This is a genomic window from Rhizobium sp. WW22 (genome assembly GCF_047041135.1).
Taxonomy (GTDB): Bacteria; Pseudomonadota; Alphaproteobacteria; order Rhizobiales; family Rhizobiaceae; genus Rhizobium.
This window is the reverse complement of sequence record NZ_CP178198.1, coordinates 2853001-2968343: the sequence shown is the minus strand read 5'-3', so window position 1 is coordinate 2968343 and position 115343 is coordinate 2853001. Positions and strand designations below refer to the sequence as shown.

General features: G+C 60.8%; 104 protein-coding genes and 4 pseudogenes (1 of these 108 running past the window's edge). 73 read left to right on the top strand and 35 right to left on the bottom strand.

Features of this window, described 5'->3' with window-relative positions:
* Positions 1-144: the 5' end (the start) of a heme exporter protein CcmB gene (ccmB, locus tag ACK83U_RS14585; RefSeq protein ID WP_112607879.1), read on the bottom strand. 516 nt of this gene lie to the left of the window's left edge; only the first 144 of its 660 coding nucleotides appear in the window; its start codon is at positions 142-144; its stop codon lies off the left edge, out of view.
* A gap of 247 nt (positions 145-391) precedes the next feature.
* The gene (gene ccmA, locus ACK83U_RS14580; protein ID WP_112607877.1) at positions 392-1039 is read right to left on the bottom strand and encodes a heme ABC exporter ATP-binding protein CcmA; all 648 of its coding nucleotides are present in this window, start codon (positions 1037-1039) and stop codon (positions 392-394) included.
* A 263-nt stretch (positions 1040-1302) separates the two neighbouring features.
* Between ccmA and acnA the strand changes: the two genes are divergently transcribed.
* From acnA to ACK83U_RS14565, 3 genes are all read left to right on the top strand, one after another.
* On the top strand, positions 1303-3993 hold the full coding sequence (gene acnA, locus ACK83U_RS14575; protein WP_112607875.1) for an aconitate hydratase AcnA: 2691 nt from the start codon (positions 1303-1305) through the stop codon (positions 3991-3993).
* A gap of 258 nt (positions 3994-4251) precedes the next feature.
* Positions 4252-4995 (top strand): DUF1223 domain-containing protein, encoded by a 744-nt coding sequence (locus ACK83U_RS14570; RefSeq protein WP_112336325.1) that lies wholly within the window; start codon positions 4252-4254, stop codon positions 4993-4995.
* Between the two features lie 375 nt (positions 4996-5370).
* Complete coding sequence (locus ACK83U_RS14565) at positions 5371-5772, top strand: DUF2794 domain-containing protein (protein WP_112336326.1); 402 nt, start codon at positions 5371-5373, stop codon at positions 5770-5772.
* A gap of 55 nt (positions 5773-5827) precedes the next feature.
* Here the strand turns inward: ACK83U_RS14565 and ACK83U_RS14560 are convergent, their stop codons facing one another.
* The 4 genes from ACK83U_RS14560 to ACK83U_RS14545 form a co-directional block, all read right to left on the bottom strand.
* Entirely contained in the window at positions 5828-6385 is a 558-nt protein-coding gene (locus ACK83U_RS14560) for a GNAT family N-acetyltransferase (RefSeq protein ID WP_112607873.1), read from the bottom strand.
* 119 nt (positions 6386-6504) lie between these two features.
* A complete protein-coding gene (locus ACK83U_RS14555) occupies positions 6505-7245 on the bottom strand; it encodes a Bax inhibitor-1/YccA family protein (protein WP_075853634.1) in 741 nt (246 codons plus the stop codon).
* A gap of 195 nt (positions 7246-7440) precedes the next feature.
* Positions 7441-9990 (bottom strand): ABC transporter permease, encoded by a 2550-nt coding sequence (locus ACK83U_RS14550; RefSeq protein WP_112607871.1) that lies wholly within the window; start codon positions 9988-9990, stop codon positions 7441-7443.
* Complete coding sequence (locus ACK83U_RS14545) at positions 9987-10697, bottom strand: ABC transporter ATP-binding protein (protein WP_112607869.1); 711 nt, start codon at positions 10695-10697, stop codon at positions 9987-9989. Before ACK83U_RS14545 ends, ACK83U_RS14550 begins: the two co-directional genes overlap by 4 nt.
* 82 nt (positions 10698-10779) lie before the next feature.
* Between ACK83U_RS14545 and ACK83U_RS14540 the strand changes: the two genes are divergently transcribed.
* Entirely contained in the window at positions 10780-11430 is a 651-nt protein-coding gene (locus ACK83U_RS14540; protein WP_112607867.1) for an arylesterase, read from the top strand.
* 68 nt (positions 11431-11498) lie between these two features.
* Positions 11499-12095 carry an RNA 2',3'-cyclic phosphodiesterase gene (thpR, locus tag ACK83U_RS14535; protein ID WP_015341452.1) on the top strand — a complete coding sequence of 199 codons (597 nt, stop codon included), beginning with the start codon at positions 11499-11501 and terminating at the stop codon, positions 12093-12095.
* Here thpR and ACK83U_RS14530 read toward each other — a convergent pair.
* Complete coding sequence (locus tag ACK83U_RS14530; RefSeq protein WP_112607865.1) at positions 12026-12508, bottom strand: low molecular weight protein-tyrosine-phosphatase; 483 nt, start codon at positions 12506-12508, stop codon at positions 12026-12028. The two genes, thpR and ACK83U_RS14530, sit on opposite strands and share 70 nt — an antisense overlap.
* A gap of 90 nt (positions 12509-12598) precedes the next feature.
* On the opposite strand from ACK83U_RS14530, the gene ACK83U_RS14525 reads away from it, so the two are divergent.
* From ACK83U_RS14525 to ACK83U_RS14505, 5 genes are all read left to right on the top strand, one after another.
* Positions 12599-12904 carry a 4a-hydroxytetrahydrobiopterin dehydratase gene (locus tag ACK83U_RS14525; protein ID WP_112607863.1) on the top strand — a complete coding sequence of 102 codons (306 nt, stop codon included), beginning with the start codon at positions 12599-12601 and terminating at the stop codon, positions 12902-12904.
* A gap of 66 nt (positions 12905-12970) precedes the next feature.
* Positions 12971-13360 (top strand): YkvA family protein, encoded by a 390-nt coding sequence (locus tag ACK83U_RS14520; RefSeq protein WP_112336333.1) that lies wholly within the window; start codon positions 12971-12973, stop codon positions 13358-13360.
* Between the two features lie 333 nt (positions 13361-13693).
* On the top strand, positions 13694-14257 hold the full coding sequence (locus ACK83U_RS14515; protein WP_112336334.1) for an invasion associated locus B family protein: 564 nt from the start codon (positions 13694-13696) through the stop codon (positions 14255-14257).
* Between the two features lie 287 nt (positions 14258-14544).
* Positions 14545-15780: a 23S rRNA (adenine(2503)-C(2))-methyltransferase RlmN gene (gene rlmN, locus ACK83U_RS14510; protein WP_112607861.1), complete on the top strand. Its 1236-nt coding sequence runs from the start codon at positions 14545-14547 to the stop codon at positions 15778-15780.
* Between the two features lie 5 nt (positions 15781-15785).
* A complete protein-coding gene (locus ACK83U_RS14505; protein WP_112607859.1) occupies positions 15786-16214 on the top strand; it encodes a hypothetical protein in 429 nt (142 codons plus the stop codon).
* On the opposite strand, the gene ACK83U_RS14500 is transcribed toward ACK83U_RS14505, so the two are convergent.
* Both ACK83U_RS14500 and ACK83U_RS14495 read right to left on the bottom strand, forming a co-directional pair.
* Positions 16198-16839 carry a LysE family translocator gene (locus ACK83U_RS14500; RefSeq protein ID WP_112607857.1) on the bottom strand — a complete coding sequence of 214 codons (642 nt, stop codon included), beginning with the start codon at positions 16837-16839 and terminating at the stop codon, positions 16198-16200. The genes ACK83U_RS14505 and ACK83U_RS14500 overlap by 17 nt on opposite strands.
* Before the next feature lie 62 nt (positions 16840-16901).
* Positions 16902-17756 carry an SDR family NAD(P)-dependent oxidoreductase gene (locus ACK83U_RS14495; protein ID WP_112607855.1) on the bottom strand — a complete coding sequence of 285 codons (855 nt, stop codon included), beginning with the start codon at positions 17754-17756 and terminating at the stop codon, positions 16902-16904.
* Between the two features lie 182 nt (positions 17757-17938).
* Here ACK83U_RS14495 and ACK83U_RS14490 point away from each other — a divergent pair, with 182 nt between their 5' ends.
* Positions 17939-19162, top strand: a complete 1224-nt coding sequence (locus ACK83U_RS14490) for an argininosuccinate synthase (protein ID WP_112336500.1) — start codon at positions 17939-17941, stop codon at positions 19160-19162.
* 78 nt (positions 19163-19240) lie between these two features.
* On the opposite strand, the gene ACK83U_RS14485 is transcribed toward ACK83U_RS14490, so the two are convergent.
* Positions 19241-19723, bottom strand: a complete 483-nt coding sequence (locus ACK83U_RS14485; protein WP_015341442.1) for a MarR family winged helix-turn-helix transcriptional regulator — start codon at positions 19721-19723, stop codon at positions 19241-19243.
* Positions 19724-19881: 158 nt separating this feature from the next.
* Here ACK83U_RS14485 and ACK83U_RS14480 point away from each other — a divergent pair.
* Positions 19882-20522, top strand: a pseudogene (locus ACK83U_RS14480) (LysE family translocator).
* A 99-nt stretch (positions 20523-20621) separates the two neighbouring features.
* Positions 20622-22685: a M3 family metallopeptidase gene (locus ACK83U_RS14475; RefSeq protein ID WP_112607965.1), complete on the top strand. Its 2064-nt coding sequence runs from the start codon at positions 20622-20624 to the stop codon at positions 22683-22685.
* Between the two features lie 75 nt (positions 22686-22760).
* Here the strand turns inward: ACK83U_RS14475 and ACK83U_RS14470 are convergent, their stop codons facing one another.
* The gene (locus tag ACK83U_RS14470; RefSeq protein ID WP_112607963.1) at positions 22761-23225 is read right to left on the bottom strand and encodes a MarR family winged helix-turn-helix transcriptional regulator; all 465 of its coding nucleotides are present in this window, start codon (positions 23223-23225) and stop codon (positions 22761-22763) included.
* Between the two features lie 91 nt (positions 23226-23316).
* Between ACK83U_RS14470 and ACK83U_RS14465 the strand changes: the two genes are divergently transcribed.
* From ACK83U_RS14465 to ppa, 4 genes are all read left to right on the top strand, one after another.
* The gene (locus ACK83U_RS14465) at positions 23317-24000 is read left to right on the top strand and encodes a glutathione S-transferase family protein (protein ID WP_112607851.1); all 684 of its coding nucleotides are present in this window, start codon (positions 23317-23319) and stop codon (positions 23998-24000) included.
* A gap of 233 nt (positions 24001-24233) precedes the next feature.
* The gene (gene typA, locus ACK83U_RS14460) at positions 24234-26051 is read left to right on the top strand and encodes a translational GTPase TypA (RefSeq protein WP_112336343.1); all 1818 of its coding nucleotides are present in this window, start codon (positions 24234-24236) and stop codon (positions 26049-26051) included.
* 200 nt (positions 26052-26251) lie between these two features.
* On the top strand, positions 26252-26758 hold the full coding sequence (locus tag ACK83U_RS14455; RefSeq protein ID WP_112607849.1) for a GNAT family N-acetyltransferase: 507 nt from the start codon (positions 26252-26254) through the stop codon (positions 26756-26758).
* 163 nt (positions 26759-26921) lie between these two features.
* The gene (gene ppa / locus ACK83U_RS14450) at positions 26922-27458 is read left to right on the top strand and encodes an inorganic diphosphatase (protein WP_015341435.1); all 537 of its coding nucleotides are present in this window, start codon (positions 26922-26924) and stop codon (positions 27456-27458) included.
* On the opposite strand, the gene ACK83U_RS14445 is transcribed toward ppa, so the two are convergent.
* Both ACK83U_RS14445 and ACK83U_RS14440 read right to left on the bottom strand, forming a co-directional pair.
* The gene (locus tag ACK83U_RS14445) at positions 27459-27773 is read right to left on the bottom strand and encodes a DUF167 domain-containing protein (RefSeq protein WP_015341434.1); all 315 of its coding nucleotides are present in this window, start codon (positions 27771-27773) and stop codon (positions 27459-27461) included.
* Positions 27770-28093, bottom strand: coding sequence for a YggT family protein (locus ACK83U_RS14440; protein WP_085999183.1), 324 nt, complete (start codon positions 28091-28093; stop codon positions 27770-27772). Before ACK83U_RS14440 ends, ACK83U_RS14445 begins: the two co-directional genes overlap by 4 nt.
* Before the next feature lie 106 nt (positions 28094-28199).
* Here ACK83U_RS14440 and ACK83U_RS14435 point away from each other — a divergent pair, with 106 nt between their 5' ends.
* On the top strand, positions 28200-29456 hold the full coding sequence (locus tag ACK83U_RS14435; protein ID WP_112607847.1) for an MFS transporter: 1257 nt from the start codon (positions 28200-28202) through the stop codon (positions 29454-29456).
* A 10-nt stretch (positions 29457-29466) separates the two neighbouring features.
* Positions 29467-30096: a poly-gamma-glutamate hydrolase family protein gene (locus ACK83U_RS14430; RefSeq protein ID WP_112607845.1), complete on the top strand. Its 630-nt coding sequence runs from the start codon at positions 29467-29469 to the stop codon at positions 30094-30096.
* Here ACK83U_RS14430 and ACK83U_RS14425 read toward each other — a convergent pair.
* From ACK83U_RS14425 to hemC, 6 genes are all read right to left on the bottom strand, one after another.
* Positions 30093-30818: a glutamine amidotransferase gene (locus ACK83U_RS14425; protein WP_112607961.1), complete on the bottom strand. Its 726-nt coding sequence runs from the start codon at positions 30816-30818 to the stop codon at positions 30093-30095. The genes ACK83U_RS14430 and ACK83U_RS14425 overlap by 4 nt on opposite strands.
* The gene (locus ACK83U_RS14420) at positions 30811-31296 is read right to left on the bottom strand and encodes a TerB family tellurite resistance protein (RefSeq protein ID WP_015341429.1); all 486 of its coding nucleotides are present in this window, start codon (positions 31294-31296) and stop codon (positions 30811-30813) included. Before ACK83U_RS14420 ends, ACK83U_RS14425 begins: the two co-directional genes overlap by 8 nt.
* 112 nt (positions 31297-31408) lie before the next feature.
* Positions 31409-33016 (bottom strand): heme biosynthesis protein HemY, encoded by a 1608-nt coding sequence (locus tag ACK83U_RS14415; RefSeq protein WP_112607843.1) that lies wholly within the window; start codon positions 33014-33016, stop codon positions 31409-31411.
* A gap of 15 nt (positions 33017-33031) precedes the next feature.
* The gene (locus ACK83U_RS14410; RefSeq protein WP_412474651.1) at positions 33032-34306 is read right to left on the bottom strand and encodes a COG4223 family protein; all 1275 of its coding nucleotides are present in this window, start codon (positions 34304-34306) and stop codon (positions 33032-33034) included.
* Positions 34307-34385: 79 nt separating this feature from the next.
* Entirely contained in the window at positions 34386-35114 is a 729-nt protein-coding gene (locus ACK83U_RS14405; RefSeq protein ID WP_112607839.1) for a uroporphyrinogen-III synthase, read from the bottom strand.
* A 6-nt stretch (positions 35115-35120) separates the two neighbouring features.
* On the bottom strand, positions 35121-36050 hold the full coding sequence (gene hemC / locus ACK83U_RS14400) for a hydroxymethylbilane synthase (protein ID WP_112607837.1): 930 nt from the start codon (positions 36048-36050) through the stop codon (positions 35121-35123).
* Positions 36051-36134: 84 nt separating this feature from the next.
* Between hemC and tsaD the strand changes: the two genes are divergently transcribed.
* The 5 genes and pseudogenes from tsaD to ACK83U_RS14375 all read left to right on the top strand — a co-directional run bounded on the left by tsaD (position 36135) and on the right by ACK83U_RS14375 (position 39664).
* Positions 36135-37232: a tRNA (adenosine(37)-N6)-threonylcarbamoyltransferase complex transferase subunit TsaD gene (tsaD, locus tag ACK83U_RS14395; protein WP_112607835.1), complete on the top strand. Its 1098-nt coding sequence runs from the start codon at positions 36135-36137 to the stop codon at positions 37230-37232.
* On the top strand, positions 37229-38218 hold the full coding sequence (locus tag ACK83U_RS14390; RefSeq protein WP_112607833.1) for an NAD(P)H-dependent glycerol-3-phosphate dehydrogenase: 990 nt from the start codon (positions 37229-37231) through the stop codon (positions 38216-38218). Before tsaD ends, ACK83U_RS14390 begins: the two co-directional genes overlap by 4 nt.
* Before the next feature lie 41 nt (positions 38219-38259).
* Positions 38260-38553 carry a YciI-like protein gene (locus ACK83U_RS14385; RefSeq protein ID WP_112607831.1) on the top strand — a complete coding sequence of 98 codons (294 nt, stop codon included), beginning with the start codon at positions 38260-38262 and terminating at the stop codon, positions 38551-38553.
* 3 nt (positions 38554-38556) lie between these two features.
* Complete coding sequence (locus ACK83U_RS14380; protein ID WP_075853666.1) at positions 38557-38988, top strand: EVE domain-containing protein; 432 nt, start codon at positions 38557-38559, stop codon at positions 38986-38988.
* A gap of 30 nt (positions 38989-39018) precedes the next feature.
* Positions 39019-39664: pseudogene (locus ACK83U_RS14375) on the top strand (class I SAM-dependent methyltransferase).
* 6 nt (positions 39665-39670) lie between these two features.
* Here the strand turns inward: ACK83U_RS14375 and ACK83U_RS14370 are convergent.
* A complete protein-coding gene (locus tag ACK83U_RS14370; RefSeq protein ID WP_112607829.1) occupies positions 39671-40066 on the bottom strand; it encodes a hypothetical protein in 396 nt (131 codons plus the stop codon).
* A gap of 302 nt (positions 40067-40368) precedes the next feature.
* Here ACK83U_RS14370 and sdhC point away from each other — a divergent pair, with 302 nt between their 5' ends.
* From sdhC to ACK83U_RS14260, 22 genes and pseudogenes are all read left to right on the top strand, one after another.
* On the top strand, positions 40369-40767 hold the full coding sequence (gene sdhC / locus ACK83U_RS14365) for a succinate dehydrogenase, cytochrome b556 subunit (RefSeq protein ID WP_112607827.1): 399 nt from the start codon (positions 40369-40371) through the stop codon (positions 40765-40767).
* Between the two features lie 65 nt (positions 40768-40832).
* Positions 40833-41213 carry a succinate dehydrogenase, hydrophobic membrane anchor protein gene (sdhD, locus tag ACK83U_RS14360; RefSeq protein WP_112336360.1) on the top strand — a complete coding sequence of 127 codons (381 nt, stop codon included), beginning with the start codon at positions 40833-40835 and terminating at the stop codon, positions 41211-41213.
* A 7-nt stretch (positions 41214-41220) separates the two neighbouring features.
* A complete protein-coding gene (gene sdhA / locus ACK83U_RS14355; RefSeq protein WP_112607825.1) occupies positions 41221-43077 on the top strand; it encodes a succinate dehydrogenase flavoprotein subunit in 1857 nt (618 codons plus the stop codon).
* A gap of 17 nt (positions 43078-43094) precedes the next feature.
* Positions 43095-43874 (top strand): succinate dehydrogenase iron-sulfur subunit, encoded by a 780-nt coding sequence (locus ACK83U_RS14350; protein ID WP_112607823.1) that lies wholly within the window; start codon positions 43095-43097, stop codon positions 43872-43874.
* 48 nt (positions 43875-43922) lie between these two features.
* Complete coding sequence (locus tag ACK83U_RS14345; RefSeq protein ID WP_112607821.1) at positions 43923-44729, top strand: DNA polymerase beta superfamily protein; 807 nt, start codon at positions 43923-43925, stop codon at positions 44727-44729.
* A 145-nt stretch (positions 44730-44874) separates the two neighbouring features.
* A complete protein-coding gene (locus tag ACK83U_RS14340) occupies positions 44875-45402 on the top strand; it encodes a protease inhibitor Inh/omp19 family protein (protein ID WP_015341413.1) in 528 nt (175 codons plus the stop codon).
* A 62-nt stretch (positions 45403-45464) separates the two neighbouring features.
* Positions 45465-46628 carry a cell division protein ZapE gene (gene zapE / locus ACK83U_RS14335; RefSeq protein WP_112607819.1) on the top strand — a complete coding sequence of 388 codons (1164 nt, stop codon included), beginning with the start codon at positions 45465-45467 and terminating at the stop codon, positions 46626-46628.
* A 179-nt stretch (positions 46629-46807) separates the two neighbouring features.
* Complete coding sequence (mdh, locus tag ACK83U_RS14330; RefSeq protein ID WP_015341411.1) at positions 46808-47770, top strand: malate dehydrogenase; 963 nt, start codon at positions 46808-46810, stop codon at positions 47768-47770.
* Between the two features lie 27 nt (positions 47771-47797).
* A complete protein-coding gene (sucC, locus tag ACK83U_RS14325) occupies positions 47798-48991 on the top strand; it encodes an ADP-forming succinate--CoA ligase subunit beta (protein WP_112400497.1) in 1194 nt (397 codons plus the stop codon).
* 5 nt (positions 48992-48996) lie between these two features.
* Entirely contained in the window at positions 48997-49488 is a 492-nt protein-coding gene (locus ACK83U_RS14320) for a DUF1579 family protein (protein WP_112607817.1), read from the top strand.
* Positions 49489-49500: 12 nt separating this feature from the next.
* A complete protein-coding gene (sucD, locus tag ACK83U_RS14315) occupies positions 49501-50403 on the top strand; it encodes a succinate--CoA ligase subunit alpha (protein WP_068388874.1) in 903 nt (300 codons plus the stop codon).
* Positions 50404-50487: 84 nt separating this feature from the next.
* A pseudogene (locus tag ACK83U_RS14310) lies at positions 50488-53012 on the top strand (2-oxoglutarate dehydrogenase E1 component); the annotation flags it as partial.
* Between the two features lie 36 nt (positions 53013-53048).
* Positions 53049-53561 (top strand): hypothetical protein, encoded by a 513-nt coding sequence (locus ACK83U_RS14305; protein WP_412474855.1) that lies wholly within the window; start codon positions 53049-53051, stop codon positions 53559-53561.
* 11 nt (positions 53562-53572) lie between these two features.
* Positions 53573-53899 carry a YciI family protein gene (locus ACK83U_RS14300; protein WP_112607813.1) on the top strand — a complete coding sequence of 109 codons (327 nt, stop codon included), beginning with the start codon at positions 53573-53575 and terminating at the stop codon, positions 53897-53899.
* Between the two features lie 24 nt (positions 53900-53923).
* Positions 53924-55165 carry a 2-oxoglutarate dehydrogenase complex dihydrolipoyllysine-residue succinyltransferase gene (gene odhB / locus ACK83U_RS14295; protein ID WP_112400500.1) on the top strand — a complete coding sequence of 414 codons (1242 nt, stop codon included), beginning with the start codon at positions 53924-53926 and terminating at the stop codon, positions 55163-55165.
* Between the two features lie 15 nt (positions 55166-55180).
* Entirely contained in the window at positions 55181-55930 is a 750-nt protein-coding gene (locus ACK83U_RS14290) for a DUF4241 domain-containing protein (protein ID WP_112607811.1), read from the top strand.
* Positions 55931-55950: 20 nt separating this feature from the next.
* Positions 55951-56454: a hypothetical protein gene (locus ACK83U_RS14285; RefSeq protein ID WP_412474854.1), complete on the top strand. Its 504-nt coding sequence runs from the start codon at positions 55951-55953 to the stop codon at positions 56452-56454.
* Positions 56451-57206, top strand: coding sequence for an SDR family oxidoreductase (locus tag ACK83U_RS14280; protein WP_112607809.1), 756 nt, complete (start codon positions 56451-56453; stop codon positions 57204-57206). The genes ACK83U_RS14285 and ACK83U_RS14280 overlap by 4 nt, the downstream gene beginning before the upstream one ends.
* A gap of 17 nt (positions 57207-57223) precedes the next feature.
* Positions 57224-57862 (top strand): LysE family transporter, encoded by a 639-nt coding sequence (locus ACK83U_RS14275; protein ID WP_112607807.1) that lies wholly within the window; start codon positions 57224-57226, stop codon positions 57860-57862.
* A 28-nt stretch (positions 57863-57890) separates the two neighbouring features.
* On the top strand, positions 57891-59297 hold the full coding sequence (gene lpdA, locus ACK83U_RS14270) for a dihydrolipoyl dehydrogenase (RefSeq protein WP_112412633.1): 1407 nt from the start codon (positions 57891-57893) through the stop codon (positions 59295-59297).
* A 112-nt stretch (positions 59298-59409) separates the two neighbouring features.
* Positions 59410-62271, top strand: coding sequence for an insulinase family protein (locus ACK83U_RS14265; RefSeq protein ID WP_112607957.1), 2862 nt, complete (start codon positions 59410-59412; stop codon positions 62269-62271).
* 101 nt (positions 62272-62372) lie between these two features.
* On the top strand, positions 62373-62885 hold the full coding sequence (locus ACK83U_RS14260; RefSeq protein WP_412474650.1) for a DUF2867 domain-containing protein: 513 nt from the start codon (positions 62373-62375) through the stop codon (positions 62883-62885).
* Here the strand turns inward: ACK83U_RS14260 and ACK83U_RS14255 are convergent.
* Entirely contained in the window at positions 62863-63954 is a 1092-nt protein-coding gene (locus tag ACK83U_RS14255) for a TraB/GumN family protein (RefSeq protein ID WP_112607803.1), read from the bottom strand. The genes ACK83U_RS14260 and ACK83U_RS14255 overlap by 23 nt on opposite strands.
* A 130-nt stretch (positions 63955-64084) precedes the next feature.
* Positions 64085-65020, bottom strand: coding sequence for a tyrosine recombinase XerC (locus tag ACK83U_RS14250; RefSeq protein ID WP_112412637.1), 936 nt, complete (start codon positions 65018-65020; stop codon positions 64085-64087).
* Between the two features lie 246 nt (positions 65021-65266).
* Between ACK83U_RS14250 and ACK83U_RS14245 the strand changes: the two genes are divergently transcribed.
* Positions 65267-66211 (top strand): 1-acyl-sn-glycerol-3-phosphate acyltransferase, encoded by a 945-nt coding sequence (locus ACK83U_RS14245; RefSeq protein WP_112607801.1) that lies wholly within the window; start codon positions 65267-65269, stop codon positions 66209-66211.
* Positions 66212-66237: 26 nt separating this feature from the next.
* Complete coding sequence (locus ACK83U_RS14240; RefSeq protein WP_112607799.1) at positions 66238-67374, top strand: AAA family ATPase; 1137 nt, start codon at positions 66238-66240, stop codon at positions 67372-67374.
* 223 nt (positions 67375-67597) lie between these two features.
* On the opposite strand, the gene ACK83U_RS14235 is transcribed toward ACK83U_RS14240, so the two are convergent.
* Positions 67598-68536, bottom strand: a complete 939-nt coding sequence (locus ACK83U_RS14235; RefSeq protein WP_112607797.1) for an aromatic alcohol reductase — start codon at positions 68534-68536, stop codon at positions 67598-67600.
* 102 nt (positions 68537-68638) lie between these two features.
* On the opposite strand from ACK83U_RS14235, the gene ACK83U_RS14230 reads away from it, so the two are divergent.
* From ACK83U_RS14230 to ACK83U_RS14195, 8 genes are all read left to right on the top strand, one after another.
* A complete protein-coding gene (locus ACK83U_RS14230; protein WP_112413870.1) occupies positions 68639-69064 on the top strand; it encodes a winged helix-turn-helix transcriptional regulator in 426 nt (141 codons plus the stop codon).
* Between the two features lie 212 nt (positions 69065-69276).
* Positions 69277-71508 (top strand): primosomal protein N', encoded by a 2232-nt coding sequence (locus ACK83U_RS14225; protein ID WP_112607795.1) that lies wholly within the window; start codon positions 69277-69279, stop codon positions 71506-71508.
* Between the two features lie 110 nt (positions 71509-71618).
* Positions 71619-72002 (top strand): DUF4345 domain-containing protein, encoded by a 384-nt coding sequence (locus ACK83U_RS14220; protein WP_112607793.1) that lies wholly within the window; start codon positions 71619-71621, stop codon positions 72000-72002.
* A gap of 262 nt (positions 72003-72264) precedes the next feature.
* Positions 72265-72831, top strand: a complete 567-nt coding sequence (locus ACK83U_RS14215) for a F0F1 ATP synthase subunit delta (RefSeq protein ID WP_112607791.1) — start codon at positions 72265-72267, stop codon at positions 72829-72831.
* Entirely contained in the window at positions 72831-74360 is a 1530-nt protein-coding gene (gene atpA / locus ACK83U_RS14210) for a F0F1 ATP synthase subunit alpha (RefSeq protein WP_112607789.1), read from the top strand. The genes ACK83U_RS14215 and atpA overlap by 1 nt, the downstream gene beginning before the upstream one ends.
* Positions 74361-74389: 29 nt before the next feature.
* Positions 74390-75274, top strand: coding sequence for a F0F1 ATP synthase subunit gamma (locus tag ACK83U_RS14205; protein WP_112336385.1), 885 nt, complete (start codon positions 74390-74392; stop codon positions 75272-75274).
* Between the two features lie 23 nt (positions 75275-75297).
* Positions 75298-76728 (top strand): F0F1 ATP synthase subunit beta, encoded by a 1431-nt coding sequence (gene atpD, locus ACK83U_RS14200; RefSeq protein ID WP_112336386.1) that lies wholly within the window; start codon positions 75298-75300, stop codon positions 76726-76728.
* 77 nt (positions 76729-76805) lie between these two features.
* Positions 76806-77213 carry a F0F1 ATP synthase subunit epsilon gene (locus ACK83U_RS14195; protein ID WP_095436050.1) on the top strand — a complete coding sequence of 136 codons (408 nt, stop codon included), beginning with the start codon at positions 76806-76808 and terminating at the stop codon, positions 77211-77213.
* 228 nt (positions 77214-77441) lie between these two features.
* Here the strand turns inward: ACK83U_RS14195 and ACK83U_RS14190 are convergent, their stop codons facing one another.
* The gene (locus ACK83U_RS14190; protein WP_112607787.1) at positions 77442-78341 is read right to left on the bottom strand and encodes a LysR substrate-binding domain-containing protein; all 900 of its coding nucleotides are present in this window, start codon (positions 78339-78341) and stop codon (positions 77442-77444) included.
* A 118-nt stretch (positions 78342-78459) separates the two neighbouring features.
* Here ACK83U_RS14190 and ACK83U_RS14185 point away from each other — a divergent pair, with 118 nt between their 5' ends.
* The 3 genes from ACK83U_RS14185 (at position 78460) to ACK83U_RS14175 (ending at position 82290) form a co-directional block, all read left to right on the top strand.
* Positions 78460-79605, top strand: coding sequence for an iron-containing alcohol dehydrogenase (locus ACK83U_RS14185; RefSeq protein ID WP_112607785.1), 1146 nt, complete (start codon positions 78460-78462; stop codon positions 79603-79605).
* A gap of 1 nt (position 79606) precedes the next feature.
* Complete coding sequence (locus tag ACK83U_RS14180) at positions 79607-81106, top strand: aldehyde dehydrogenase (RefSeq protein WP_112607783.1); 1500 nt, start codon at positions 79607-79609, stop codon at positions 81104-81106.
* A 62-nt stretch (positions 81107-81168) separates the two neighbouring features.
* Positions 81169-82290 carry a mandelate racemase/muconate lactonizing enzyme family protein gene (locus tag ACK83U_RS14175; RefSeq protein WP_112607781.1) on the top strand — a complete coding sequence of 374 codons (1122 nt, stop codon included), beginning with the start codon at positions 81169-81171 and terminating at the stop codon, positions 82288-82290.
* Between the two features lie 39 nt (positions 82291-82329).
* Here the strand turns inward: ACK83U_RS14175 and ACK83U_RS14170 are convergent, their stop codons facing one another.
* Together ACK83U_RS14170 and ACK83U_RS14165 are read right to left on the bottom strand one after the other, a co-directional pair.
* On the bottom strand, positions 82330-83541 hold the full coding sequence (locus ACK83U_RS14170) for an acyltransferase family protein (RefSeq protein ID WP_112607779.1): 1212 nt from the start codon (positions 83539-83541) through the stop codon (positions 82330-82332).
* A 171-nt stretch (positions 83542-83712) separates the two neighbouring features.
* Positions 83713-84288, bottom strand: a complete 576-nt coding sequence (locus ACK83U_RS14165; protein WP_112607777.1) for an NADPH-dependent FMN reductase — start codon at positions 84286-84288, stop codon at positions 83713-83715.
* Positions 84289-84361: 73 nt separating this feature from the next.
* Between ACK83U_RS14165 and soxR the strand changes: the two genes are divergently transcribed.
* On the top strand, positions 84362-84826 hold the full coding sequence (soxR, locus tag ACK83U_RS14160; RefSeq protein ID WP_112607775.1) for a redox-sensitive transcriptional activator SoxR: 465 nt from the start codon (positions 84362-84364) through the stop codon (positions 84824-84826).
* Positions 84827-84936: 110 nt separating this feature from the next.
* Here soxR and glpD read toward each other — a convergent pair.
* Together glpD and ACK83U_RS14150 are read right to left on the bottom strand one after the other, a co-directional pair.
* A pseudogene (gene glpD / locus ACK83U_RS14155) lies at positions 84937-86447 on the bottom strand (glycerol-3-phosphate dehydrogenase).
* 114 nt (positions 86448-86561) lie between these two features.
* Entirely contained in the window at positions 86562-87335 is a 774-nt protein-coding gene (locus tag ACK83U_RS14150; RefSeq protein WP_112336396.1) for a DeoR/GlpR family DNA-binding transcription regulator, read from the bottom strand.
* Positions 87336-87432: 97 nt separating this feature from the next.
* Between ACK83U_RS14150 and ACK83U_RS14145 the strand changes: the two genes are divergently transcribed.
* From ACK83U_RS14145 to ACK83U_RS14105, 9 genes are all read left to right on the top strand, one after another.
* Positions 87433-88203, top strand: a complete 771-nt coding sequence (locus tag ACK83U_RS14145; RefSeq protein WP_112607771.1) for an SDR family oxidoreductase — start codon at positions 87433-87435, stop codon at positions 88201-88203.
* A gap of 102 nt (positions 88204-88305) precedes the next feature.
* Positions 88306-88644, top strand: a complete 339-nt coding sequence (locus tag ACK83U_RS14140; RefSeq protein WP_112607769.1) for a metalloregulator ArsR/SmtB family transcription factor — start codon at positions 88306-88308, stop codon at positions 88642-88644.
* 70 nt (positions 88645-88714) lie between these two features.
* Entirely contained in the window at positions 88715-89608 is an 894-nt protein-coding gene (locus ACK83U_RS14135; RefSeq protein WP_112607767.1) for a LysR family transcriptional regulator, read from the top strand.
* Between the two features lie 163 nt (positions 89609-89771).
* Entirely contained in the window at positions 89772-90251 is a 480-nt protein-coding gene (locus ACK83U_RS14130) for a formate dehydrogenase subunit gamma (protein ID WP_112607765.1), read from the top strand.
* Positions 90248-91804: a formate dehydrogenase beta subunit gene (locus ACK83U_RS14125; protein ID WP_112607763.1), complete on the top strand. Its 1557-nt coding sequence runs from the start codon at positions 90248-90250 to the stop codon at positions 91802-91804. The genes ACK83U_RS14130 and ACK83U_RS14125 overlap by 4 nt, the downstream gene beginning before the upstream one ends.
* A gap of 5 nt (positions 91805-91809) precedes the next feature.
* Entirely contained in the window at positions 91810-94689 is a 2880-nt protein-coding gene (gene fdhF, locus ACK83U_RS14120; RefSeq protein ID WP_112607761.1) for a formate dehydrogenase subunit alpha, read from the top strand.
* 187 nt (positions 94690-94876) lie between these two features.
* A complete protein-coding gene (gene fdhD, locus ACK83U_RS14115; RefSeq protein WP_112607759.1) occupies positions 94877-95704 on the top strand; it encodes a formate dehydrogenase accessory sulfurtransferase FdhD in 828 nt (275 codons plus the stop codon).
* On the top strand, positions 95694-95960 hold the full coding sequence (locus ACK83U_RS14110; protein ID WP_112607757.1) for a formate dehydrogenase subunit delta: 267 nt from the start codon (positions 95694-95696) through the stop codon (positions 95958-95960). Before fdhD ends, ACK83U_RS14110 begins: the two co-directional genes overlap by 11 nt.
* Positions 95961-96066: 106 nt before the next feature.
* Positions 96067-97728, top strand: coding sequence for an OFA family MFS transporter (locus tag ACK83U_RS14105; RefSeq protein WP_112607755.1), 1662 nt, complete (start codon positions 96067-96069; stop codon positions 97726-97728).
* 73 nt (positions 97729-97801) lie between these two features.
* On the opposite strand, the gene ACK83U_RS14100 is transcribed toward ACK83U_RS14105, so the two are convergent.
* The 6 genes from ACK83U_RS14100 to ACK83U_RS14075 form a co-directional block, all read right to left on the bottom strand.
* Positions 97802-99475 (bottom strand): methyl-accepting chemotaxis protein, encoded by a 1674-nt coding sequence (locus ACK83U_RS14100; protein WP_112607753.1) that lies wholly within the window; start codon positions 99473-99475, stop codon positions 97802-97804.
* Between the two features lie 297 nt (positions 99476-99772).
* Complete coding sequence (locus ACK83U_RS14095; RefSeq protein WP_106999223.1) at positions 99773-100249, bottom strand: chemotaxis protein CheW; 477 nt, start codon at positions 100247-100249, stop codon at positions 99773-99775.
* A 162-nt stretch (positions 100250-100411) separates the two neighbouring features.
* Positions 100412-101347, bottom strand: coding sequence for an arginase (rocF, locus tag ACK83U_RS14090; RefSeq protein WP_112607751.1), 936 nt, complete (start codon positions 101345-101347; stop codon positions 100412-100414).
* 338 nt (positions 101348-101685) lie between these two features.
* Complete coding sequence (locus ACK83U_RS14085; RefSeq protein ID WP_112607749.1) at positions 101686-105870, bottom strand: translocation/assembly module TamB domain-containing protein; 4185 nt, start codon at positions 105868-105870, stop codon at positions 101686-101688.
* A 65-nt stretch (positions 105871-105935) separates the two neighbouring features.
* Positions 105936-107861: an autotransporter assembly complex protein TamA gene (locus ACK83U_RS14080; RefSeq protein ID WP_112607747.1), complete on the bottom strand. Its 1926-nt coding sequence runs from the start codon at positions 107859-107861 to the stop codon at positions 105936-105938.
* Between the two features lie 315 nt (positions 107862-108176).
* Entirely contained in the window at positions 108177-108476 is a 300-nt protein-coding gene (locus ACK83U_RS14075) for a glycine zipper domain-containing protein (protein ID WP_069612891.1), read from the bottom strand.
* A 298-nt stretch (positions 108477-108774) separates the two neighbouring features.
* Between ACK83U_RS14075 and ACK83U_RS14070 the strand changes: the two genes are divergently transcribed.
* From ACK83U_RS14070 to hemA, 4 genes are all read left to right on the top strand, one after another.
* Entirely contained in the window at positions 108775-109263 is a 489-nt protein-coding gene (locus tag ACK83U_RS14070) for a (2Fe-2S)-binding protein (RefSeq protein WP_112336411.1), read from the top strand.
* 81 nt (positions 109264-109344) lie between these two features.
* The gene (locus ACK83U_RS14065) at positions 109345-111690 is read left to right on the top strand and encodes a xanthine dehydrogenase family protein molybdopterin-binding subunit (RefSeq protein WP_112607745.1); all 2346 of its coding nucleotides are present in this window, start codon (positions 109345-109347) and stop codon (positions 111688-111690) included.
* A gap of 20 nt (positions 111691-111710) precedes the next feature.
* A complete protein-coding gene (locus tag ACK83U_RS14060; RefSeq protein ID WP_112400530.1) occupies positions 111711-112505 on the top strand; it encodes an FAD binding domain-containing protein in 795 nt (264 codons plus the stop codon).
* Positions 112506-112723: 218 nt separating this feature from the next.
* Positions 112724-113935, top strand: coding sequence for a 5-aminolevulinate synthase (gene hemA, locus ACK83U_RS14055; RefSeq protein ID WP_112607743.1), 1212 nt, complete (start codon positions 112724-112726; stop codon positions 113933-113935).
* A gap of 68 nt (positions 113936-114003) precedes the next feature.
* Here hemA and dxr read toward each other — a convergent pair whose 3' ends face one another.
* Positions 114004-115197 carry a 1-deoxy-D-xylulose-5-phosphate reductoisomerase gene (gene dxr, locus ACK83U_RS14050; RefSeq protein WP_112607741.1) on the bottom strand — a complete coding sequence of 398 codons (1194 nt, stop codon included), beginning with the start codon at positions 115195-115197 and terminating at the stop codon, positions 114004-114006.
* Positions 115198-115343 lie beyond the last annotated feature (146 nt).

Below are 115343 nucleotides of genomic sequence, written 5' to 3'. Positions count from 1 at the left end.
GCCGATGCGCGAGAGAAGTTTGAGATCGGGGCCGACGGCGAAAGGGATGATGGCGACGACGGTCAGGAAGAACAGGATACCGATCAACGCCCCGCCGCCGGCGCGCACCGAAAGTCTGAGGTCGCGGAAGAAGAGGGCTGTCATGGGGAGATCCTGCCGTAACGAGAGATACCCCCCTCTGTCACTATCGTGACATCTCCCCCACAGGGGGGAAGATTGGTAACTGGCGGCGCGCGTAAGCCCCCATCAAACATCGAATCCGTAGAGACAGAGCTCAACGGCCTTGCAAGCAGGTGAGGCGAACTCCCAACAATCTCCCCCCTTGTGGGGGAGATGTCACGAAGTGACAGAGGGGGGTGTCGCAATCTCAGCAGGGGAAGGAGTATCTGCATCACCCCCACACCCCCTCACTTGCCCCGGCAAACCCCGTCATCCGCATCTCCTGTACGTTCTCCAAGCCCAGCGGCTGGTGCGTTGCCGCAAGAACGATGCCGCCGCTTTTTTGATGCGTGGTGATCAGATCAGCAAAAAGCCGGTCGGCGGAGCTGTCGAGCGCTGCCGTCGGTTCGTCGAGGATCCAGATAGGGCGGTAGGCGACCAGAAGTTTGGCGAAAGCGATTCGCCGCTGCTGGCCGGCGGAGAGATAGCCGAAGGGCAGATGCGTGATGCCGGCAAGCCCGACGGCATCGGCCGCTTGATCGACATTCAGACCGGAGCCGCCCGGCATATCGGCGAGGAAGGTTTTCCAGAAGATCAGATTTTCGGCCACGGTCAGCTCAGATTTCATTGCATTGCGGTGGCCGAGATAGTGGCTGGCTTCACCGGCCGGACGGCCCGATTTGCCGTCATTTCCGGAGAATGTGACAGTGCCTTTTTCCGGTCTGAGAAGGCCCGCCACAACGCGCAGCAGCGTCGATTTTCCCGACCCGTTGCGGCCGGTCAAAACGAGTGCGTCTCCACTCGCCAAGTTGAAGGAAACATTCAAGAAAATCAGGTCTTCACCCCGCCTCGCAGCCAGTTTTTCAGCGCTTAGATGCATTCGCTCGGGCTTTCCCTATTTTCTTTATCGCAACGCGCAAAAAATTGTCGAAATTTGCGCTTTGTCACTCTGGCAAGTCTTTACGAAATTATCTATAAGACCTGCAACCACGCCAGCGGTCGGCGTGAATTTCATCCTTGCGCCGAACATAAGGTTTTCTGCCTTACGTGCGGACAGCGGAAATGGCCGTACCCGCATCCTGATGTGCATAAAGTGCATAGGCGTTCGCACGACTGTGTTGGCTATCAGAAACGGGGTATCTCGTGTCTAAATCTCTTGACAGTTTCAATTGTCGTTCCACGCTGACCGTGGGCGGGAAAGACTATGTCTATTTCAGCCTGCCCAAGGCTGAGGCCAATGGTCTGCCCGGCGTTTCCAAGCTGCCTTACTCCATGAAGGTGCTTCTGGAAAACCTGCTGCGTTTTGAAGACGGGCAGTCAGTCACGAAGGAACATATCCTTGCCGTCGCCGAATGGCTGACCAACAAGGGCACCGTCGAGAACGAAATCGCCTATCGCCCGGCGCGCGTGCTGATGCAGGACTTCACCGGCGTTCCGGCCGTCGTCGACCTTGCCGCCATGCGCGACGCCATGGTCTCCCTCGGCGGCGATCCGGAAAAGATCAATCCGCTCGTGCCCGTCGACCTCGTCATCGACCACTCCGTCATCGTCGACGAATTCGGCACGCCGCAGGCTTTTGCCAAGAACGTCGAGCTGGAATACCAGCGCAACGGCGAGCGCTACCGCTTCCTGAAGTGGGGCCAGCAGGCATTCAAGAATTTCCGCGTCGTTCCCCCCGGCACCGGCATCTGTCACCAGGTGAACCTCGAATATCTCGGCCAGACCGTCTGGACGAAGGAAGAGGACGGCGAAACGATCGCCTATCCCGACACCTGCGTCGGCACCGATTCGCACACGACCATGATCAACGGCCTCGGCGTTCTTGGCTGGGGTGTCGGCGGTATCGAAGCTGAAGCTGCCATGCTCGGCCAGCCGGTCTCCATGCTGCTTCCTGAGGTCATCGGCTTCAGGCTGACCGGCAAGCTCAAGGAAGGCGTCACCGCGACCGACCTCGTTCTGACCGTCGTGCAGATGCTGCGCAAGAAGGGCGTCGTTTCCAAGTTCGTCGAATTCTTCGGCCCCGGCCTCGACAACATGCCGCTCGCTGACCGTGCCACCATCGGCAACATGGGTCCGGAATACGGCGCGACCTGCGGCTTCTTCCCGGTCGACAAGGAAACGCTGAACTATCTCAACATGTCCGGCCGCGCCAAGGACCGTATCGCGCTCGTCGAAGCCTATTCCAAGGCTCAAGGCATGTGGCGTGACAATGACGGTTCCGACCTCGTCTTCACCGACACGCTGGAACTCGACCTTAACGACGTCGTTCCGTCGATGGCCGGCCCGAAGCGTCCGGAAGGCCGTATCGCGCTGGAAAACATCGCTTCCGGCTTCGCGACCTCGCTCGAAACCGAATACAAGAAGCCCGGCCAGCTCTCCAACCGCTATGCGGTCGAAGGCACGGATTTCGACATCGGCCATGGCGACGTTGCAATTGCCGCCATCACCTCCTGCACCAACACCTCCAACCCGTCGGTGCTGATCGCCGCCGGCCTTCTCGCCCGCAACGCCGTCGCCAAGGGCCTGAAGACCAAGCCGTGGGTCAAGACCTCGCTCGCACCGGGATCTCAGGTTGTCGGCGAATATCTTGCCAAGTCCGGCCTGCAGGCCGATCTCGACAAGCTCGGCTTCAACCTGGTCGGCTTCGGCTGCACCACCTGCATCGGCAATTCCGGCCCGCTGCCGGCGCCGATCTCGAAGACGATCAACGATAAGGGCCTGATCGTATCGGGCGTCCTCTCCGGCAACCGCAACTTCGAAGGCCGCATCTCGCCCGACGTCCAGGCGAACTATCTCGCTTCGCCGCCGCTCGTCGTCGCCTACGCGCTCGCCGGCTCGGTGCAGCTCGACCTGACGAAGGAGCCGATCGGCGAAGACCAGAACGGCAAGCCGGTGTTCCTCAAGGACATCTGGCCGACCTCGCAGGAAGTACAGGAATTCATCCTGAAATACGTCACCCGCGAGCTCTACGAGACCAAGTATGCGGACGTCTTCAAGGGCGATGCCAACTGGCAGGCCGTGCAGGTTCCTCCGGGCCAGACCTATGCCTGGGACGACAACTCGACCTATGTGCAGAACCCACCCTACTTCGTAGGCATGGGCAAGAAGGGCGCCGGCATTTCCGACATCAAGGGCGCTCGCGTTCTCGGCCTTTTCGGCGACAAGATCACCACCGACCACATTTCGCCGGCCGGTTCGATCAAGGCTGCCTCGCCGGCCGGCTCCTACCTCATCGGCCATGGCGTCGGCGTCGCCGACTTCAACCAGTACGGCACGCGCCGCGGCAATCATGAAGTCATGATGCGCGGCACTTTCGCCAACATCCGCATCCGCAACCACATGCTCGGCCCGAACGGCAAGGAAGGTGGCTACACCATCCATTATCCGTCCAAGGAAGAGACGTCGATCTACGATGCGGCCATGCAGTACAAGGCCGAGGGTGTTCCGCTCGTCATCTTCGCAGGTGTCGAATATGGCAACGGCTCGTCGCGCGACTGGGCTGCCAAGGGCACGAACCTGCTCGGCGTGCGCGCCGTGATCGCACAGTCCTTCGAGCGCATCCACCGCTCGAACCTCGTCGGCATGGGCGTCATCCCCTTCGTCTTCGAGGAAGGCACCACCTGGGCAAGCCTCGGCCTGAAGGGCGATGAACTGGTCACGATCGAAGGCCTGGAAAACATCAAGCCGCGCGAGCGCAAGATCGCCAAGATCACCTATGGCGACGGCTCCGTGAAGGATGTTCCGATCATCTGCCGCATCGATACGCTGGATGAGGTCATCTACGTCAACAATGGCGGCATCCTGCAGACGGTTCTGCGCGATCTCGCCGCCTGATAGGCATTCAACACTGTTATGGGAGGCCGCCGGAAAACTCTTCCGGCGGCCTCTTGTTTTTCACGGTGATGTGTACGGTGAGACTTCCGCTCACTCCGGCCTCACCCCATCGTGACTTTGCGTCAGCGCGTTAAACTATTATCTCTTGTTTCAGATTTTTCGGGCTTGATGTGGCCTGGTCGCCCCAAGAAGCGCGAGTTTTGCAGAGCCCGTGTAGGCAGACGGCGCTCGAGATTGGATGCAGAGGTAGAGATAGAAATGCGCCTTCGATTTTTGGTTCCACTTCTGGCAGGCATCGCGCTGGCAAGTTCGCTGCATGCGCAGGAGGCTCCGAAGATCAAGGGCGTCGTCGAACTCTTCACTTCGCAGGGCTGCGCGTCCTGTCCCCCCGCCGACGCGGCCTTTCGCAAGCTGATCCGCCAGGGCAATGTCGTGGCGCTTGCTTACCATGTCGACTATTGGAACTACCTCGGCTGGAACGACACCATGGCGTCCAAGGACAATACGGCGCGCCAGTATGCCTATGCCCGGACGATGGGCCGCAGCGGGGTTTATACGCCACAGGCGATCGTCAATGGCAGGGACCATATGAACGGTGCCGATCTCAGTGGCATCAACGTCAAGCTCGACGAGTTTGAGCGCCTTGGCGAGGGCCTGATGGTTCCGGTCAGTGCCGCCATGAAGGGCGACGAGCTGGAGATCAAGATCGGAGCCGGGCAGGGCAAGGCCAATGTGGTTGCCGTCTATTTCGACAAGGAGCAGATGGTGGCGCCGAAGGGCGGCGAAAATACCGGCCAGCAGATTGCCTATATGCATGCCGTCTCCGATGTCGAAACGGTGGGCATGTGGGACGGCAAGGCTATGAGCCTAGTGCTGCCCTCTACCGTGCTCGATAAAGCCGGCCGGCGAGGCCTCGCGATTCTGCTGCAGGCATCGACGCCTGCGGGCGATCCGGCCGCCATCCTAGGGGCGACTGTCTTGACTGTGGGCTCGGACGGCTGAGCGGTTTTTTCTGGAGCCCTTCATTCGGCTTGGGCCGAAAAGGCTCCATATTTGGGCTGACGGCCGAAAGATCCCTATTTTGCGTGACGCCAAAAAGGGCCCTATTTTGGCTGGCGCCGAAAAGGGGAGGTGCCCGGCGAGGACGCATTCGGGGCTGGGGTTTAATCGATGCGCCCCGGCCGGGCCGTTTGACGCGGCGGCGCCAAACGGTTCCCTATACTTCCTGTAAATTGGGCGTCGTTTTGGCTGAAATGCGGCGCTGACGAGGTGCTTTCACAGCTGGGAAAGAAATTGTGAGCCGCCAGCCGTCTTGCAATTTGATGCGGCTGAGGCAAACTGTCATTCTCCTGTCATGAGATAGCCCCTGGGGGATTGATGACTGATCAGCCGGATTTGAGACACGGTGAAAGCCGTTCCGTCGATACCAATTCATCCGTCGTCGTTGATCTCAGAGAATACAAACAGAGCAAGGACCCGCTGCCGGTGACGTTTCATCGCCGGGAGCTGGATGCGATTCTCTGGATCTATGGCCGCATGGTCGGCGAGGGCGAGTGGCGCGACTACGCCATCGACCATTTAAAGGACAAAGCGGTTTTCTCCGTCTTCAAGCGCTCCGGCGAGATGCCGCTCTTCCGCATCGAAAAGAATCCGAAGCTCTCGGCCAAGCAGGGCGCCTTTTCCGTCGTCAATACCAGCGGCATGATCCTGAAACGTGGTCATGACCTGAATCAAGTGCTGAAGGTTTTCGACAAGCAGCTGAAGCTGGTGGAGAAGTAGTTTCTGCGCATTTCGGCAGAGTGTTGGGCTGTACTGCAGACTGGCAGGTCAGATACTATCCCCCAAACAACGTCCCCGGATAAACCGACGGATCCGGATCGGTTTCCGCGCCGTGTCCGAGCGCCTTCTGCATCAGCATCGTATCCAGCCACCGGCCATGCTTGTAGCCGGTGCCTTTCAACAGGCCGGTTTCGGTGAAGCCTGCGGCGCGGTGTACGGCGACGGAGGCGGGATGGGCGCCGCCGATGACGGCGATCATCTGGCGGAAGCCAAGCGTTTGGCAGCTTTCGACGAGCGCATCGAGCAGCAACCGGCCGATGCCGCGCCCTCGGGCCTCCGGCGCCAGATAGATCGAATCTTCCACCAGCCAGCGATAGGCCGGCCGCGTGCGGAAGGATGAGGCATAAGCATAGCCGAGGAACGCGCCGGCATCGTCTTCAGCAACGAGATAGGGATAACCCTTGTCACGGATCGCCTCGAACCTGGCCGTCATTTCCTCCTGGCCCGGCGGTGTGATTTCGTAGCTTGCCGTGCCGTTCAGGACGGAATCTCTGTAGATGGCGGTGATATGGGGAAGGTCGTCTGAGGTTGCACTGCGGAGGCTGACGGACATTGCTTCTATTGCCTGATCTGCGGATTTGTGACGGCAGTTATCAAATCGCAGGGCGCGTGCCCAAGCAAACAAAAAAGGCGGCCGAAGCCGCCTTTTCGTATCTCATTCATGCCTTGCGATTAACGGCGGTTGCCCATGAATTGCAGCAGGAACATGAACAGGTTGATGAAGTCGAGGTAGAGCGACAGGGCACCCATGATCGCCTTGCGGCCAGCCACCGTCGCATCATCGGCGGTGTAGTACATTTCCTTGATCCGCTGCGTATCGTAAGCGGTGAGGCCTGCGAAGATCAGGACGCCGATCACGGAGATGGCGAACTGCAGGGCTGACGAAGCCAGGAAGATGTTGACGAGCGTCGCGATGATCAGGCCAAAGAGGCCCATCATCAGGAACGAGCCCATCGCCGACAGGTCACGCTTAGTCGTGTAGCCGTAGAGCGACAGCGCGCCGAAGGAGGCGGCGGTCACGAAGAAGGTCTGCACGACGCTCTGGCCGGTGTAGATGATGAAGATCGACGACAGCGACAGGCCCACCAGCGCGGCGTAGACCCAGAAGGTCGTCGTCGCGGCGGCCACACTCATGCGGTTGATCCTGAAGCTCAGGAAGAAGACCATTGCCAGCGGGGCGAGAATGACCACCCACTTCAGCGGGCTCAGATAGATCGCCTGGCCGAAAGCCGTGATCTGTCCGTTTGCGAAAGCGAGCGAGAAGGAGAGATAGGCGGCAACACCCGTGATCGCCAGACCCAGCGCCATCAGGTTATAGACCTTGAGCATGTAGGCTCGAAGGCCCTCGTCTATCATCGCACCGGATTGCGCACCGCTCTGCGCCCGGTTTTGGTAATTGCGAAAGTCAGCCATGTTTTCCTCTTTCAAGCTCCGATTTGATTACGGTGTCGGGTCTTTCAAGGCCCAGGCGCCGCTGCGGAGCTCAGCATGCCTGCATAGAATATGAGGCTTTCGGGCCTTGTAGACAAGGGTCTAGCGGTCGGCCCCATGTTAAATCGGCGTAATATCGTACCGATTCATCGCGTTCGGTTAATGCGCAAAGACGAATCAGAGTTCGCGCAGAACGGGCGCTGCTTTCTGCCCGAGAATCCGCCAAGTACCGATCAGGCCGATACCGACCGTCAAAATCAGGGCGATAATCAGCGTGGAGAGGGCAACGTCGGGCAGGAAGGCCGAGGGCAGGTGCATGATGCGGCTGACGATATACCAGGCGGAGGCAGCCCCCGCGATCAAGGCGAAGACGGCGGTTGCCGCGCCCAGGATCAGGTATTCGTAGCTGAAGGCACGGATCAATGTTGCGCGCGTTGCGCCGAGCGTCTTGAGGATGACGGCATCGTGCGTGCGGGCGCGGTTGCCGGCAGCGAGCGCACCGGCCAGCACCAGCACGGACGCGATGAGCGCGACAGATGCGGCGGAACGAATGGCCGTCGCGAGTTGTCCCACAAGCGTGTTGACGACATCGAGAGCATCCTTGACGCGGACGCTTGTGATAGTCGGGTAGGTATTCGTGACTTTCCTCAGGATAGCTGCTTCCTGTTCGGAGGTGGCTGATGTGTCTGTCAGGGTGGCGAGCCAGGCGTGCGGGGCGCCTCTGAAGGTGTTGGGCGAGAAGATCATCACGAAATTGATCGACAGCGACTGCCATTGAATCTTGCGGAAACTGGCGATCTTGGCGGTGATGTTGCGGCCGAGCACGTTGACGGTGACCTTGTCGCCGAGCTTCAGGCCGAGCGCCTTGCCTTCCTCTTCGGAGAAGGAAACCAACGGCTCGCCGCCATAGTCCTTGTCCCACCATTTGCCTTCGGTGACCGAGGCATTTTCCGGCACCGTATCGGCATAGGTGATGCCGCGGTCGCCGCGCAGGACCCATTGGCCTGCTGCCGGCACCTTCATCTTGGTGACATCCTCGCCGTTGAAGGCGACGATCCGGCCGCGCAGCATCGGCGCCTCGACGAGCTTGCCCTTGGGGTCGATGTCGAGCACGATCTTGCGAAAGCCTTCCAGCTCCGGCCCCTGAATGTCGACGAAGAAGAAATTCGGCGCCTGCTCGCTCATGCGGCCCATGAGCTCACGGCGCATATTGCCGTCGATCAGCGTCAGGGTCACCAACAGCGCCAGCCCAAGGCCGAGCGATAGCACGACGGAGGAGGTGAGCGCGCCTGGTCGGTGGATATTACCGATCGCCAGGCGCAGTGCGGGCGAGCGCACGCGCGGGCTGCGGCGGGCAAGCCAGGAAAGCACGGCGGCAACGGCGCGCAGCACTACGAAGGCGGCGGCAATCGAAACGACGAAGACGATCGCGATGAAGCGATCATAGGCGGTGACGATCGCCAAGGCAGCAAGTGCTGCCATCAGCACACCGGCGGCGAGCAGATAGGGCCAGCCGGGCAGGCGGCGCGCTTCGAATCCCTGCTCGCGAAACAGCGCCGTTGCCGGTACCTCGCGGGCATGGCCGAGCGGCGGAATGGCGAAAGCAAGCGTCGTCAGCAGGCCGAAGACGGCAGCGAGCGTCAGCGCGCCGGGATAAAGCCGCGGGGCGGTGGAAATCGGCAGGAATTCCGCCATGAATTGCGACGCAATCATCGGCGCGATGGCGCCGAGGACGAGGCCAATTGCTATGCCGGCAAGCGCAATGACGGCGATCTGAATGAGATAGATCAGCACAACGACGAAGGCCGGCGCGCCCAGGCATTTGAACGTGGCGATGGTCGTGCGCTTCGAATCGAGGAAAGCGCGTACGGCATTGGCTACGCCGACGCCGCCGACGATGAGCGCCGCCAAGCCGACCAGCGTCAGGAATTGCGAGAAACGCGTGACATTGTCGGCGAGCTGGGGAGCAGCGCGATCACTGCTGCGGATCGACCAGCCGGCTTGCGGGAAGGCTGCATTGGCGCGGTCAGTGAGATTGCGGATGCCGGCTGCGGGGTTGTCCATGCGGATCTTGTAGGATTGCTCGACCAGACTGCCCGTGGTGATCAGGCCGGAAGCAATCAGGGCGTCGCGGCTGGTGAGCAGACGTGGCGCGAAGCCGAAGCCTTCGGAGACGGCGTCCGGTTCATTGGCGATGGTGCCGGTGATGCGCAGCCTGGTGTTGCCGAGCAGCAGATCGCCGCCGACCTTGAGGTTCAGCCGTTCAAGCAGCAGCGGCGCCACGACGGCGCCATAGGCACCGTCCTTGGCGGCAAGCAGCGTCGACAACGGCTGATCGGGATCGGCCTGGAAGGTGCCGTAGAGCGGATAGGCGTCGTCGACGGCCTTCACCTCGACCAGCGCCTGGTCGGAGCCATCGGGCAGCCTTGCCATGGAGCGCAGGCCGGTGGAGCGCGAAACTTTGCCTAAGCTTTGAAGATAGGTGAATTCTTCCGGCGTCGCCTCGCGATTGCGCAGTTCAAAACGAGCGTCGCCTGATAGCAGCGATTGTCCCTGCGTCGAAATCGCGTCGGTGATCGAACGGGAAACGGAATTGACCGCAGCGATCGCGCCGGTGCCGAGGGCGATGCAGGCGAGGAAGATGTAGAAGCCGCCAAGGCCGCCGCGCAATTCGCGCATGGCAAGGCGGAAGGCGAGGGGCAGGCGCAGTCCCGCCGTCGCGCTCATGCAATGGCTGCCTGGTTGGTGCGCGTGCGCATGCTGTCGTTCTCGATTTCGCCGGAACGGACGCGGATCTGCCGCGAGCAGCGAGCGGCAAGGGCTGGATCATGGGTGACGAGCAGCATGGTCGTGCCGCGCTCGGCCTGCTGGGCGAAGAGCAGGTCGGCGATCTGCCGGCCGGTATCGGTATCGAGATTGCCCGTCGGTTCGTCGGCGATCAGGACGGCGGGCGAAGGCGCCAGCGCGCGGGCGATGGCGACACGCTGCTGTTCACCGCCGGAGAGCTGGCCGGGATAGTGCGTGAGTCTCTCGCCCAAACCTACCGCCTCCAGCTCGCGTCGGGCGATATCGAATGCATCGCGGACGTTAGCAAGTTCCAGCGGCACGGCGACATTTTCCAGCGCTGTCATATTGGCGATCAGGTGGAAGGATTGGAAAACGATGCCGATGTTGCGACCGCGGAAATCTGCGATCCGATCTTCGCTCAGGCTATGCAGTGGCGTGTCGCGGATCAGAAGTTCGCCGCTGTCGAGCTTTTCGAGGCCGGCCAGCACCATCAGCAGAGTGGACTTGCCGGAACCGGACGGGCCGACGATGCCCACCGATTCACCCTCCATGATGGTGAGGTCAATGCCCTTCAGCACATGGACTGATGCGGCGGCATTGCCGAGCGTCAAATCCGCCTTCTTCAGCTCGATGATGGTTTTTGCCAATGCGAACGCCCTATATATCAGAGAACATCAGAGACAATGGCGGGCGCGATTTGGCCCGAGCAGCGAATTTAGGGAATGAATCATGGGTTTTAAAGTTGCCGCGCTTCACTTCGCTGTCATCACTTTCGGTCTTTTGTTTGGCGCGGTTCATTCTGCCAATGCACGGACGATCCAGTTGGTCGGCTTCGGTGACAGCCTGATGGCGGGCTATCAGCTGCCGCCGGGCGACGGCTTTCCCGCGAAGCTTGAGGCGGCGCTGAAGGCCAAAGGGCTCGATATCGCCGTCGCCGATGCCGGCGTTTCGGGCGATACGACCTCAGGCGGCCTCTCGCGCATCGACTGGTCGGTGCCCGATGGCACTGATGGTGTGATCCTGGAGCTTGGCGCCAACGACGCACTGCGCGGCATTCCGCCGGAACAGACGGAAAAGAACCTCGAGACGATGATCGAGCGATTGAAGGGCAGGAATATCCCGATCTTCTTGGTCGGTATGCTGGCGCCGCCGAACATGGGTGGCGACTACGCTGATAAATTCAACCCGATCTACAAGCGGCTGGCCGACAAATACCAGCTTTCGCTCTATCCGTTCTTCCTCGATGGCGTTGCCACCCATGCGGATTTGCAGCTGTCGGACGGGATGCATCCGAACCCCAAGGGGGTCGATGTGATGGTCGAGCATATGTTGCCTGATGTTATGAGTTTTGTAGGGATGATTGACGCAGGTGCGAAATAGATGCTTGCACCGACTGCAAATGCGTGATTCCCTACCTGTACCTGCAAGAGATTCGGGGAGTGCTCGTCATGCCGAGACTTTTTACCGCCCTCGAAATTCCGCGCAATGCGGCCATGAGCCTGTCATTGTTGCGCGGTGGTCTCCCGGGAGCCAGGTGGATCGACGTTGAAAATTATCATATCACCTTGCGCTTCATCGGCGATGTCGATGGCCGCACGGCGGATGAGATCGTCGACCGGCTGGACCGGATAGATCGACCTGAATTCCAGCTTCGGCTGGAGGGCATCGGTTCCTTCGGCTCCAAAAAACCGCATTCGGTTTGGGCCGGGGTCTCGCAGACACCGGATATGTTCGCGCTGCAAGGCGAGATCGAGCGCATCTGCCAGCGGATCGGCCTGCAGCCGGATCCACGCAAGTTCACGCCGCATGTGACGCTCGCCAGGCTGAAATCCTCGCGGGTCGACGATGTCGTGCACTATCTCTCCGGCCGCGGCAATTTCTATACCCAGCCCTTCACGGTCGGGCGCTTCGTGCTTCTGTCCTCGCGCGAATCTGTCGGCGGCGGTCCTTATCTCACCGAAGAGATATTCCCACTTCACGAGCCCCGCAGCGCGTTCCCAACTTTGGGCAACAGCGCGCTACAGCCTGCCAAGAGCATGGTGTAGACGACTTCGAAATCTTCGCGGTCGCCGTAGTAGGGATCAGGGATGTCCTTGTTGCTGCCAAGCGTAAGGACATTGAAGAGATGCAGTTTGCCGAGGGAATCGGCGGGCGCTGTCTTGCGCAAGTTCTTCAAATTGTCTTGATCCATTGCCAGGATAAGATCGAACCGGCTGAAATCGGTCGGCTCAATGCGGCGGGCGCGCTGGGCTGAAATATCGATTCCGTGGCCGGCGGCGACCGCAACCGAGCGGCGATCCGGGCGTTCTCCCTGATGCCAGCCGCCGGTACCGGCTGAATCAATCTCGAACTCGCCACCACGCCCGGCCTCATCAGCCAGATGCCTGAATATGCCTTCAGCGAGGGGCGAGCGGCAGATATTGCCCGCGCAGACGAAAAGAACCCTGTGACGATCCATGCTATCGTTCAACCGCTAGAGCTTTTACGCAATTCCAGGAAAACCGCTACGCACAATTCCTGGAATTGCTTTAGAGAGGAGTGACTTGCCATGAAATACGACAAGCTGGACCGGGCGGCAATCGATGAAAATCTTGCGGAGCTCTCCGGCTGGGCGCTTGCGGCCGACGGGCTTTCGATTTCGAAGACCTTCAAGTTTCGCAATTTCGTCGAAGCCTTCGGCTTCATGACGGAAGCAGCCCTTGCTGCGGAAAAATTCAACCATCATCCGGAATGGTTCAACGTCTATTCCCGGGTCGAGGTGAGACTGACGACGCATGACGTCGGCGGCCTGACCGATCATGACGTCAAGCTGGCGAAGGCGATGGAGAAGGTAGCCGCGCGCCGGATCGATTGAATCGCGCCAGGCGATCACCATATGTTTACACGGTCCGGCCGACGGGCCTCGATTGAGGTGAATGGAATGGATGACATCAAGTACGGGGAAATCCTGATGCCTGGTGACGAAGAGACCCAAAAAGAGCAGGAGAAATCGGTGCGCAGAAAATTCTGGCCGACCTTGCGGAAGGCGGCTCGCCATATCCCGTTTTCACGCGATGTCGTGGCCGCATTCTATTGCGCGCTCGACCCGCAGACGCCGACCCGTGTTCGTGGCATATTGCTGGGGGCGCTCGGCTATTTCGTCATGCCCGTCGATATCATTCCCGATTTCTTTGCCGTCATCGGCTATTCCGACGACGTTGCGGTGCTGACGCTCGCGTTCAGCATGATCAGGGGGCATATCCGCCAGGAGCATTATGATGCCGCCGACCGGGCTCTGCAGAACGAGCCTGAGGCCATGAAGACGGCATAATGGCGGCTTTTCCTGACCGGTTCGAATCTTCTCAGTTTTCCAGAGCTTTATGAGGGGGACCTGATTTTAGCGAGGTCAAATTCTTGCCTGAATCTTTCTGTCTTAAATCGAATCTGTTGGGTGGTACTCCACCATCCGGGTTTTCCAATTCCTTCTTGTGCCTTTCAAGCTTCGTGCGATACCTGGGTTGAAATGACACGGAGCCAGTGGCGGGCGGCTCTTCGTTGACGGTTTGGTAACCTGAATAAAGTCAAAATAAGGCAGCTCACGAGCATAGGCGTGCGTCAAACGATTCGCCATGAGCTCTGGACCGCAAGAAATCGGCAGGAAACCATGTTTGTAAAAAGCTTCGCAATCGCCCTCTCGCTCGTTCTGGCCGGAACCGGCATCGCGTCCGCGCAGACCAAGAAGCAGAAGCAGACGCAGCAGGCACCAGCGGCAGCGGCGGCATCGCCGGCAGCTCCGACGCGCATTCAGCAGTTCGACGCCTGGGGCGCTTACTCTTACCAGTCCGCCGGCGGCAAGGTTTGCTACGTTCTTTCCGTGCCGACGGCCAAGGCGCCGGCAACCGGCATCGATCATGGCGACAATTTCTTCATCGTGTCGCAGCGCCCGGGCCAGAACATCTCGTATGAGCCGCAAGCGATGATGGGGTACCCCCTCAAGGACAACTCCAAGGTCAATGTGACCATCGACAACAAGACCTTCGTCATGTTCACCAAGGAGAAGGCCGCGTGGGTTGAAAACGCCGCGCAGGAGCCGGCATTGGTTGCCGCACTGAAGTCCGGACATTCGCTGAAGGTTTCCGCGACCTCGAAGAAGGGTACCGCGACTTCCTACACCTATTCGCTGAAGGGTGTCAGCGCTGCGCTGAAGCAGATCGAAAACTGCAAATAGTTCGAAGGCCGAGAGATCACGCGAATGTGATCTTCCCGTCGCCGTGACCGTAAGGATGAGGCCGGCCATTACTGACCGGCCTTTTGCTTTTGAAGGCTGGTCTCATGCTTTCGAGGTAAAGGGATGACGCGGGCGGAAATTAATGCTAAAGGCCGCGCCAACGATAGGTGTGCGGCAGATAGATTGCCCCGCCACCGCATGAATCTTCAGATTTCCGTGCCTTGCCCGCATCCGCAGCTTGCGTCAGCTTTTGCGGCATCGCCGATGTGAACCGTTGGAATGATCCTATGTCCGCAACCGATGTCATAACCCCCTCCAGGCTCAAGCCGATGCCCGTGTCGCAGCCCGTCGAGCTTGCGCCGAAGCCGTCGCTCATCGGCATGACGCGCGAAGAAATGGCTGCGGCGCTCAAGGAAAAGGGTGTCGCCGACAAGCAGATCAAGATGCGCGTCAGCCAGCTCTGGAACTGGATCTACGTGCGCGGCGTCTCCGATTTCGATGCCATGGCCAATGTGTCGAAGGACATGCGGGAGATGCTGAAGACGCATTTCACCATCGCGCGGCCGGAAATCGTCGAGGAGCAGGTCTCCAATGACGGCACCCGCAAATGGCTGCTGCGCTTTCCGCCGCGCGGGGCAGGGCGTCCCGTCGAGATCGAGGCTGTCTATATTCCGGAGGAAGGTCGCGGCACGCTCTGCATTTCCAGCCAGGTCGGCTGTTCGCTCACCTGTTCCTTCTGTCATACCGGAACGCAGCGCCTGGTGCGCAACCTGACGGCGGAAGAGATCCTGTCGCAGCTGCTTCTGGCGCGCGATCGTCTCGGCGATTTCCCGGACCGCGAAGCGCCGCAAGGCACGATCATGCCGGCCGAGGGCCGTAAGGTCAGCAATATCGTCATGATGGGCATGGGCGAGCCGCTCTATAATTTTGACAGTGTGAAAACGGCGCTGCTGATTGCCTCCGACGGCGATGGCCTGTCGCTCTCCAAACGCCGCATCACGCTTTCGACCTCGGGTGTCGTGCCGGAAATCTATCGCACCGGCGACGAGATCGGCGTCATGCTGGCAATCTCGCTGCATGCCGTACGCGATGACCTGCGCGACATGCTGGTGCCGATCAACAAGAAATATCCGCTGAAAGAGCTGATGGACGCCTGCCGTGCCTATCCCGGTCTGTCGAATGCGCGGCGCATCACCTTCGAATATGTGATGCTGAAGGGCGTCAACGACAGCCTCGAGGATGCCAAGGGGTTGATCCAGCTCCTGAAGGGCATTCCGGCCAAGATCAATTTGATCCCGTTCAACCCCTGGCCGGGCACGAATTATCAGTGTTCCGATTGGGAGCAGATCGAAAAGTTCGCCGACTTCATCAATTCGGCCGGCTATGCCTCGCCGATCCGCACGCCGCGGGGCCGGGACATTCTCGCCGCCTGCGGTCAGCTGAAGTCGGAATCCGAGCGCATGCGCAAGACCGAGCGGCTCGCCTTCGAGGCCATGATGATCGCCAATCACGGCGAGGATTGAGATCGATGCTCCTTGGACTGCGCAAGCCGATACGCCTCCTTTGGGGCTATGTCGCCGCTTGCGCTCTGATGGGCTTCGTGCTGGCCTGCGTTGCTGCATGGACCGTGCCGGAGACTGCCGCGCCGGAGCTTTTCGTCATGACCATTGCTCTGACCAAGGTCGCGATGATCGTCAGTATCCTGCCGTCCTTGGTGGTCATTCCCATTCTCGAATGGCGCGGCATGCGTCGGTGGTATGGCTATGCAATTTTCGGCGCGACCTTGTCGGCGGTCGCGTCCGTCCTGATTTCGGGCGGTATGGAGCGGCCGCAGACGCTCAATCTGATCACTATCGCCGTCTGCTTTGCCTTCCTCGGCGCTGCAAGCGCCACCGTCTATTGGTGGATCGCCGGCCGGTTTGCCGGCCAATGGTCCACTTTCAACGAGCCTGAGTGAAGAAGATCTTCACCGCGAAGATCGAGAAAACGCCGGCAAAGGCGTAGTCGAGGCCGCGCATTACGCCACGGTTCCTTTGCAGCCAGGACGATAGGCCATCGGCGGCGAGAACGACGAGCGCGTTCACCGGCATGCCGATGACGATGAAGAAGAGGCCCAGGAAGAGCAGCTTGTGTGTGACGGCAGGATCGCCGGCGGTGACGAATTGCGGAAGAAAGGTCATGAAAAAGATGATGACCTTGGGGTTCAGGAGATTGACCCAGAAGCCGTTCGAAATGTTGGCGAATGGCGTTCCGCTCACGGAGTCGACCTTCTTCACCGACAGGCTGGAGCCGAAACGGATCGCCTGGATGGCGAGCCAGAGCAGATAGGCGGCACCGCCGGTCTTCAGGACGGTAAAGGCGACAGGCGAGGCGGTGATCAGCGCGGAGATGCCGAAGGCTACGAGGCAGGTATGGACGACAACACCGAGCGTGGTGCCGAGCACGACGAAGAGCGCCGCCTTCTTGCCCTGCGCCAGCGCACGGCTGATTGACAGCGTCATGTCAGGGCCGGGCGTCATCGCCAGCAGAAGGCTCGCGGCGGAAAAGGCAAGAAGAGTCGGCAGGCTGGGTATGAAGTCCATGGGATGCTCCAAAAGCCGGATGGGGTGCGTTTTCTCTTATCCGGCTTTCGGCGACTTGCAAATCAATCCTTCTTTTCGAGGAAGGCCTTGAATTGATCGGCATAGTCGGGGTGCCAGCGCGACAGCGGCGGGCGGTTCTCGACGATATCGCCGGCGGCCCAGAGCATGCGGCGTTCATCGACAGGTCTGGCCACGTCGTTGTCGGGGCAGAGAATATAGAAATCGCCGCGTTTCAGGCTTTCCACCATGAAATCGATAGTCTGCTCCGGCGTCCAGGCGCCGGCGGGTTTTTCCCTGCGCTCGCCCTTGGTAAGGCCGGTGAAGACGAAGCCCGGAATGAGGAGGTGAGCCGATATCTTCGCGCCTTCCGTATTGCGCAACTCGTGCTGTAGCGCCTCGGTGAAGACTTTCACGCCGGCCTTCGAGACATTGTAGGCGGGGTTGCCGGGAGGCGTGGTGATGCCCTGCTTCGAGCCGGTGTTGATGATGAGGCCGGGTTCACCATGGGCCAGCATGCCGGGTCCGAAGGTGCGCGTGCCGTTGATGACGCCGAGCAGGTTGACGCCAAGGATGGCATCCCAGCCGGCCTGGGCGCTGAAGATCGAGGTCTCCGGACCGATGCCGGCATTGTTCATCAGCACGTGTACGCGGCCGAAGCGTTGCAGGACGGCGCGTTCCAGCGCTTCCAGCGAGTCTTTGCTCGCGACATCGGTCTCGATGGCCATGACATGCTCTTCGCCTGTGATCGTCTTGAGTTCAGCACTCGCCTCGGCCAGGCGATCGCCGCCGAGATCTGCGATGACGACGCTCATGCCAAGCGAGGCGAAATATTTCGCTGCGGCGAAGCCGATGCCGGAAGCGCCTCCGGTGATAACGGCAACATTGGGTTTCTTGAAAATGTCTTGAATATCGGTCACGAGCGGCGCCCTCCTCAGGCATTGTTCGGTCGCCGCCGAATATGGTACTTTCGGGAGGCAAGTCAAACCGCTTAAGCCGCCGTTGCAGCGCTTCCCCTTGCGCCTCACGATAATCTCGCTAAAAGTTCGGCGATACAGGTTTGCGGGCCTTTCCCCTGGTCCGCCTTGAAACGGAACTCATCATGGCATCACATAAAGACGTGAAGAAAGTCGTTCTCGCCTATTCCGGCGGTCTCGACACCTCGATTATCCTGAAGTGGCTGCAGACGGAGCTTGGCGCCGAAGTCGTCACCTTCACCGCCGATCTCGGCCAGGGCGAAGAGCTGGAGCCGGCGCGCAAGAAGGCCGAAATGCTCGGCATCAAGGAAATCTATATCGAGGACGTGCGCGAGGAATTCGTGCGCGATTTCGTCTTCCCGATGTTCCGCGCCAATGCCGTCTATGAAGGCGTCTACCTGCTCGGCACCTCGATCGCCCGTCCGCTGATCTCCAAGCATCTGATCGAGATCGCAAGGAAGACCGGCGCCGATGCCATCGCGCATGGCGCGACCGGCAAGGGCAATGACCAGGTTCGTTTCGAGCTTTCGGCCTATGCGCTGAACCCGGACATCAAGATCATCGCTCCCTGGCGCGACTGGTCGTTCAAGAGCCGCACCGACCTGCTCGAATTCGCCGAGAAGCACCAGATCCCGGTCGCCAAGGACAAGAAGGGCGAGGCGCCTTTCTCCGTCGATGCCAACCTGCTGCACTCCTCTTCCGAAGGCAAGGTTCTGGAAGATCCGGCCCAGGAAGCGCCTGAATATGTGCATATGCGCACGATCTCGCCGGAAGCCGCTCCCGACAAGGCGACGATCATCAAGGTCGGCTTCGAAAAGGGCGATGCCGTTTCGATCAATGGCGAACGCCTGAGCCCGGCGAGCTTGCTTGCGAAGCTGAATGAGTACGGCCGCGACAACGGCATCGGCCGTCTCGATCTGGTCGAGAACCGTTTCGTTGGCATGAAGTCGCGCGGCGTCTACGAGACCCCCGGCGGCACGATCCTGCTCGCAGCCCACCGCGCCATCGAATCCATCACGCTCGACCGCGGTGCTGCGCACCTCAAGGACGAGCTGATGCCCCGCTATGCCGAGCTGATCTATTACGGCTTCTGGTTCTCGCCGGAGCGCGAAATGCTGCAGGCTCTCATCGACAAGAGCCAGGAGCACGTCGAAGGCGAAGTGACACTGAAGCTCTACAAGGGCAATGTCATGGTCATCGGCCGCGAAAGCCCGAAGTCGCTCTATTCCGACAAGCTCGTCACTTTCGAGGACGACCAGGGCGCCTATGACCAGAAGGATGCGGCTGGCTTCATCAAGTTGAACGCGCTGCGCCTGCGCACGCTCGCCAAGCGCAACCTGTCGAAATAATCGACATTTCCAGATGCTGAAAGGCCCGCTTCCGGTTGCCGGAGGCGGGCTTTCTTATGTGGAAAGTGGCGGCTGAAATTAATCGACCGGCCTCAATTCACGTTCGACTTCGGCAGGTGCTTCGGCCTTCTGCAGATTGCCGCGAAAGGCGCAGAGTGCGTCATGCAGCTGAACTTGAAGGTCATTGTCGAAGCCTTGCGTCGCGTTACGCTCGACTTCGCAGATTTCCCTGTCGATCTGCTTCAGCTTGGCGTCGGCGGATTCCGAAAGCACGATCCGCTTGGCGCGACGATCGAGCGGGTCAGGTTGGCGTTCGATCAAGCCGCGCGCCTGCAGCTTGTCCAGAAAGGCGCTGACCGTCATCGGCTCCAGCCCCATCCGGGAGGCGATGTCAAGCTGGCGACTACCATTGATGGCAGCCACCTGCATCAGCGTCCGCGCTTCGCCCGCCGTCAGTCCGAGCCCGGCGACAAGAATACGTCGCTCGAAGGCCGCCCTGATCAGTCGGGCGCAGTCGGTCACAAGAAAGGCAAGTGAATCCGTATTAATCCTGCTGCTCATAAGCGCTTCCCTACCTACGCTCTTAGTTTTTAGGCCCCACAACGTTCTTATTGACTTCGTCCTATGAACACAACGACTTCTGTCCGAAAACGCGCTGCTGCTTGACCGGGTTGAGCAGATTGCTACTCTCGCGCGATTAACAGCGGGAACCATCCATCATGACGCAATCGCTTGTTGTCGGCGCTTTTCTGGCCGCGCTTTTCTATGTGCTCATTCCCGGTCCTGCATTCCTGGCGCTGCTCGGCATCGGTGCAGGACAGGGGCGCAGGGCCGGTGCATTCTTCGTCAGCGGCCATCTGTTTGGTGATCTGTCTGGTCCACGCTTGCATTGGTCGCCATCGTCGGCGCAAAGACCATCGGCACCTTCGTCTTCGATCTGCTGGGATTGCTATGCGGTTTCTACCTCGCCTGGATCGGCTGGAGCGCGGTGACCGCCAAGCCGAAGGACGACGGCAAATCGCTCGTCAACGTCGAGCGGCCCTTCCGTCGTGGGCTGATTTTCGGCGTCACCAATCCGAAGGGATATCCCGTTGCACTGGCGACCTTCACGGCGCTTGTCGCGGGCTCTGCCGGCGCGCTGACCTTCAGCGCCCTGCCGCTGCTGCTGGCGGTTTCCTTTGCAGGTTTCATAACGGCCGACATTATTCTTATCAGCATCATCGGAGCAGGCGCTGTTCGGCGCTTTTATCGCGCGCATGAACGGTTGATCGTGCGCTGCTCCGGCGTCCTCTTCATGGGCTTTGCGGCGCAGGCGCTCTGGCATGCCACGCCCGGTCTGCTCGGCTGGCGCAAAGCCTGACCGTCCTCGTTCAATTTGTTCGCTCCCCCGCCATACCAATTCGGCGGGAGCAGCCTTATATCGTGCTTCGATCAGATGTCTGTCGAAAGGATGCCTCGCATGTCTTCCCAAACCGCCGTCAATCCTGCGCTCACCGAATGGACCGGACATCAGGGGCTGCCGCGTTTCGATGCGGTGAAGGATACGGATTTTGCACCTGCCTTCGATGCGGCGCTTGCATCGCATGAAGCCGAGATCGATGCGATTGCTGGCAACAGCGAAGCGCCGACCTTCGCCAACACGGTAACGGCGCTCGAAATCGCCGGCGATGAACTCTCGCGCATTTCGGCGCTGTTCTGGAACAAGGCCGGCGCTCATACCAACGAGACCATCCAGGCGCTGGAGCGCGAGATCGCACCAAAGATGGCGCGGCATTATTCGAAGATCGGCACCAATGCGGCACTCTTTGCCCGCCTCGATGCGCTTTGGGAGGGCCGCGAGGCCCTTGGGTTGACGCTCGAGGAAACCCGCGTGCTGGAACGGCACTGGAAGGGTTTCGTCAAGGCCGGTGCCAAGCTGCCGAAGGCCGAGCAGGAGCGGCTGTCTGCCATCAACGAGAAGCTTGCCGGCCTCGGGGCGCAATTCGGACAGAACGTATTGGCGGATGAAAAGAGCTGGGCGCTGCTCTTGTCGGAGGAGGCCGATCTCGCCGGCCTTCCCGACTATCTGCGCGAGGCGATGGCGGCGGCTGCGCGCGAACGCGGCGAGGAGGGCAAATATGCCGTCACCCTGTCGCGCTCGATCATCGAACCGTTCCTCACCTCGTCCGAGCGCCGTGATCTGCGCGAGCAGGCCTTCAACGCCTGGGTGGCGCGTGGCGCCAATGGCGGCAAGACCGACAATCGTGAGATCATTCGCGAGACTCTGGCACTGAGAGCAGAGAAGGCGAAGCTGCTTGGCTATGCCAATTTCGCCGAACTCAAGCTCGACAACACCATGGCGAAGACGCCTGATGCGGTGAACGATCTCCTGATGACCGTGTGGGGCAAGGCGGCAGCACGCGCGGTAGAGGAAGAAAGGGATATTGCGGCACTGATCGCCGAGGAGGGCCGCAACCACGAGGTCATGCCCTGGGACTGGCGGCACTATGCCGAGAAGATCCGGACGCGGAAGTTCGATTTCTCCGAAACCGAATTGAAGCCCTATCTGCAGCTCGAAAAGATCATCGCTGCCTGCTTCGATGTCGCCGGCCGCCTGTTTGGCATCAAAGCCATCGAGCAGAAGGGCATTCCCGCCTATCATCCCGATGTGCGCGTCTTCGAGATCCGGGATCGCTCCGACAAGCTCGTCGCGCTGTTTCTCGGGGATTACTTCGCCCGCGGTTCCAAGCGCTCCGGCGCCTGGATGAGCTCGTTCCAGTCGCAGCACAAGCTGCCGCTGAAGAACGGCAAGGTCGGCGAGTTGCCGATCATCTACAACGTCTGCAACTTCGCCAAGCCAGCGGAAGGCCGGCCGGCGCTGCTGTCGCTCGACGATGCCCGCACGCTGTTCCACGAATTTGGCCATGCGCTGCACGGCATGCTTTCGAACGTCACCTATCCCTCGGTTTCGGGCACCGGTGTTTCCCGCGATTTCGTCGAACTGCCGTCGCAGCTTTACGAGCATTGGCTCACCGTGCCTGCCATCCTAAAGGAATATGCCGTGCATTATGAGACCGGCGCCCCGATTCCGCAGGCACTGCTCGACAAGGTTCTGGCGGCGCGCACCTTCAATGCCGGCTTCAATACGGTCGAATTCACCTCCTCGGCTCTGGTCGACATGGCCTTCCATACCCGCGGTGCGGTTGAGGATCCGATGGGCCTGCAGGCGGAGGTTCTGGCCGAGATCGGCATGCCGAAATCGATCGTCATGCGCCATGCGACGCCGCACTTCCAGCATGTGTTTGCCGGTGACGGCTATTCGGCCGGCTACTATTCCTACATGTGGTCCGAAGTGCTCGACGCCGATGCCTTCGCCGCTTTTGAGGAAACGGGCGATGCCTTCAACGCCGATATGGCGGCAAAACTCAAAGGCAACATCTATTCCGTCGGCGGCTCGATCGACCCGGAAGAGACCTACAAGGCTTTCCGTGGCAAATTGCCGAGCCCGGATGCGATGTTGAAGAAGAAGGGGCTGGCAGCCTGATCTTTGCGTCGGTACGTAACAAAAGTCAGTCGCCAAAAGTAAGCTTTGGCGACTGAGCCGATCTTTATCGGGCAATCAGGATTTGCGCGAAAGCAAAGCCAACAGCTCAGCCAGTTGGCCGGCCTGTGCATCGTCCAGCTTATCACCCACATGGCGTTGAAGTGCCGGGGCATAGGCTGCCCACATGCGGCTGCGCATCGCACTTCCTGCCTCGGTGATAACGACCCAGCGGCCTCGGCCGTCCTCGGAAAATATCTCACGATGAACAAGACCGGCCTTTTCCATTCGGTCGAGTAGGCGCGATAGGTTATGCTGGGCGAGAAGCGTGCGCTCCTCGATCTCATAGGGCCGCAACTTCCCTTCTGTGGCCTGCGTCAGCTCCCATAGTACGTCGTACCAGCTGAGTGGCGGCAGGCCGGCCGCCTTCAAGTCCTGCTCGATTGCCGCGAGGGTGATTTGCTGCGCGCGCATGAGGCGCACCCATGCTCGCGTGATGGCGGAAGAGGGCTTTGAAGCGGGGGCATCTGAACAATCGGACATGGATGCAATTACATCTATGTTGACCGAGCTTGCAAGTCTGGATATAGATGCAATTACATCTATCTTGAACGAAGACCCGGGAGATTTGATCATGTCCGACGCAAAACCGGTGCTTGTCAGCCATTACCTTTGCCCCTACGTCCAGCGAGCCGCCATCACGCTTGCTGAAAAGGCCGTGCCATTTGAAGTCCGCTATGTCGATCTATCAGCAAAGCCCGACTGGTTTCTTGCCATTTCTCCGCTTGGCAAAGTGCCTCTCCTGATCGTGCGACAGGACGATGGAGTGGAAACGGTTTTGTTCGAGAGCGCTGTGATCTGCGAATATCTCGAGGAAACCCAATCCGGTGCTCGGCTCCACCCGGCCGATCCGCTGGCGCGTGCGCGGCATCGCGGCTGGATGGAGTTCGGTTCTTCCATCCTTTCAGACTTATGGGGATTCGAGACCGCCAAGGACAAAGAAACCTATGAGGCCAAGCGCAAAGCGCTGATCGAGAAATTTACTCGGGTCGAGGCGGAATTGAGAAACGGTCCCTTTTTTGCCGGAGAGGCGTTCAGCCTGGTCGATGCAGTTTTTGCGCCGATCTTCCGTTACTTCGATGTGTTCGACACCATCACATCGACGGGCGTTTTTGACGGGCTCCCGCGTGTCAAGGCATGGCGCACGGAGCTGGCGTCGCGGCAAAGCGTGCGAGACGCGGTGACGCATGACTATGCCGAGCGCCTCAAAGCTTTCCTGGTCAATCACGACGCGTTCTTACTGAAGCATGCTGCTTGACGGAGCTGTGCAAATTCCGATCGAGGCGATCGTGTGCATCTGAATTGGCGACGCGCCAGAAGAGAGCTCGGCTGTCCAGGCGTGGAAGACTGAGGCGTGAGGCACGAAAAGCCGGCATTCAGCTCCTTTCTTGCCTCCCCCCTTTCGCATTCGCGAAAAAAAGGGTATGAGCGCGCCAAATGCAATTGGCGTGTTTACAAAACACTGCGCCCCAGCCTCAGAGATTAAAACATATGGCACTTCGCAACATCGCGATCATCGCGCACGTTGACCATGGGAAAACCACCCTCGTCGACGAGCTTTTGAAGCAGTCCGGCTCGTTCCGTGAGAACCAGCGCGTTGCAGAACGCGTCATGGACTCCAACGACCTGGAAAAGGAGCGCGGGATCACCATTCTTGCCAAGGCGACCTCTGTCGTCTGGAAGGATACGCGCATCAACATCGTCGACACCCCCGGCCACGCCGACTTTGGCGGTGAAGTCGAGCGTATTCTCTCGATGGTGGATGGCGCGATCGTTCTCGTCGACGCTGCCGAAGGCCCGATGCCGCAGACGAAGTTCGTCGTGGGCAAGGCGCTGAAGGTCGGCCTGCGTCCGATCGTTGCGATCAACAAGATCGACCGCCCGGACGCCCGTGCAGACGAAGTCATCAACGAAGTCTTCGACCTCTTCGCCAATCTCGACGCCACCGACGAGCAGCTCGACTTCCCGATCCTCTACGGTTCCGGCCGTAACGGCTGGATGAACTATTCGCCTGAGGGTCCGAAGGAAGAAGGCCTCGGCCCGCTTCTCGATCTGGTCGTCAAGCATGTTCCCGAGCCGACCGTCGGCGAAGGTCCGTTCCGCATGATCGGCACGATCCTGGAAGCCAATCCTTTCCTCGGCCGCATCATCACTGGCCGCATCCATTCCGGCTCGATCAAGCCGAACCAGGCCGTCAAGGTTCTGGGCGCCGACGGCAACCTCATCGAAACCGGCCGTATCTCCAAGATCCTCGCCTTCCGTGGCATCGAGCGCCAGCCGATCGAAGAAGCGCAGGCAGGTGACATCGTCGCCATCGCCGGCCTTTCCAAGGGCACGGTCGCCGATACCTTCTGCGATCCGCAGGTCAGCGAGCCGCTGGTCGCGCAGCCGATCGACCCGCCGACCGTCACCATGTCCTTCATCGTCAACGATAGCCCCTATGCAGGCACCGAAGGCGACAAGGTCACCTCGCGCGTCATCCGCGACCGCCTCTTCAAGGAAGCCGAAGGCAACGTTGCGCTGAAGATCGAAGAAGCTGAAGGCAAGGATTCGTTCTACGTGTCCGGCCGCGGCGAATTGCAGCTCGCAGTCCTCATCGAAACCATGCGCCGCGAAGGCTTCGAGCTTGCCGTGTCGCGTCCGCGCGTCGTCATGCACAAGGATGAGAGCGGCCAGCTGCTCGAGCCGATCGAAGAAGTCGTCATCGACGTCGATGAAGAGCATTCCGGTATCGTCGTGCAGAAGATGTCCGAGCGTAAGGCTGAAATGTCCGAGCTGCGTCCTTCGGGCGGCAACCGCGTTCGGCTCGTCTTCCTGGCGCCGACGCGCGGCCTCATCGGCTATCAGTCGGAACTTCTGACCGACACGCGCGGCACGGCCGTCATGAACCGTCTGTTCCATGACTACCAGCCGTACAAGGGCGAGATCGGCGGCCGTGTTAACGGCGTTCTGCTTGCCAACGAAGCCGGCGAAGCCGTGGCTTACGCCCTGTTCAACCTCGAAGACCGCGGCCCGATGATCATCGACGCCGGCGAGAAGGTCTATGCCGGCATGATCATCGGCATTCACTCGCGCGACAACGATCTCGAAGTCAACGTTCTGAAGGGCAAGAAGCTCACCAACATCCGCGCTGCAGGCAAGGATGAAGCCGTGAAGCTGACGCCGCCGATCCGCATGACGCTCGACCGTGCGCTTTCCTGGATTCAGGACGACGAGCTGGTGGAAGTGACGCCGAAGTCGATCCGCCTCCGCAAGATGTATCTCGATCCGAACGAGCGCAAGCGTTACGAGAAGGCCCGTCTGGCCTGATCATCCTAACCGAGCGATGCATTCGACCCCGGCCTTTGTGCCGGGGTTTTTAATTGCATGTTCGGTTTTTGAGCCCTTGTCCAAAAGGTTAAAAAGTCGTTAATTTTTGTTAATGATCCACGGATAAAGCCTGTGGGCAAGTCCGCCATCTTTATGAATGAGGATGGTTAATTTGCGTTGGTAAGATCAGAGTAGACGTTATGAAGACGTTGTCGATTGATGTTCGGCGGGCAGAACCCGATGATGCCCGGGCCATTTCGGAGGTGCACCGCCAATCCTGGCAGTACACCTATGCCGGCGTCATTCCCCATCGTGCCCTCGGCCAGATGATCGAGCGTCGCGGCGAAGCCTGGTGGCGCAAGGCGACCAGTGGTCCGGCAACGCTGCTGGTTCTGGATGTTGCAGGCGAGATCGCGGGCTATGCCACGCTCGGCCTCAATCGCGCCCGCGCGCTGCCGCAGGAAGGCGAGATCTACGAACTCTACCTGCGTCCGCAATATCAGGGCCTCGGCCTCGGGCGCATGCTCTTCGGCGAGGCTCGTCGGCTGTTGAAGTCGCTCGGCTGCAAGGGACTGGTCGTCTGGTGCCTTGAGGAGAACGAGAATGCCTACCGCTTCTATCGCGGGCAGGGCGGCGCGGATTTTTGCGAGGGCATCGAAACCTTCGATCACAGGCAGCTGCGCAAGATCGGCTTCGTCTGGCCCTGAGCGGTGCTGTCGCGTTCTAAATCTGCTGTATGATTCCATCCCTAAATCGATTCCGATTTCGGGAATCATGCAGTAAATCCGCCTGTTTCCCGATGCGTTGTTGCGTTGCGGGATGAATCCTATTATTTGGCTGGCGGCAACCATCCTTATCTAGGGGACAAGCATGCGTATCGACGCGATTTCCATTGGCAAGAACCCGCCCGAAGACGTCAACGTCATCGTTGAAGTGCCGGTCGGCGGTCATCCGATCAAGTACGAAATGGACAAGGAGGCCGGCACGCTGGTCGTCGACCGTTTCCTCTACACGCCGATGACCTATCCGGGCAATTACGGCTTTGTCCCGCACACGCTCTCCGAAGACGGCGACCCGATCGACGTTCTGATCGCCAGCACCCGTCCGCTGGTCCCGGGCTGCGTCATCAATGTTCGCCCGATCGGCGTGCTGAAGATGGAAGACAATTCCGGCAAGGACGAGAAGATCATTGCCGTTCCCTCGCCGAAGCTGACGCTGCGCTACGAAAAGGTCAAGGAATATACCGACCTGCCGGAGATCACGCTGAAGCAGATCGAGCACTTCTTCGAGCACTACAAGGATCTCGAGCCCGGCAAGTGGGTGAAGATCTTTGGCTGGGGCGGCTCCAAGGAAGCCGGCGAACTGATCATCGAAGCCATCGCCCGCGCCAAGAAGGAAAAGGCCTGATCAGCCTTTCGTAATAAGGTTTAATTTCTCCATCAAATCCTCCGGCTCGCCCTCGATCCGGAGGATTTTTTTGCGCGCCGTGTCGCCGCTGATGATGCTAAGCGTGGATTTGGGAAGGCCGAGGCTTTTTGAAAGCAGGGCGATCAGGGCCTTATTGGCCTTGCCCTTTTCTGGCGCCACTGAAACACGCGCCTTCAGATAGCATTCGCCGTCGCTTACGGTTTCGAGCCCGTCGATCGCGTCACGCCCGCCATTGGGCGTGAGCCGTACGGAAAGCCTGACGTGATCCGGAAAGGCCTGCCAGGCCTTGTTCACCGCAGGAACATGGGGACGATCGAATTCCACATCAGCGAGCGGATGAAGAAGATGATCAAGAGCAGGATGACCGGCGAAATGTCGATGCCGCCGAGATCCGGCAGGATGCGGCGGATCGGCCGCAGGGCAGGTTCCGTGACCGCATAAAGGAAGTTGCCGACGGAGCTGACGAATTGATTGCTCGAATTGATGACGTTGAAAGCATAGAGCCAGGAAAAGATGGCGCTGGCGATCAATATCCAGGTATAAAGATTCAAAGCCAGATCAATGGTTTGAAATAAGGCGAGCATGTCCGTCTCCAATTCGCGGTTGACAGACATGTAGACATTGGCGACTAAACGGGCAAGTCCCATGCTCCGAAGCATGTTGAATCATGTCTAAAAGGCCAGCCTTGGCGCCAGCGGCCCCATCGGAAAGTCTCGTCCCATGTCGTTCTCTGCCAGCGGAGACCGGTTTGCCGCCTTCAGGCACATTGCCTATGCCTATTTCTTCTTCGCGCGGTTTTTGACGGCCTTTGCCACGCAGGTCGTCAGCGTCTCCGTCGGCTGGCAGATGTATGAGCACACCGGCCAGCCGATCTATCTCGGTCTGATCGGTCTGGTGCAGTTCCTGCCGTCGCTGCTGCTGATCCTGGTGACGGGCACGGCTGCGGACCGTTACAACAGGCGCCTGATTTCCGCGATCTGCATTTTCGTCGGCACTCTCTGCACCGCTGCGCTGCTGTTTCTGACCATATCGGGCACCTTCGCGCCGCTGCCGGTATTTCTGATCCTCACGGTCTTCGGCATCGAGCGCGCCTTCATGACACCGGCCATGCAATCGCTGGCGCCCAACCTGATCCCGCCCGAGGATCTGACGAATGCCATCACCTGGAACTCGATGTCGTGGGATGCCGCCGCCATCCTTGGCCCCGTGGCCGGTGGCCTGCTTTACGGCATCGGTGCCAATGTCGCCTATTCCGTGGCCGTGTTTTTCTTTGCGGCCGGTTCGGTGCTGACCTTCCTGATCCCCAAGCCACAGCAGCGCACCGCGCATGAGCGGCGTAGCCTTAACGAGATGCTTGCCGGTTTCCGTTTCATCTGGTCGGAAAAAGTGGTGCTGGGTGCCGTCTCGCTCGATCTTTTCGCCGTGCTGCTCGGCGGCGCGGTCGCGCTGATGCCGATCTATGCGCGCGATATCCTGACACTTGGGCCCTGGGGCCTCGGCATGCTGCGCGCTGCGCCAAGCTTCGGCGCAATCGCCATGGGCCTGTTTCTGGCGACTTATCCTATCCGGAACCGCGCCGGCATCTGCATGTTTGCCGGGGTTGCCATGTTTGGCATGGGCACGCTGGTCTTCGGCATCTCGCAGACGCCGTGGCTGTCGATAGCGGCTCTCGCCGTCATGGGCGCTTCCGACCTGATTTCCGTCTATGTGCGCGAAACCCTCATCACGCTTTGGACGCCGGATCATGTCCGTGGCCGCGTCAATGCCGTCAACATGGTCTTCGTCGGCGCGTCGAACGAGCTTGGCGAATTCCGCGCCGGCACCATGGCACATTATTTCGGCGCGATCCCCGCCGTCGTCATCGGAGGTTTGGGCACGCTTACAGTTGCCATCCTCTGGGCGACGGGTTTCCCGCAGCTTCGCAGGATCGACAGTCTTAACGCACCGGATCGCAACGGCGAGCCGCAGGCGGTTTGAGGAGTGCGTAATGGCGAGGTTGCCGGATCGATACAATTCGTTTTCGGCGCTTCGCGAACGTGAGACCGAAGGCGTCGATTATCGCGTCCGCGTGGAGAGCCGATCATCACCCGTCGCGGTTATCGCTCCGCATGCCGGCTTCATCGAACCTGCCACATCCGAGATAGCGCTGGCGATCGCGAATGGGAGGTTTTCGCTTTACCGCTTCGAAGGGCTCGATCCGGCGCGGCTCCATCATGAGTTGCACGTCACTTCCGAAAATTTCGATGAGCCGATTGCAAACGATATGGTTGCCAATTCAGCGATCGTCATCGCCATTCATGGTCGGGCGGACCGGGAGGATCCGGAGTCAAGCTGGATCGGCGGGCTGGACACATCGCTCCGCAACCTGATCGTAGAGGCGCTTCGCCGCGACGGATTTGCTGCCGTTGCGAGAAAGAAGGGGGAGGCGCTCGCGGGAGCTTCGGCCGGCAATATCTGCAATCGCGGCCAGAGGCAGGTTGGGGTGCAGCTTGAGATTCCGAGAGGCGTCAGGGATGCCCTTATGGCCGATGCGGAGAAGCTCCAGCAATATGCGTCTGCCATCCGTGGGGCGATCGATGAATTCGGCCGCGTGCTTTCGTCAGGCGAAGACCTTTAGGCCGCCATCGCCTGCTTGCCCTCGAAAACGAGATTGAGGAATTCTGACAGCCAGGCCTTCAGCGCCGCGTCGAAGATCATGCGGCCTTCGAGATGCTCGCGGCCCTGCTGGGCGTTCGGCATGCAGAAGCGATGTTCGCCATGCACGACCCAGCGCTGCATCATGGCGCGGGTGAGCTCGGCATGGAATTGCAAGCCCCAGGCATTGGCGCCGTAGCGATAAGCCTGATTGGGGTAGGTCTCCGCCGTTGCCAGGAGGTCGGCGCCGTGCGGCAGCTCGAAGCCCTCGCGATGGAAATGGTAGACCATCTGCGGCCAGCGCATCAGCAGGCGCCCCTTTTCCGTCGGCTGCAACGGATACCAGCCGATCTCGGTCTTGCCGTCATCGCGCGCCTTCACCTTGGCGCCGAGATGGCGGGCGAGCAGCTGCGCGCCGAGGCAGATGCCGAGATAGGGGCGGTTTTCCTTAAGCGGTACCTTCAGCCAGTCGGTCTCGGCCTTGATGAAGTCGTCGGGGTCGTTGGCGCTCATCGGGCCGCCGAAGACCACGGCGCCGGCATGAGCCTCCAGTGTCGAGGGCAGGGGGTCGCCGAGGACCGGGCGGCGTATATCGAGATCGAAGCCCTTCTCCAGCAGCATCTGGCCGACGCGGCCCGGGCTGGAGCGCTCCTGATGCAGGACGATCAATATCGGGCGCCCGGCGCTCTTCGGCGCTTCAATCATCATTGCCCGTCTCCACCCTGAAACCGGGCGCGCGTGCAGCGGCTTCCTGGCGTTTCATGATGCGCTCGCGATCGGAGATGCCCATGAGGTCGGCGATCCGCCAGATGGCATGATCTTCCATCTCGCTGCGCTCGCCGTCGGCATAGACGATATCCCAGAGGATGCCGAGCAGTTCGAGCCGCTGCGAGCTGTCAAGATGGCGCTTCAGGTCCGAGGTGAAGCGATAATAGTCGACCGCTTCGCTTTCCGCTTCCTCGCCGGCCGCGATCAGCTGATCGAGCTTGCGGCCATCAAGCCCATATTGTTCCTTCAACAGCTTGCGCAGCCGCTTCTTCTCGCTGTTCTCGATCTTGCCGTCCGCCTCCATCACCTGGATGCAGAGAGCCGCCACGGCGACACGCGGGTCGTCGGGGGCGAAGCCGGATCTGGGATGGTCTTGGGTCAGGTTATGAAGGAATTCCTGAAAGCGTTCGAACATGCGTCTCCATTCTCAAAACGGGCCGAGCAGGGTTCTTGGGGCACCATGCTCCATCTTTTTGTCTTCCCGAATTCCAGACGCAAATCCGCTGCGCGCTTTTGCCGGAATTGCTTTAAAACAATTTGAGCCGTGTCTTGGGTTCCGGTTCAAGTTTATGATCTTTCACGCCCGGGTCATCAGGCGCGCCACCGAAGAAGGGCCGGGGCTCCGCATCCTGCTGCACCGGTTTTGGTGCTGCGTCGGGTGCGTTCGGCGCCGACTTTTCAACGGCGGGTTCCAACTCCATGACATAGGCATCGCTGGCTGGCGATGCAACTTTTGGTGAATTCGGCGTCTCCGCTGCGGTTGCGCGAGCCGTCTCGCGCACCGGCGGCAACGACTTCAGCGCCGCATCGACGGAGACCGTCGAACCCTCTTCGACCGGACCTTCGATCTGGCCGAACGGCGCCTTCCATTCGAAGGCGTCGAGGCGGCCGGTGACCGGCGACAGCGGCAGCCATTTTTCCGAGACGAAACCATCGGCGACCCAGGCCGGATCGCGCGGGGCGCGCAGCGCCTGCGCCATCCAATGGCGAATACGGCCCTGATCGCCGGTTTCGGCCTCTTCGATATCGGCGAGAAGCAGGAAGGCACCTTCGCGCGCATTGATCCGTGCGGCGGCTCCGGCCTTGGCGCGAGCCTTGCCAAAATCGCCCGCGTCCATCGCCGCCTTTGCGGTCAACAGCAGGGCTTCGACATTGTTCGGGCGGATCGCCTCCAGCCGTTCGGCGCGTTTCAGGCGATCAAGAACGGAATCGCCGCTGCGGGCTCGTACATAGGCTCTGCCGATTTCGGGATGCGGCTGCGCTTTCCAGACCTGCTCGAGGATGGAGGCAGCCTTGCGCACCTTGTCTTCACGGAACAGGGCCTTGGCGGCGATCAGCGCTGCGGGCACGAAATCGTCCACGAGCTTCAGTGCCGCCAGCGCATCGTCACGCGCGCCGACGGGATCGCTTTCCAATTTCTCGTCGGCTCGCGCCGTCAGCAGGACGGCGCGTTGACGGTTGGCCGTGGCCTTGTCGACGACATGGGCAACCTTCTGCTGGTCGAGCAGCTTGATGGCATCGTCCCAGCGGCCGGCTTGGCTGCGATATTCCAGCGTCGCCTGTGCCGCCCAGGGCAGGTAGGGCGCCTGGTCGGCCGCCTTCTCGGCATATTGCCGCGCCGCTTCATGCGCCCCGAGGCGCTTGGCTTCGAGATAGAGGCCGCGCAGGCCGAGTTCGCGCGTTTCCGGATCATTGGCCATCTGCTCGAATTTTTGACGGGCCTCGTCATGTTTGCCTTCGATCAAGGCGGCCTGAGCCTCAAGCAGGTTTATGAGCGGCTCCTGATCGGCGCGGATGAGGCCACGGGTGCGGGCCGCCATCTTGCGGGCGAGCAAGGCATTGCCCGCGCCGGCGGCGATGAGGCCTGTTGAGAGCGCCTGATAGCCGCGGTCACGCTTGCGGGCGCGGAAATAGCGGGTGACGGAGTGCGGCGACGTCCAGATCAGCCGCACGAACCACCAGACGATCATCACGGCGGCCACGATCGCAATCAGGATCGCGGCGGCGACGATCAGCTTCGTCTGGTAAAGCTGACCTTCCCAGACCAGCGAGAGATCGCCGGGACGATCCGCGAGCCAGGAGAAACCATAGCCGAGAGCCAGGACGAGAATGGCGAAGATAAGCAGTCTGATCATTGCTATACTCCGTCCTTAATTCTGTTTCCCGGTATTGGCGATCGCCTTCGACAAGGCATCGCTTACCAGATCCTCGACGCGGATGCGGGCCTCGAGCGATTGCTTGAAGGCGGCCGATGCGGATTTCGCGGCATCGGGCAGGCTGTTCCACTCGGTCACGGCGCCTGGAAGGTCGCCATTCCTGACCTTGTCCTCGAAGCGGGCGGCGATGGCATCGATGCTGTCGCCAGGGACATTGCCGACGGGGCGGACCTGCACCAGCGACTTGGCGCCGGATACCAGGCGGCTGCTCCAGCTCTGGTTCGGATCATCGGTCTGCGCCGTTGCGACGATTGCCGTTGCGACATTCGAAACCTGGCGGATCAGGTCGGCGCGGGAGGGAACGCCTGTTTGGGCGAAGTTCTTGAGATCGGCGACGGCCGGATCGTCCGGCGCGACATTGGCGAAGGTGTCGAGCTCAGGCTGGAAGGGGCCGCCGCGGTCGATAGCCGCCTTCAACGCCGCCGCCGCGATGGCGCGGGCGACAGCGCTCTCCTGGCTCGGTCCGCTCAGCTTCTTTTCGGCATCGTCAAGGCGCTTGCTGACTTCGGCATCGGAGGTAGCCTGCGTCTGGGTCGCCTTGCTGAGATCCGTTTTCAGCTGCTCAACCTCGCTGGTGAGCGAAGCGATCTTCTGATCGGAAGCGGCATTTGTCGCGCTCGATCCTCCGGCCGAGGCGCCATTGGCTGCATTCGTCTCGAGTGCGGCGACGCGGGCCGCAAGCGTCTCGTCCGGCTTGGCTGCGGGCACTGCGGCTAGCTTGGCGACGCTCTGCTTGAGGCCGTCGATCTCGGCATTCAAGGCGGTAATAGCAGCGGAATTGTCCTTGCCGGCACGGCCGCCGGGCAGCACGCCCGCATATTGCAAGGCGCCGGCGCCGACGAGCGCAATCAAGCCGCCGCCGATGCCCGCCGCGATAAGGCCGGAGGTCGATCCCTCGCGTGGCTGCGGGCGTTCGACATAAGGCGGGGTTTCGGCGCGAGAGGGCGCCGGCTCGGCCTGGTGTTCCGCTGCCTGCGGCTCTTCGACCGCAGCCGTTGCGGCCGGCTCGTGGGGGTCCTCGCGAAGCAGCTCCTTCTCCGCCTCGAGCGGCATTTCCACTTCATTGGCGGAGGAGCCGCCAAGCTCGCCATGGCTGCGCTCGGTCAAATCTTCGGGAGCTGCGTCCTGCGCAGTCTTTTCGGCTTCCAGATCGATCGTGACCGGTTCGTCGTTGGGCTTCGAATGGTTAGGCGTTTTTCGCGATACCATGAGGTCCTCTTTTCATGCGCTGCAACGAAGTTAGACAGACAAGGCGATTATGAAAAGGCCTTACATCAAAATTGCGGCCTTACGCCGGGATCAGAAGCGCCAGAAGTCGGTCTTCATTCGGCATATCGGCGATATCGACATGGGATTGCAGCGTCTCCGGAACCGCACCCGCCACGGCTTTGCTCAAACAAAGAAACCGCGTTTCGGCAAAAAGCTCCATGTTGTGGCCGACGAATGAAAGGCTGAAAAAGCGCCTGGCGGTTTCGTGGGAATAAAGCAGCACGGCATCCGCGCGAGCGTCGGAAAAAAACCGGCGAAGAGTGACGTCGTCGGGGATGATATCCTGCATTCGGTAGCATTCAACGATCAGGAAAGGCACGTGCCGTTCTGCCAACCCGGCTTCGAAACCGGCCGCGCGCGGAAAGCCTGCGAGATAGAGTAGCGCGCCGTCGTTTAGGCCTGAAGGATGGCTGGCGATCATGGCGGCAAGCTCTGTGCCGCCGCCTTCGGATATGGCGATATCGCTGAATCCGAGATCCGCCGCTTCTTTGGCCGTCGCCTTTCCGACGGCAAAGAGGCGACGACCAAGATGAGGGGTAAGATCGGAACCTAGTAGCGAAAGCGCCCGGATCGCCTCGGCGCTGGTGACGGCGACGGCGCCCTGCGCGGTCAGGAGCGCTCGTCTTGCGTCCTCGACATGATGGACGGGTTCGGCCAGCGGCAGCAGCAGGGGTTCGTGCCCCATTTGCGTCAGCCGTCGCATGGTGCGTTCACCCGAATGCCGAGGGCGGGTGACGACGACGCGCATCCTTTGTCAGGTCCAGTCTTCGAAGAAGGTGCTGCCGGCCTCGGCGCGGATCGCCTGACCGGCATTGATCCCCAGCGCCTCGGCATCGCGCCGGTGGCCTTCGATGGTCGTCGTGTGCACTTGGCGGCCATCCGGGGTGAGGATCATGCCGAAGAAACGCAGATGATCGCCTTCGCAAATTGCGTAGCCGGCTATCGGCGTGCGGCAGGACCCATCGAGTGCTGCCAGGAAAGCGCGTTCGCAGGATACCGCGTCGAAAGTCGGCGCATCATTGACGGCAGCGAGCAGATCGTTCATCCGCGCGTCATCGATGCGGCTTTCGATCGCTATGGCGCCTTGCGCGGGCGCCGGAGGGAATTCATCCGGATCGAGAATGTCGGTGATGACCTCGACCATGCCAAGCCGCTTCAGGCCTGCAAGCGCCAGCAAGGTGGCGTCGGCTTGCCCCTCTTCCAGCTTGCGCAGGCGGGTCTGAACCGAACCGCGGAAGGTAATGACGTTGATATCAGGGCGCAGGCGACGGATCAGCGCCTGGCGGCGGAGCGACGCCGAGCCGACGGTGGCGCCATGCGGCAGCTCGATCAGTTTCGGCGCGGTGCGGCCGATGACCGAATCGCGAATGTCCTCGCGCGGCAGATAAGTTGTGAGCGCCAGGCCCTGGGGCAGCTTCGTCGCCATATCCTTGGCCGAATGCACGGCGAAGTCGAGTTCGCCTGAGGTCAGCTTCTCTTCCAGTTCTTCCGTGAACAGGCCCTTGCCGCCGATTGCCGCGAGCGAGCGGTCGGTGATGCGGTCGCCCTTGGTGGTGAGAACGACGATTTCGAACATCTCCTCCGGAAGGCCATGGGCCGCCATCAGGCGGTCGCGTGCTTCTCGCGCCTGGGCGAGCGCCAGCGGGCTGCCGCGCGTGCCGATCCGGAAAGGTTTTGTTTGCATCCGCTTTGATCCGTTGTTACCGACAGTTCCCGTAACCATATTTCCGCTTTATCGCAATCGACCTGTAGGCAACGAACTTTCTCCATGACATCCGTTCTTCGTATTCTCGGCATCGAAACAAGCTGCGACGAAACCGCTGCAGCCATTGTCGAGCGCCGGGATGACGGCACGCCCACTGTCTGTTCCGATGTCGTCCTCAGCCAGCTGGACGAGCACAGCGCCTATGGCGGCGTCGTGCCGGAAATTGCTGCGCGGGCACACGTCGAAGCGCTCGATACGCTGATCGACGAGGCATTGAAACGCGCCAATGTGTCGCTCTCGGACGTCGATGCCATTGCCGCTACATCCGGACCGGGCCTTATCGGCGGGTTGCTCGTCGGCCTGATGACAGGCAAGGCAATTTCGCGTGCCACCGGCAAGCCACTATACGCCATCAACCATCTGGAAGGCCATGCCCTGACGGCGCGACTGACGGACGGTCTTGCCTTTCCTTACCTCATGCTGCTCGTTTCCGGCGGCCACACCCAGCTGATCCTGGTGCGCGGCGTCGGCCAATATGAGCGCTGGGGCACCACTATCGACGATGCGCTCGGCGAAGCCTTCGACAAGACGGCCAAGCTTCTGGGACTGCCCTATCCCGGCGGCCCTGCTGTGGAGGCAGCCGCCAAAAACGGCGATCCGGACCGCTTCGATCTGCCGCGACCGCTGGTCGGCGAAACGCGCCTCGATTTTTCCTTTTCCGGCCTGAAAACGGCGGTACGACAGGCGGCGATGGCGATTGCGCCTGTTACGCAGCAGGATATCGCCGATATCTGCGCCTCCTTCCAGAAGGCGATCTCGCGCACGCTGAAGGATCGTATCGGCCGCGGCCTGCAGCGCTTCAAGACGGAGTTTCCGAAGACTGAGGAAAAGCCGTCGCTTGTGGTGGCCGGAGGCGTTGCCGCCAATCTCGAGCTGCGCCGCACGCTGCAGGAGCTTTGCGACGCCAATGGTTTCCGCTTCATCGCGCCGCCATTGAGATTGTGTACGGATAATGCCGTCATGATCGCCTGGGCTGGACTGGAACGCATGGCGACGGGGGCCGCACCTGACGATCTCGATGTGCAGCCGCGCTCGCGCTGGCCGTTGGATCAGAAGGCGGAAACTCTGCTCGGACATGGCAAACGAGGAGCGAAAGCATGAGCGGCAATGAGCGGATCGCAGTCATCGGCGCCGGGGCTTTCGGCACGGCGCTTGCCGCCGTCATCGCGCTGACCGGTCGCGCCGATGTGGTGCTCGTCGGACGCAACGCAGGGCTGATGACTGACCTTGCCGCCGACCGCATGCATGATGCCGTCCTGCCCGGCATCGACCTTCCGGATTCGCTGCAGTTTTCGGCCGTGCCGGATGCAATTTCCAATGCCGGCATCGTTCTTTTTGCCATGCCCTCACAGGCGCAGGCCGATGCTGCCCGTCATTATGGCCCTTATCTCGCCAAGGATGCGGTCGTCGTTACGTGCGCGAAAGGTATCGACAAGGTCTCCGGCGATCTGCTGACCGATATGCTGGAGCGGGAGTTGCCGCAGCATGCGATCGCTGTGCTCTCAGGCCCGGGCTTTGCCGCCGACATTGCCAAGGGACTGCCGACGGCCATGGCGATCGCCGCCGCCGACATGACTGTCGCCGAAAGGCTAGCCCAGGCGATTTCCGGCCCGACGTTTCGCCTCTACGCCTCGGATGACCGCATCGGCGTGCAGCTCGGCGGCGCCTTGAAGAATGTTCTCGCGATTGCCTGCGGCATCGTCGAGGGCCGGGGTATAGGCGATTCCGCACGTGCGGCGCTGATCAGCCGTGGTCTTGCCGAGATGTCGCGCTTCGTTGCAGCCAAGGGGGGCAAGGCCGAAACCGTGCGCGGCCTATCGGGTCTTGGCGACCTCGTGCTGACGGCGACCAGCCATCAATCCCGTAATCTCAGGTTCGGTATCGCGCTTGGGCAGGGAGAGACCGTTGATCCAACGCATGGCACGCTGGTCGAGGGCGCCTATGCCGCCTCCATCGCCGCGCGGCTCGCCCACAAACTCGGCGTCGACATGCCGATCACCGACGCGGTGTCCGCCATCATCGACGGCAAGCTCGACATAGCAACGGCCATCGGACAACTGATGACGCGGCCGATCACCACGGAATAGTTTCTGGGGAATAATTTCTGGATATCTGAAGGAGCCAAACAATGCTTTTCGCCTTTGTCTGCAAAGACAAGCCCGGTCACCTGAATGTTCGCATGGAGACGCGCCCGGCGCATCTGGAGCATCTGAACAAGCTCAATGCTGAAGGCACGTTGAAGATGGCCGGTCCGTTCCTGGATGCGGACGGCAAGCCGAACGGTAGTCTCGTTGTCGTCAAGGCCGAGAACGCCGAGGCTGCCAAGGCGATTGCCGATGCCGATCCCTATACGAAGGCCGGTCTGTTCGAGAGCGTTGAGATCAAGCCGTTCAACTGGGTCTTCAACAATCCGGAGGCATGAGAGATGGCGCACTGGCTTTATAAATCCGAGCCGTCCTCCTGGTCCTGGCAGCAGCAGAAGGATGCCGGCGAAAAGGGAACGGAATGGACCGGCGTGCGCAACTATCTCGCCCGCAACAACATGCGGGCCATGCAGATCGGCGACAAGGGTTTCTTCTATCACTCCAATGACGGGCTGGAGGTCGTCGGCATCGTCGAGGTCTGCGCGCTGGCGCATCCGGATTCGACCGCCAAGGACGATCCGCGCTGGGAATGTGTCGACATCCGCGCCGTTCGCGATATGCCGAATCCGGTGACCCTCAAGGACATCAAGGCCAATCCGAAGCTTTCGCAGATGGCGCTCGTCACCTCCATGCGGCTTTCGGTGCAGCCGGTGACGGATGATGAATGGCTCGAAGTCTGCCGCATGGGCGGTCTGGACAATCCGCCGGTCTGATCCGGCCTTGTTCGGTAGGTGGGAGATTCATTGAAAACCGATCCGGAAAGCTTCATCCGTGCCAATACCAGCCTCATGGCGTCGCCGCATGTGCCGGAAATCCGGCTGCACCTGGCAAGCGAGGCGCATGAATTGTGGTTGAAGACGGAAGAAGAGCTGGAAGAGATCGGCCTGCCGCCGCCGTTCTGGGCCTTTGCCTGGGCGGGCGGGCAGGGTCTGGCGCGCTATATCCTCGATCATCCGGAGATCGTCGCCGGCAAAACCGTGCTGGATTTTGCCACCGGCTCCGGGCTCGTCGCGATTGCGGCGAAGCGTGCGGGCGCGGCTCTTGTGCTTGCCGTCGATATCGATCCAGGGCACGGCGATCCGGCTCAATGCCGTTGAAAATGGCGTCACCGTCGATTTCTCTAGCGATGACATTATCGGGCAGGCCGTGGATGCGGGCGTCATTCTTGCCGGCGATGTCTTCTATGATCGCGATTTTGCCGCGAGTCTCGTTCCCTGGCTAAGACGCTTGGCGGGCGAGGGGAGGACGGTTCTCGTCGGCGATCCCGGCAGGGCCTATCTTCCGAAGGATCGCCTGGAAGTGCAGGCCACCTATCAAGTGCCGGTGACGCGGGCGCTCGAGGACAGCGAGATCAAGAAGACGACGGTCTGGCGATTTCTCGCCGATTGAGAAAGGTCAGTGCCTGATGACGCAGACGCCTGCTTCATACGAGCAGGGATTGCCGGCATAGCGGACATCGATGACCTTCACCTTCGGCCTCAACTGCACTGTGGCAGGTGGAGCATAGGGATTGTAGCCGCCATAGCCGATAACATAGGTGCCGCCATCAGCCCGATAGACATCGGCCGAGCCGGCATAGCTGCCGGCGTTTGCGGCGTCACGCCGTTCCATGATGACGATCCGGGCAGGTTGCTGCTCGCGACCCTGGGGCTTCGATATCTGGTTCAGGCGTACAAGGCCGGAGCGATCGTGATGATGCCAGTGGCGGTAGTCGCCCGCCGATGCCGGGGCGAAGGAAAGGGTGGCTGCCGCCAAAACGAGCGCTGCTGCCTTGAAAAGATGCGGCTTCATGATTCGACTCGCTTCGATCGGTTAATGAAATCTTAACGGCAGATTGCCTCAAGAGCCGCGCGAAGTCCACGTCAGGGTTGCCGAAATGGTAAACGGCCCGGAATGGGAAGCCCGTCATTGCATGCTCGCTAAAGTGCAGCTCGATCCGAATCGATTAAATTCGATGCAGGCATCAATTGTGCTTGTGGATGGGCGTCTCTGTGATTATTGGTCGCAATGATGCAACGCACACTGCACGTCTCTGCGCGCGCGTTGCCCCGGATAACCGGGTTCTAAGCGTATCGTAACGCCGCGAGGTTCTGATGGCGAACGTCACACAAAACCGGCCTCTGTCGCCGCATCTGCAAATCTACAAACCCATTCCCACCATGGTTATGTCGATCCTCCACCGCATCACCGGGGGCGCGCTCTATTTCGGCACGCTGCTGGTCGCCTGGTGGCTGATCGCCGCGGCGACCGGTCAGGGCTATTTCGATCTGGTCAACTGGATCATGGGCACGATCATCGGCCGCATCATCCTGTTCGGCTACACGTGGGCTCTGCTGCACCATTTGATCGGCGGCCTGCGCCACTTCGTGTGGGATCTCGGACATGGTTTCGATCCCGCCGTCTCGACGAAGATGGCCAAGTTCACGCTCATCGCCTCGATCTGTCTGACCGCGCTGGTCTGGATCATCGGCATCGCCATCCGCCTGGGTTGATTGGCATGATCGCTCCCGGAGGCGCTCAGGCGCCTTTCGGGATCATGCTTTAAAGGATATTTCTCATGGATATGCGCACTCCTCTGGGCAAAGTCCGCGGTCTCGGTTCCGCCAAGGAAGGCACGGATCATTTCTGGCGCCAGCGCCTGACCGCCGTTGCCAACGTTCCCCTCTTTCTCTTCTTCGTCATCTTCCTGATCATCTATGCCGGCGCGCCCTATGCGGAAGTCGTGCACGCGATCTCGAACCCGATCGTTGCCGTGATCTTCGGCCTGATGGTGATCTCCGGCGTCATTCACATGAAGCTCGGCATGCAGGTCATCATCGAGGACTATGTCCACGGCGAATTCGGCAAGATCGTTCTTCTCATGCTCAACACGTTCTTCGCGGTCGTCGTGGCGGGGCTCTGTCTCTTCGCCATTCTGAAGATCGCGTTCGTAGGATAATTGCATCATGGCACCGAACTCATCTGCTCAGAATGGGGCTGCCCAGAACGGGAAAGCCTATAAATACATCGATCACTCCTATGATGTGATCGTCGTCGGCGCCGGCGGCGCCGGCCTGCGCGCCACGCTCGGCATGGCCGAACAGGGTTTCCGCACCGCCTGCATCACCAAGGTCTTCCCGACGCGCTCGCATACCGTCGCGGCGCAGGGCGGCATTGCCGCCTCACTGCAGAACATGACGCCGGACAGCTGGCAGTGGCACCTCTACGATACCGTCAAGGGCTCCGACTGGCTCGGCGACGTCGACGCCATGCAGTATATGGTCATGGAAGCGCCGAAGGCCGTTTACGAGCTTGAGCATTACGGCGTGCCCTTCTCGCGCAATGAAGAAGGCAAGATCTACCAGCGCCCGTTCGGCGGCCACATGCAGAATTTCGGCGAGGGACCGCCGGTGCAGCGCACCTGTGCCGCCGCCGACCGTACGGGCCACGCCATCCTGCACACGCTCTACGGCCAGTCGCTGCGCAATAACGCCGAATTCTTCATCGAGTATTTCGCGCTCGACCTTATCATGTCCGACGATGGCAGCCGCTGCACCGGCGTTGTCGCCTGGTGCCTGGATGACGGCACGATCCATCGCTTCGCCGCCAAGATGGTGGTGCTGGCGACCGGCGGCTACGGCCGCGCCTATTTCTCGGCCACGTCTGCCCATACCTGCACCGGCGACGGCGGCGGTATGGTGGCTCGCGCCGGCCTGCCGCTGCAGGATATGGAGTTCGTGCAGTTCCATCCGACCGGCATCTACGGTTCGGGCTGCCTCATCACCGAAGGTGCGCGCGGCGAAGGCGGCTATCTGGTCAATTCCGAGGGCGAGCGCTTCATGGAGCGCTATGCTCCTTCGGCGAAGGACCTTGCCTCGCGTGACGTCGTTTCGCGCTGCATGACGCTTGAGATCCGTGAGGGTCGCGGCGTCGGCAAGAACAAGGATCACATCTTCCTGCATCTCGACCACCTTGATCCGGCCGTGCTGCATGAGCGCCTCCCGGGCATTTCCGAAAGTGCCCGCATCTTCGCCGGCGTCGATGTGACCCGTGACCCGATCCCCGTCCTGCCGACCGTTCACTACAACATGGGCGGGATTCCCACGAACTATTGGGGTGAGGTGCTGAATGCTGACAGCAACAATCCCGAGCGCGTGCTGCCGGGCCTGATGGCCGTCGGCGAAGCCGGCTGCGCGTCGGTGCATGGTGCCAATCGCCTCGGCTCGAACTCACTGATCGACCTTGTGGTCTTCGGCCGCGCCGCCGCCATCCGCGCCGGCCAGGTCATCGACCGCGTCGGCCCGGTTCCTCCGGTCAACGTTGCGGCCTGCGACAAGATCATGGAGCGCTTCGATCGCCTGCGCCATGCCAGCGGCTCGACGCCGACGGCAGCGCTGCGCGAAAAGATGCAGCGCGCCATGCAGGAAGATGCGGCCGTGTTCCGCACCCAGGAATCGCTGGAATCCGGCTGCCGCCGTCTTTCGGAAATCTGGGGTGAAATGGCCGACATCAAGGTCACCGACCGTTCGCTGATCTGGAATTCCGACCTCGTCGAGACGCTGGAACTGCACAATCTGATGGCCAACGCCATTACGACGATCTACGGCGCCGAGGCCCGCAAGGAAAGCCGCGGCTCGCATGCTCGCGAAGACTATACCGAGGGCAAGTTCGCCGGCCGCGACGACGAAAACTGGCGCAAGCATACGCTTGCCTGGGTTAACGAGGCAGGCGACGTGAAGCTCGACTATCGTCCGGTTCACACCGACCTGATCGCCGAAGGCATCGATCCGCACAAGATCGAGCCGAAGGCACGCGTGTACTGATCTGAGAGGAACTGACCATGGTTGAACTCGCTCTCCCCAAGAACTCTCAGATGCGCGAAGGCAAGGTCTGGCCGAAGCCGGTCGGTGCCAAGAACACGCGCGAATTCCGCGTCTATCGCTGGAGCCCCGATGACGGCCAGAACCCGAGCATCGATACCTACTATATCGATGTCGACGATTGCGGCCCGATGGTGCTCGATGGTCTGCTCTACATCAAGAACAACATCGACCCGACGCTGACATTGCGCCGCTCCTGCCGCGAAGGCATTTGCGGCTCCTGCGCGATGAACATCGACGGCACCAACACGCTCGCCTGCACCAAGGGTCTGGACGAGATCAAGGGCACGGTGAAGGTCTATCCGCTGCCGCACATGCCCGTCGTCAAGGACCTCGTGCCGGATCTGACGAACTTTTACGCACAGCATCGCTCGATCGAACCCTGGCTGAAGACGGTATCGCCGCCGCCCGCCAAGGAATGGAAGCAGAGCCATGAGGACCGCCTGAAGCTCGATGGCCTTTACGAGTGCATCCTGTGCGCCTGCTGCTCGACCTCCTGTCCGAGCTATTGGTGGAACGGCGACCGTTACCTCGGTCCGGCCGTTCTGCTGCAGGCCTATCGTTGGCTGATCGATTCCAGAGACGAAGCCAAGGGCGAGCGTCTCGACAATCTCGAGGATCCGTTCCGCCTCTATCGCTGCCACACGATCATGAACTGCGCCCAGACCTGCCCGAAGGGTCTGAACCCGGCCAAGGCGATCGCCGAAATCAAGAAGATGATGGTCGAGCGGCGGGTCTGACCCGCCGTCACCCATTCGCCGGCTTCGGGCGACGAGGATGATGTTTGCATGACGATGGAAGACTTTGCGCCGGAGGCTGTGGCCGAAATTCGTTCACGGCTTGCTTCGGTCAAGGCCGAGGGTATTCGGATCGGCTTTGCCATCGAAAGCGGCAGCCGTGCATGGGGTTTTCCCTCGCCTGACAGCGATTACGATTGCCGCTTCGTCTATGTCAGGCCGAAGCGACATCATCTGACCTTGTTCCCGCATCGCGATGTCATCGAATTTCCGATCGTCGGTGATATTGATACCGGTGGGTGGGACCTGCGTAAGGCTCTCCTGCTGGCGCTCAAGGGTAACGCTGTCCTCGTCGAATGGTTGAAGTCGCCGATCGTCTATGAGGAGGAGGCCGGCTTTCGTAGCCGTCTCGGTACTTTGCTTGATGTGATCATGGTGCCGGAGAAGGTTGCTCGGCACTATATTGGGCTTATGAAGCAGCATCAGCCCGATGATGAGGCTGCGCCCATCCGTCTGAAGAAGCTGCTCTATTCCATCCGTCCGGCGATAGCGCTGGAATGGATGCGGCAAACGGACTTTGCCAAGTTGCCGCCGATGAACATGCTCGAATGTTTGGCGGATATCGATATCGCCGAAGACATTCGGACCAGCATTATGCAATTGGTGGCAGTCAAGAAAGAGACGCGTGAAATGGGAGAAGGCGTGCCGCCATCGCCCATCACGGCGTTTTTATCAGCCTCGCTCGTACGCTATTCCAACTTCTCAGGCGTGTTCCAGGAAGAGCAAGCACGCGACAAAAGCATGCAGGAATTTGCCGACCGCTTCTATCGAGATGAGGTTCGGCGGGCGACGCCTTGAAACCACCCGATTCTTGTTCAGCTATCGCCTACGACAATTTGTAGCGGTATCGACTTGATTAACCAAAGTGAAATACGATAATTCGGACATCATTAAATATCACTTTGCAGATGTCAGCGGTGGACAATCATTTAGGAGTGTGATGATGCAGTTTAGATATGCAGTGACGGCTGCGGCGATTGGTCTGTCGCTTGCCGGTTGCCAGCGCACGGCATACAACAACGACAGTTATTCTTCTCCGCCGCCACTGCAGGCCCAGCCTGTTCCTTCCGTACAATCCAGCCAGCTTCCGCCCGCAGGCGCCGGCAACGGTTCGCAGTTCCCGGCCGCTCCTGCGAGCGCGCCGAATGCAGCCAATCCAGCACAGCAGCAGGCGATGGCGGCGTCCGCCATGGATGTCACGAAGGAATCGATGGTCGGCAGCTGGAAGGTCAGCAACGGCGGATCGAGCTGCGACATGTTCCTGACGCTGACGAACCTCGGCAGCGGCTCGCGTGGTGGCACGCGTGGTTGCGCTGGCGAGCTGACCTCGATGGGGTCGTGGGAGGTTTCCGGCAAGCAGGTCCTGTTGAAGAATCGTGACGGCTCGACGATCGGTACGGTCTACAAGACTGCCGCTTCGCGCTTTGACGGTTCGACCGCCTCCGGTCAACCGCTCAGCCTCAGCCGATAAGCTTATTTGAAAGGGGTGGCATCCTCTGGATGCGCCCCATTTGCACAGGCGGATATTTCCCCATGCAGCCCATGCCAGATTACTCGATCAGCGTCTGCGAACAGCTGAAGGCGCTGACGGCGTCCGGATCCCTTCAGGTGGATTCGGCGCAGATGGATGTGGCAAAAAAGCTGGACCGCGTGCTTGCCGATCTCAAGCGGAAACGGCCCGCGGCAAAGTCCAGCGCGCTGGGGTGGATGTTTGCCGCGCGCAAGAAATCGGCCGAGACGATCAAGGGCCTCTATATTCACGGCAGCGTCGGCCGCGGCAAGACCATGTTGATGGACATGTTCTTCGCAATGGCGCCCTGCCCGAAAAAGCGCCGGGCGCATTTTTTCGAGTTCATGAACGATGTGCACAACCGGATTGCGGCGCAGCGGCTGAAATTCAAGAACGGCGAGACAAAGCAGAGCGACCCCATACCGCCAGTTGCCGCCGATCTCTACGCCGAAGCCGAATTGCTGTGCTTCGATGAATTCACGGTCACTGATATTGCCGACGCGATGATCCTCTCGCGGCTGTTTTCCGAGCTGTTTTCGCTCGGCTGCGTGCTGATCGCCACCTCGAATGTCGAGCCGGACAATCTCTATCGTGACGGGCTCAATCGTGGCCTTTTCCTGCCCTTCATCGATCTCTTGAAGAAGCATGTCGATATCGTGACGCTGGATTCGCCGACCGATTACCGCATGGAGAAGCTGAACAGCCAGCCGGTCTATCTCACTCCGCTTGACCAGCGCACCGACATGGCGATGGACGCCTCCTGGATGCAGGGGCTGCATGGACGCAAGGCACAGCCGACGGAGATCCCGATGAAGGGGCGCTCCATCCATGTCCCGCTCGCCGTCGATCGCATGGCGCGTTTTTCCTTCGCCGATCTTTGCGACGCGCCGCTCGGGCCCGCCGATTTTCTCGCCATCGCCGAGCGTTTCGATACGATCTTTCTCGATCACGTGCCGAAGCTTGGTCCGGACAAGCGGAACCAAACGAAGCGTTTTATCATTTTGATCGATACGCTCTACGATCATAATATTCGGCTTTACGTCTCCGCAGCCGCGATGCCGGAAGATCTGCTCGAGGAGCGCCGGGGCACCGAAGGCTTCGAATTCGACCGGACCGCATCCCGGCTTTTCGAGATGCGCAGCGCCGAATATCTCGCCCAGACTCCGGCAAGGCGCGCCGCCGAGTAACAAATCGGTGACGGATTGACTTACGTTTACGTAAGAATTTTTCGATCTAACCGATTGAAATTCCTGATCTCAAAATAATCAATTGCCAATTTCGGCCTTTGGGTCTATGCGAGTGGCGGCATAGGTGGATGCCTTGCAGGTGTCCCGCCACGGATTTTGATCGCAAAGGATACACCGAAATGGCGCGCAACAAGATCGCACTTATTGGTTCTGGCATGATTGGTGGCACGCTGGCGCATCTCGCCGGCCTGAAGGAACTGGGCGACATCGTCCTGTTCGACATCGCGGACGGCATTCCTCAGGGCAAGGGCCTCGATATTGCCCAGTCCTCTCCCGTCGAAGGCTTCGACGCCAACCTCACCGGCGCCAGCGACTATTCTGCGATCGAAGGCGCTGACGTCTGCATCGTCACCGCTGGCGTTCCCCGCAAGCCGGGCATGAGCCGCGACGATCTTCTCGGCATCAACCTCAAGGTCATGGAACAGGTCGGCGCCGGCATCAAGAAGTATGCTCCGAACGCTTTCGTGATCTGCATCACCAATCCGCTCGACGCCATGGTCTGGGCGCTGCAGAAGTTCTCGGGCCTGCCGACCAACAAGGTCGTCGGCATGGCCGGCGTGCTCGATAGCTCGCGCTTCCGCCTGTTCCTCGCCAAGGAATTCAATGTATCGGTCGAAGACGTCACGGCTTTCGTTCTCGGCGGCCACGGCGACTCGATGGTGCCGCTTGCCCGCTACTCCACCGTTGCCGGCATCCCGCTAACCGACCTCGTTACCATGGGCTGGCTCACTGCCGAGCGCCTCGAGGAAATCATCCAGCGCACCCGTGACGGCGGCGCCGAGATCGTCGGCCTGCTCAAGACCGGCTCTGCCTATTACGCCCCGGCTGCTTCCGCCATCGCGATGGCCGAATCCTACCTCAAAGACAAGAAGCGCGTCCTGCCCTGCGCCGCTCATCTCGACGGCCAGTACGGCGTCAAGGACATGTATGTCGGCGTTCCCACCGTCATCGGTGCCGGCGGCATCGAGCGCGTGATCGAGATCGACCTGAACAAGGCCGAAAAGGAAGCCTTCGACAAGTCGGTCGCAGCTGTTGCGGGTCTTTGCGAAGCCTGCGCCACGATCGCGCCGTCGCTGAAATAATCTAGCCGTTCCAACAGGGATAGACCCATGAACATTCACGAATACCAGGCCAAGGCGCTGTTGAAGAGCTATGGTGCACCCGTCGCGGACGGCGTTGCCATCTTCTCCGCCGATGAAGCCGCTGCCGCTGCCAAGCAGCTCCCAGGCCCGCTCTACGTCGTCAAGAGCCAGATCCATGCTGGCGGCCGCGGCAAGGGCAAGTTCAAGGAACTCGGCCCCGACGCCAAGGGCGGCGTTCGTCTCGCCAAGTCCGTTGACGACGTCGTCGCCAACGCCAAGGACATGCTCGGCAACACGCTGGTGACTAAGCAGACCGGCCCGGCCGGCAAGCAGGTCAATCGCCTCTACATCGAAGACGGCGCCGACATCGACCGCGAACTCTACCTCTCGATCCTGGTCGACCGCTCCGTCGGTCAGGTCGCTTTCGTCGTTTCGACCGAAGGCGGCATGGACATCGAGACCGTTGCGCACGACACGCCGGAAAAGATCATCACCGTCGCCATCGACCCGTCGACGGGCGTGACGGCTGCCAATACGGCTGCTCTTTCCGACGCGCTGAAGCTCGAGGGTGCCGCCCGCGAAGATGCCGCCAAGCTCTTCCCGATCCTCTACAAGGCCTTCGTCGAGAAGGATATGGCGCTCCTCGAAGTCAACCCGCTGATCGTCATGACCAACGGCCGCCTGCGCGTTCTCGACGCCAAGGTTTCCTTCGACGGCAACGCTCTCTTCCGTCATGAAGATGTCCGCGCGCTGCGCGACACGTCCGAAGAAGACGAGAAGGAAATCCAGGCACACGAATATGATCTCGCCTATGTCGCCCTCGACGGCAACATTGGCTGCATGGTCAACGGCGCCGGTCTTGCCATGGCAACCATGGACATCATCAAGCTTTACGGCGCCGAGCCGGCGAACTTCCTCGATGTCGGCGGTGGCGCCACCAAGGAAAAGGTCACGGCCGCCTTCAAGATCATCACTGCCGATCCGGCTGTCCAGGGCATTCTGGTCAACATCTTCGGCGGCATCATGAAGTGCGACGTCATTGCCGAAGGCGTGCTCGCCGCCGTCAAGGAAGTCGGTCTGAAGGTTCCGCTCGTCGTTCGCCTCGAAGGCACGAATGTCGAGCTCGGCAAGAAGATCATCAACGAATCCGGTCTCAACGTCATCTCAGCAGATGACCTGGACGATGCCGCCCAGAAGATCGTGAAGGCAGTCAAGGGCTGATCGGGATGGCTGCTTCCTTCGCTCCAACGGCTGCTCATCTCCGCCTCGGTGCCTTTGCCGGCACCTGGGAAGGGGAAGAGCATGTCGCGGCTTCGGCCTGGACGAAGGAAGGCACGGCAACCGCGCGCCTCACGGCTGAGTGTCTGTTCGGCGGATTTTTCGTCGAACAGCGCTACGTGCAGACGCGGGACGGCAGCACGTCGTTCGAAGCCCGGAACATTCTCGGCTTCGACGCTGCTGACCAGTCATATAAGCTCTATCAGTTCGATACGGTGGGTTTCGTGCCCGCAGCGCCGGCTTCCGGCGAGTGGATCGACGACAAGCTTGTCCTGACCAAAGTCTCGCCGCGCGGTCAGCAACGCACTCTCTTCCAGTTCGAAAATGAAGACTGCTACCGCATGGGCGTCACGTTCTCGCCCGCCGGCAGCGATACATGGCAGGAGGTCGTCAGCGGCTTATATCGCCGCGTTGCCTCCGCGTCTTCCAACCTCTCGTAACAAAGGCCTCGCATGTCTATTCTCATCAACAAAGACACCAAGGTTCTGGTTCAGGGCCTGACCGGCAAGACCGGTACCTTCCACACCGAACAGGCGCTTGCCTATCACGGCACGAAGATGGTCGGCGGTATCCACCCTTCCAAGGGCGGTGAAACCTGGACCGGCAAGGACGGCGAAAAGCTGCCGATCTTCAAGTCCGTCGCCGAAGGCAAGGACGCGACCGGCGCCAATGCCTCGGTCATCTACGTACCGCCGGCAGGCGCTGCGGCTGCGATCCTCGAAGCGATCGAAGCCGAGATCCCGCTGATCGTCTGCATCACGGAAGGCATCCCGGTTGCCGACATGGTCAAGGTCAAGGACCGCCTGATCAAGTCGAAGTCGCGCCTGATCGGACCGAACTGCCCGGGCGTCCTGACCCCGAACGAATGCAAGATCGGCATCATGCCGGGCTCCATCTTCAAGAAGGGCTCGGTCGGCGTTCTCTCGCGTTCAGGCACGCTCACCTACGAAGCCGTGTTCCAGACTACCAATGAAGGTCTCGGCCAGACCACGGCTGTCGGCATCGGCGGCGACCCGGTCAAGGGCACCGAATTCATCGACATCCTGGAAATGTTCCTCGCCGACGACGAAACCAAGTCGATCATCATGATCGGCGAAATCGGCGGTTCGGCTGAAGAAGAAGCCGCGCAGTTCCTAAAGGACGAAGCCAAAAAGGGCCGCAAGAAGCCGATGGTCGGTTTCATCGCCGGCCGCACGGCACCTCCCGGCCGCACGATGGGCCATGCCGGCGCCGTGATTTCCGGCGGCAAGGGCGGCGCGGAAGACAAGATCGCAGCGATGGAAGCGGCAGGCATCCGCGTGTCGCCATCGCCGGCGCGTCTCGGCAAGACGCTGGTGGAAGTCCTGAAGGGCTGAGCCTACCTATAGCAAGGCCGGACGGGGCGGCAGTCGCCTTGTCCCGTCCGGTTTCGACATTCGCAAGTGCATACTGCGGCCTTCATGGCTGTGAACGAAATACGGTCGCCGGGGGCCCGAAAACCGGCAATGCAAACAAGTTGGGAGACGGGCGAGAGCGCCCGCAGATTCACCATGGCAAGGCAAGAAGCCAACGAGCAATTTCAGATCACCTCGTTCCTGGATGGCGCCAATGCTGCCTATATCGAGCAGCTCTACGCGCGCTATGAGGACGATCCTTCATCGGTATCCGACGAGTGGCGGTCGTTCTTCAAGGCGCTCGAGGATAGCCCCGACGATGTGAAGAAGGCGGCCAAGGGCGCCTCCTGGCAGCGCAGGAACTGGCCGATCCCGGCAAAGGGCGATCTGGTTTCCGCGCTCGATGGCGACTGGGGCGTTGTCGAAAAGGTCATCGAAACCAAGCTGAAGGCGAAGGCGGAAACCGCCGGTACGCCGGCGAGCGCAACCGACGTGCTGCAGGCGACGCGCGACAGCGTTCGCGCCATCATGATGATCCGCGCCTATCGCATGCGCGGCCATTTGCACGCCAAGCTGGATCCGCTCGGCATCGCCGCTCCGGTCGAAGATTACAAGGAGCTGTCGCCGGAAGCCTACGGTTTCACCGAGGCCGACTTCGACCGCAAGATCTTTATCGACAACGTGCTCGGCCTCGAATTCGCAACCATTCGCGAGATGATCGAGATCCTCGAGCGCACCTATTGCTCAACCCTCGGCGTCGAGTTCATGCACATCTCCAATCCGGAGGAAAAAGCATGGATTCAGGAGCGCATCGAAGGGCCGGACAAGGGCATTGCGTTCAATCCGGAGCGCAAGAAGGCCATCCTGCAGAAGATCATCGAAGCCGAAGGCTACGAGCAGTTCCTCGACGTCAAGTTCAAGGGCACCAAGCGTTTCGGCCTCGACGGCGGTGAATCGCTGATCCCCGCGCTCGAGCAGATCCTCAAGAGCGGCAGCCAGCTCGGTCTTCGCGAAGCCGTATTCGGCATGGCGCACCGCGGTCGCCTGAACGTGCTGTCCCAGGTCATGGGCAAGCCGCATCGCGCCATATTCCACGAGTTCAAGGGCGGCTCCTATGCGCCGGACGAAGTCGAAGGTTCGGGCGACGTGAAGTACCATCTCGGCGCGTCCTCGGACCGTGATTTCGATGGCGCCAAGGTACACGTGTCGCTGACGGCAAACCCGTCGCACCTCGAAATCGTCAACCCGGTCGTCATGGGCAAGGCCCGCGCCAAGCAGGACATGGGCGCCACCCAGTGGGACGGCGACATCATCCCGCTATCCGAGCGTGCCAAGGTCGTGCCGCTGCTCATCCATGGTGACGCGGCTTTCGCCGGGCAGGGTGTCGTTGCTGAAATCCTCGGTCTCTCCGGTTTGCGCGGCCATCGTGTTGCCGGCACGATGCACGTCATCATCAACAACCAGATCGGTTTCACCACCAATCCGGCCTTCTCGCGCTCGTCGCCCTATCCGTCCGACGTCGCCAAGATGATCGAAGCGCCGATCTTCCACGTCAACGGCGATGATCCGGAAGCGGTCGTCTATGCCGCGAAGATTGCGACTGAATTCCGCATGAAGTTCCACAAGCCTGTTGTGGTCGACATGTTCTGCTATCGCCGTTATGGCCACAATGAAGGCGATGAGCCGTCCTTCACGCAGCCGAACATGTACAAGGTCATCCGCGCCCATAAGACGGTGCTGCAGCTCTACTCGCAGCGGCTCATCAGCGAAGGCGTGCTGACCGAAGGCGAAGTCGAGAAGATGAAAGCCGACTGGCGTGCCCATCTCGAGCAGGAATTCGAGGCCGGCCAATCCTACAAGCCGAACAAGGCCGACTGGCTCGACGGCGAGTGGTCCGGCCTGCACACGGCCGACAATGCCGACGAGCAGCGCCGCGGCAAGACCGCCGTGCCGATGAAGTCGCTGAAGGAAATCGGCCGCAAGCTGTCGGAAATCCCGGCTGGCTTCCACGCGCACCGCACCATCCAGCGCTTCATGGAAAACCGCGCCAACATGGTGCAGACGGGCGAGGGCATCGACTGGGCCATGGCGGAAGCCCTGGCATTCGGTTCGCTCGTCGTCGAAGGCCACAAGATCCGCCTGTCCGGTCAGGATTGCGAACGCGGTACCTTCTCGCAGCGTCATTCGGTTCTCTACGATCAGGAGACCGAAGAGCGCTACATTCCGCTCGCCAATCTCTCGCCGACGCAGGCCCGCTACGAAGTCATCAACTCGATGCTCTCGGAAGAAGCGGTTCTCGGCTTCGAATATGGCTACTCGCTTGCCCGTCCGAACGCGCTGACCCTCTGGGAAGCCCAGTTCGGCGATTTCGCAACGGCGCGCAGGTCATTTTCGACCAGTTCATCTCGTCGGGCGAACGCAAGTGGCTGCGCATGTCCGGTCTCGTTTGCCTGCTGCCGCATGGCTATGAAGGCCAGGGTCCGGAACACTCTTCGGCTCGCCTGGAACGCTATCTGCAGCTCTGCGCCGAAGACAACATGCAGGTCGCCAACGTCACGACGCCGGCGAACTACTTCCATATCCTGCGCCGGCAGCTGAAGCGCGACTTCCGCAAGCCGCTGATCCTGATGACGCCGAAGTCGCTGCTGCGCCACAAGCGTGCCGTGTCGACGCTTGCGGAAATGGCGGGCGAAAGCTCCTTCCACCGCCTGCTGTGGGACGATGCGGAAGTGATCAAGGATGGCCCGATCAAGCTGCAGAAGGATAACAAGATCCGTCGCGTCGTCATCTGCTCGGGCAAGGTCTACTACGATCTGCTGGAAGAGCGCGAGAAGCGCGGCATCGACGATATCTACCTGCTGCGTATCGAACAGCTCTATCCGTTCCCGGCCAAGGCGCTCATCAACGAGCTCAGCCGCTTCCGCAATGCGGAAATGGTCTGGTGCCAGGAAGAGCCGAAGAACATGGGCGCATGGTCCTTCATCGATCCCTATCTGGAATGGGTGCTTGCCCATATCGATGCCAAGTACCAGCGCGTTCGCTACACCGGCCGTCCGGCCGCCGCCTCCCCGGCGACGGGCCTGATGTCCAAGCATCTGTCGCAGCTTGCGGCGTTCCTCGAGGACGCGCTCGGCGGTTGAGGGGGTGCGCGATGGCCTATTTTCATCTGAAACTTGTGCCGCCGCGCCCCAGCTTCCCGCATGACGCCACGGAGGAGGAGATGGCCGCCATGCAGCAGCACGCCGCCTATTGGCGAGAACATGCGAATGCCGGGACGGCAATTGTCGTCGGCCCGGTCTTCGCGCCCGGTGCCGCTTTCGGCGTGGCTATCATCGACGTCGAGCATGCCGATGCGGCCAAGTCGCTTGGTGATGCCGATCCCGTTCTTCTCGCCGGGCTCGGTTTCCGTATCGAAATCTCGCCGATGCCCTCACTCATTCTCCGGTCCTCTGTCGCCGGAATTCCATCCAACTCATAAAGACGAAAAATCAGGATTTGAACAATGGCCACTGAAATCCGCGTTCCTACCCTCGGCGAATCCGTCAGCGAGGCGACCGTCGGCACCTGGTTCAAGAAGGTCGGCGATGCCATCAAGGCCGATGAGCCGCTTCTCGAACTCGAAACCGACAAGGTGACGATCGAAGTTCCGGCGCCCTCCGCCGGTACGCTTTCCGAAATCGTTGCCCAGGCCGGCGAAACCGTAGGTCTCGGCGCGCTGCTCGGCCAGATCTCCGCCGGCAACGGCGCTGCAGCCGCTCCGGCACAGGCTGCTGCACCCGCCGCCGCTGCTCCGGCCCCTGCCGCTGCTGCACCGGTTGCCGCCCCCGCCGTTTCCGCTCCGGCCTCTTCCATGCCGCCGGCACCGGCCGCCGGTAAGCTGCTTGCTGAAAACAATCTGTCTGCCGATCAGGTCGAAGGCAGCGGCAAGCGCGGCCAGGTCCTGAAGGGCGATGTCATCGCTGCTGTCGCCAAGGCTGCTTCGGCTCCCGCCGCTGCACCGGCAGCACCCGTTGCCGCTCGCGCCCCGACCGCCGTCGAGGACGTCAGCCGCGAAGAGCGCGTCAAGATGACACGCCTGCGCCAGACGATCGCCAAGCGCCTCAAGGATGCACAGAATACCGCCGCCATGCTCACCACCTACAATGAGGTGGACATGAAGGCCGTCATGGACCTGCGCAACAAGTACAAGGACATCTTCGAGAAGAAGCATGGCGTGAAGCTCGGCTTCATGGGCTTCTTCACCAAGGCCGTCACCCACGCGCTGAAGGAATTGCCGGCTGTCAACGCCGAGATCGACGGCACCGACATCATCTACAAGAACTACTGCCACGTCGGCATGGCTGTCGGCACCGACAAGGGTCTTGTCGTTCCTGTGATCCGTGATGCCGACCAGATGTCGATCGCGGAAGTCGAGAAGGAACTTGGACGCCTGGCGAAGGCTGCCCGCGACGGCACATTGGCGATGGCCGATATGCAGGGCGGCACCTTCACCATTACCAATGGCGGCGTCTACGGTTCGCTGATGTCCTCGCCGATCCTCAATGCGCCGCAGTCGGGCATCCTCGGCATGCACAAGATCCAGGAGCGTCCCGTCGCCATCGGCGGCCAGGTCGTCATCCGCCCGATGATGTATCTGGCGCTCTCCTACGATCACCGCATCGTCGACGGCAAGGAAGCGGTGACCTTCCTCGTGCGTGTCAAGGAAAGCCTGGAAGATCCGGAACGTCTCGTTCTCGATCTCTAAGGGGAGCGTTGGATCATGTCGACATGGCCCATGCGGACGCTGCGCGGATTGTTGTGCGCCGTCGCCGCATGGGTGCCATCCTCCGCCGGCGCGGGCGAACTCGACATTTCCAAGTTCAGCAGCAATCTCGATCTGGCGTCGCTTGTCGACGCCGATCTTGCCGCCCGCTCGATCAAGGTCCTGCGCATCGGCAAGGTGGAACTGACCTCCGGGCGCATCGTCGCAAGCGACCCGCTCGTCGGGCCTGACCGCGCGGCATTTACTCGCACGGTTTCTCCCGGCGACTATCCCGTCACCTTATATCAAGCCTTCGGCCGCACCGCCGCGGCCAGCATGCGTTTTGCCGAGGGCAAGCCGGTGCGCTGGGAACTGGCCGTGGTCCCCGGCCAGGATATCAATTCGTTGAAGAACGATGAGTTCTTCGGTTATCCGGTCGATGCCGGTCTTGGCTGCTACATGGATGCCGAGACCTACGCGCTGATCCAGGAGCGCGAAAAACAGGTCCAGGCGGAGAAGGCGACGTCGGATATCAATTATTACGATGATGTTCTGGCATCCGAGCTGCAGCCCAATAAGGACGATTACGCCATGCACCGACCGATATCGGGCAAGCGCGGCAACGTCGCCATCTTCTCGAGCGGCTGGGGCGATGGCTTCTATCCGGTGTTCTGGGGGCTGGATGCCGCCGGCAAGCCGCTGGTTCTGTTCACCGATTTCGGCGTCATGGAAAATGCCGACGGCCGGCGTGAGCCGGGAGGGCAATGATGATGCCGGCTCGGACCATGATGACAAAACTGGCTTCGATGCCCTTGGTAACGTTCGCTTGGGCGGTCGCTCCCGTCGCTGCGCAGGCGGAAGAGTGCGTGCAGGAAAAGGCTGTCTATGTCGATATGGACAATGCCTATGAGCTGCGCTTCGAACCCATGGAAACGGAGTCGTCCGTCAGCAACAGGTTCAAGCTCACAGTGCGCAACACCAATATCGTGGCCGATGGGATCGTGATGCGCAGCGACGATCAGCTGCGCGCCGATGGACGGATCATGTTCGAATGCCCTGAAGGGGATGTAACCGGGGCCGATCTCAGAGCCTGCACCGTGTGGCAGGGCATGGTCTATGCCTCGGATCTGAAGGGCCATATTCGTGCGCTGCCGGCGGAAGGTGAGGGCGCGGCTGACCGGCTTTTTCTGCCCGCGCTCGGTCCCTCGATCCAGAAATCGTCCCTCTGGGGCAAGGGCAAGGCGACAGTCGCGCCCTGGGATGTCCTTAGTCTGAAAGGATGCAATCAATGACCGACGACGCACCTGTTCTTCTTGTCACCGGCGGCAGCCGTGGCATCGGCGCCGCGATTTGCCTGGCAGCCGTTCAGCATGGCTGGGCCGTGGCGGTCAATTACGCGTCCAACAAGGATGCGGCCGAAGCGGTGGTGGGGACGATCGTTGGCGCCGGCGGCGAGGCGATCGCGATCCCTGGAGATGTCGGCAAGCCTGAGGATATCAAAGCCATTTTCGCCAAGGTCGACGCGCATTTCGGCCGCATCGACGGGCTCGTCAACAATGCCGGCATCGTCGATGTCATCCAGCGCCTGGATGAGATGACGCCAGAACGGATCGATCGCATGTTCCGCATCAACGTCACGGGTTCGATGCTGGCGGCGGCTGAAGCCGTGCGCCGCATGTCGACCCGGCATGGCGGCAAGGGCGGGGTGATCGTCAACGTCTCTTCCATGGCCGCCACGCTCGGCGGCGGCGGACAATATGTCGATTATGCCGCCTCCAAGGGCGCGATCGATACGTTCACTGCGGGGCTTGCACGCGAGGTGGCGGCGGAAGGCATTAGGGTCAATGCCGTCCGACCGGGAATCATCGATACCGATATCCACGCTGCCGCCGGGCTACCGGACCGAGCTCGTGATATCGCACCGCAGCTGCCGATGAAACGAGCGGGAACGGCCGACGAGGTCGCTGACGCCATCCTCTACCTTTTGAGCCCGCACGCTTCCTATATAACGGGTGCCGTGCTCGACGTGAGCGGCGGTCGCTGATCGGAAAGGGTCGATAGATGCAATATATTCTCGAATTCCTCGGCCTGATGGCGGTGTTCTCGATCTTTATCGTCGTGCCCGGCGCCGATTTCGCCGTGATCCTGCGCCAGAGCATCGTGCATGGCCGCCGCGCCGCCATGATGACCGGGCTCGGCATGGGCTTCTCGCTGCTCTTTCACATCAGCTACACCATTCTCGGCCTCGGGCTGATCGTCTCGCAGTCGCTTGTCTTGTTCAGCATGATCAAATGGGCCGGCGTTCTCTATCTCGTCTATCTCGGTGTCAAGTCCTTCCGTCAGGCAGGCTTCCAGGTGAAGGATGTCGAGATCACCGAGGAAGACCGCAAGCCGGTTTCCGTCTGGCGCTGCCTGGCGACGGGCTTCGTCACCAATGCGCTCAACCCGAAGCCGGTGCTGTTCTTCCTGTCGCTGTTTTCGACGCTCGTTCATCACGATACGCCGGCACTCATCCAGTTCAGCTACGGCATCGGCATGGCGGCGGCGCTTGTCGCCTGGTTTGCCGGCGTTTCCACCTTCTTCACCGTCAAGCCGGTGCGCGATCGTTTCATCGCGTCGGGCAAATGGTTCAACCGCATCACCGGAGCGGCGCTCGTCGGCTTCGGCATCCGCCTCGCCTTGGCACGGGCGACCGACTAACAAAGATACTAAACAAGGAAATTAAGGCATGTCCTACGATGTAATCATTATCGGAACCGGCCCCGGTGGCTATGTCTGCGCAGTCAAGGCAGCGCAGCTCGGCCTGAAGGTCGCAGTCGTCGAAAAGCGCGCGACCTATGGCGGCACCTGCCTCAACGTCGGCTGCATCCCGTCCAAGGCGCTGCTGCACGCTTCCGAAGTGTTCCATCATGCCGGCCATGGCATGGATGCGCTCGGCGTTGAAGTCGCAGCACCGAAGCTCAATCTCGAAAAGATGCTGGCGCACAAGGATGCAACCGTGAAGTCGAACGTCGACGGCGTCGCCTTCCTTTTCAAGAAGAACAAGATCGATGCCTTCCAGGGCACCGGCAAGATCGTTGCCGCCGGCAAGGTTTCCGTCACGGCCGATGACGGCAAGGTCACCGAGATCGAAGGCAAGAACATCGTCATCGCCACCGGTTCCGACGTTGCAGGCATCCCGGGCGTGCCGCTTGAAATCGACGAGAAGGTCATCATCTCCTCGACCGGCGGCATCGCGCTCGACAAGGTGCCGGGCAAGATGATCGTGGTCGGCGGCGGCGTGATCGGCCTCGAGCTCGGCTCGGTCTGGTCGCGCCTCGGCGCGAAGGTCACCGTCGTCGAATATCTCGACACCATCCTCGGCGGCATGGACGGCGAAGTCTCCAAGCAGTTCCAGCGTATGCTCGCCAAGCAGGGCATCGAATTCCATCTCGGCGCCAAGGTTGTCGGCGTCGAAAAGTCCGGCAATGGCGCGAAGGTTACCTTCGAGCCGGTCAAGGGCGGCGACAAGGTCGTGCTCGATGCCGATGTCGTTCTCGTTGCCACGGGCCGCAAGCCGTACACGGCAGGCCTCGGCCTCGAAGAAGCTGGCGTTACGCTTGACAATCGCGGCCGCGTCGAGATCGATGGCCACTTCAAGACCAATGTTGCCGGCATCTATGCCATCGGTGACGTGGTGAAAGGGCCGATGCTCGCGCACAAGGCGGAAGACGAGGGCGTGGCGCTTGCCGAGATCCTCGCGGGCCAGGCTGGTCACGTCAATTACGATGTCATTCCAAGCGTCGTCTATACGCAGCCGGAAGTCGCCTCCGTCGGCAAGACTGAGGAAGAGCTGAAGGCCGCAGGCATCGCCTATAAGGTCGGCAAGTTCCCGTTCTCCGCCAACGGCCGCGCCCGCGCCATGCTGGCAACGGACGGTTTCGTGAAGATCCTCGCCGACAAGGAAACGGACCGCGTTCTCGGCGGCCATATCGTCGGCTTCGGCGCCGGCGAGATGATCCACGAGATCGCCGTGCTGATGGAATTCGGCGGTTCGTCGGAAGATCTCGGCCGCACCTGCCATGCGCATCCGACAATGTCGGAAGCCGTGAAGGAAGCAGCACTCGCGACCTTCTTCAAGCCGATCCATATGTAAGATCGAACCGTCCCGGCGAGACAAACGCCGGGATTGCAATGCTTGCCTGATGATGCGATGTACGGGCTCCCGTGCATCGCATCGTCCAATCGTTTTCACCAACAAAGCAAGCATGTCACGTCAAAACCCAGCCGGTCGTCTATCCCTGAAACTTTTCGTTGCGACAACGCTCGCGCTCCTCGTTACCGTTGCGGCACCGGCCCATGCGGAAACGCCCGTCGCCAGCTGGCCTCAGGCGGCAAGCGATCTCCCGGTGGAGCAGGGAATCCGCTTTGGGACCCTGCCGAACGGTATGCGCTATGCCGTCATGCACAATGCGACCCCGGCCGGGCAGGTGGCGATCCGCTTCCGTATCGGTGCCGGCTCGTTGCAGGAGCGTGATGACCAGCAAGGTCTGGCGCATTTCCTCGAGCACATGGCCTTCAAGGGCTCAACCCATGTGCCGGAAGGCGAGATGGTGCGCACCCTTCAGCGTCTTGGCCTGGCTTTCGGCGCGGATACCAATGCGTCCACGAGCTACGGCGAAACTGTTTATGCGCTGGACCTGCCGGAAGCCAAACCGGAGACGGTTTCGACCGGCCTGATGCTGATGCGCGAGACGGCGAGCGAGCTGACGCTCGATGCCGGCGCCTTCGACCGCGAGCGCGGCGTCATCCTTTCGGAAGAGAAACTGCGCGACACGCCGCAATATCGTGGCGGGACTGGTCTCCTCGCTCAACTGCTGCCAGGGCAGCGCGTGCCGCAGCGCCCGCCGATCGGCAAGACCGATATCATCAGCAACGCTCCGGTCGATCTGCTGCGGGACTTCTATCGCACCTATTATCGCCCCGATCGCGCCAGCCTGATCGTCGTCGGCGATATCGATGCAGCCGCCATCGAAGCCGATATCCGCACGCGCTTCGGCAATTGGACCGCCGCCGCACCTGCACCCGTCGACCCTAATCTCGGCATCCTCCAAAGCCATGGAGCGCGCGTCGGTACGGTCGTCGTGCCCGGCGGTGCGACGCGCGTGCAGCTTGCCTGGACGCGCGCTTACGACGCTTCGCCCGACTTGGTGGCCAAGCGCCGCGTGCAGCTGGTCGAGGATATCGGCCTGGCCGTTCTCAACCGGCGCCTGTCCGTTCTGGCGCAGCAGCCCAATCCGCCCTTCGTCAGCGCGCAGGCCGGTGCGCAGGATCTGCTGAAATCAGCCCATGTCGTGATGATTGCCGCCGATAGCGATCCTACGAAGTGGCAGGCCGCCCTGGCGGCCATCGATCAGGAACAACGCCGCATAGCGCAGTTTGGTGCCGACCAAAGCGAGATCGACCGCGAAATTGCCGAGTATCGCTCCACGCTCCAGGCTGCCGCGAACGGAGCTGGGACGCGCGCGAGCCCGGATATTGCCGGTTCGCTCAGCTGGAGCGTCGGTGAAAACATGGTCTTCACCTCGCCTGCGGACGATCTTGCGCTATTTGATGCCGCGATGAAAGACCTGCGTGCAGAGGAGGTCGATCAGGCCCTTCAGCGCGTCTTTGCCGGCAATGGTCCGCAGCTGGTGCTGCAGATCCCGCAAATGCCCGAGGGCGGCGATGTCGCTGTCGAGAAGGCCTATGCCGATTCGCGCGCCGTGGCGGTAAAGGCGCCGGAACAGATGGCTTCGGTCGCATGGCCCTACACCGATTTCGGCAAGCCGGGCGATGTCGTCGAACGCCGGACGGTCGATGATCTCGGCGTGACCATGGTGCGTTTCGCCAATGGTGTCCGCCTGACTGTCAAACCGACGAAGTATCGTGCCGATGAGGTTTTGGTGCACGCCGAAGTCGGCCACGGTCGGCTGGATCTGCCCAATGATCGCGCGCTCCCGATCTGGGCGGCACCGGCGCTGCCGCTATCCGGTTTGAAGGCCATCAGCTATGACGACATTCAGAAGGCCTTCGCCGCAAAGGTCGTCAGCATCGATTTTGCCATTCAGGATGCCTCTTTCAAATTCGAGGGCACGACGCAGCCGCGTGATCTGCAGACGCAATTGCAGCTGCTGACCGCCTATGCCTCCGATCCGGCCTATCGTCCGGATGTCTTCAAGCGGGTCCAGCAGGCTTATCTGAACATGCTTCCTCAGCTTCAGGCGACGCCGGGCAGTGTGGTCGGTCGCGATCTTTCCGGCCTCTTGCATTCCGGTGATCCGCGCTGGACGTTCCCGGACCGGACACAACTGACGGATACCAAGCCGGAAGATTTCGCAGGCCTCCTGCAGCCCGCTCTTTCGAAGGGGCCGATCGAAGTTATCATCGCCGGCGACGTCGGGGTCGATGATGCCATTCGCTTGACGGCGCAAACTTTCGGCGCCTTGCCGGTTCGCAGCGACGGAGAGAAACTGAGCAACGGTTCCGGTGTGCATTTTCCCGCGCCGACGATCGATTCGGTCGTTCGGCTTCATGACGGGCGCAGCGACAGCGCCGGTGCCGCCGTCGCCATGCCGATCGGCGATTTCCTTTCCGATCTGCCGAGAGCCGCCGCTGCCAATGTCGCCGGCGCGATCCTGCAGAACCGCCTGGTCGACCAGTTCCGCATCGCCGAGGGCGCCACTTACAGCCCTCAGGGCGAAGTCGACCTATCGAGATCGATCCCTGGCTATGGTTTTGCCTATCTTTATGTCGAGACCACGCCCGCCAAGGTGGATCATTTCTTCGAGCTGGTGGACAAGATCGCCGCCGATCTCGGTCATGGAGACGTTTCGCCCGATGAACTGACGCGGGCCAAGGTTCCGATCATCGAGGCGGTGAAGCGCTCACAGCAGACCAACGGCTATTGGGTCCAGAACCTTCGCGATGCCCAGACCGATCCCCGGCGTCTCGATCGTATTCGCAGGAGCATCAGCGGCTACGAGGCGGTGAGCGCCGAGGATGTCCGCGCCATCGCAACGGCCTATCTGAAGCCGGACACATCCTGGCGGCTGAAGATATTGCCGGCGGATGGATCGGCCGTGCGTTAGTCCATTATCTGCCGGCCAAATTGCCGCAGCCGGCATTTGTCGATCGGGTAGCATCGCAACGTGTGATAGGCTGCATACGTCGAGTAAAGGCGGATGAAATCATGTCTGCAAGGCCTTTAATGGTGAAGCCCCGTATGCCGCATCCGGCGTTGCCGGATGCCGATTGGGCTGACTGCTACCAACTGAAGATTCCGAACTCGGATCTGACGGCGATTGCCGCCGCCCGAACGATGCTCAGCCGCTTTCCGTTTTGGGTGCGGCTGCTGATACGGGTGCGCGATGCGGTAACCGGCTTGTTCGGTTTGAGATCCAGCAGCGACCTTCGGGCGGAGGAGTGGGAGAAGATCGGCTTCTTTCCCGTCGTCAGCAAGTCCGACAATCAGGTCGTGCTCGGGTTCGACGATCGGCACCTCGATTTTCGGGTCGTCATCGACGTTCGGAACGACGATCAGGGGCGTCGGCTGGTCGATGCGACGACGCTTGTCCGGCGGAACATATTGCTTGGCCGGATCTATCTCGCAATCATTACGCCATTCCACCGGCTGATCGTCGCAACGATGCTTGCCGATCTCGGCAAGCGGATGCAAACGGTCAGTTTACCGCCGTCACCGTAAAGCCCTGCTTGCGCAGCAGCGCCACAAGGCCCTGATCGCCGACGAGGTGAAGCGCGCCAACGGCGATGAAAGCGTTGCCCTTGTTGAGAACGGGCGCGGCACGCTCGGCCATGACCTTGTTGCGGTCGAGGATGATGCGCTGCTCGAAAGCGGCGGTATCGGCATCCGTGATCTTCTGATCCGGTTCGATCACCTTCAGCATCGGGATCATCGCGCCGATATTGCCGGCGATATAGAGCTCCGTCATCGTTTCGTTGACGTCGTTGATCTTGTCGCCCAGTTCGAGCGTCTGCATCAGTGACTTCAGATGCAGCGCGACTGGCAGATCACTCATGGCCTTGGCTTGCTCGGCCAGCGTTTCGAGACCGACGACCTTCTTGCCCTCGGCCGCGGCGTCGGTTGCGAGTTTCTGATCGAGGAATTTCGCACCGGCCGTCTTGCGACGAACCTCGCAGCCCGTCATCTCGAAGGAGCTCGAGATCAGCCAGGGCTGCATGCGGGAGACGGCGGCAAGCGCAATGCCGCGCTCTTTCAGCCCTGCTTCCAGCCGGGCATTTTCTTCGGGTGTGAGATGCTGGCTGATGGTCGAGCCGTCGGTGAGCATGGTGAGTGAGGGATTGGCGAAGAGGGCAGCTGCGGCTTTCTTGTCGTCGAGGATCTCATCCGATTCGACAACGATTGTATCGGCTGATGCAACGGCGTCTGCAGCGCCCTTGGGCATGGTGAGCACGCGTGTATCCGAGACATGCATGGTGCCGAGCAGCCATGATGGCTTCAAGCCGGGCTTTTCGATCTTCCAGAAGATACCCTTGCCGTTCTCCACCTTGTCGCCAGCGGCGATGATGGAGGCGTATTTTGTCGGATCGTTCTCTTGAAGTTCGGCCATGAGATCCTTGCCGCCGCAGCTATCGGAGACTGCGCTTTCGGCATGGGCCGGCTGCAGCGTCAGCATCGTCGCGACCAGCAACACCGCAAGCATCAGCGGAAAGGCGGTGGCAAGCCAAAACAGGATATCGCCGAGCGTCGGCTTCATCGACCGCATCGTCTTGGACCCGAGGGCAGAAATCATCAAAATCTTCCGTTCGCAGAGAGCATGACCGTTAAGGTCCGAAAGCGGCTTTCGGAGGGCATGCCGGGACATGGTTCTGCTTTACGCGAGCGAGACGGAAATTCCCTTAACGCGAGAGGTTAATCCTTTCTTATGCGCGTGGGTGGGCGCGGTCGTAGACCTCGAGCAGGCGCGAGGAGTCGACACCGGTATAGACCTGCGTCGTCGAAAGGCTGGCGTGACCGAGCAGTTCCTGAATGGTGCGCAGATCACCGCCGCCGGCCAGGAGATGGGTCGCAAACGAATGGCGAAGTGCGTGCGGTGTTGCCGTATCCGGCAGCCCGAAGGCGCTGCGCAGTTTTTGCATGCCGTGCTGGATGATGCCCGGCTGCAGCTTGCCGCCGCGCGCGCCGCGAAAGAGGGCGTCATCGGCTTCGAGATGATAGGGACAGAGCTTGCGGTATTGATCGACCGCTTGCGTGACGATCGGCAGCAGCGGCACCAGCCGTGTCTTGTTGCCCTTGCCGGTAATGCGCAGCGAGGTTGCGCCCGGCAGAAAATCCTGCGGCTTCAGATCCAGCGCTTCAGAGATGCGCAGGCCACAGCCATAGAGCAGGGTCAGCACGGCGGCATCGCGTGCGGCGATCCAGGGTTCCTCGTGCAGCTGCGCCTCGTCACTGACGACGGTAATCGCCTGCTTGTCGGAAAGCGGCTTCGGCAGCGATTTCGGCTGTTTCGGCGAGCGCACGGCGGCAGCCCCCGCGGCATTCACCAGGCCCTTCTTTTCGAGATAGCGCAAGAGCGAGCGAAGCCCGGCAAGATTGCGCCCGAGCGAACGCGCGCCCGCGCCGTCCTTGCGGCGGGCGGCAAGGAATGCGCGAAAGTCGGCGGGGCGGAGCGCATGAATATCCTCGATCGTCGCGGGACCGCCGAGATGGCCGGTGAGGAAGGTCAGGAATTGCCGCGTATCGCGTTCATAGGCATTCAGCGTATGGGCGGCGAGCCGCCGCTCCTGGCCAAGTGCTTCGAGCCAGCGGTTGCGTTCCGCCATCAACCTGGAGTCGGCGATAACAAGCAATTCGTTCAGTGGAAAACCCCTTGAAATTCAGATCGCATCTGCCACTTTGAAGGAAGGAAGGTTATGGAATCGCTAATTTTCCCGCTGCTTCCGGTGCGTTTTCGCTTCGTGCCGCGGGGCGCATCTGGACTTCAATGAAACTGCATATGGCTCGTTCCGGATCTCGGATGGTTCGCCTTCCATATGCGAGGCGCTTGTCATGCTTCGATCATATTCGATTGCGATAGAATATATCCCAACTATTCAGGATACTTCATGGCACGTCGCGGTTCGATAACTGCACTCGGGCAGATTGCGGAAGCAATCGCTTTGGTGTCCCAGGGACAGCCAGGACATATCGTCGATACGTTGATCGCAGAGCGCGGGCAGAAGATCGTCCGAAACCCGCTCTGGCCACTCATGCGCCCCTTTCTCTACACGCTGCTGCGCTACAACAAGGCAATCGAATTCGCCGATGATGTCGCCAAGCTTTCGGGCTTCCAGTGCTTCGAATATATGAGCGATCTGCTGCGCCTCGACATCGGCGTGACTCATGCCGACCGCATTCCGGCTAAGGGCGGCTTCATTCTCGTCAGCAATCATCCCACAGGCATTGCCGACGGCGTCGCCGTCTTCGATCTTCTGAAGTCGCGCCGGCCGGATATGATGATCTTTGCCAATCGCGATGCGGTGCGGGTCAACCCGCGCTTCGCCGAAATGATCATTCCGGTGGAGTGGCGCGAGGAATATAAGAGCAAGCTAAAGACGCGCGAGACGCTGCAGCTGACCAACCGCGCCGTTGCCGATGGCAAGGTGACGGTGCTCTTTCCGTCCGGCCGCATCGCCTACTGGAGGAACGGCAAGCTGAACGAGCGTCCATGGAAGACCTCGGCCGTGGGCTTGGCGCGCAAATACAATCTGCCGATCCTGCCGGTGCATCTGACGGCGCGCAATTCCGGCCTGTTCTACTGGTTCGCCAAGTGGTCGACCGAGCTGCGCGACATGACCGTGTTCCACGAGCTGCTCAACAAGCGCGGCGACCGGTTCGATTTCCTCGTCGGCAATCTCATCCCGGTCGAGCATCTGGACGGCGACGTCAACGAAGTGACGAAGGCACTGGAGAGGCACACCGTCTTCGACCTTGCGGCGGACGGCAATGCAAGCTTCGCGCCGCTTGTTCCTCCGAACGAGGATGAGACCCTGCTTTCGCATTCTCTTTAATATAGGAATCGGCTAAACCCTCGGGTATGCAGCTTCGCTCCATGTCTGCCCGGAATTATCGCTCCCTGCGCTCGATCCGAATGGATCTCGCCGATGTGAACCTGTTCATTGGCGAGAACGGGGTGGGCAAGTCAAACCTTTATCGCTCGTTGCAGCTAGTGCAGGCCGCGGTTCGCGGGCGTCTGGCGCATGAGATTTCCAATGAGGGTGGCATGTTCTCGGCCATGTGGTCGGGCAAGCGGCGTTCGCATGAGTCTGCCCGCATCCGTTTCGATGTCGAGTTGCTCGACATGGAGCGGGCGGCAGCCTTCCGTTACTGGATCGAGGCCGGCATGCGGCCGCCCAGCGCCTCCGCCGGCTTTCCGCTGGAGCCGCAGGTCAAGGCCGAGGAGCTTTCGGTCGAAACCGGCAGCAGGCCAGCGACGATGATGAAGCGCGATGGTCCGGGCATTTCCGTGCGCGGCGAGAGCGGTCGCATGCAGGCGCATCCCGAAAACGCCCTGACCTCCGAAACGGCGATCGCGCTTTTGAGTGATGCCGGTCATTTTTCGGAGATCGGCACTTTTCGGCGCGCCATCGATGCCTGGCGATTCTACCACGGCTTCCGCACCGATCGCGGCTCGCCGCTGCGCGCGCCTTGCCTTGCCGTCACCTCTCCTATGCTGGATGAGGACGGCGCCAACATCGCCGCCGTTTTCGCGACCCTTGTCCATACGCGCGAAGATACCGTCGAGCTGGACCGGGTTCTTGCCGCAGCGCTCGGCGGTGCCCGGCTCGTGGTGCCGGAGCCACAGGAAACGGCGGATTTCGGCCTGATGCTGCCCGAGTTTCCCAACCGTGTTTTCCAGCCGCGCGAGCTTTCCGATGGCCAGATCCGGTTCCTCGGTCTCGCCGCCGCCTTGATGTCCTACCGCCTGCCGCCGCTGATCGCGCTGGACGAGCCGGAGGCGAGCCTGCATCCGGATATGCTGCCGCCGCTGGCAGACATGATTGCTGAGGCCGCAAAGACCAGCCAGATCTGGATCGTCACCCATTCAGAACGTCTGGCGGAGGCCGTTCGCGAGCGCTGCGGCGCCCGGCCGCGCCGGGTGATCCGTGAGGATGGCTCCACCTGGATCGACGGCATGCGGCTAACCGGCGAGATTGATGATGAGGATGAATAGCGGCGATCCGATTTCGTCCCTTCCAAACTTATGCGTCCGCAGCGATCATATCGGCAAGCGGCGACGGCATATTCATATGAACAGCCCGGCGTGGTCATATACCTCGCCGGGCCGCATCGTTCTAGAGCGGTTCACTTTTCACGGAATCTCTGAGCCGCTCCATCTCTTTATTGTCTCGCAATTCCGGACGGAAAACCGCTGCGCACTTTTCCCGGAATTGCTCTTAGGAGCGAAGGTTTTCTCTGATCCACTCTTCAGCGGTCGTAACCTTTATGCCATGTCGCTCATTGAAGCTGCCGCGCTTCGGCCATGCCACGCCTTTGCCCTCGGCAAAGACCGCCCGATATTTCTTGATATGGTTATCTGGGTCCTGTGCAAGTTCCGACTTGAGCTGAGGCACTGTCCATTCCGCTTTCGTAAACGGCCGCCCAAGCACGGTCTGAAGTGTGTCGGCAACCTGGCCGTAGGTCACGCTGTCGCCAGCAAGATAGACAATCTCGTTGCGGATCATTGGCCGAGCGAAGACCACCTCGGCGGTCAACGCACCAATATCGTCAGGAGTCGTCAGCGTAACTTCCGTATCCAGGCTGCCCAGCGCGTTGACGACGTTCTTTTCGAGATCGACGACCTCGAAGATCGGTTCAAATAAGAAGCTGGTGAACATTCCCGTAGAGATCACCACCCAGTCGGTCTTGTCTTGCGCGCGCAGAAGGTCACGCACGTCGATCTGGGCATCGAACAGGTCCTGCGGGCTGCCACGACCGATGACGTCGAAGTCGACGCCAAACTGCCACGGAAAATAGCGCTTCAGGTTCGCTTCAAGTGCAGCTTTCGCAAGTTTCATTGGTGTGTTTCGACCAGCGGAAAAGCCCGCACAACCGATCACGGTATCAAAACGTGCGAAGATCGCTGCGAGTTCACTTATTGTTGCGCTAAGGATGTCGCCAGGGACGATCTCGATCCCCAGTTCGCGTATCTCGGAGACATCACGCTGCTTTGCCGGGTCGGTCGACTCAACGGTCGCCGCCCGCAAGAGGACGCTGACGGCTGTACCCGAATGATCCTTGGCCTTACGCGCCAGATTGCGTAGTACAGGCATACCAAGCTCTCCGGCACCAATGACCAGGATCGACTGTCCTTCTGTTGTTTGCGTGGAGTTCATTTTGGAAATCCTTTCTACTCTCACCGTTCGTGGGAACGGGTAAATGGCATCTCTCAGAAAGGATCGTAAGAAGGTACACGCGTGATACCGTAGGGCAGAAAGATGACGAGAGACGAAATCCTGAGCTATTCTCAAGCGGTCTGCGATGGTCTTCGCGAGGATGATGACGGGGTAAGACGCGAAGTTCTGACCCATGCAGGGAATAGATGGTCGCTGGGCGTCATCCATACCTTGGGCGTCTATGGTAGACTGCGCCATGCGGATATCGGACGAAGAATGCATGGTGTTACCCAGAGGATGCTGACACGCACGCTACGACAACTTGAGAGAGATGGGCTGGTCACACGCCATGACCTGGTGGAGATGCCGCCACGCGTGGAATACGAGCTTACCGAGTTGGGAATGGGGCTCCTGATCCGCATGATCCCGCTTTGGACATGGGTCGTTGAAAACTCGGATCAGTTTCGAAAATCGCGTGAGGAATATGACGCGCGACCGCATGAGAAACCATCATGGCAGACTTTTTAACGGGCTCGTAGGCCGCCACGGGCAGCTTGCCTCATGATCCATGATTATCTGCGGTTAGGACGCACCGGGTCCGCTGGGCCGATAGCGATCATTGATGACGCTGTCGCAAAGGACGAATATTTCCGACAGCCGCAAGCCATCCGCATTTTGCGAGCCATCGTGCGCTGCTCCCGGGTTTTCTTTTGCGTCCGTCCGGGGCATGGTCTGGCGCAATGAGCAAAGATTCTTCCGATCTGTTCGGTGCGCTTTTCGAGGCGGCGCCCGCAAAGCCTGTGATGAGCCGTACCGTACCCGTTCTCGTGCCGATGCCGGCGCCGCGGGCCTATTCCTATGCCGTGCCTGACGGCATGGCGGTGGAGCCCGGTTCGGTCGTGCAGGTGCCACTCGGGCCAAGGCAGGTTATCGGCGTCGTCTGGGATGGCGAGGATGACGGTGGTGTCGATCCGAAGAAGCTTCGGCCGATCAGCCATGTGTTCGATTGCCCGCCGCTCGGTAAGCACATGCGCGATTTCATCGATTGGGTTGCCGCCTATACGCTCTCGCCGCCGGGGCTTGTGGCGCGCATGGCGCTTCGAGCGCCGGCTGCCTTTGATCCCGAGCCGATGATCGAGGGCTTGCGCTTTATCGGCGGCCAGCCGGAACGGATGACGCCGGCTCGCGCCAAGGTGATGGAGATCGCCGCCGATGGGCTTTCGTGGACACGGCTTGGCCTTGCGCATGCGGCGGGTGTGTCCACCAGCGTCGTCGACGGATTGATCTCGCAGGGCATTTTCGAAACCATCTTCCTGCCGCCGCCGCCTGTCGTCGCCAAGCCTGATCCGGAATTCACCGCGTCGCGGCTGCAGGGGCCGCAAAAGGATGCGGCCGACGAAATCCTGGCCGACGTGCGCAAGGGCGAGTTCGCGGTTTCGCTGATCGACGGTGTCACCGGTTCCGGCAAGACGGAGGTCTATTTCGAGGCCATTGCTGAAACGCTCCGGCGCGGCAAACAAGTGTTGATCCTGCTGCCGGAGATCGCACTGACGGCCAGCTTCCTGGAACGCTTTCAGGATCGCTTCGGCGCCAAGCCGGCCGAATGGCATTCCGATCTCGCGCCGAAGATGCGGGAAAAGGTCTGGCGTCAGGCTGTGACCGGCGAGGTTCGGGTCGTGGCCGGGGCGCGTTCGGCGCTCTTCCTGCCCTTCGAGGATCTCGGGCTGATCATCGTCGATGAAGAGCATGATCCCGCCTACAAGCAGGAGGATCGCGTTTATTATAATGCGCGCGATATGGCCGTGGTGCGCGGCCGCATCGGTGATTTTCCCGTCGTGCTGGTGTCGGCGACGCCTTCGGTCGAGAGCCAGGTTAACGGCCAGAGCGGGCGCTACACGACAATCCATCTGCCGACTCGCTTCGGCGATGCGGCGCTTCCGGATCTGCATCTGATCGATATGCGCCGGCATGCGCCCGAGCGCGGCGGCTTTCTTTCGCCGGTCATGATCCGCGCGATCGGCAAGACGGTTGCCAAGGGCGAGCAGGCGCTCTTGTTCCTCAATAGGCGCGGCTATGCGCCGCTGACGCTCTGCCGGGTCTGCGGCCACCGGTTTCAATGCCCTCAATGTTCGAGCTGGCTGGTCGAGCACCGTTTCCGCAACCAGATCCAATGTCATCAATGCGGCTATGCCGAGCGCACGCCGGAGGCCTGCCCCGAATGCGGCACGCTCGACCACCTCGTCGCCTGCGGGCCGGGCGTCGAGCGCATTGCAGAGGAGGTGGAGCGGCATTTCCCCGAGGCGCGGACGATCGTGCTCTCCTCGGACATTATGGGCGGCGTCAAGCGCTTGCGGCTCGAGCTGGAGGCCATCGCCAAGGGCGAGGCTGACATCGTCATCGGTACGCAGCTCGTCGCCAAGGGGCATAATTTCCCGCTGATGACGCTGGTCGGTATCGTCGATGCGGATCTTGGCCTGGCGAATGGCGATCCGCGCGCTGCCGAGCGGACATTCCAGCTCCTGTCGCAGGTGACAGGACGCGCCGGCCGAACTGGCTTGAAGAGCCACGGACTGCTGCAGACCTACCAGCCGCAGCATCCCGTCATGCAGGCGATCGTATCCGGCGACGCCAGTGCCTTTTACGAGCGCGAGATCTCGGAGCGGGAGAGGGCCATCTTGCCGCCCTTCGGCCGGCTTGCCTCGATCATCGTCTCGGCCGACAGCAGGCAGGATGCCGAAACCCATGCCCGCGGCATGCGCAATGCGGCGCCGCAGGTCTCGGGCATATCGGTACTGGGTCCGGCCGAAGCGCCGATCGCGCTGGTGCGCGGCCGCCATCGTTTCCGTCTGCTCGTGCACGGCAGGCGGAATTCCGACATGCAAAGCTTTCTGCGAGCCATGCTGGCGCAATCCCCAAAGGAGCGCGGCTCCGTGCAGGTGCAGCTCGATATCGATCCGCAAAGCTTTCTGTGATTGGCGCGGCAGATATCCTGGCTGCACCTTTCCCTTGTAATGCGGATCATGCCATAAGTCGGCCGTCTCACTTGACCTGATTTGTGCGCGGCTGATTTTGAGGGCGATCGATGGAGCTTTATTTTCCGACCGAATTCGGCGAGCGGCTTGCCTACTGTTCGGCTGCCATTACGGCGCTGATCGGCCTTTTCCTGATGTTCGCGCCGGGTTACACCTATCGCTTCCTCAAGCTGCAGGTGAAGGAAGGCCGTTCGGAAGCCTATGCCGAGGCTCGCTCGGCCGGCGGCTTCATGGTGGGTTTCGGTTTGGTGGCAATCCTGCTGGCGCAGCCGATGATCTATCTCGCGCTCGGTGCCGCCTTCGGCGTCGCGGCGTTCGGTCGCATTCTGTCGCTTATGTCCGATCGTGGCAGTATATTTCTAAGTCTTCTTCTTCTGGTTGTGCAGGCGATTCTTGCTGCGCTACCTTTTCTCTATGGTCTTGGCTATATTTGACCCGAAAACGGCTCCGGCGCGGCCATTTTTGCCTGCGCTATCCCCATGCTTTTCGAATTTTGCCATCATAAATTCGCCCGAATGGCGTATTCGTCGAATACGCGTGTTGCGAGTCTCAATATCCTATGTTAGACGAACCCCGAATTTCGGATGAGGCAGGAGCGCGCTCCTGCTGATTTCTGGGGGAAATCAAAACGAATTCAAGGGCATATCGCTTCCGTCACCCGGAAGTTTGGTTCTTGGGTTGAAATCAGGGAATTTTGTGCCCGTGGCAGACACATCCCAGCATGTTTCTGGTGTCGCAGAACGATATGCCTCGTCGCTGTTCGAATTGGCTCTTGAAGAGGGTGCCGTACCGGCAGTGGCCGCCGATCTCGATCGGTTCCAAGCCATGCTCGACGAAAGCGAAGATCTGAAGCGCTTCGTCCTCAGCCCGGTCTTTTCGGCTGAAGAGCAGGTCGGCGCGATCCAGGCGCTGGCAACGAAGGCCGGCTTCGGCGCTTACGTCACCAATTTTCTGAAGCTTGTGGCCAGCAATCGGCGCCTTTTTGCGCTGCCGGGCATGATCAAGGCTTTCCGCATCATCGCCGCCCAGCATCGCGGCGAGATTTCCGCCGAGGTCACCTCGGCCCATGCGCTGACTCCGGCGCAGGAAGATGAATTGAAGGCGGCGCTGAAGGGCGTCACCGGCAAGGACGTGACGATTGTCGTCACCGTCGATCCGTCGATCCTTGGCGGCCTGATCGTCAAGGTCGGTTCGCGTCAGATCGATACGTCCCTTCGCACCAAACTCTCCACCCTTAAGCTTGCATTGAAAGAGGTCGGCTGATGGATATCCGCGCCGCGGAAATTTCCGCAATTCTGAAAGATCAGATCAAAAACTTCGGCAAGGAAGCTGAAGTCTCCGAAGTCGGCCAGGTTCTCTCCGTCGGTGACGGTATCGCCCGCGTCTACGGTCTGGACAATGTTCAGGCCGGCGAAATGGTCGAATTCCCCGGCGGTATCCGCGGCATGGCCCTGAACCTCGAAGCCGACAATGTCGGCGTGGTTATCTTCGGCTCCGACCGCGACATCAAGGAAGGCGACACCGTCAAGCGCACGGGCGCGATTGTTGACGTTCCGGTCGGTCCGGAACTGCTCGGCCGCGTTGTCGACGCGCTCGGCAATCCGATCGACGGCAAGGGCCCGATCAATGCGACCCGCCGTTCGCGCGTCGACGTCAAGGCTCCGGGTATCATTCCGCGCAAGTCGGTTCATGAGCCGATGTCGACCGGCCTCAAGGCCATCGACGCTCTGATCCCGGTTGGCCGCGGCCAGCGCGAGCTCGTCATCGGCGACCGCCAGACCGGCAAGACCGCCATCATTCTCGACACGATCCTGAACCAGAAGGCCATCCACGATGCTGGCCCGGACAGCGAAAAGCTGTACTGCGTCTACGTCGCCGTCGGCCAGAAGCGTTCGACCGTTGCCCAGTTCGTCAAGGTGCTCGAAGAGCGCGGCGCGCTGAAGTATTCGATCATCGTTGCCGCGACGGCGTCCGACCCGGCTCCGATGCAGTTCCTCGCTCCGTTTGCCGGTTGCGCCATGGGCGAATACTTCCGTGACAACGCCCAGCACGCGCTGATCGGCTATGACGACCTGTCCAAGCAGGCCGTTGCTTACCGTCAGATGTCGCTGCTGCTGCGCCGCCCGCCGGGCCGCGAAGCCTATCCGGGCGACGTTTTCTACCTGCACTCGCGTCTCCTTGAGCGCGCCGCAAAGATGAACGACGAGAAGGGCGCTGGCTCGCTCACCGCTCTCCCGGTCATCGAAACGCAGGGTAACGACGTTTCGGCCTTCATTCCGACCAACGTGATCTCGATCACCGACGGCCAGATCTTCCTCGAAACCGACCTGTTCTATCAGGGTATCCGTCCGGCCGTTAACGTCGGTCTCTCGGTTTCGCGCGTCGGTTCGTCCGCTCAGATCAAGGCGATGAAGCAGGTTGCCGGCTCGATCAAGGGCGAACTCGCCCAGTATCGCGAAATGGCCGCCTTCGCCCAGTTCGGTTCCGACCTCGATGCGGCAACGCAGCGCCTGCTGAACCGCGGTGCCCGCCTGACCGAGCTTTTGAAGCAGCCGCAATTCTCGCCGCTGAAGACGGAAGAGCAGGTTGCGGTGATCTTCGCCGGCGTCAACGGCTACCTTGACAAGCTGCCTGTTGCTCAGGTCGGCAAGTTCGAGCAGGGCCTGCTGTCCTACCTCCGCTCGGAAGGCAAGGAAATCCTCGACGCCATCCGTGCCGAAAAGGCCATCAGCGACGCGACGAAGGGCAAGCTCACCGCTGCTCTCGACAGCTTCGCCAAGTCTTTCGCGTAATCGGGCCCAAGCTCTAGGACGGACCAAGGATGCCTTCACTCAAGGATCTGAAAAACCGGATCGCCTCCGTCAAGGCGACGCAGAAGATCACCAAGGCGATGAAAATGGTCGCCGCGGCGAAGCTTCGGCGTGCGCAGGAGGCGGCCGAGGCCGCCCGGCCTTATTCGCAGCGCATGGCCGCTGTTCTGGCCAATATCTCGGCTGCCGTCAGCGATGCTGACGGTGCGCCGCTGCTGATGACCGGAACCGGCAAGAGCGATGTGCATCTGCTCGTCGTTTGCACGGCCGAGCGTGGCCTTTGCGGCGGCTTCAATTCGCAGATTTCGCGCTTCGCCCGCGACCATGCCCGCAAGCTTCTGGCCGAAGGCAAGACGGTGAAGATCTTCACCGTCGGCAAGAAGGGCTATGACGTCCTTCGCCGCGAATATGCATCGCTGATCGTCGAGCGCAAGGAACTGCGCGACGTCAAGCGCATCGGCTTCGACAATGCCGACGCCATCGGCAAGCGTATCATAGATATGTTCGAAGCCGGCGAATTCGACGTTTGCACGCTGTTCTACTCCGAATTCAAGTCGGTGATCAGCCAGGTGCCGACGGCACAGCAGCTCATCCCGGCTTCGGCTCCGGCCGTCGTCGAACAAGACGCAGCCCACAAGGGTGCCGTCTACGAATACGAGCCGGATGCGGCTTCGATCCTCGCGGACCTGATCCCGCGCAACATCTCCGTCCAGATCTTCCGCGCGTTGCTCGAAAACGTCGCCGGCGAGATGGGCGCCAAGATGAGTGCGATGGACAATGCGACGCGCAACGCTGGTGAGATGATCAACAAGCTGACGCTGAACTACAACCGTCAGCGCCAGGCACAGATCACCAAGGAATTGATTGAAATCATTTCGGGCGCGGAAGCGCTCTGAGGTTAGGGAAAGAGGGTAAGAAAATGGCTGACGCAGCTACCCCCGCAGGTTCTGTCGGTAAGGTTACTCAGGTTATCGGCGCCGTTGTGGACGTTGCTTTCGACGGCGAGCTCCCGGCGATCCTGAACGCGCTTGAAACCGACAATAACGGCAATCGTCTGGTTCTCGAAGTAGCACAGCACCTCGGCGAAAACTCCGTTCGCACCATCGCCATGGACTCGACCGAAGGCCTGGTTCGTGGACAGCGTGTCAACGACACCGGTGCACCGATCTCGGTTCCGGTCGGACACGAGACGCTCGGCCGTATCATGAACGTCATCGGCGAGCCGGTCGACGAAGCAGGTCCGCTGAACACCTCCAAGAAGCGCGCCATCCACCAGGATGCTCCGTCCTACGTCGAGCAGTCCACGGAATCTCAGATCCTCGTCACCGGCATCAAGGTCGTCGATCTCCTCGCTCCTTACGCAAAGGGCGGCAAGATCGGCCTGTTCGGCGGCGCCGGCGTCGGCAAGACCGTTCTCATCATGGAACTGATCAACAACGTCGCCAAGGCGCACGGTGGTTACTCGGTATTCGCAGGCGTGGGTGAACGCACCCGCGAAGGCAACGACCTCTACCACGAAATGATCGAATCGGGCGTCAACAAGCATGGTGGCGGCGAAGGCTCCAAGGCTGCGCTCGTGTACGGCCAGATGAACGAACCGCCGGGCGCCCGCGCTCGCGTCGCTCTGACCGGTCTGACCGTTGCTGAGAACTTCCGCGATGAAGGCCAGGACGTTCTGTTCTTCGTCGACAACATCTTCCGCTTCACGCAGGCTGGTTCGGAAGTGTCGGCTCTGCTCGGCCGTATTCCTTCGGCGGTGGGTTATCAGCCGACGCTCGCTACCGACATGGGCCAGATGCAGGAACGCATTACTACGACGACGACCGGCTCGATCACCTCAGTTCAGGCCATTTACGTTCCGGCCGACGACTTGACCGACCCGGCACCGGCAACCTCGTTCGCCCACCTGGACGCAACCACCGTTCTGTCGCGCTCGATCGCCGAAAAGGGCATCTACCCGGCCGTCGACCCGCTCGACTCCACCTCGCGCATGCTCGACCCGATGGTCGTCGGCGAAGAGCACTACGAAGTTGCCCGTAAGGTTCAGTCGACGCTGCAGCGCTACAAGGCCCTGCAGGACATCATCGCCATCCTGGGCATGGACGAACTTTCCGAAGACGACAAGCTGGCCGTTGCCCGCGCCCGCAAGATCGAGCGCTTCCTGTCGCAGCCGTTCTTCGTCGCCGAAGTCTTCACCGGTTCGCCGGGCAAGCTCGTCGCTCTCGAAGACACGATCAAGGGCTTCAAGGGCCTCGTCAACGGCGAATACGACCACCTGCCGGAAGCTGCCTTCTACATGGTCGGCTCGATCGAAGAAGCGATCGAAAAGGCCAAGAAGCTGGCTGCCTAATCAGGCCAATCCATCGGCGCGCGGCTTTGCCCGCGCGCCCTTGCCTTGCGAATAAGACAATCGAGAAGTGACGGGTCATGGCTGACAATTTCAATTTCGAACTGGTTTCTCCGGAGCGCCTGCTGCTGTCGGAACAGGTCATCGATGTCGTCATCCCCGCGAGCGAGGGCGAGATGACCGTCATGGCGAACCATGCGCCGACCATGACCACCATCAAACCGGGCGTCGTCAAGGTGCATTCCGCTTCGGGCAAGAAGCAGGACTACGTCGTTTTCGGCGGCTTCGCCGACATCCTGCCGACCGGCTGCACGCTGCTCGCCGAATCCGCCGTTCCGGTCGAGGACATGAGCCGCGACGAGCTGGACCGCCGCATCAATGCCGCCAAGGCCGAGCTCGAAGATGCCGAGCATCATGAGCACAAGTCGCGCCTAGAGCACTTCATCATGGAACTCTCTCATCTGCGTGGCTCGATCCCGCAGGATTGATGCGATCCAAACATTGATAAGTGAGATGAAAGCGGTCCTGTGGGCCGCTTTTTTATTGCGATTTCATGCTTTGCTGATGCCGCTATGCGGTCAATCATGACCGAGGCAAGGCAATCGCATAGGAGGCAAGCGGCGGTACACTTACTTCTTCCCTGGCAAGAAGGGTAGCTATTTTATACGCGGTTACCCCTGTTGAGGTGGTAACGGGATCGCTAAGTCGCCTCAAACCTATTGTCCTCCCAACAGAAACCGGTGAAGCTGTGCCGCCTCGGGAGAGAGCGAGCGAAAGCGCGGTGCGCCAAGATAATATCCGAAGCCGCTCTCGACGCGATCGTTGCCGATGGTGACGAGCGCGCCGGATTGCAGATATTCCTCGATGAGGCCGAGGCTGCCGAGCGCTATGCCTTCGCCCCGGAGCGCTGCTTCCACCGCCATGATATAGGTGGAGAAGGACAGGCGAGGTCGCGGCAGCTTGCCCTTCAAGGGGTCACCGATGCGGCCGAACCATTGGCGGAAGCTGATCCAATGGGCGTTGGCGCGTTCGTAATCGATGAGATCGAGCCCGGCGATGTCGACGGCCGTCAGCGCCTGCGGGTCGAGACCGCGGGCTGCCAGGTAATCCGGCGAGGCAACCGGGACCAGCACCTCGTTCAAGAGTGGCGTCAGGCTCCAGCGCGGATGTTCGCCGGTGGAATAGATGATGATGAGATCGTGGTTCTCCGAGGCAAGTTCGGAATGCACGTCCGTCGTCAGCAGGCGCACGGAGATGCCGGGGCTCTCCTTGCCGAAATCTCTGAGCCGCTGCCCGAGCCACAGATGGGAGATCGAGCCGCTCGCCGCAATCGAGATGATTTCGCCCGTGCCGGCGCGAAAGGGTTCCAGGCTCTCCTCCAGATATTCCAGCGTGGCACGGACGCGCTGAAACAGCCGCTCGCCATCCGGCGTCAGCGCCAGATTGCGGCCTCGGCGGGTAAAGAGCGTCGCGCCGAGATGATCCTCAAGCCCCTTGATGCGGCGGCTGACGGCGGCCTGGGTGATATTGAGCTCCCGGCCGGCGCGGGAGAAGTTCATGGCGCGCGCGGCCGCATCAAACACGCGGAAGGCCTCCAGCGGTATTTTCTCTAGCATCGCCTCTCCATAACTTCAGATCATCAATATTCCCGATAATTGGCCGGATTTGAAGATCTGAAATTGTGATGCAGGATTATGACAAGATTTTCAGCCGCTTTTCCAAGGGGATCTCCGCGTGTCCTTCTCCATTTCCGCCATCCCAGACATTCGTTTCGGCGAGGGTGCGCTCTCCGGCCTTCCCGCTGCGGTCAAATCCTTCGACGGCGTCGGCGCCGTTCTGCTTGTCATCGATGCCTTCCTGGCGCAGTCCGGCCTTGCCGCCAGGGTCAGCTCCGAGCTTGCCGAAGCAGGCGTGAACACGCAGGTCTATTCCGATTTTGCCGGCGAGCCGAAGCTTGCGCATCTGCATGCAGCGATCGAAGCTGGGCAAGGGGCGGATATGGTGATCGGCATCGGCGGCGGCTCGGCCCTCGATATAGGCAAGATCGTCGCCTGCTGCATCGCCTCCGGCGAGGATCCGATGCATTATGCGCTGGCCGCTAACCCGCTGCCGAAGAACCCGCTGAAGAAGATCATGATCCCGACCACGGCCGGCACGGGATCGGAAACATCGGCCACGAATATCTTTGCCGGGCCTGAGGGCAAGAAGCTCTGGATCTGGGGGCCGGAAACAAAGGCCGATCTCGTCATTCTCGATCCCGCGCTGACGAAGACCTTACCCGCTAACCTTACCGCATGGTGCGGTTTCGATGCTTTCATCCACGCCTTCGAGGCAGCGACGAATCGCAACACGCATCGCGGCGCGCAATTTTATGCGCATCAAGCGCTGCGGCTGATCACCGGCGCCCTGGAGATGGCCGTCAAGCAACCCAACGATATCACCGCGCGCGGCGACGTATTGCTTGGCTCCTGCTTTGCCGGTATTGCCATCGATAATTGTGGCACGGCGATAGCGCATAATATCAGCCATGCACTGGCGGGGCTCGGCCCGGTCCATCATGGGCTTGCGACGGCACTCGGCTTCGAGGTGACGCTGCCATGGCTTGTCGAAGCCAATACCGCAGATCTGAACGCGGCGGCCAAGGCTTGTGGCGTCCAGAGCGCCGCTGAACTTCCCGCTTTCGTTTCAGACTGGATGGATCGCTGCGGTATCGTTCGCGCGCTGCCGGCTGCCTTCAAACCGTTCGATGCCTCCGATCTTGCCCGCGAAATGCGTGCCACCGAAAACCAGCCCATGCGACGATCGACGATCCGCGACGTGACGGATGCTGACATCGACCGCTTTGCTGCCGCCGTCATGGCGCTGCCGAAAGGAATTTAAGATGACCAAGAATTACACGCGCGACTATTGGGAAAGCGTCCTCTCCGGCCTCAAGCCCGAAGGTCGTCACTTCATCGACGGCGCCCACCGTGCCGCCGCATCGGGCGAGACCTTCATCCGCATCCGGCCGATGGATGGAAAGCCAGGCGCTGAGCTTGCCCGTGGCAATGCGGCGGACATCGACGCTGCCGTCGCCTCCGCCCGCGCTGCCTTCGAAAATGGCGTCTGGCGCAAGAAGGAGCCGCTCGAACAGAAGAAGATCATGCTGAAATGGGCCGATCTCATCCGCGCCAATGGCGATGAGCTGGCTATGCTTGAGACGATCGATGTCGGCAAGCCGGTCATGGCGTCGCTCGGCGTCGATGTGCGTCTCTGCGCCGAAGGTATCCAGTTCTACGGCGAGATGATCGACAAGATGTATGACGAGATTGCGCCGACCGGCCCGACTGCGCGTGCCTTGGTGCGCAAGGTGCCGCTTGGCGTCATCGGGGCGATCACGCCCTGGAACTATCCGATGATCATCGACGCCTGGAAGCTCGGGCCTGCGATCGCGGCTGGCAATTCCGTCGTGCTGAAGCCGGCGGAACAATCCTCGCTTTCGGCGATCCGGCTTGCCGAACTCGCGATCGAAGCCGGCCTGCCGGCAGGCGTCTTCAACGTCGTCACGGGTTATGGCGAGGAGACCGGCAAGCCGTTGGCGCTGCATATGGATGTCGATATGATCGCCTTTACCGGCTCGACCGAGGTCGGCAAGTTGATCATGGGCTATGCCGCACAATCGAATGTCAAGCGCGTGGCGCTGGAGCTTGGCGGCAAGTCGCCGCTGGTCGTGTTTGAAGACGCCGATCTCGATGCCGCCGCGGTTGCTGCCGCCTGGGGCTGCTTCTACAATTCCGGCGAGACCTGCCATGCCTCGACCCGTCTGATCGTGCAGCGTTCGGTGCAGGACAGGCTGATCGAGAAGATCGAGGCTGTCACCCGCTCCGACATCGCGCTCAAGCATCCGCTCGATCCTTCGGCGCAGATCAGCGCGCTGATCGAGGAAGAGCACATGAACAAGGTGCTGGCGATGATCGCGGCCGGCGAAAAGGAAGGCGCGCGCCGTGCCTTCGGTGCCGAGCGCGTCATGAGCGAAACCGGCGGCTATTATGTCTCGCCGGGCGTCTTCGTCGACATGACCAACGACATGAGCCTGGCGCGGCAGGAAATTTTTGGCCCTGTGCTTGCCGCCATTCCCTTCGATACCGAAGAGGAGGCGCTGAAGATCGCCAACGACACGATCTACGGCCTTGCCGGAGCCGTCTTTACCAAGGATATGGATCGCGCTCATCGTTTCTCCGAGGCTATCCATGCGGGTACGGTGTGGATCAACACTTACGACATGTCGAACTTCGCGACACCGTTCGGCGGCTTCAAGCAGTCCGGTTTCGGCCGTGACCGTTCGGTGCATGCGATCGACAAGTATTGCGATTACAAGACGATCTGGCAGCAGTTCGGCTGAGGGATCAATATCGGCATGATCCTTTTCGAAGGGTCATGCCCGGAGGATAAAGGGGAGCCATAATGAGCAAGATCGTTTCCATCGAGATCACCCATCATCGCCTGCCGCTCGATCCGGCATTCAAGGCGAGCTGGGATGGTCGCCCGCGCAAGCATTTCGATGCGACCATCGTGCGCGTTCGGGATGACGAGGGTCGGGAAGGCATCGGCTCCGGCGACCTGATGAAGGGCTTCGAAGGGCACGAGGATCTGTTCATCGGGCAGGACCCTCGGCATGTCGAACGGCATTATGAAGTCCTCTCGCACATCAACTTCCACTACGGCCGCTGCTGGCCGATGGACCTGGCTTTGTGGGATCTCTCCGGAAAGATCACCGGCGAGCCGGTCTGGCGGATGCTCGGCGGTCGCGCCAGCAGGGTTCGGCTCTATGCATCCTCCGGCGTGCTGCGCGAACCCTCCGCGATGGCCGATCAGGCCGAGCGCTACATCGACGAAGGCTTTCCGGCCATGAAGGTGCGCTTCTCATCCTCTTCGGGCGGCCGCGGCGGCTGGCGCGAGGACGTCAAGGCGCTGGAAGCGATCCGCGCACGCGTCGGCGACCGGCTGGAGCTGATGGTCGACTGCAATCAGGGTTGGCGAATGCCCTGGGATACGACCTTGCCCTGGACCTTCAAGGATGCGCTTACCGTCGCCAGGGAGCTGGAGCGGCTCGGCGTCTACTGGATGGAAGAGCCGCTTCACCGCTCGGATCGCAAAGGCATGAAGGAATTGAAGCAGGCAACGTCGGTGCGCATCGTCGGCGGCGAGATGACGCGCGAGCTCTGTGAATTCCGCGACATCATCGAAGAGCGTGCCTTCGATGTCATCCAGCCGGATGTCGCGCTGGTCGGTGGCATCACCGGTTGCCGGCGGCTGGCCTATCAGGCGCGCGAGGCAGGCGTGCAGTTCACGCCGCATTCCTGGACGAACGGTATCGGCGTTCTCGCCAATGCCCATCTGACCGCCGGCGTCGCTGATGCCGCCTGGCTCGAATATCCCTATGACAATCCGGAATGGAGCGAAGCTCGCCGCGATTATCCGATGGCCTCGCCGCTCAAGCACGATGCCGGCTGGCTGGATCTCGGCGTCGCACCGGGACTCGGCATCGTTCTTGATGAGGAGCGACTGAAGGCAACGCGCATCTAAAGAATCCTTCGCGATCTTCCGTAAGATAATACCGACCCGTCACGCAGTGGCGGGTCGCATGACTTTGCTTTCCCGCGTCCGCGCCCACTGAATGACAGGGCGTTCGAGCAGCACATAGCTCAGCGTGCCGATGGCAAAAATGATGGCGGTTGCGATCAGGCTTGAGACGATCCAGCCGCCCAGTACATCGTCCGAGCCTGCGCCGAAGGATGAGGGAAAGAGCTGCGGCATCAAGGTCAGCACGATATCCTGCCAGATATAGACGCCGAAGGAGACAGTGGCGACATAACGGCTCACGGGATTGTCAAGCAGCTTTGCCAGCAGCAGCGATTGCGGAAGCGCGCAAAGCGCGATCGCGGCCGCGAGGGGCAGCAGCGGAAATTGATAGGGAATGTCGAGCCAGGCATAGCCTTCCGCCGCGCCGCCGATCGACTGCGGCAGCTGCCAGGCGCCCACGACGATCGCGAGCGCGCCGATGATGTCGTAGATCGCCGAGCGTCGGGCCGGGAGGAGTGTCTGGATGCCGGCGGTGAGCGCGCCGATCGCGAATATGGCAAAGAAGCCGATCGGGTTGTAGCGCGGCATCCATTCCTTGGCGCCGCCCTGGAAGCCATATCGCCATCCTTGCCCGATATTGTCGGTCGGCAGATAGGTCACTACGAGCCAATGGCCAATCAGGGATATCGCGATGATGCCGATCCAGAGCAGGCGGCTGACCAGTATGGAGCGTGATCTCATTTTTGGATGAAACAACAGCAGGAAGCCGATCGGCAGGAGAACATAGCAGGTCGTCTCGAAGGGGATCGACCATAAAGGCCCATCGCCCTGCACCGGGAAAAAGGTACGCCAATGCCATTGGCTCATCAGGAAGAAGCCGGCGATGTAGCGGCCGACCAGTTCCGCGTCTAGCGGAAAGTTATAGATGGTGAAGCTGATCAGGAAGCCGACCGTCAGGGCAAACCAGAAGCCCGGCAGAATACGCGCTGCCCGGCGCATGGCATAGATTTTCAGCGAAGGTAGGGGTTGGGCTCTATCCAGCGCCAACCAGAAGGGGCGCGCAAGAAGGAAGCCGCTGAGGACGAAGAAGACCGAGACGCCGTGATTGCCGAAGCGCGCCAATATGAAGGTTACATCCAGGGCTGGTGGGATCTTGTAGAAATTCATTCGGAGCACGAGATGGTGAACAAGCACCATTAGACATGCGACGGCGCGCATGAAATCCGCTCCTCCCAGCCGCTTGGCGTTCTCCATTCCCGTATCCGCCCGAAATCTCCCTCTATTGCGTTAGGTCATTGCGGCGGTTTCGGCAAGCGTGATCCTTGAAGGCAGGACGCCCGGACCCATGTTGCCGGGTCCGGGCGTCGGACCGATCTCCCGCACCTGCCAGAAACGAGAGATCGGATTCCTGTGTTGGGATAGGGATCAGGCGGCAACGGAGCGGTAGGGGCGCGTGACGCGAGCTGGCTTTAAGGCGTTGCTCCACCATGTCAGCCGCGCAATCATGAGAACAAGGGATTTTCTGGCATCGAGCGGGTTTTCGAGCGCGCCATCCTCGGCAAATCTGCCCCAGGGATTGGCGAAGCTTACCGTATCGCGCACCGTGACCGTGTGCAGTTCGGCAAAGACGAGCCGCAACTGTTCCACCGCGCGCAGGCCGCCGGAGATGCCGCCATAGGAGACGAAGGCGACGGGTTTGCCATGCCAGGGCTCATAGACGAGATCGAGCACCAATTTCAGTGAGGCGGTGAAACTGTGATTGTATTCGGGCGTGACGATAATGAAGGCATCGGCATCCGAAAGCCGCTCCGATAAAGCTCCGACGCCGGGATGCTCACGATTATGCGCGAAAGGCAGATCGAATTCGAGAGGATCGATCAGATCGATGTCTATAAGCGGATAATGCGCCAATTCGCGGGCGACCCATTTGACCACCCGGTCGCATAGCCGACCCGGACGCGTGCTGCCGTAGATGATCGCCAGCCGGGTTCTTTCTGTCATGTCTTGCTCCTGCTTTACGCGGTTCGGAGCCAGGGTTATAAAACCTCAAGTAAAGTTGAGGTCAATAGCGAAAATGGGAAAAATCGATCCGGCTCAATTTCCGAAGCTGCTGACGGTCGGCGAGGTGGCTGCACGCAGCGGCGTGGCTGTATCGGCCTTGCATTTCTATGAAGCGAAAGGCCTGATCGAGAGCCATCGCAGCAGCGGCAATCAGCGGCGCTATCCTCGCGAAGTGCTGCGGCGAGTCTCCGTCATCAAGGTGGCCCAACGCGTTGGTATTCCGCTTGCCGAGGTTCAGGCGGCTCTTCAATCGCTGCCGCAGGGTCGCACGCCGACAGCATCGGACTGGAAGGCGCTTTCGGAGCTATGGAAGGATAATCTCGACGCCCGCATCAAGCGCCTGCAGGGACTTCGCGATCAGCTGGACAGCTGTATCGGCTGCGGCTGCCTTTCGCTCGATAGCTGTCCCTTGCGCAATCCCTGGGATCAGCTTTCCGAAGAAGGCGCAGGCCCGCGGCTGCTCGATCCCGGAGAGTGAATTGGCCGCTTAGAGCAATTCCAGGAAAAGTGCGCAGCGGTTTTCCGTCCGGAATTGCGTGAAAACAAAGAGATAGAGCGGCTCAGAGATTCCGTGAAAAACTGAACCGCTCAGGCGTGGACGTGGTTCTCTGCCATATAGCTGTCGAGCGCTGCGGCTTCTTCCTTCGAGAGGTAGAGGCCCTTCTTGGAACGGCGCCATAGGATATCTGTTGCGCTATAGGCCCATTCCTGTTCGATCAGATATCGTACTTCCGCCTCATAGAGATCGCTTCCGAAACACCGGCCGAGATCGGCGATCGTCTTGGCGTTGCCCAGGATCATGGTAGCGCGCGTGCCGTAGCGGCGGATGAGCCGGCGGGCATGCGGATCGGCAAGGAAGGGGTAACGCGACTTGAGCTTAGTGACTTCGGCCTCATAGCCGCGAACCGGAAAATCGCCGCCGGGGAGCGAGCTGCCGGCAGTCCAGGGTTTACCCTTGAGGCCGATGGCTTCGCTGATCTTTTCCAGCGCATGTTCGCCAAGGCGGCGATAAGTGGTGAGCTTGCCGCCGAAGACGTTGAGCAGCGGCGCCTGGCCTTCTTCTCCCTCGACCTTGAGAACGTAGTCGCGCGTGGCTTCCTGCGCTTTCGATGCGCCATCGTCATAGAGCGGGCGCACGGCCGAATAGGTCCAGACGATATCCTCGGGCCGGACAGGCTCTTTGAAATATTCGCTGGCGGCATTCAGAGATAGGTGGTTTCCCCCTCGGTGATTTTCACATCTTTCGGATCGTCCTTGTAGTCGCGATCCGTGGTGCCGATCAGCGTGAAATCCTGCTCGTAGGGAATGGCGAAGATGATGCGGTTGTCCGGGTTCTGGAAGAAATAGGCGCGCGGGTCATCGAACTTCTTGCGCACGACGATATGGCTGCCCTGAACGAGACGGACATTGTGTACCTGGTTCTTGCCGAACGTACCGGACAGCACCTGATCGACCCAGGGACCCGCTGCATTGACCAGCATGCGGGCGCGAAACTGACGCTTCTCGCCGCTGATCGTATTTTCCGTTTCGATCGCCCAGACCGCGCCTTCGCGCCGGGCGGAGACCACCTTCGTCCGCGGCATGATCGTCGCGCCGCGGTCGGCTGCGTCGCGGGCATTCAATACGACCATGCGGGCATCGTCGACCCAGCCGTCGGAATATTCGAAAGCTTTGGTGAAGAGCGCCTTCAGCGGCTTGCCCGCAGGATCCTTCTTCATGTCCAGCGTCGCGGTCGGGGGCAGCAGCTTTCGTCCGCCGAGGTGATCGTAGAGGAAAAGGCCAAGGCGGATCAGCCAGGCCGGACGGATGCCGCCCTTATGGTAAGGCAGGACGAAACGCATCGGCCAGATGATGTGCGGCGCCATGGCCCAGAGCACTTCGCGCTCCATCAGCGATTCGCGCACGAGACGGAATTCATAATGTTCGAGGTAGCGCAGGCCGCCATGAATGAGCTTTGTGGCGCCTGACGACGTGCCGGAGGCGAAGTCGTTCATCTCGGCAAGCGCGACCTTGTAGCCGCGCCCGGTGGCGTCGCGGGCGATGCCGCAGCCATTAATGCCGCCGCCGATAACGAAAATGTCGTAGACCTGCTCGCTCACCCGCCCCTCCGCAAAGGTCAGCCATCCCCTGAAGATGGAAAATCGAAACTAATCCATCTAAAGCGAAACAGATACGAATGTCAAACGAACGTTTCTTGACGGAAAGTGCGCGGGTCAGGCCGATCTGCGAGCGGTTTCAACGAGATGGACGTCATGTTCCGCTGCGATGGAGCGCACGGATTCGATACTGCATTCGTCGGTGACGAAGGTGTGGACTTGCGAGAGATGACCAATGCGAACCGGGGCGGTTCGTTCGAACTTGGTGCTGTCGGCAACGAGAATGACGTGCCGGGCATTGGCGATGATGGCCTGTGCCACTTTCACTTCGCGAAAGTCGAAATCCAGGAGTGCGCCGTCGGGATCGATCGCCGAGGCGCCGATGACGGCATAATCCACCTTGAACTGCTTGATGAAATCGACGGCGGCCTCGCCGACGATGCCACCATCCGAACCGCGAACGACGCCGCCGGAAATGACGACTTCGATGGAGGGGAAAATACGCAACTTATTGGCAACGTTGATGTTATTGGTAATGACCATCAGCTCGTGGTGGCCAAGAAGCGCCTCTCCGACGGCTTCCGTCGTCGTGCCAATATTGATGAAAAGCGAGCTATTGTTGGGGATCAGGCTTGCTGCGGCACGGCCGATCGCCTGCTTTTCGGGTGCGGCAATAGACCGTCGCGCCTCATATTTCACGTTCTCGGTTCCGCCGGGAAAGATTGCGCCGCCATGCACGCGCGATAAAACGCGGCCGTCGCAGAGATCGTTCAGATCCTTGCGGATGGTTTGCGGCGTGACCGAGAAGCGCAACGCCAGCTCCTCGACGAGTACTCGTCCTTCCGCCTTGGCAATGTCGAGAATCTCGGTCTGACGTCCGGATAGGAACATGGTTTTCGCTCCCTTTCTTTCGTTTTTTCGTCATCATATGATAAAGTGAAAATTCCGCAATTACTGACGCGCGAATTGTGCGATTTGGGAGGATTTCGTGTTTCATCCGAAGCTATTCGAAAATCGCAATGTCGTGGTCACCGGCGCCGGCCGCGGCATCGGGCTGGAGGTCGCGCGGCAGTTTCTCGATTGCGGCGCCCATGTCCTTGTCCATATCGGCCGTGATACCGGGCGCGATTTGCCTGACTTCCTGATGGAGGCAGAGGCCGACCGTCGCGCCTTCCTGATTGCCGGTGACTTCGCAGCCGGCAATGGCACGCGCGATTTCGTCAGCGCTGCCGGGGAGCGCTTCGACCGCGTCGATGTGCTGGTCAACAATGCCGGCACCATGGTCGGGCGATTTCCTGCCGGCGAACTGACCGACGAGCAATACGAGCAGATCGTTCATCTCAATCAGACTTCCGTCATGGAAGTGACGAGAGGGCTGTTGCCGCTGCTGCGGGGAGCCGGGCAGGCGGCAATCGTCAACACTGTTTCGATTTCGGCGCTGACCGGCGGCAGCCCAGGATCGGCGATTTATTCCGCTTCGAAGGCCTTTGTCGCGACCTACTCGAAAGGGTTGGCGCGCGAATTGGCGCCTGACGGTATCCGGGTGAATTGTGTCTCCCCCGGCACGATAGCGACCGATTTTCATGAGCGTTATTCATCGAGAGAGAAGCTGGAGCAGACGCGCAAATCGATCCCGCTTCAGCGCCTGGGCACGCCCGAAGATTGCGCGCCCGCCTATCTCTTTCTCGCAGCACCCCTGCTTTCCGGCTACATCACCGGGCAGGTAATCGAGATCAACGGCGGGCAGCTTATCTGCTGATAAAACGGACCTTTTTTGGTTTTCCATGACTTTTCTCAATCAGCTTCTGATTTGATAATATTATAAGCATACATCCGGGGATTTCTTACTAGAGGCTGTTATATGTCGTCGTCTCTACCGCAGGGCGGTGCAGCGGAGCGTGAGGTTGAGGAAATGACCGACAGGGCGCGAAAGTCGAGCGCCCTGCTGAAAGCACTATCGCATGAGACACGCCTCGCAATTCTCTTTATGCTTGCCAAGCACGAGAAAACGGTGATGGAGCTCGAGGCTCTTCTTGACCTGCCGCAGGCTGTCGTGTCGCAGCATTTGGCGCGTCTTCGCCTCGATAAGCTCGTCGATACGCGCCGCGAAGGGCGGCTCATCCACTATGCCGTCGCGCGCTCGGAAATCTGCGCCGTGGTCGATTCGCTGCAGAAGGCATTCTGTCAGCGCGAATGTTGAAGTCCGAAGCAGCCTTGCATGTTGCGTTCACTGGGCTGTCGGTCTAACCCTTTCACTTCGGGAGAGCGGGATGATCGACAAGCTGGAATTCTTCATCGCGCTGGCGAATCAGAAGCATTTCGGGCGCGCGGCCGAGGAATGCGGGGTGACGCAGCCGACCTTGTCGGCGGCGATCCGCCAGCTGGAGGACCAGCTCGGCGTGATGCTTGTTAGCCGTGGTTCGCGCTTTCAGGGTCTGACGCCCGAGGGGCAGCGCGTGCTGGAATGGGCGCGCCGCATCGTCGGCGACAGCCGCACGATGCGCGAGGAGATGCGGGCTGCGCGCAAGGGCCTTGCCGGCCATATCCGCATTGCTGCCATTCCGACGGCGCTTGCCATGGTGCAGAAAATCACCACGCCTTTCCAGGAAAGACATCCCGACGTCACGTTCTCCATTTTATCGCGCAATTCGCTGCAGGTTCTGAGCCTGCTTGAAAATCTCGAGATCGATGCCGGCATCACCTATCTGGAAAACGAGCCGCTCGGCCGTGTTACCAGCGTGCCGCTCTATGCCGAGCGCTATCACCTCATCACCGCGGCAGGCAGCCCGTTTTCCGAGCGCGAGACGGTGACCTGGAAGGAAGTCGGCGATCTTCGGCTTTGTCTATTGACTGCCGACATGCAGAACCGGCGCATCATCAATCGGCATCTTGCCGAGGCGGGCGCGACCGCCAAGCCGACGCTGGAATCCAATTCGATGATCGTGCTGTTTTCGCATGTGCAGACCGGTCGTTGGGCGAGCATTATGCCGAAGAATATTGCCGATTCCTTCGGTTTTCCGGCGGATATTCATAAGATCCCGATCACGGAGCCTGACGCCGAGCATCTTGTCGGCCTGGTCGCTACCCACCGCGAACCCTTTACGCCACTCGTCTCTGCCTTGTTGCATGAGGCGAGATTGCTCGCAGAAGAGAACGGGAATTGATAGAAAATTTCTATCGGGTGACGGGACTGCCTTATTGATCCTTTGCCGTCTCCCTGCGAGCTTATCTTCATGGCGTGTCGATCGCGCGCCAGGAGGAAATGCCGCATAGGTCTTTTCTGAAGATTCGCCTTCGATCTTCGGAGCTATGCGCGGGAGGCTGCTAATGAGTTTGAATCAGGCTGCGGGCGATGTCGCGACCCGCGCCGGCACCATCATCGATAGCATGAAATCGATGGAGGGGCCGCTTTTGCCGATCCTGCACGGGATTCAAGATGAATTCGGCTATGTGCCGCAGGATACGCTGCCGCTGATCGCCAAAGCTTTGAACCTTTCGCGCGCCGAAGTGCACGGCGTCATGACTTTCTATCATGACTACCGCGACCATCCCACGGGTCGTCATGTCCTGAAGCTCTGTCGTGCCGAAGCCTGTCAGTCGATGGGCGGCGATGAGATTGCCGATCGCATCAAGCGGCTGCTTGGCATTGATTTCCATCAGACCACGCTCGATGGTAGTGTCACGCTGGAACCGGTCTACTGTCTCGGGCTTTGCGCCTGCGCTCCGGCTGCGATGCTCGACGGCGAACTCTATGGCCGCCTCGACGATGAGGGCGCGGACGACCTCGTGAAGGACGCGCGCCAATGACGCTCACCATCTATATTCCCCGCGATGCCGCCGCCCTTTCGCTCGGTGCGGAGAAAGTGGCGAAATCGGTCGCGCAGGAAATCGCCAAACGCGGCCTCGATGCGCGCATCGTGCGCAACGGCTCGCGCGGCATGTTCTGGCTTGAGCCCCTGGTCGAAGTCGAGATCGGCGGCAAGCGCATCGGCTATGGACCGGTGAAGGCTAAGGATGTTCCCGCACTCTTCGACGCCGGGCTCGCCGAAGGCGGCGAGCATCCGCTCTGTCTTGGGGAGGTCGAAAGCCTCCCATTCCTGAAAGAGCAGACCCGCCTAACCTTTGCCCGCTGTGGCATTACCGACCCGCTTTCGCTTGAGGATTATGAGGCTCATGGCGGCCTGAAAGGCCTGCGTCGTGCCATCAGCATGGCGGCTGGCGATATCGTCAAGGAAGTCACCGATTCCGGCCTGCGCGGCCGTGGCGGTGCGGGCTTCCCGACCGGCATCAAATGGAAGACGGTGCTGGATGCGCCGGGCGATCGCAAATATATCGTCTGCAACGCCGACGAAGGCGACAGCGGCACTTTCGCCGACCGGATGATCATGGAGGGCGACCCCTTCGTGCTGATCGAAGGTATGGCGATCGCGGGGCTGGCGACCGGCGCGACCAAGGGCTTCGTCTATACGCGCTCGGAATATCCGCACGCTATCGCGGCCATGACGGAAGCGGTCGAAATTGCGCGCAAGGCCGGCATTCTCGGCGCTTCGGTGCTCGGTTCCGGCAAAGCCTTTGACATGGAAATCCGCACCGGTGCGGGCGCCTATGTCTGCGGCGAGGAGACGGCGCTGCTGAACAGCCTCGAAGGCAAGCGCGGCATCGTGCGCGCCAAGCCGCCGCTGCCGGCGCATAAGGGCCTGTTCAACTGCCCCACAGTCATCAACAACGTGATCTCGCTCGCCTCGGTCCCCGTCATCATGGACAAGGGTGCTGCCTTCTACCGCGATTTCGGCATGGGCCGGTCGCGCGGCACGATCCCGCTGCAGATCGCCGGCAACGTCAAGCATGGCGGTCTCTATGAGACAGCCTTCGGCCTTTCGCTCGGCGATATCGTCGACAGGATCGGCGGCGGCACGGCGACGGGGCGGCCGGTCAAGGCGGTGCAGGTGGGTGGCCCGCTTGGCGCCTATTTCCCGCGCGCACAGTTCGACACGCCGTTCGACTATGAAGCCTTTGCAGCCAGGGACGGCCTGATCGGTCATGCCGGCATCGTCGTTTTCGACGATACCGCCGACATGCTGAAGCAGGCGCGGTTCGCGATGGAATTCTGCGCAGTCGAAAGCTGCGGCAAGTGCACGCCCTGCCGCATCGGCTCGACACGCGGCGTCGAGACGGCCGACAAGATCGCTAGAGGAATCGAGCCCGAGAGGAACCGGGTGCTGCTTGCCGATCTCTGCAACACGATGAAGTTCGGTTCGCTTTGCGCGCTCGGCGGCTTCACGCCCTATCCCGTGATGAGCGCGATGACCCATTTCCCGGAGGATTTTTCTCCGGCTCCCTTGATTGAAGCGGCGGAGTAAGATCCATGTCCCTCGTTCCAGAAATCGATTACGGCACGCCGGCCTCCACCTCCGAAACCATGGTGACGCTGACCATCGACGGCCGCCAGATCACGGTGCCCGAGGGCACCTCGATCATGCGTGCTTCGATGGAGGCAGGCATTCAGGTCCCGAAGCTCTGCGCCACCGACATGGTCGATGCCTTTGGCTCCTGCCGCCTCTGTCTCGTCGAGATCGAAGGCCGTAACGGCACGCCGGCCTCATGCACGACGCCGGTTGCCCCCGGCCTTGTCGTTCACACGCAGACGGGCCGACTGAAGGATATCCGCCGCGGCGTGATGGAACTCTATATTTCCGACCATCCGCTCGACTGTCTGACCTGCGCTGCCAATGGCGATTGCGAGCTGCAGGATATGGCGGGCGCCGTCGGTCTGCGCGACGTGCGCTACGGCTATGAGGGCGACAATCACGTCAAGGCGCACAACAACGGCGACATTAATCTGAAATGGATGCCGAAAGACGAGTCCAACCCCTATTTCACCTATGATCCGTCGAAGTGCATCGTCTGCTCACGCTGCGTGCGAGCCTGCGAGGAAGTGCAGGGTACTTTCGCTCTGACCATCGAGGGCCGTGGCTTCGGCTCGCGCGTTTCACCCGGAATGCATGAGAGTTTCATCGACTCGGAATGCGTTTCCTGCGGCGCCTGCGTGCAGGCCTGCCCGACGGCGACGCTGACCGAAAAGTCTGTCATATCGATCGGCCAGCCGGAGCACTCGGTCGTCACCACCTGTGCCTATTGCGGCGTCGGCTGTTCCTTCAAGGCGGAAATGCGCGGCGAGGAGCTGGTGCGCATGGTGCCGTGGAAAGACGGCCAGGCCAATCGTGGTCATTCCTGCGTCAAGGGCCGCTTCGCCTATGGCTATTCAACCCATAAGGACCGCATCCTCAACCCGATGATCCGCGAGAAGGTTACGGATCCCTGGCGGGAGGTGACCTGGGACGAGGCCTTTGCGCATATCGCCACCGAGTTCAAGCGGCTGCAATATCAGTATGGCCGCGATTCCATCGGCGGCATCACCTCCTCGCGCTGCACCAATGAGGAAACCTATCTGGTGCAGAAGCTGGTGCGCGCCGGCTTCGGCAACAACAATGTCGATACCTGCGCCCGCGTCTGCCATTCTCCCACCGGCTACGGCCTCGGCCAGGCCTTCGGCACCTCGGCCGGCACGCAGAATTTCGACAGCGTCGAGCATTCTGATGTCGTCATCGTCATTGGCGCCAATCCGACGGATGGTCACCCGGTCTTCGGCTCGCGGCTGAAGAAGCGGCTGCGCCAGGGCGCCAAGCTCATCGTCATCGACCCGCGCCGCATCGATCTGGTGCGCACGCCGCATGTCGAGGCGAGCTATCACCTGCCGCTGAAGCCCGGCACCAACGTCGCCGTAATGACGGCACTGGCGCACGTGATCGTCACCGAAGGCCTGTTCGACGAGAAGTTCATCCGCGAACGCTGCGACTGGTCCGAATTCGAGGACTGGGCCGCCTTCGTTTCCGAGCCGCAACACAGCCCGGAGGAAACGGAAAAATACACGGGCGTTTCTCCCGAACTCGTACGCGAAGCCGCTCGTCTCTTTGCCAAGGGCGGCAACGGCGCGATCTATTACGGCCTCGGCGTCACCGAGCACAGCCAGGGCTCGACCACCGTCATGGCGATCGCCAATCTCGCCATGGTCACCGGCAATATCGGCCGTCCGGGCGTGGGCGTGAACCCGCTGCGCGGCCAGAACAATGTGCAGGGCTCCTGCGATATGGGCTCCTTCCCGCACGAGCTGCCGGGCTATCGCCACATCTCCGACGATGCGACCCGCGACATCTTCGAAAAGCTCTGGGGCGTGAAGCTCAACAATGAGCCCGGCCTGCGCATTCCGAACATGCTTGATGCCGCGGTCGATGGCACGTTCAAGGGCATCTACATCCAGGGCGAGGATATCCTTCAGTCCGACCCGGATACCAAGCATGTTGCCGCCGGCCTTGCCGCGATGGAATGTGTCGTCGTTCACGACCTCTTCCTGAACGAGACGGCCAACTACGCGCATGTTTTCCTACCCGGCTCGACTTTCCTCGAAAAGGACGGCACCTTCACCAATGCCGAGCGCCGCATCAATCGCGTTCGCAAGGTCATGACCCCGCGCAACGGCTATGCCGACTGGGAAGTGACGCAGAAGATGGCGCAGGCCATGGGTCTCGGATGGAACTATAGCCATCCGTCCGAAATCATGGACGAGATCGCCGCAACAACGCCGAGCTTCGCGCTCGTCTCCTACGACTATCTGGAAAAGATGGGCTCGGTGCAGTGGCCCTGCAATGAGAAGACGCCGCTCGGCTCGCCGATCATGCATGTCGATGGCTTCGTGCGCGGCAAGGGCAAGTTCATCCGCACGGAATATGTCCCGACCGACGAGCGCACCGGTCCACGTTTCCCGCTGCTGCTCACCACCGGGCGCATTCTCAGCCAGTACAATGTCGGCGCCCAGACGCGGCGTACCGAGAATGTCGTCTGGCACGCCGAGGATCGCCTGGAAATCCATCCGCACGATGCGGAACAGCGCGGCATCCGCGAGGGCGACTGGATCCGGCTCAGCAGCCGCTCCGGCGACACCACGCTCAGAGCCTTGATCACCGATCGCGTCGCTCCCGGCGTCGTCTACACGACCTTCCATCATCCGGATACGCAGGCGAACGTCATCACCACCGATTACACCGACTGGGCGACGAACTGCCCGGAATACAAGGTGACGGCCGTGCAGGTCTCGCCGTCAAACGGCCCGTCGCAGTGGCAGGTCGAGTATGATGAGCAGGCCCGGCAGTCGCGGCGTATCGTCGGGAAGATGGAGGCTGCGGAGTGACGATGCATGCGTTTTCCCCTTCTCCCCTTGGGGAGAAGGTGCCCGGAGGGCGGATGAGGGGGACTCTCCGCGCGAGGGGAGCTGCTCTTCATTTGCGCTCGAGATACGCGGAGCTATCGCTCCTTGCCCCCCTCATCCGACGCTGCGCGCTACCTTCTCCCCGTTGGGGAGAAGGGAAGGCTATCCAATGACCAAATTCACCCCCACCACCACCGTTCCCGAAACCGCCCGCCGCAACGGCCTGGTCCGCTCGGGCTCTCGCATCGTCCCCGAGGAAGTGCCGATCGCATTTTCCTATGGCGGCACGTCACATGCGGTGATGATGGGCACACCTGCCGATATCGAGGATTTCGGCGTCGGCTTCAGCCTCACCGAGGGCATCATCACCGATATAAGTGAGATCGCCGCGATCGAGCCGATCGAAGACGAGCAGGGGATCGATGTGCAGATCGCTCTGGTCGACGATGTGGCCGACGCACTGCGGCTGCGCCGCCGCCATATGGCAGGCCCCGTCGGCTGCGGCCTCTGCGGCATCGAATCGATCGAGCAGGCGGTGCGTAAGGTACCGGATGTCTCGAACGTTGCTTTAAAGTTGACGCAAAAGGACATCGTCCGCGCGGTCGCGCTGCTTAACGATGCGCAGCCGCTGCATCGCGAGACGCATGCTGTGCATGGTGCGGGCTTCTATATCCCGTCCGAGGGGCTGCTTGCCGTGCGCGAGGATGTCGGAAGGCACAATGCGCTTGACAAGCTCTGCGGTGCCGTGATCCGTTCCGACCATAAGGGCGCGGAAGGTGTGGTCGCCGTCACCAGCCGCCTGTCCGTCGAGATGGTGCAGAAGGCGGCGATACTGGGCAGTTCCGTGCTGGTTGCCATCTCCGCGCCGACGGCGCTCGCCATTCGCACGGCCGAGGAGGCCGGCATGACGCTGGTGGCGCTGGTGCGCGGCGACGATTTCGAGATTTTCACCCATCCGCATCGCATTATTACGGGGAGCATCGCCGATGTCGCCTGAGGAAACGCCGCACGGCAAGACCGAAACCAAGCTCATCTATATGGCGAACCAGATCGCCACCTTCTTCAAGACGCAGCCGGCAAATGAAGCCGCACAGGGTGTTGCCACCCACATCAACAAATTCTGGGAGCCGCGCATGCGGCGCCAGCTTTTCACGATCATCGATCAAGGAGACAGCGGGCTCAGCCCTTTGGTCTTGGAAGCAGCCTCGCTGATCCACAGACCCGCGCCGCCGGAAGAAATTAAGCCGGCTTAATACTAGCACTGATGATGCATTGGGATGGAGAGAGGAGACTCCATCCTCGAATCCGAGTCCTGCGGAGGGGAGAATGCGGGGTATTTGAAGCAAGGAGGAGTTGTTCATGACGGCTGCGGATACGAATATTTCTCAAGGAACGGCAACGGCGGGTCTGCTCGATCGCGAGCGCATTATCGCCAAGCCGGGCTTCAACCGGTGGCTCGTGCCGCCGGCGGCTTTGGCGATCCATCTCTGCATCGGCATGGCCTATGGCTTCAGTGTGTTCTGGCTGCCGCTCTCCAAGGCGCTCGGCACCCCGGCGCCGGCTCCGGCGGAATGCGCAAACCTCAATCTTTTGACCGCCCTGTTCACCACGAGCTGCGATTGGCGCGTCAGCGATCTCGGCTGGATCTATACGCTCTTCTTCGTGTTGCTCGGCTCTTCCGCCGCCATCTGGGGTGGGTGGCTCGAGAAAGCGGGGCCGCGCAAGGCCGGCGTGGTTGCTGCCTGCTGCTGGTGCGGCGGTATCCTGATTGCGGCGATCGGCGTTATCTTTCACCAGCTCTGGATCATGTGGATCGGCGCCGGCGTCATCGGCGGTATCGGGCTTGGTCTCGGCTATATTTCGCCTGTGTCGACCCTGATCAAATGGTTTCCCGACCGGCGCGGCATGGCGACCGGCATGGCCATCATGGGCTTCGGCGGAGGCGCGATGATCGGCGCGCCGCTCGCGAGCCTGCTGATGAACCACTTTCGCATGGATGGCTCCGCCGGTGTCTGGCAGACCTTCATCGTCATGGCAGCGATCTATTTCGTTTTCATGATGGGCGGCGCCTTCGGCTATCGTTTGCCGCCGGCCGGCTGGTGTCCTGAGGGCTGGACGGCCCCTGCCGCCAAGAGCTCGATGATCACGACAAAGCATGTGCATCTTCGCAATGCCCACAAAACCCCGCAGTTCTGGCTGATCTGGGCGGTATTGTGTCTCAACGTCTCGGCCGGTATCGGCGTTATCGGCATGGCCTCCCCGATGCTGCAGGAAATCTTCGGTGGCGCATTGATCGGCCTGCCGGACCTGAAATTCGCCGATCTCAGCAAGGACCAGATCGCGGCGGTGGCGGCCATCGCCGCCGGTTTTGCCGGTCTGCTGTCACTCTTCAACATCGGCGGGCGCTTCTTCTGGGCGTCGCTGTCCGACAAGATCGGCCGCAAGAACACTTATTATTGTTTCTTCGTGATCGGCATTGCACTCTATGTCCTGGCTCCCTGGGCGGCAGGCATTCATAGCAAGGTGCTGTTCGTGGGCGCGCTCTGCATCATCCTGTCGATGTATGGCGGCGGTTTCGCGACCGTTCCCGCCTATCTCGCCGATATATTCGGTACGCAATTCGTCGGCGCGATCCATGGCCGGCTGCTGACGGCATGGGCGACGGCCGGGATCATCGGGCCTGTCGTGGTCAACTATATCCGCGAGGCGCAGAAGGCAGCGGGCGTGGAAGGCGCACAGCTTTACACCTTCACCATGTATATTCTTGCGGTCATGCTGGCTCTGGGCTTGATTGCCAATTCGCTGGTCAAGCCGCTCTCGGACAAATGGTTCATGTCGGATGAAGAGGTCGCCGCGCTGCAGGCGAAGACCGCTGCTGCCAATGCTGGGCCTACCGGCTCTTTCGGCATCGGCACGGGTGGGTTTGATGGCAAGGCGCTGATTGCCTGGGCGCTTGTCGGTATTCCGCTCCTCTGGGGTGTCTGGGTGACGATCAAGAGCACCTACGCTCTGTTCGGCTAAACGACCCTCTAAATGACCAAAAAGCCGCTCCGAAATTCGAGGCGGCTTCTTGATTTTCAGCAGGGCTTTACGATCAGGCGACGCGGCGGACGACCATATGGCGGATCATCGAGTCCGCGAGGCGGAATTGCGCAAGCAGCGTATGCAGCGCGTCCGCCTCATTGGCGAGCCTGAGGCTTGCGGCGGTGCTCTCTTCGACCATCGCAGCATTCTGCTGGGTGGTCTGATCCAGCGAATTGATCGCCGAATTGATTTCCCGAAGGCCGATCGTCTGTTCCTTCGACGCCTTCACGATGGCAGCGACGTTGGTGTTGATGTCGGCAACCTGGGTGACGATCTGTTCCAGCGCCTTGCCCGTTTGGCCGACCAGGCCGACACCGTTCCTGACGTGCTCGCTCGATGTCGTGATCAGCGCCTTGATCTCCTTGGCGGCGCTGGCCGAGCGTTGTGCCAGTTCGCGCACTTCCTGTGCAACAACGGCGAAGCCCTTACCGGCCTCGCCGGCACGTGCGGCCTCGACACCGGCATTCAGCGCCAGCAGGTTGGTCTGGAAAGCGATATCGTCGATGACGCCGATGATGTTGGTGATCTCACGCGAGGATTTCTCGATCTGATCCATGGCGGCGACGGCGTTGCGGACTACCGTGCCGGATTCTTCGGCGCCGCGTTTGGTTTCGGCAACGAGACGCCCGGCTTCTTCCGCACGCTGGCTGGAATCGGCGACCGTGGTGGTGATCTCTTCCAGGGCTGCGGCCGTCTCTTCCACCGAGGCGGCCTGCTGCTCCGTGCGTCTTGAGAAGGCTTCTGCCGAGTCGCCAAGCTCGCGCGAGCCGGCGGCAATGGCGCTGGCATTGTGACCGACGGTGGTGAGCGTCTGGGAAAGCTTGTCGATCGTCGCGTTGAAGTCGTGGCGAAGCTGCTCCATGGAAGGCACGAAAGAGCGTTCGAGCGTTTTCGTCAGATCGCCTTCCGAGAGGCTGCGGAGTGCGCCGGCGAGTTCGCTGATGGCGCTCATGCGGGAGGTGACATCCGTCGCGAATTTCACGACTTTGTAGACTTTGCCATCAGCGTCGACGATGGGGTTATAGGCCGCCTGGATCCAGATTTCCTTGCCGCCCTTGCCGTAGCGGACGAATTCGTTGGCGATGAACTCGCCCTGCGCCAGGCGCTGCCAGAAGCGCTTGTATTCCTCGGTGCGGGCATGGGCAGGGTCGCAGAAAATGCTGTGATGCTTGCCGACGATCTCGCTGGGCGCATAGCCCATGGCGCTGCAGAAATTCTCGTTCGCGGTCAGGATTTCGCCGGTCGGCAGGAATTCGATGACGGCCTGTGAGCGCGAGAGCGCCGCAAGCTTGCCCGCGTCATCGATCGCCTTCTTCTTGGCGTCGGTGACATCGACGGCGAATTTTACGACTTTAACCGGCTTACCATTGCGGAAGACAGGGTTGTAGGAAGCCTGTATCCAGACTTCGCGATTGCCCTTGGCAAGACGCTTGTAGGTGCCGGCATCATATTCGCCACTGCCGAGACGCGCCCAGAAATCATGATAGGCCGGGGTTGCGATATAGGTGGGATCACAGAACATCCGGTGATGGTTTCCGACGATTTCCTTCAGCTCATAGCCCAGCGTGCGGCAGAAATTCTCGTTTGCCGTCAGAACCTTACCCTCGAGATCGAACTCGATGATGGCCTGCGATTTGGACATGGCGGACAGAATGCGGCTGGCATCCGATGATAGACTGAACATTCCTATTCCCTCCTAGAAAGCTCGCGCCTGCCGAGCGTCGATTGAATGACATCGAAGCGGACGACTGTGCTCGCCGAGACGCCTCCGGGAGGCGTTCCGCACGGAATGGCCGGAATGTAGAGATTGTATTTTCTTTCCTCGCTTCACAATCGATGATGGAGTTTCCTCCTTTAATTTTGAGTAAAAATTAGCTTATTAGAAATTACAATTTAAATAAAAAATAATTAGCTAAAATTATGAGGAAATAAAAAACCGCCGCGGAGAGCGACGGTTCTTTGGAAAGACTACGCTGCGAAGTTAAGCGGCGAGCTCGTCTGTTTCGTTTTCCTTGAACATCTTGGCGAGGTTCAGGAAGCAGATCATTCCGTTCTCCGTGGCGATGATGCCTTCGCAATAGGCGCGATCGAAGGAGGCGGTTACTTCCGGAACCGGCTGTACCTGACTGGAGGCGATCGTCAGGATATCGGAGACGCGGTCGACCAGCATGCCGATGACCATGCTATGCACTTCGGCGACAACGATGGCGCTACGCTCGTTGGCGACCGTGCTCTGCATGCCGAGCTTGTAGGCAAGGTCGATGATCGGGATCACCGAGCCGCGCAGGTTCATGACGCCGATGACATCGGCCGGCGCATGCGGGATCGGCGTCGATGGCGCCCAGCCGCGAATTTCGCGGATCGTGGTGGTTTTGACGCAGAATTCCTGATCATGCAGCCGGAAGGCAATGATCTCCAGAGTTTCGCCGCTAAAGCTGGTGGAATTGATCGTGGCCATGAACGCTCTTCCCATTGAACCGTCACGCCCAATTCGACGTGTTATTGGCACGATAGAGCAAGAACATTGCTTAAACCTAAATCTATGCAAGCAGTTTCGACTGGATAGTCTTACGCGGTATGATGTCGGGAAGGAGTAGCCCCGGAAAGGAATGGAGCCCCTTTAAGCGGCTCGTGTCGGGCGGTCGAAGATGCGCCGGCCGAAGAGGCTTGCCGCCATTTCCACGAGAACACGGGCGCTCTTGCCGCGATCGTCGAGGAACGGGTTGAGCTCCACGAGATCAAGCGATGAGACGAGGTTGCTGTCGGAGAGCATTTCCATGATGAGATGCGCTTCGCGATAGGTCGCGCCGCCCGGCACGGTGGTTCCGACACCCGGCGCGATATCCGGATCGAGGAAGTCGACATCGAAGCTGACATGCAGCAGGCCGTTGGCGTCGCCGACGGTATCGAGCACCTTGCGCATGATGGCGGCGACGCCTTGCTCATCGAGGGAGCGCATGTCGAAGACGTTGACGCCGTGTTCGCGGATTTCCTCACGTTCACGCGGATCGACGGAGCGGATACCGACCTGGAAGACCTTCGTCGGATCGACCAGCGGCCGCCCGGCCGGCAGAACGCCCTCGATCTCGGCTTCGCCGCAGAAGAATGCAACGGGCATGCCGTGAATATTGCCTGAGGGCGAGGTAGCGGGGGAATTGAAATCAGAGTGAGCGTCGAGCCAGAGCACGAAGAGGGGGCGACCAACTTCCGCCGCGTGGCGGGCCATGCCGGAGACGCTGCCCATGGAAAGGCTGTGGTCGCCGCCCAGGATCAGCGGGAAGCCGCCGGACGATGCGACTTCGTAGACCTTCGCCTCCAGTGCGCGCGTGAAGGCGCCGACGATCTTCAAATTGTGAGCGTGGGGATGGTCGGGCAGGTCCGCTGCTGGAACAGGATGCAGGTCGCCGCTATCCGTGACGCGATGGCCAAGTTCGGTCAGCGTGGTTTCGATGCCGGCGATGCGGAGCGCCGTCGGACCCATGCCGGCGCCGCGGCGACCGGATCCTTCTTCCAGGGGAACGCCGATCAGGGTAACGGGAGTGGATTGCGTATTCATCGGCATTGCTCCGAGGGTTAGAGCGATTCCGGAAAAGCCAGCAGCGGCTTTTGCCTGGAAAAGCGTAAAAACAACGACATAGATGAGATCGGGTCCATGAAGGGCCGACCGGCCTGAATTATGTTGGCGCGCATTATCAATTGTCTGGATGACAGCAAAAAGATGGAAAATTGTCCAGAATCAACCGGCTTTCGACAGATTGATCAATCCAATTGCGCAGAATGATAAGCCAGTGGACAATCTTCATGCGAGCTCGCGCTACGCAACAGGGTGCATATCTCTGCTTCATCCGCGACGAGGTGCTCGACGATAGCCTGTTCTCGCGGAAGAGGTGTTCCTCAGTATTCATGCTCGTAGACGACGCCCGCTTCCCCGGCGCCGTCAGATCCCGCCGCGCCGCGCAGCTTCACGCCGCGACCTACATTGAAATTGATGATGGCCTTGGTGTTGTTTGAGGCGCCCTGCTGCAACTCGATATAGGTGCGCTTGTTGATGTACTTGCCGGCGCCTACCTGTGCCTGGCCGTTCGCATCCGTCGAGATATCGAGATCATCGACGCCGAGATGGCTGCGCAACCCCTCGAACAGCGACGTGGAGCGTCCGCCGGCAAGCTGGCTGGCGGCATCGGCGAGCTGGGCGATCTGCATGGCGGAAAGTTTCGACATGGATTGACCGAAGATCAGCTGCGCCAGAACCTCGTCCTGCGGCAAAGCCGGAGAAGACGAGAAGCCGATCTGCGGGTCGGTCGCCAGGCCGGTGACATCGACCGTTATGGTGGTGGAGCCTGCCGTCGACGTCGCTTCCATGTTGAGCGCTGGCGTCAGGTCGCCGCCGAAGGTGATCTTGCTGGTATCGGTGAAATCCAGCCGACGGCTCAAGATGGTCAGGCGTCCACGCCGCATGGTGAAGCCGCCGGATACCACAGGTTCGGCTGCCGTGCCGCGAACTGTGATGTTGCCGCCGAGTTCGGCATCGATGCCGCGGCCACGAACGAAGATCTGCGAGGGGGCATCGAGCTGCAGGTCAATGCCGAGAGTCGTCGATTTGCTGCGGGGCGCCTCCGGCTTCTGATCCTTGAACTGGGCCTTGACCGCAGCCGGAGCATTCTTGTGCTTGATGTTGATCTCCGACAGCGATGCCGGCAGCTTTTGCGGCACGGTGATGGACGCCTTGCTGATCCGGAGATTGCCCGTCAGCATCGGCGCGGTCATCAGCGGTCCCTTGATGCCGAGCGTGCCGTTGACCGTTGCGGTGACGAGGGTTCCATCGACATAGGTCGCGTTGTTGAACTTCATCTGGATATCGGCAGGGAAACCGCTATCCGGAGCAATGCCGACCGTACCGCTGCCGGAAATGCTGCCGCCGCTGGTGAGGTTGCCGCTCAGCCGCGAGATGACCGCCTGTCTGCCGTCGAGCGTAACGGTCACGGCAAGGCCGTTGAGCGTCAGGTTTCGCCGTACATCGACCAGCTTGGCGCTGTCGGTGGTGATCGAGCCGGTAATGGCGGGTGCCGCCGTCGTGCCGCCGATCTGCATGTCGATCTTGGCGGTGCCTGTCATGACGAGGCCCTGGGCGGCCAGCTGGCCTGCCAAGGCGTCGAACGGCAGATTACCGGAAAACCTCAGCGCCATCGCCTTGTTGCCAGTAATGGCGATAGTGCCGCCGCCATTCAGCGCCAGGCCGCTTTGGCCGGTCAGGTTGGTATTGATGGTCACGATATTGTCGGCAAATTTTCCGTCGGCCTTGATGCCGAGTGCGGCAAGGCCTGCGGATTTCGTCTGGCTCGTCGCCGCTCCCGACCAGTTGGTCTGGAAGATGACGGAGGGCGAGGCGGCCTTGCCGGTGACCGCCACCGTGCCCGAAATCACGCCCTCCGCCGCAAGCGTTGGCGCAAAGACATTGGCAAGGCTCGCCGGCAGGTTGGCGATCTTCGCATTGATGTTCAGGGCCTGCCCGGCGGTGCCATCAATAATCACCGAACCGCCACCGGTCTGGAGGGTCAGGCCATTCAGCGAGGCGATGCCGTCCTTGATGACGATCTTTGTTGGCGATGCAAGCTTCACCGGTATCGTGCGGGGTGCGCCTGCAAACGAGTCGAGGTTTATCGTCGTCTGGCCGCCAGCCGTCTCAACGCTGCCGCGTGTTGTCAGCGGCGCGTTGTCATAGGCCGATTTCAGATCGAAATCCGTGCGGCTGCCCTGCTGAGTAAAGGTCAGGTTGAGATCGGCTATGCGGTTGGCGCCGGAGGCGATGGCGTCGGCGCGGATACTTCCGTTGGCGGAGAAGGCCTTGAGATCGTCGACGGCAAGCGCTACGGCCGGCTTGCTGATGACGAGATCGTCGCGGCGGATACCATTACCATTGGCGTTGACCTTCAGGCCGGTCTTGCCGTTGGCGCTGGCGATATCGAGCGAGCCCTTGAGGTCGCCCTCGGCCTTTTGGCCGGCAAGGGCGGCCAAAAGGCTGAGATCCGGGAGGTCGAAGGTCAATGCACCCGTTGGCTCGAAGCTCGGCGACAAATCCAGCTTGCCCTGCAGCTTGTTGGTGCCGATTTCGGCTGCCAGCGACGGGATGCTTGTGCGGCCATCCTTGGAAACGGCGTCGGCGGTGATATGGATCGGCTTGCCATCGATTGCGCCGCTTGCCTGAACCTTTGCTTGCGGAGCTTTGGGGTCGGCGGTACCGGTCACGCCGATATCGAGCGTATCGAGCAGCCGTCCCGCCAGCTTGACATTAACGGCCTTGACGGTCGCGTCGATATCAAGCGCAGAGAGGGGACCCTTGGCCTTGAGACCGATATCGGCCTGTCCCTGCGCATTCGGGACGAGCTTGGAAAGGTCGAGCACTTTGCCGAATAGATCCGATGTCAGCGATTGGTCGTTGAGCGCGACATTGCCGTTGATCTCGGCGATATTGGATTTCACCGCAAGATTGGAGAGCGTCATCTTGGTCGGCACAGTGCCGGCGACCTGGCCTTCCAGGGAGATCGTGCCTTCGAACTTATTCGAGACACCATCCGGCAGAACGCCTGGCAGGGCAAAGAGCTTGAAATTGCCCGTGAGCGCCTTTGACGACAGCGTATATTTGCCGTTGACGGTGCCGCCGATGCTGGCGCTTTCCAATGTTGTATTGTTGAAGCCGATCGTATCGGGCGAGAGCTGAAGCGGCGCAGTCAGGGCAATCGGCGCGCGGATCAGGCGATTGAGGTCGGGGCTCACGAAGGCTGTCTGGCCGACAACCAGGCGAAGCTGCAGCGGGCCGGACATGGCGGTGAGATTGAAGGCATCGCTGCGGGCACCGAGATTGATCTGTCCGATGTTGCCTTGCGGCGTGCTGGCGCTGTCAAGTGCGGCCTTGGCATCGATTTTCACCGATTGCGCCGCACCCGTCAGTGCGATGTCAACCCGCGAGATCAGGGCGCGGGCCTCGCCGTTTTCCATCGGCCAGCGGAAGTCGACAGGACCGGAAGTGCCGATCAGATTGGCATTGAGGCTGTTGTTGCCGGCGGGATCTAGCGTGCCCGATGCAGCAAGCACGGCGCTGCCTGTGGCGAGGTTGCCGGTCTGGATATCGATCTTACCCTTGCCGTCAAAGGCCGCCGAAAGATCGATTGTCGTCTGGCCGGCAAAGAGCGCACGCAGGGTCGGCGGCAGGAGCGAATCGACATCGCCGCCGCCCTTGACGTCGATATGATGCAGGCCGTCGGCCGAGAGGCTGTGGTGGCCGGTGATGGCGACTGTCGGCTTACCGTCGAGTGCCGCCTGCAGCTTGCCAGCCCAGTTGGAGAGGGGGCCGTCGCCGGAAAGGTCGATGTTGACGGCGGGTCCGCCCGGCAGGTGCAGCAACCCGGCCAGCATGCCGTCGCGCGGCTCGGAAATCTGCGTTTTCAGTTTCAGCTGATTGTCGGCCGGAGCAAAGGCGATATCGGCGGAAAGCTTGGCATCGGGCACATCGTGCCTGAAGGCATTGAGTGTCAGACCCATACTACTGCTGTTTGCCTTGACGCTGCCGTCGGCGGCGAGAACGAAGTCCTGTCCGGCAACGGCCTGTCCGATGCGAAGATCAGGCAGGGCGATAGCCCCGATATCGATGGCGATGGGCAGGGAGAAACCGCTGGAGCTTGCCGGCTCGGTTGCCGGTGCAGGCGCGGCCGTCGAAACCGGCAGTCGTTCGAAATCGACGACATCGGCTGCGACGCGATCGGCATGGAAGGTGCCGGTCAGCAAGGACAGCGGAGACCAGTCGATGGCAAGGTTCTGCACCTTGGCATAGGGGCCTTTCGTGTCGGACACAGTGATCGAACCGACCCTCAGATTGCCGTTCAACAGTCCTGAAGGCGCGGCGATCGCGATGGTGCGATCCGGCGTCGAGGCGATCTTCGCCATCTGATCGACGGCGTAGCCGGTTGCGGAGGGTACCAGGCCGATGACGAGCACAGCCGCAATCGCGAGCAAGAGGATTGCCACGACCGCATAGGCGATCCAGCGCACCAGTTTCCCGAGAATTCGAATCAATATGCTCATGAAAGCGACAGTAACCTCAACTTTGTAACCGTGTGCTGAAAGGCCCGCGACAACTATACAGTCCGTCAGAAGGCCTGGCCGATGCCGGCATAGATGCCATAAGATGTGCCATTGTCATATTTCTTCAACGGCACGGCAACATCGAGCCTGATCGGGCCGAAGGGCGTAGCGTAGCGCAAGCCCACGCCCGCACCAATGCGCAGGTCGGACCCGTCGGGCAAGACACTGTCGGTGACGCTGCCCATATCGACGAAGGGTACGACACCGATCGTATCGGTGATCTTTACCCGCGCTTCGAAGGAGGCGGTCACGTAGGAGCGCCCGCCGGTTTCGTCACCGTGCGAGTTATAGGGCGAGATTTCCTGATAGCTGTAACCGCGCACCGAGCCGCCGCCACCGGCATAGAAACGCCGGGTGGCGGGAATGTCCTCAATGCTGTTCGCACCCAGCAGCGAGCCCGCAGCCAGCTTGCCGGCGAAGACCACGTTGTTGTTGGCGCCTATGCCCTTGTAACCGGTGATCGAGCCCTCGAAGGAGCTGAAAACCGTGCCGCCCATTGCCTCATAGCTCGGCTTGGCGCTGATGGAGGCGCGAAAGCCTTCCGTGGGGTCCAGCTTGTTGTCACGCGTGTCCCGGACGTATTCGAGCGGGATCGCCACCGTCAGGTAATTATGTTTTCCGAAAGCATCGGTAGTATCGGATTCATAGGAAACCTCGCCGCCGGCGGATACCGTATCCTGATCGTTGATTTCATAGGCGAGTCCGCCGCTCGCCGTGGCGGTATTGGCGTCGTAGGCGTCCGGATGCAGGCTTTGCATCTTGAGGCCGGCCGTGAAGGTCGCGGAAGGATAGAAGGTCGCCGGCCTGACATAGGTAATGCCGGCGGTGTAGTCGAGTTGACCGACATCCGTGGTCTCGCCGATGCGCGATACCGACCCTTCGATGCGTAGCGAATCCGCGCGTCCGGTCAGATTGCGGTGCCCCCAATAGCCCTGCAGGCCGAAGCCGTCGATGGTGGAATATTGTGCGCCGACACCGAAGAAGCGCTGCTTGCCTTCCGACACCTCGATGGTCGTCGGAATGCTGCCATCCGGCGCCAGCTTGTCGGCCTCGCGGATGGTGACGCTGGAAAAGACGCCGAGCTTTCTCAGGCGATCCGATGCCTTCTTCAACTCGTCGGGCGAGTAGGGCTTGCCTTCGTTGATGCGGGCATAGCGCTTGATGAAATCCGGATCGACCGTCTTCTGGCCGGTGACGCCGACATTGCCGAAGGGAGCGACGGGACCGCTTTCAACCTTCAGCGATACGTCGACGGTATTGGTCGAATGATCGGCGACGACATCGCGCTTGTCCAGCTTGGCGAGCGGATGACCTTCGTTCTTGAAGTCGGCGACCATCTTGTCGCCTGCCTTCAGAATGGTCAGCGAGCTGGCATCGCCGCCGCGCACGAGGCCATAATTGGCCGGGTCCAGCCTGGCGGCGTCGCCGAGCAGGTTGATCTTGCCAAGTTTGAAGACCGGGCCGGGATCGACGCCGATCGTGACGACAACGGGCTTGGCGCGGCTGAAGGTCGGTGTCGGCGGCAAGGCATCGAGGGGGGTGCCGTTGATGGTGATGGTGACCACGCCGCCGTAGCGGGCCTTCTCGTAAAGTGTGGCTATCAGGCGATCGCGGTCGTCACGCGCCTTCACGACGACGCCGAGGTCGCCGGAGACCGGCTTGTCCTTGTCGGAAATCAGCATCGAGCTGTCGTTCAACGCTTCCTTCAGATCCTTGTCGAGATTGCCGGCCTGGAAATCGACCGTGTAGCGGACAGGATCGGACACCTGATCCGCCGTTTCGTCTTCGCCCCAGAGCTTGATGCCGAAGAGCTTGAATGCAAAGGCGTTTCCGGCGCACACCGGACCGAGCGCAAGGGCTGCCGCAACCGCTGCCACGGTTCCTGCCTGCCGATACGCAATACTCTTTCTCGGTTCAGTTCTTTTATGCATACGCCGCTTTACGGTTACATGAGAACTTACTCAGTTTGACGTTTCCCGGGAGTTAACGCGCGGCCACCATAGAGGCAAAAGTCCCTCAGGTGTACCGTTTTGGAGTCAAAAACGGGGAAAAGATAGCCTTTTGCGGGTGAAAAGCCCGCGTTTCCAGGCGGGATTCCACATATCAGGGCCGGTTGAAGAATGTCACATCGGAGTTGTCCTTGCGGGCGCCGGTCTGGCTGCTGTTCGGACGTCAAACCCTCCGTCGCCCGAATAAAAAAATCCCGGGCTGTAGCCCGGGACCTTCCAAATGCGATGAAAAATCGATCAATAGCCGCCGTAGCCGCCGCCATAACCACCGCGATAGCCGCCGCGCGGGCAATCGTCGATGTAGCGACGTCCGTAACGATCGCGGTAGTAGCACTGGCCGGGCTGTTCCTGGACGCTGCCGATGACGGCGCCGGAGACGCCACCGATCGCTGCGCCGACTGCCGCGCCACGGACGTTGCCGGTGACCGCGCCGCCGATGATCGCGCCGGATGCTGCGCCGATGCCTGCGCCCTGTTCGGTCGGCGTGCAGCTTGCTATAGACAAGCCGACCAATGCGAGCATAAGAACTTTCTTCATTTACTCTCTCCAACGTTAGTTAAGCCGAACCCCGGCCAACGTCGTCCCAATTCTTCAGCTCCACCACGATGGGCTGTCTTTACAGTCCTGCAACAACAGAAAATATCGTGCAAAATATGATTGTCTATTGGTGGATAGCAGTTTTTTTATTGCTGAAAAAAGGCGGCGTCCTGTTTGGAGAAGAAAACAGCTTGCCGCCAGGCAGAAAATCCACCTCCTCTCTAAAGTAGAGGTTGATTGGATTGCGAAAAAGTCAAATGATGCTCCATGCCTCTGGAGGAGAGGCGAGGAGGAAAATATGGCAAAAGTGACTTTGACGGTGAACGGCCGTTCGGTCAGCGGCGAGTGCGAGGATCGCACGCTGCTTGTCCATTTCATCAGGGAAAAACTCGGCCTGACCGGAACCCATGTCGGCTGCGATACCAGCCAGTGCGGCGCCTGTGTCATCCATATGGATGGCAAGTCTGTGAAGAGCTGTTCGATCCTGGCCGTTCAGGCTTCCGGCTCCAAGATCACAACCATCGAGGGTCTGGCCGCCAATGGCGAACTGCATCCGGTTCAGGCCGCTTTCAAGGAGCATCATGGCCTGCAATGCGGCTTCTGCACGCCGGGCATGGTGATGGCATCGGTCGACATGATCAACCGCCATGGCGGCAAGCTTGACGAGAAGACGGTGCGCAGCGAACTCGAAGGCAATATCTGTCGATGCACCGGCTATCACAACATCGTCAAGGCGGTGCTTTCAGCCAATGCCGCAATGAACGCCGCCCAGCAGGCGGCCGAATAAATTCCACCGAGATCGTCTGGCTAAACGCTTGGACTGTGATCTTGGCGGATTGCCGGGCCCGGAACCCCAATGGAGGATGTGATGGGCGTTGAAGGCATTGGTGCGCGCGTGGCGCGCAAGGAAGACAAGCGATTTCTGACGGGCAAGGGGCGATACACCGACGATATGGTGACGCCGGGCATGAAATATGCCTATTTCGTCCGCAGCCCGCATGCGCATGCAAAGATCAAGAGCATCGATGCGTCAGCGGCACTCTCCATGCCGGGCGTGATCGGCGTGCTCGATGGCAAGCAGCTGCTTGATGACGGCATCGGCAATCTGATCTGCGGTTGGATGATTCATTCCCGCGACGGCTCGCCGATGAAGATGGGCGCATGGCGGCCACTGGCGGTCGATACCGTGCGCTATGTCGGCGATGCCGTCGCCATCGTCGTTGCCGACAGTCTTGGCGAGGCACGCGATGCGGCTGAAGCCGTAGCGGTCGATTATGAGGAGCTGCCTGCCGTCGTCGAGGCGGTGGACGCGCTGAAAGCCGGCGCGCCGCAGATCCATCCGGAGGCGGCAAACAACCTTATTTTCGACTGGGAGCTTGGAGACGCGGCAGCGACCGACAAGGCGATCGCCGAGGCCGCGCACGTCACCGAAATCGAGATCCACAACAACAGGCTTTCGCCAAATGCCATGGAGCCGCGCGCCACGCTCGGCATCTATGATGCCGCCGAAGACCACTATACCTGCTACACCACAAGCCAGAACCCGCATGTGGCCCGGCTCGTCATGAGCGCCTTCTATAATGTCGCGCCGGAAAACAAGCTGCGCGTCATCGCGCCGGATGTCGGGGGCGGCTTCGGCTCGAAGATCTATATCTATCCGGAAGAGATTGTCTGTCTCTGGGCGTCGAAGAAGACCGGCGTGCCTGTGAAATGGACGGCCGACCGCACGGAGGCCTTCCTCACCGATGCGCATGGTCGCGATCATGTTTCCAAGGTCAAGATGGCCTTCGATGCGCAAAATCGCATGACGGCCCTGAAGGTCGACACGATCGCCAATCTCGGCGCTTATATGTCGCTCTTTTCCTCGGCGGTGCCGACCTATCTCTATGCGACGCTGCTGTCGGGGCAATATGCCATTCCGGCGATCCACGCCAATGTCCGTACGGTTTATACCAATACCGTGCCCGTCGATGCCTATCGCGGGGCAGGGCGGCCGGAGGCGACCTATCTGCTGGAGCGCACGGTGGAAACGGCGGCGCGCGAACTCAGCGTCTCGCCGGCGGAACTGCGGCGGATCAACTTCATACGCTCGTTCCCCTACCAGACGCCCGTGATCATGAATTACGACGCCGGCGATTACGAGGCTTCGCTCAACGCGGCCATGCAGCAGGCCGATTGGGCCGGCTTTCCGGCCCGCAAGGCGGAAGCCGCCCGTCGCGGCATGAAGCGCGGCATCGGCATGAGCTGCTACATCGAGGCCTGCGGCATCGCGCCCTCGCAGGCGGTGGGATCGCTCGGGGCAGGCGTCGGCCTCTGGGAATCGGCAGAGGTGCGGGTCAATGCGGTCGGGACCATCGAAGTGCTCACCGGATCGCACAGCCATGGACAGGGGCATGAGACGACGTTCGCGCAATTGGTCGCCGATCGCCTCGGTGTGCCGATCGACAGCGTCTCCATCGTCCATGGCGATACCGACAAGGTGCAGATGGGCATGGGCACCTATGGTTCCCGTTCGGGCGCCGTCGGCATGTCCGCCGTCGTCAAGGCGCTCGACAAGGTGGAGGCGAAGGCAAAGAAGATCGCCGCCCACCTGATGGAGGCCGACGAAAGCGATATCGTCATCGAGAACGGCGAGTTAAAGGTCGCGGGCACCGACAAGACGCTGCCCTGGTTCCAGGTGGCGCTCGCCTCCTATACCGCGCACAATCTGCCCGCCGGCATGGAGCCGGGCTTGAAGGAAACCGCCTTTTACGATCCGGCGAACTTCACCTTCCCGGCAGGCTGCTACATCTGCGAGGTCGAGGTGGACCCGGAGACGGGCAAGACGGAGATCGTGCAGTTCGTGGCGGCCGACGACTTCGGCAATATCATCAATCCGATGATCGTCGAGGGACAGGTGCATGGTGGCATCGCGCAGGGCATCGGCCAGGCGTTGCTGGAAGGCGTGCATTATGACGAGAACGGCCAGCTGCTGACGGCGAGCTTCATGGACTACACCATGCCGCGCGCCGACGACCTGCCGTCCTTCCAACTTTCGCATCAGAACACGCCGTGTCCGAATAATCCCCTAGGGATCAAGGGATGCGGCGAGGCGGGCGCCATCGGCTCGCCGCCGGCGCTGATTAACGCCATTACCGATGCCATCGGCAACAACAGGCTGAATATGCCGGCGACCCCGCTCAAGGTATGGGAAGCGGCACTGGCCACGGCCTGAAACGAGAGGAGGATAGGACTATGTATGCAACGAATTACCATCGCGCCTCCTCGGTCGACGAAGCCGTCAAGCTTCTGTCGAACACCGACGAGGGCAAATATGTCTCCGGCGGCATGACGCTGATCGCCACCATGAAACAGCGTCTGGCGTCGCCGAGCGATCTCGTCGATCTCAGGCATATCCCTTCGATCAAGGGGATCCGCGTCGATGGCCGCAGGGTCACGATCGGAGCGGCGACCACCCATGCGGAGGTTGCCTCCTCTGCCGCCATCCGCGCGGTCTGTCCGGCGCTCTGCGACCTTGCCGGCATGATCGGCGATCCGCATGTCCGGCATATGGGGACAATCGGCGGCTCCATCGCCAACAATGATCCGGCGGCGGATTACCCCTCGGCGATGTTGGCGCTGAAAGCCACTATCGTCACGGACCGGAGGCAAATCGCGGCCGACGATTTCTTCCGTGGCCTGTTTGAGACGGCGCTGGAGGGGGCTGAGCTCATTACCTCCATCGCCTTCGACGCGCCGGAGCGTGCAGGCTATGCCAAATTCCCCAACCCCGCTTCGCGCTATGCGATGACGGGGGTCTTCGTCGCCAAGGGGGCAGGTGGGGTGCGCGTTGCCGTCACCGGTGCCGGTGCGGACGGCGTGTTCCGCCATGCCGAACTGGAGCAGGCGCTTGCGGCGAACTGGCTGCCGGATGCGGTTACGGGCGTAACGGTCGATCCGTCATCGTTGCTTTCCGACCTGCATGCAACGGCCGAGTATCGCGCCAATTTGATCAAGGTCATGGCCAAGCGTGCCGTGGCTGCGGCATAGATTGCCGCAAATAAGCTCGGAGCGGTGGGGTTTACCCGCCGCTCCGGAGAGAGTGTTTCCAGCATGGTTTCGATTGTCAAATTGATGTGATTGGCTATTCTTGTCTGGAATTGTTCAAAATTAGGGGCCATTTGCCGCAGCGGGCGCGAAAGCAATGCGGAGGGGTTGACGTGTGATCCGGCATTCTCGAAAACGGTCGCACGGTACTGGAGCATATGATGGATTTCGAAGCATTTTTTAAGGGCGAGCTGGAAGGTCTTCACAATGAAGGCCGCTACCGGATCTTCGCAGATCTGGAACGCCGCAGTGGCAATTTCCCCCGCGCTATCAGGCATACCCCGAACGGCCCGCAGGAAGTGACCGTCTGGTGCTCCAATGACTATCTTGGCATGGGTCAGCATCCGAAAGTGATCGAGGCGATGAAGCAAGCGATCGATCACTGTGGCGCGGGTGCGGGAGGCACCCGGAATATTTCTGGCACCAACCACTACCATGTTCTGCTCGAGCAGGAGCTTGCCGATCTCCACGGCAAGGAATCTGCGCTGATCTTCACCTCCGGCTACATCTCCAATTGGGCGACGCTCGGCACACTCGGCGCTCGCATTCCCGGCCTCATCATCTTCTCGGATGCGCTCAACCACGCATCGATGATCGAAGGCATTCGCTATGCGAAGTGCGACAAGGTCATCTGGAAGCACAATGACCTGCACGATCTCGAAGCCAAGCTGAAGACGGCCGATCCGAAGGCGCCGAAGCTGATTGCGTTCGAGAGCGTCTATTCCATGGATGGCGATATCGCCCCCATCAAGGAGATCTGCGATCTCGCCGACAAGTATGGCGCGATGACCTATCTCGACGAAGTGCATGCCGTCGGCATGTACGGCCCGCGCGGTGGCGGCATTGCCGAGCGCGAGGGATTGATGGATCGATTGACCGTCATCGAAGGCACGCTCGGCAAGGCATTCGGCGTCATGGGCGGCTATATTGCTGCTTCCACCGCGCTCTGTGATTTCATCCGGTCGTTTGCGTCAGGCTTCATCTTCACGACGTCGCTGCCGCCGGCTCTGGCCGCGGGTGCCGTCGCCTCGATCCAGCACCTCAAGGTCAGCCAGTTCGAACGCATGCGCCATCAGGATCGCGTGCGCAAGCTGCGTGCGCAGCTCGATGCGGCCGGCATTCCGCACATGCCGAACCCGAGCCATGTCGTGCCGGTGTTGGTCGGCGATGCGGCCAAGTGCAAGTGGATTTCGGATCTGCTGCTCGACGCCGGTGTCTATGTCCAGCCGATCAACTATCCGACAGTGCCGAAGAAGACCGAGCGTCTGCGCATCACGCCGACGCCGCTGCATTCGGATGGCGATATCGAACAGCTGGTCGGTGCGCTGCATGCGCTGTGGTCACGCTGTGCGCTCGCAAGGGCCGTTGCGTAAGGGACATTCCTCTTTCTGCCGAGCCACTGGTGGCCTCTGCCAAGCTGCTGTAAATCGTAAGCTTATACTTACGCAGCTTTCTCCCGCTGGGCTACGAGCACGGCAGCGCGGCTGCGCGCCTCGGCGTCCGCGGCAAAGACGGCATCCATGGCGTCGGCGCTGCCGGTCGCAATCATCTCGTCCATGACGGCTTCGGCGATATCGGCCATTTCGAGGAAGCCGATGCGGCCATCGACGAAGGCGTGGAAGGCGATTTCCTCGGCCGCATTCATGATCGCGCCCTGAAGGCCGCCGCGCTCCAGTGCGGTGCGGGCAAGGCGCAGCGCCGGGAAGCGAACCTCATCCGGCGCTTCGAAATCGAGTCGGGCGAGCTTGGCGAAATCTAGGCGGTCGACGCTGAGCTTCGTGCGGGCGGGGTAGGTGAGCGCGTAGCCGATGGCGGTGCGCATGTCGGGACAGCCGAGCTGCGCCAGAATGGAGCCATCCGTGTAGCCGACCATGGAATGGATGACGGATTGCGGGTGGACCACGACTTCGATCTGATCGGGGCGCACGTTGAACAGGTGCTTGGCCTCGATCATTTCAAGCGCCTTGTTGAACATCGAGGCGCTGCCGATCGAGATCTTGAAGCCCATCGACCAGTTGGGATGGGCGCGGGCGATTGCCGGCGTGACGTTGGCCATCTGCTCCCGCGTCCAGGTGCGGAAGGGGCCGCCGGATGCGGTCAGGATAATGCGTTCGACCGCGTGCTGCTGGTCGTCTTCCAATGCCTGGAAAATGGCGCTGTGTTCGCTGTCGACCGGGATCAGCCGTCCCCCGCCCTCAGTAACGGCGCGCACGAAGAGATCGCCGGCGGAGACGAGACATTCCTTGTTGGCGAGCGCGATATCGGCGCCGCGGCGCGCGGCCGCCAGCGTCGGGGCAAGACCGGCGGTGCCGACGATCGCCGCCATCACCCAGTCCGAGGGCATCGAAGCGGCTTCGATCAAAGCCTTCTTGCCCGCGCCAACGGCAATGCCCGACCCGGCGAGCGCATCCTTCAGTTCCTGATAGCGTTCTTCATTGGCCGTCACCGCAAAGGCGGCGCCGCAGGCCTTGGCCTGCTCGGCCAAAAGCTCGATATTGTCATGCCCTGTGATGGCGGCGATATCGAAGGCATCTCGTCCGCCAAGCTGGGCGATGACGTCGAGCGTGTTCTGGCCGATGGAGCCGGTCGAACCCAATATCGTCAGGCGCCGACGCGCCTTGCTGGCGGTGTTCATTCAGGTATCCGCATTTGCTGCTATTCCTTCAAGGCTCTACAGGGGATTGCCGGGAGCGGCAAGTCCGGAGCCATGCAACCGATTCTCCGCTGCCACACGCGGAAAGCGAATGCGCAATTAGTCATATTTTTTTCAATCTCCATTGA

Bases quoted from the DNA above. Each gene is read 5' to 3' on its own strand.
- ccmA (WP_112607877.1), bottom strand. From the start codon at position 1,039: ATGCATCTAAGCGCTGAAAAACTGGCTGCGAGGCGGGGTGAAGACCTG.
- ACK83U_RS14570 (WP_112336325.1), top strand. From the start codon at position 4,252: ATGCGCCTTCGATTTTTGGTTCCACTTCTGGCAGGCATCGCGCTGGCA.
- ACK83U_RS14565 (WP_112336326.1), top strand. From the start codon at position 5,371: ATGACTGATCAGCCGGATTTGAGACACGGTGAAAGCCGTTCCGTCGAT.
- ACK83U_RS14560 (WP_112607873.1), bottom strand. From the start codon at position 6,385: ATGTCCGTCAGCCTCCGCAGTGCAACCTCAGACGACCTTCCCCATATC.
- ACK83U_RS14555 (WP_075853634.1), bottom strand. From the start codon at position 7,245: ATGGCTGACTTTCGCAATTACCAAAACCGGGCGCAGAGCGGTGCGCAA.
- ACK83U_RS14550 (WP_112607871.1), bottom strand. From the start codon at position 9,990: ATGAGCGCGACGGCGGGACTGCGCCTGCCCCTCGCCTTCCGCCTTGCC.
- ACK83U_RS14540 (WP_112607867.1), top strand. From the start codon at position 10,780: ATGGGTTTTAAAGTTGCCGCGCTTCACTTCGCTGTCATCACTTTCGGT.
- thpR (WP_015341452.1), top strand. From the start codon at position 11,499: ATGCCGAGACTTTTTACCGCCCTCGAAATTCCGCGCAATGCGGCCATG.
- ACK83U_RS14530 (WP_112607865.1), bottom strand. From the start codon at position 12,508: ATGGATCGTCACAGGGTTCTTTTCGTCTGCGCGGGCAATATCTGCCGC.
- ACK83U_RS14525 (WP_112607863.1), top strand. From the start codon at position 12,599: ATGAAATACGACAAGCTGGACCGGGCGGCAATCGATGAAAATCTTGCG.
- ACK83U_RS14520 (WP_112336333.1), top strand. From the start codon at position 12,971: ATGGATGACATCAAGTACGGGGAAATCCTGATGCCTGGTGACGAAGAG.
- ACK83U_RS14515 (WP_112336334.1), top strand. From the start codon at position 13,694: ATGTTTGTAAAAAGCTTCGCAATCGCCCTCTCGCTCGTTCTGGCCGGA.
- rlmN (WP_112607861.1), top strand. From the start codon at position 14,545: ATGTCCGCAACCGATGTCATAACCCCCTCCAGGCTCAAGCCGATGCCC.
- ACK83U_RS14505 (WP_112607859.1), top strand. From the start codon at position 15,786: ATGCTCCTTGGACTGCGCAAGCCGATACGCCTCCTTTGGGGCTATGTC.
- ACK83U_RS14500 (WP_112607857.1), bottom strand. From the start codon at position 16,839: ATGGACTTCATACCCAGCCTGCCGACTCTTCTTGCCTTTTCCGCCGCG.
- ACK83U_RS14490 (WP_112336500.1), top strand. From the start codon at position 17,939: ATGGCATCACATAAAGACGTGAAGAAAGTCGTTCTCGCCTATTCCGGC.
- ACK83U_RS14485 (WP_015341442.1), bottom strand. From the start codon at position 19,723: ATGAGCAGCAGGATTAATACGGATTCACTTGCCTTTCTTGTGACCGAC.
- ACK83U_RS14475 (WP_112607965.1), top strand. From the start codon at position 20,622: ATGTCTTCCCAAACCGCCGTCAATCCTGCGCTCACCGAATGGACCGGA.
- ACK83U_RS14470 (WP_112607963.1), bottom strand. From the start codon at position 23,225: ATGTCCGATTGTTCAGATGCCCCCGCTTCAAAGCCCTCTTCCGCCATC.
- ACK83U_RS14465 (WP_112607851.1), top strand. From the start codon at position 23,317: ATGTCCGACGCAAAACCGGTGCTTGTCAGCCATTACCTTTGCCCCTAC.
- typA (WP_112336343.1), top strand. From the start codon at position 24,234: ATGGCACTTCGCAACATCGCGATCATCGCGCACGTTGACCATGGGAAA.
- ACK83U_RS14455 (WP_112607849.1), top strand. From the start codon at position 26,252: ATGAAGACGTTGTCGATTGATGTTCGGCGGGCAGAACCCGATGATGCC.
- ppa (WP_015341435.1), top strand. From the start codon at position 26,922: ATGCGTATCGACGCGATTTCCATTGGCAAGAACCCGCCCGAAGACGTC.
- ACK83U_RS14440 (WP_085999183.1), bottom strand. From the start codon at position 28,093: ATGTCTGTCAACCGCGAATTGGAGACGGACATGCTCGCCTTATTTCAA.
- ACK83U_RS14435 (WP_112607847.1), top strand. From the start codon at position 28,200: ATGTCGTTCTCTGCCAGCGGAGACCGGTTTGCCGCCTTCAGGCACATT.
- ACK83U_RS14430 (WP_112607845.1), top strand. From the start codon at position 29,467: ATGGCGAGGTTGCCGGATCGATACAATTCGTTTTCGGCGCTTCGCGAA.
- ACK83U_RS14425 (WP_112607961.1), bottom strand. From the start codon at position 30,818: ATGATTGAAGCGCCGAAGAGCGCCGGGCGCCCGATATTGATCGTCCTG.
- ACK83U_RS14420 (WP_015341429.1), bottom strand. From the start codon at position 31,296: ATGTTCGAACGCTTTCAGGAATTCCTTCATAACCTGACCCAAGACCAT.
- ACK83U_RS14415 (WP_112607843.1), bottom strand. From the start codon at position 33,016: ATGATCAGACTGCTTATCTTCGCCATTCTCGTCCTGGCTCTCGGCTAT.
- ACK83U_RS14410 (WP_412474651.1), bottom strand. From the start codon at position 34,306: ATGGTATCGCGAAAAACGCCTAACCATTCGAAGCCCAACGACGAACCG.
- ACK83U_RS14405 (WP_112607839.1), bottom strand. From the start codon at position 35,114: ATGCGCGTCGTCGTCACCCGCCCTCGGCATTCGGGTGAACGCACCATG.
- hemC (WP_112607837.1), bottom strand. From the start codon at position 36,050: ATGCAAACAAAACCTTTCCGGATCGGCACGCGCGGCAGCCCGCTGGCG.
- tsaD (WP_112607835.1), top strand. From the start codon at position 36,135: ATGACATCCGTTCTTCGTATTCTCGGCATCGAAACAAGCTGCGACGAA.
- ACK83U_RS14390 (WP_112607833.1), top strand. From the start codon at position 37,229: ATGAGCGGCAATGAGCGGATCGCAGTCATCGGCGCCGGGGCTTTCGGC.
- ACK83U_RS14385 (WP_112607831.1), top strand. From the start codon at position 38,260: ATGCTTTTCGCCTTTGTCTGCAAAGACAAGCCCGGTCACCTGAATGTT.
- ACK83U_RS14380 (WP_075853666.1), top strand. From the start codon at position 38,557: ATGGCGCACTGGCTTTATAAATCCGAGCCGTCCTCCTGGTCCTGGCAG.
- ACK83U_RS14370 (WP_112607829.1), bottom strand. From the start codon at position 40,066: ATGAAGCCGCATCTTTTCAAGGCAGCAGCGCTCGTTTTGGCGGCAGCC.
- sdhC (WP_112607827.1), top strand. From the start codon at position 40,369: ATGGCGAACGTCACACAAAACCGGCCTCTGTCGCCGCATCTGCAAATC.
- sdhD (WP_112336360.1), top strand. From the start codon at position 40,833: ATGGATATGCGCACTCCTCTGGGCAAAGTCCGCGGTCTCGGTTCCGCC.
- sdhA (WP_112607825.1), top strand. From the start codon at position 41,221: ATGGCACCGAACTCATCTGCTCAGAATGGGGCTGCCCAGAACGGGAAA.
- ACK83U_RS14350 (WP_112607823.1), top strand. From the start codon at position 43,095: ATGGTTGAACTCGCTCTCCCCAAGAACTCTCAGATGCGCGAAGGCAAG.
- ACK83U_RS14345 (WP_112607821.1), top strand. From the start codon at position 43,923: ATGACGATGGAAGACTTTGCGCCGGAGGCTGTGGCCGAAATTCGTTCA.
- ACK83U_RS14340 (WP_015341413.1), top strand. From the start codon at position 44,875: ATGCAGTTTAGATATGCAGTGACGGCTGCGGCGATTGGTCTGTCGCTT.
- zapE (WP_112607819.1), top strand. From the start codon at position 45,465: ATGCAGCCCATGCCAGATTACTCGATCAGCGTCTGCGAACAGCTGAAG.
- mdh (WP_015341411.1), top strand. From the start codon at position 46,808: ATGGCGCGCAACAAGATCGCACTTATTGGTTCTGGCATGATTGGTGGC.
- sucC (WP_112400497.1), top strand. From the start codon at position 47,798: ATGAACATTCACGAATACCAGGCCAAGGCGCTGTTGAAGAGCTATGGT.
- ACK83U_RS14320 (WP_112607817.1), top strand. From the start codon at position 48,997: ATGGCTGCTTCCTTCGCTCCAACGGCTGCTCATCTCCGCCTCGGTGCC.
- sucD (WP_068388874.1), top strand. From the start codon at position 49,501: ATGTCTATTCTCATCAACAAAGACACCAAGGTTCTGGTTCAGGGCCTG.
- ACK83U_RS14305 (WP_412474855.1), top strand. From the start codon at position 53,049: ATGACGCCGAAGTCGCTGCTGCGCCACAAGCGTGCCGTGTCGACGCTT.
- ACK83U_RS14300 (WP_112607813.1), top strand. From the start codon at position 53,573: ATGGCCTATTTTCATCTGAAACTTGTGCCGCCGCGCCCCAGCTTCCCG.
- odhB (WP_112400500.1), top strand. From the start codon at position 53,924: ATGGCCACTGAAATCCGCGTTCCTACCCTCGGCGAATCCGTCAGCGAG.
- ACK83U_RS14290 (WP_112607811.1), top strand. From the start codon at position 55,181: ATGTCGACATGGCCCATGCGGACGCTGCGCGGATTGTTGTGCGCCGTC.
- ACK83U_RS14285 (WP_412474854.1), top strand. From the start codon at position 55,951: ATGACAAAACTGGCTTCGATGCCCTTGGTAACGTTCGCTTGGGCGGTC.
- ACK83U_RS14280 (WP_112607809.1), top strand. From the start codon at position 56,451: ATGACCGACGACGCACCTGTTCTTCTTGTCACCGGCGGCAGCCGTGGC.
- ACK83U_RS14275 (WP_112607807.1), top strand. From the start codon at position 57,224: ATGCAATATATTCTCGAATTCCTCGGCCTGATGGCGGTGTTCTCGATC.
- lpdA (WP_112412633.1), top strand. From the start codon at position 57,891: ATGTCCTACGATGTAATCATTATCGGAACCGGCCCCGGTGGCTATGTC.
- ACK83U_RS14265 (WP_112607957.1), top strand. From the start codon at position 59,410: ATGTCACGTCAAAACCCAGCCGGTCGTCTATCCCTGAAACTTTTCGTT.
- ACK83U_RS14260 (WP_412474650.1), top strand. From the start codon at position 62,373: ATGTCTGCAAGGCCTTTAATGGTGAAGCCCCGTATGCCGCATCCGGCG.
- ACK83U_RS14255 (WP_112607803.1), bottom strand. From the start codon at position 63,954: ATGATTTCTGCCCTCGGGTCCAAGACGATGCGGTCGATGAAGCCGACG.
- ACK83U_RS14245 (WP_112607801.1), top strand. From the start codon at position 65,267: ATGGCACGTCGCGGTTCGATAACTGCACTCGGGCAGATTGCGGAAGCA.
- ACK83U_RS14240 (WP_112607799.1), top strand. From the start codon at position 66,238: ATGCAGCTTCGCTCCATGTCTGCCCGGAATTATCGCTCCCTGCGCTCG.
- ACK83U_RS14235 (WP_112607797.1), bottom strand. From the start codon at position 68,536: ATGAACTCCACGCAAACAACAGAAGGACAGTCGATCCTGGTCATTGGT.
- ACK83U_RS14230 (WP_112413870.1), top strand. From the start codon at position 68,639: ATGACGAGAGACGAAATCCTGAGCTATTCTCAAGCGGTCTGCGATGGT.
- ACK83U_RS14225 (WP_112607795.1), top strand. From the start codon at position 69,277: ATGAGCAAAGATTCTTCCGATCTGTTCGGTGCGCTTTTCGAGGCGGCG.
- ACK83U_RS14220 (WP_112607793.1), top strand. From the start codon at position 71,619: ATGGAGCTTTATTTTCCGACCGAATTCGGCGAGCGGCTTGCCTACTGT.
- atpA (WP_112607789.1), top strand. From the start codon at position 72,831: ATGGATATCCGCGCCGCGGAAATTTCCGCAATTCTGAAAGATCAGATC.
- ACK83U_RS14205 (WP_112336385.1), top strand. From the start codon at position 74,390: ATGCCTTCACTCAAGGATCTGAAAAACCGGATCGCCTCCGTCAAGGCG.
- atpD (WP_112336386.1), top strand. From the start codon at position 75,298: ATGGCTGACGCAGCTACCCCCGCAGGTTCTGTCGGTAAGGTTACTCAG.
- ACK83U_RS14195 (WP_095436050.1), top strand. From the start codon at position 76,806: ATGGCTGACAATTTCAATTTCGAACTGGTTTCTCCGGAGCGCCTGCTG.
- ACK83U_RS14190 (WP_112607787.1), bottom strand. From the start codon at position 78,341: ATGCTAGAGAAAATACCGCTGGAGGCCTTCCGCGTGTTTGATGCGGCC.
- ACK83U_RS14180 (WP_112607783.1), top strand. From the start codon at position 79,607: ATGACCAAGAATTACACGCGCGACTATTGGGAAAGCGTCCTCTCCGGC.
- ACK83U_RS14175 (WP_112607781.1), top strand. From the start codon at position 81,169: ATGAGCAAGATCGTTTCCATCGAGATCACCCATCATCGCCTGCCGCTC.
- ACK83U_RS14170 (WP_112607779.1), bottom strand. From the start codon at position 83,541: ATGGAGAACGCCAAGCGGCTGGGAGGAGCGGATTTCATGCGCGCCGTC.
- ACK83U_RS14165 (WP_112607777.1), bottom strand. From the start codon at position 84,288: ATGACAGAAAGAACCCGGCTGGCGATCATCTACGGCAGCACGCGTCCG.
- soxR (WP_112607775.1), top strand. From the start codon at position 84,362: ATGGGAAAAATCGATCCGGCTCAATTTCCGAAGCTGCTGACGGTCGGC.
- ACK83U_RS14150 (WP_112336396.1), bottom strand. From the start codon at position 87,335: ATGTTCCTATCCGGACGTCAGACCGAGATTCTCGACATTGCCAAGGCG.
- ACK83U_RS14140 (WP_112607769.1), top strand. From the start codon at position 88,306: ATGTCGTCGTCTCTACCGCAGGGCGGTGCAGCGGAGCGTGAGGTTGAG.
- ACK83U_RS14135 (WP_112607767.1), top strand. From the start codon at position 88,715: ATGATCGACAAGCTGGAATTCTTCATCGCGCTGGCGAATCAGAAGCAT.
- ACK83U_RS14130 (WP_112607765.1), top strand. From the start codon at position 89,772: ATGAGTTTGAATCAGGCTGCGGGCGATGTCGCGACCCGCGCCGGCACC.
- ACK83U_RS14125 (WP_112607763.1), top strand. From the start codon at position 90,248: ATGACGCTCACCATCTATATTCCCCGCGATGCCGCCGCCCTTTCGCTC.
- fdhF (WP_112607761.1), top strand. From the start codon at position 91,810: ATGTCCCTCGTTCCAGAAATCGATTACGGCACGCCGGCCTCCACCTCC.
- fdhD (WP_112607759.1), top strand. From the start codon at position 94,877: ATGACCAAATTCACCCCCACCACCACCGTTCCCGAAACCGCCCGCCGC.
- ACK83U_RS14110 (WP_112607757.1), top strand. From the start codon at position 95,694: ATGTCGCCTGAGGAAACGCCGCACGGCAAGACCGAAACCAAGCTCATC.
- ACK83U_RS14105 (WP_112607755.1), top strand. From the start codon at position 96,067: ATGACGGCTGCGGATACGAATATTTCTCAAGGAACGGCAACGGCGGGT.
- ACK83U_RS14100 (WP_112607753.1), bottom strand. From the start codon at position 99,475: ATGTTCAGTCTATCATCGGATGCCAGCCGCATTCTGTCCGCCATGTCC.
- ACK83U_RS14095 (WP_106999223.1), bottom strand. From the start codon at position 100,249: ATGGCCACGATCAATTCCACCAGCTTTAGCGGCGAAACTCTGGAGATC.
- rocF (WP_112607751.1), bottom strand. From the start codon at position 101,347: ATGAATACGCAATCCACTCCCGTTACCCTGATCGGCGTTCCCCTGGAA.
- ACK83U_RS14085 (WP_112607749.1), bottom strand. From the start codon at position 105,870: ATGAGCATATTGATTCGAATTCTCGGGAAACTGGTGCGCTGGATCGCC.
- ACK83U_RS14080 (WP_112607747.1), bottom strand. From the start codon at position 107,861: ATGCATAAAAGAACTGAACCGAGAAAGAGTATTGCGTATCGGCAGGCA.
- ACK83U_RS14075 (WP_069612891.1), bottom strand. From the start codon at position 108,476: ATGAAGAAAGTTCTTATGCTCGCATTGGTCGGCTTGTCTATAGCAAGC.
- ACK83U_RS14070 (WP_112336411.1), top strand. From the start codon at position 108,775: ATGGCAAAAGTGACTTTGACGGTGAACGGCCGTTCGGTCAGCGGCGAG.
- ACK83U_RS14065 (WP_112607745.1), top strand. From the start codon at position 109,345: ATGGGCGTTGAAGGCATTGGTGCGCGCGTGGCGCGCAAGGAAGACAAG.
- ACK83U_RS14060 (WP_112400530.1), top strand. From the start codon at position 111,711: ATGTATGCAACGAATTACCATCGCGCCTCCTCGGTCGACGAAGCCGTC.
- hemA (WP_112607743.1), top strand. From the start codon at position 112,724: ATGGATTTCGAAGCATTTTTTAAGGGCGAGCTGGAAGGTCTTCACAAT.
- dxr (WP_112607741.1), bottom strand. From the start codon at position 115,197: ATGAACACCGCCAGCAAGGCGCGTCGGCGCCTGACGATATTGGGTTCG.